100 protein-coding genes and 1 riboswitch (2 of these 101 only partly in view) are annotated in these 115,343 nt (G+C 60.2%); of the genes, 27 read left to right on the plus strand and 73 right to left on the minus strand.

The window, feature by feature from the left end; all coding sequences use genetic code 11:
- Window positions 1-680: the 3' end of a translocation/assembly module TamB domain-containing protein gene (locus tag HV822_RS17485; RefSeq protein ID WP_238871534.1), read on the plus strand. 3,025 nt of this gene lie to the left of the window's left edge; 680 of the gene's 3,705 nt are visible here — the last part of the coding sequence; its start codon lies off the left edge, out of view; it ends in the stop codon at window positions 678-680.
- Window positions 681-747: 67 nt separating this feature from the next.
- Window positions 748-1,245, plus strand: coding sequence for a thiol peroxidase (gene tpx, locus HV822_RS17490; RefSeq protein WP_238871535.1), 498 nt, complete (start codon window positions 748-750; stop codon window positions 1,243-1,245).
- A gap of 20 nt (window positions 1,246-1,265) precedes the next feature.
- Here tpx and HV822_RS17495 read toward each other — a convergent pair whose 3' ends face one another.
- Entirely contained in the window at window positions 1,266-3,848 is a 2,583-nt protein-coding gene (locus HV822_RS17495) for a hybrid sensor histidine kinase/response regulator (protein WP_238871536.1), read from the minus strand.
- 526 nt (window positions 3,849-4,374) lie between these two features.
- Between HV822_RS17495 and HV822_RS17500 the strand changes: the two genes are divergently transcribed.
- Complete coding sequence (locus HV822_RS17500) at window positions 4,375-5,205, plus strand: alpha/beta fold hydrolase (RefSeq protein WP_238871537.1); 831 nt, start codon at window positions 4,375-4,377, stop codon at window positions 5,203-5,205.
- A gap of 390 nt (window positions 5,206-5,595) precedes the next feature.
- Here the strand turns inward: HV822_RS17500 and HV822_RS17505 are convergent, their stop codons facing one another.
- On the minus strand, window positions 5,596-6,210 hold the full coding sequence (locus HV822_RS17505) for a type 2 periplasmic-binding domain-containing protein (protein ID WP_238871538.1): 615 nt from the start codon (window positions 6,208-6,210) through the stop codon (window positions 5,596-5,598).
- 201 nt (window positions 6,211-6,411) lie between these two features.
- Window positions 6,412-7,287 (minus strand): LysR family transcriptional regulator, encoded by an 876-nt coding sequence (locus HV822_RS17510; RefSeq protein WP_238871539.1) that lies wholly within the window; start codon window positions 7,285-7,287, stop codon window positions 6,412-6,414.
- Between the two features lie 83 nt (window positions 7,288-7,370).
- On the opposite strand from HV822_RS17510, the gene HV822_RS17515 reads away from it, so the two are divergent.
- Both HV822_RS17515 and HV822_RS17520 read left to right on the plus strand, forming a co-directional pair.
- Window positions 7,371-7,820 carry a multidrug/biocide efflux PACE transporter gene (locus HV822_RS17515; RefSeq protein ID WP_238871540.1) on the plus strand — a complete coding sequence of 150 codons (450 nt, stop codon included), beginning with the start codon at window positions 7,371-7,373 and terminating at the stop codon, window positions 7,818-7,820.
- Window positions 7,821-7,904: 84 nt separating this feature from the next.
- Window positions 7,905-8,873 carry an alpha/beta fold hydrolase gene (locus HV822_RS17520; protein ID WP_238871541.1) on the plus strand — a complete coding sequence of 323 codons (969 nt, stop codon included), beginning with the start codon at window positions 7,905-7,907 and terminating at the stop codon, window positions 8,871-8,873.
- 36 nt (window positions 8,874-8,909) lie between these two features.
- On the opposite strand, the gene cyoE is transcribed toward HV822_RS17520, so the two are convergent.
- From cyoE to cyoA, 5 genes are read right to left on the minus strand one after another with little or no spacing between them, the layout of a single operon-like run.
- The gene (gene cyoE / locus HV822_RS17525; protein WP_238871542.1) at window positions 8,910-9,800 is read right to left on the minus strand and encodes a heme o synthase; all 891 of its coding nucleotides are present in this window, start codon (window positions 9,798-9,800) and stop codon (window positions 8,910-8,912) included.
- A complete protein-coding gene (gene cyoD, locus HV822_RS17530) occupies window positions 9,797-10,138 on the minus strand; it encodes a cytochrome o ubiquinol oxidase subunit IV (RefSeq protein ID WP_396265177.1) in 342 nt (113 codons plus the stop codon). Before cyoD ends, cyoE begins: the two co-directional genes overlap by 4 nt.
- Window positions 10,135-10,752, minus strand: a complete 618-nt coding sequence (locus HV822_RS17535) for a cytochrome o ubiquinol oxidase subunit III (RefSeq protein ID WP_238871544.1) — start codon at window positions 10,750-10,752, stop codon at window positions 10,135-10,137. Before HV822_RS17535 ends, cyoD begins: the two co-directional genes overlap by 4 nt.
- Window positions 10,753-10,754: 2 nt before the next feature.
- Entirely contained in the window at window positions 10,755-12,761 is a 2,007-nt protein-coding gene (gene cyoB / locus HV822_RS17540; RefSeq protein ID WP_238871545.1) for a cytochrome o ubiquinol oxidase subunit I, read from the minus strand.
- Complete coding sequence (gene cyoA, locus HV822_RS17545; protein ID WP_396264944.1) at window positions 12,761-13,702, minus strand: ubiquinol oxidase subunit II; 942 nt, start codon at window positions 13,700-13,702, stop codon at window positions 12,761-12,763. The genes cyoB and cyoA overlap by 1 nt, the downstream gene beginning before the upstream one ends.
- A 549-nt stretch (window positions 13,703-14,251) precedes the next feature.
- On the opposite strand from cyoA, the gene HV822_RS17550 reads away from it, so the two are divergent.
- Window positions 14,252-14,683, plus strand: a complete 432-nt coding sequence (locus HV822_RS17550; RefSeq protein WP_238871546.1) for a group II truncated hemoglobin — start codon at window positions 14,252-14,254, stop codon at window positions 14,681-14,683.
- Window positions 14,684-14,725: 42 nt separating this feature from the next.
- On the opposite strand, the gene HV822_RS17555 is transcribed toward HV822_RS17550, so the two are convergent.
- The 4 genes from HV822_RS17555 to HV822_RS17570 are packed head-to-tail and all read right to left on the minus strand — an operon-like array spanning window position 14,726 to window position 19,419.
- Window positions 14,726-15,211 (minus strand): GNAT family N-acetyltransferase, encoded by a 486-nt coding sequence (locus tag HV822_RS17555; RefSeq protein ID WP_238871547.1) that lies wholly within the window; start codon window positions 15,209-15,211, stop codon window positions 14,726-14,728.
- Window positions 15,208-17,550, minus strand: a complete 2,343-nt coding sequence (locus tag HV822_RS17560) for an ammonia-forming cytochrome c nitrite reductase subunit c552 (RefSeq protein ID WP_238871548.1) — start codon at window positions 17,548-17,550, stop codon at window positions 15,208-15,210. Before HV822_RS17560 ends, HV822_RS17555 begins: the two co-directional genes overlap by 4 nt.
- A 52-nt stretch (window positions 17,551-17,602) precedes the next feature.
- Window positions 17,603-18,472, minus strand: a complete 870-nt coding sequence (locus HV822_RS17565; protein WP_238871549.1) for a D-hexose-6-phosphate mutarotase — start codon at window positions 18,470-18,472, stop codon at window positions 17,603-17,605.
- A 2-nt stretch (window positions 18,473-18,474) separates the two neighbouring features.
- Complete coding sequence (locus tag HV822_RS17570) at window positions 18,475-19,419, minus strand: GGDEF domain-containing protein (protein ID WP_238871550.1); 945 nt, start codon at window positions 19,417-19,419, stop codon at window positions 18,475-18,477.
- A 309-nt stretch (window positions 19,420-19,728) separates the two neighbouring features.
- Here HV822_RS17570 and HV822_RS17575 point away from each other — a divergent pair, with 309 nt between their 5' ends.
- The 3 genes from HV822_RS17575 (at window position 19,729) to HV822_RS17585 (ending at window position 23,775) form a co-directional block, all read left to right on the plus strand.
- Window positions 19,729-21,111, plus strand: coding sequence for a sodium:solute symporter family transporter (locus tag HV822_RS17575; RefSeq protein ID WP_238871551.1), 1,383 nt, complete (start codon window positions 19,729-19,731; stop codon window positions 21,109-21,111).
- A gap of 182 nt (window positions 21,112-21,293) precedes the next feature.
- The gene (locus HV822_RS17580) at window positions 21,294-22,799 is read left to right on the plus strand and encodes a flavin-containing monooxygenase (RefSeq protein ID WP_238871552.1); all 1,506 of its coding nucleotides are present in this window, start codon (window positions 21,294-21,296) and stop codon (window positions 22,797-22,799) included.
- Window positions 22,800-22,812: 13 nt separating this feature from the next.
- A complete protein-coding gene (locus tag HV822_RS17585) occupies window positions 22,813-23,775 on the plus strand; it encodes a 3-hydroxyacyl-CoA dehydrogenase (protein ID WP_238871553.1) in 963 nt (320 codons plus the stop codon).
- A 27-nt stretch (window positions 23,776-23,802) separates the two neighbouring features.
- Here the strand turns inward: HV822_RS17585 and HV822_RS17590 are convergent, their stop codons facing one another.
- On the minus strand, window positions 23,803-25,023 hold the full coding sequence (locus HV822_RS17590; protein WP_238871554.1) for an MFS transporter: 1,221 nt from the start codon (window positions 25,021-25,023) through the stop codon (window positions 23,803-23,805).
- Window positions 25,024-25,468: 445 nt separating this feature from the next.
- A riboswitch (FMN riboswitch) is annotated at window positions 25,469-25,625 on the plus strand.
- A gap of 56 nt (window positions 25,626-25,681) precedes the next feature.
- On the opposite strand from HV822_RS17590, the gene HV822_RS17595 reads away from it, so the two are divergent.
- Complete coding sequence (locus HV822_RS17595) at window positions 25,682-26,176, plus strand: 6,7-dimethyl-8-ribityllumazine synthase (RefSeq protein WP_396265178.1); 495 nt, start codon at window positions 25,682-25,684, stop codon at window positions 26,174-26,176.
- A 69-nt stretch (window positions 26,177-26,245) separates the two neighbouring features.
- On the opposite strand, the gene HV822_RS17600 is transcribed toward HV822_RS17595, so the two are convergent.
- On the minus strand, window positions 26,246-26,461 hold the full coding sequence (locus HV822_RS17600; RefSeq protein ID WP_238871555.1) for a dodecin: 216 nt from the start codon (window positions 26,459-26,461) through the stop codon (window positions 26,246-26,248).
- 155 nt (window positions 26,462-26,616) lie between these two features.
- Here HV822_RS17600 and HV822_RS17605 point away from each other — a divergent pair, with 155 nt between their 5' ends.
- The 4 genes from HV822_RS17605 to HV822_RS17620 all read left to right on the plus strand — a co-directional run bounded on the left by HV822_RS17605 (window position 26,617) and on the right by HV822_RS17620 (window position 31,685).
- The gene (locus HV822_RS17605) at window positions 26,617-27,981 is read left to right on the plus strand and encodes an imelysin family protein (protein ID WP_238871556.1); all 1,365 of its coding nucleotides are present in this window, start codon (window positions 26,617-26,619) and stop codon (window positions 27,979-27,981) included.
- A gap of 111 nt (window positions 27,982-28,092) precedes the next feature.
- The gene (locus tag HV822_RS17610) at window positions 28,093-29,508 is read left to right on the plus strand and encodes a di-heme oxidoreductase family protein (RefSeq protein WP_238871557.1); all 1,416 of its coding nucleotides are present in this window, start codon (window positions 28,093-28,095) and stop codon (window positions 29,506-29,508) included.
- Window positions 29,509-29,525: 17 nt separating this feature from the next.
- On the plus strand, window positions 29,526-30,560 hold the full coding sequence (locus HV822_RS17615) for an imelysin family protein (protein WP_238871558.1): 1,035 nt from the start codon (window positions 29,526-29,528) through the stop codon (window positions 30,558-30,560).
- Between the two features lie 3 nt (window positions 30,561-30,563).
- Window positions 30,564-31,685 (plus strand): DUF1513 domain-containing protein, encoded by a 1,122-nt coding sequence (locus HV822_RS17620; RefSeq protein WP_238871559.1) that lies wholly within the window; start codon window positions 30,564-30,566, stop codon window positions 31,683-31,685.
- Window positions 31,686-31,983: 298 nt separating this feature from the next.
- Here HV822_RS17620 and HV822_RS17625 read toward each other — a convergent pair whose 3' ends face one another.
- Window positions 31,984-32,283, minus strand: coding sequence for a PilZ domain-containing protein (locus tag HV822_RS17625; RefSeq protein WP_238871560.1), 300 nt, complete (start codon window positions 32,281-32,283; stop codon window positions 31,984-31,986).
- 314 nt (window positions 32,284-32,597) lie between these two features.
- Here HV822_RS17625 and HV822_RS17630 point away from each other — a divergent pair, with 314 nt between their 5' ends.
- Window positions 32,598-33,080 (plus strand): copper chaperone PCu(A)C, encoded by a 483-nt coding sequence (locus tag HV822_RS17630; RefSeq protein ID WP_238871561.1) that lies wholly within the window; start codon window positions 32,598-32,600, stop codon window positions 33,078-33,080.
- On the opposite strand, the gene HV822_RS17635 is transcribed toward HV822_RS17630, so the two are convergent.
- From HV822_RS17635 to HV822_RS17645, 3 genes are all read right to left on the minus strand, one after another.
- The gene (locus HV822_RS17635) at window positions 33,074-33,706 is read right to left on the minus strand and encodes a trimeric intracellular cation channel family protein (protein WP_238871562.1); all 633 of its coding nucleotides are present in this window, start codon (window positions 33,704-33,706) and stop codon (window positions 33,074-33,076) included. The two genes, HV822_RS17630 and HV822_RS17635, sit on opposite strands and share 7 nt — an antisense overlap.
- A gap of 28 nt (window positions 33,707-33,734) precedes the next feature.
- Window positions 33,735-35,099 carry a glutathione-disulfide reductase gene (gene gorA, locus HV822_RS17640; RefSeq protein ID WP_238871563.1) on the minus strand — a complete coding sequence of 455 codons (1,365 nt, stop codon included), beginning with the start codon at window positions 35,097-35,099 and terminating at the stop codon, window positions 33,735-33,737.
- A 209-nt stretch (window positions 35,100-35,308) separates the two neighbouring features.
- Window positions 35,309-36,676: a UDP-glucose dehydrogenase family protein gene (locus tag HV822_RS17645; RefSeq protein ID WP_238871564.1), complete on the minus strand. Its 1,368-nt coding sequence runs from the start codon at window positions 36,674-36,676 to the stop codon at window positions 35,309-35,311.
- A gap of 147 nt (window positions 36,677-36,823) precedes the next feature.
- Between HV822_RS17645 and HV822_RS17650 the strand changes: the two genes are divergently transcribed.
- From HV822_RS17650 to HV822_RS17660, 3 genes are all read left to right on the plus strand, one after another.
- Complete coding sequence (locus tag HV822_RS17650; RefSeq protein ID WP_238871565.1) at window positions 36,824-37,738, plus strand: AraC family transcriptional regulator; 915 nt, start codon at window positions 36,824-36,826, stop codon at window positions 37,736-37,738.
- A gap of 60 nt (window positions 37,739-37,798) precedes the next feature.
- Window positions 37,799-39,931: a TonB-dependent siderophore receptor gene (locus HV822_RS17655; protein WP_238871566.1), complete on the plus strand. Its 2,133-nt coding sequence runs from the start codon at window positions 37,799-37,801 to the stop codon at window positions 39,929-39,931.
- Between the two features lie 95 nt (window positions 39,932-40,026).
- A complete protein-coding gene (locus HV822_RS17660) occupies window positions 40,027-41,160 on the plus strand; it encodes a sensor domain-containing diguanylate cyclase (protein ID WP_238871567.1) in 1,134 nt (377 codons plus the stop codon).
- Here HV822_RS17660 and HV822_RS17665 read toward each other — a convergent pair.
- From HV822_RS17665 to HV822_RS17790, 26 genes are all read right to left on the minus strand, one after another.
- Window positions 41,153-41,329: a hypothetical protein gene (locus tag HV822_RS17665; RefSeq protein ID WP_238871568.1), complete on the minus strand. Its 177-nt coding sequence runs from the start codon at window positions 41,327-41,329 to the stop codon at window positions 41,153-41,155. The genes HV822_RS17660 and HV822_RS17665 overlap by 8 nt on opposite strands.
- Window positions 41,330-41,417: 88 nt before the next feature.
- Window positions 41,418-42,263 (minus strand): cache domain-containing protein, encoded by an 846-nt coding sequence (locus HV822_RS17670; RefSeq protein WP_238871569.1) that lies wholly within the window; start codon window positions 42,261-42,263, stop codon window positions 41,418-41,420.
- Window positions 42,264-42,338: 75 nt separating this feature from the next.
- A complete protein-coding gene (locus tag HV822_RS17675; protein WP_238871570.1) occupies window positions 42,339-43,106 on the minus strand; it encodes an enoyl-CoA hydratase/isomerase family protein in 768 nt (255 codons plus the stop codon).
- A gap of 93 nt (window positions 43,107-43,199) precedes the next feature.
- Window positions 43,200-44,240, minus strand: a complete 1,041-nt coding sequence (locus HV822_RS17680; RefSeq protein WP_238871571.1) for a Rieske 2Fe-2S domain-containing protein — start codon at window positions 44,238-44,240, stop codon at window positions 43,200-43,202.
- Window positions 44,241-44,425: 185 nt separating this feature from the next.
- Entirely contained in the window at window positions 44,426-45,262 is an 837-nt protein-coding gene (locus tag HV822_RS17685; RefSeq protein ID WP_238871572.1) for an SDR family NAD(P)-dependent oxidoreductase, read from the minus strand.
- An 83-nt stretch (window positions 45,263-45,345) separates the two neighbouring features.
- Window positions 45,346-46,593, minus strand: coding sequence for a helix-turn-helix transcriptional regulator (locus HV822_RS17690; protein ID WP_238871573.1), 1,248 nt, complete (start codon window positions 46,591-46,593; stop codon window positions 45,346-45,348).
- Between the two features lie 176 nt (window positions 46,594-46,769).
- On the minus strand, window positions 46,770-47,972 hold the full coding sequence (locus tag HV822_RS17695) for a helix-turn-helix transcriptional regulator (RefSeq protein ID WP_238871574.1): 1,203 nt from the start codon (window positions 47,970-47,972) through the stop codon (window positions 46,770-46,772).
- A 1-nt stretch (window position 47,973) separates the two neighbouring features.
- Entirely contained in the window at window positions 47,974-50,364 is a 2,391-nt protein-coding gene (locus HV822_RS17700) for an efflux RND transporter permease subunit (RefSeq protein ID WP_238871575.1), read from the minus strand.
- Between the two features lie 9 nt (window positions 50,365-50,373).
- The gene (locus tag HV822_RS17705; protein ID WP_238871576.1) at window positions 50,374-51,342 is read right to left on the minus strand and encodes a WD40/YVTN/BNR-like repeat-containing protein; all 969 of its coding nucleotides are present in this window, start codon (window positions 51,340-51,342) and stop codon (window positions 50,374-50,376) included.
- 371 nt (window positions 51,343-51,713) lie between these two features.
- Complete coding sequence (locus tag HV822_RS17710) at window positions 51,714-52,916, minus strand: acetyl-CoA C-acyltransferase (protein ID WP_238871577.1); 1,203 nt, start codon at window positions 52,914-52,916, stop codon at window positions 51,714-51,716.
- Window positions 52,917-52,928: 12 nt separating this feature from the next.
- Window positions 52,929-53,399, minus strand: coding sequence for a MaoC family dehydratase (locus HV822_RS17715; RefSeq protein ID WP_238871578.1), 471 nt, complete (start codon window positions 53,397-53,399; stop codon window positions 52,929-52,931).
- 22 nt (window positions 53,400-53,421) lie between these two features.
- On the minus strand, window positions 53,422-54,210 hold the full coding sequence (locus tag HV822_RS17720; protein ID WP_238873649.1) for an SDR family oxidoreductase: 789 nt from the start codon (window positions 54,208-54,210) through the stop codon (window positions 53,422-53,424).
- Window positions 54,211-54,218: 8 nt separating this feature from the next.
- Window positions 54,219-55,403 carry an acyl-CoA dehydrogenase family protein gene (locus tag HV822_RS17725; protein ID WP_238871579.1) on the minus strand — a complete coding sequence of 395 codons (1,185 nt, stop codon included), beginning with the start codon at window positions 55,401-55,403 and terminating at the stop codon, window positions 54,219-54,221.
- Between the two features lie 10 nt (window positions 55,404-55,413).
- Window positions 55,414-56,595, minus strand: a complete 1,182-nt coding sequence (locus HV822_RS17730; protein ID WP_238871580.1) for an acyl-CoA dehydrogenase family protein — start codon at window positions 56,593-56,595, stop codon at window positions 55,414-55,416.
- 14 nt (window positions 56,596-56,609) lie between these two features.
- Window positions 56,610-57,494: an SDR family oxidoreductase gene (locus tag HV822_RS17735; protein WP_238871581.1), complete on the minus strand. Its 885-nt coding sequence runs from the start codon at window positions 57,492-57,494 to the stop codon at window positions 56,610-56,612.
- Between the two features lie 159 nt (window positions 57,495-57,653).
- A complete protein-coding gene (locus HV822_RS17740; protein WP_238871582.1) occupies window positions 57,654-58,805 on the minus strand; it encodes an acetyl-CoA C-acetyltransferase in 1,152 nt (383 codons plus the stop codon).
- Window positions 58,798-59,865: an acyl-CoA dehydrogenase family protein gene (locus HV822_RS17745; RefSeq protein WP_238871583.1), complete on the minus strand. Its 1,068-nt coding sequence runs from the start codon at window positions 59,863-59,865 to the stop codon at window positions 58,798-58,800. Before HV822_RS17745 ends, HV822_RS17740 begins: the two co-directional genes overlap by 8 nt.
- Before the next feature lie 10 nt (window positions 59,866-59,875).
- Window positions 59,876-61,042 carry an acyl-CoA dehydrogenase family protein gene (locus tag HV822_RS17750; protein ID WP_238871584.1) on the minus strand — a complete coding sequence of 389 codons (1,167 nt, stop codon included), beginning with the start codon at window positions 61,040-61,042 and terminating at the stop codon, window positions 59,876-59,878.
- Window positions 61,043-61,052: 10 nt separating this feature from the next.
- Window positions 61,053-61,805 (minus strand): enoyl-CoA hydratase family protein, encoded by a 753-nt coding sequence (locus tag HV822_RS17755; protein WP_238871585.1) that lies wholly within the window; start codon window positions 61,803-61,805, stop codon window positions 61,053-61,055.
- Window positions 61,802-62,917: an NAD(P)H-dependent flavin oxidoreductase gene (locus HV822_RS17760; protein WP_238871586.1), complete on the minus strand. Its 1,116-nt coding sequence runs from the start codon at window positions 62,915-62,917 to the stop codon at window positions 61,802-61,804. Before HV822_RS17760 ends, HV822_RS17755 begins: the two co-directional genes overlap by 4 nt.
- Window positions 62,914-63,825: an enoyl-CoA hydratase gene (locus HV822_RS17765; RefSeq protein WP_238871587.1), complete on the minus strand. Its 912-nt coding sequence runs from the start codon at window positions 63,823-63,825 to the stop codon at window positions 62,914-62,916. Before HV822_RS17765 ends, HV822_RS17760 begins: the two co-directional genes overlap by 4 nt.
- Window positions 63,822-64,631: a CoA-transferase subunit beta gene (locus HV822_RS17770; RefSeq protein ID WP_238871588.1), complete on the minus strand. Its 810-nt coding sequence runs from the start codon at window positions 64,629-64,631 to the stop codon at window positions 63,822-63,824. Before HV822_RS17770 ends, HV822_RS17765 begins: the two co-directional genes overlap by 4 nt.
- A gap of 10 nt (window positions 64,632-64,641) precedes the next feature.
- On the minus strand, window positions 64,642-65,517 hold the full coding sequence (locus HV822_RS17775) for a CoA transferase subunit A (protein ID WP_238871589.1): 876 nt from the start codon (window positions 65,515-65,517) through the stop codon (window positions 64,642-64,644).
- A complete protein-coding gene (locus HV822_RS17780; RefSeq protein ID WP_238871590.1) occupies window positions 65,514-66,416 on the minus strand; it encodes a VOC family protein in 903 nt (300 codons plus the stop codon). The genes HV822_RS17775 and HV822_RS17780 overlap by 4 nt, the downstream gene beginning before the upstream one ends.
- 210 nt (window positions 66,417-66,626) lie before the next feature.
- The gene (locus HV822_RS17785; protein ID WP_238873650.1) at window positions 66,627-67,568 is read right to left on the minus strand and encodes a bifunctional OB-fold nucleic acid binding domain-containing protein/MaoC family dehydratase; all 942 of its coding nucleotides are present in this window, start codon (window positions 67,566-67,568) and stop codon (window positions 66,627-66,629) included.
- Entirely contained in the window at window positions 67,568-68,779 is a 1,212-nt protein-coding gene (locus HV822_RS17790) for a thiolase family protein (RefSeq protein ID WP_238871591.1), read from the minus strand. Before HV822_RS17790 ends, HV822_RS17785 begins: the two co-directional genes overlap by 1 nt.
- A gap of 258 nt (window positions 68,780-69,037) precedes the next feature.
- Here HV822_RS17790 and HV822_RS17795 point away from each other — a divergent pair, with 258 nt between their 5' ends.
- From HV822_RS17795 to HV822_RS17805, 3 genes are all read left to right on the plus strand, one after another.
- Window positions 69,038-69,994 carry a 5'/3'-nucleotidase SurE gene (locus HV822_RS17795; protein ID WP_238871592.1) on the plus strand — a complete coding sequence of 319 codons (957 nt, stop codon included), beginning with the start codon at window positions 69,038-69,040 and terminating at the stop codon, window positions 69,992-69,994.
- Between the two features lie 10 nt (window positions 69,995-70,004).
- Complete coding sequence (locus tag HV822_RS17800; protein WP_238871593.1) at window positions 70,005-70,676, plus strand: hypothetical protein; 672 nt, start codon at window positions 70,005-70,007, stop codon at window positions 70,674-70,676.
- A gap of 697 nt (window positions 70,677-71,373) precedes the next feature.
- Window positions 71,374-72,048 carry a hypothetical protein gene (locus tag HV822_RS17805; protein WP_238871594.1) on the plus strand — a complete coding sequence of 225 codons (675 nt, stop codon included), beginning with the start codon at window positions 71,374-71,376 and terminating at the stop codon, window positions 72,046-72,048.
- Between the two features lie 85 nt (window positions 72,049-72,133).
- Here the strand turns inward: HV822_RS17805 and HV822_RS17810 are convergent, their stop codons facing one another.
- The 8 genes from HV822_RS17810 to HV822_RS17845 form a co-directional block, all read right to left on the minus strand.
- Entirely contained in the window at window positions 72,134-73,486 is a 1,353-nt protein-coding gene (locus HV822_RS17810; RefSeq protein WP_238871595.1) for a DUF1329 domain-containing protein, read from the minus strand.
- An 83-nt stretch (window positions 73,487-73,569) separates the two neighbouring features.
- Entirely contained in the window at window positions 73,570-75,198 is a 1,629-nt protein-coding gene (locus HV822_RS17815) for a DUF1302 domain-containing protein (protein WP_238871596.1), read from the minus strand.
- A 45-nt stretch (window positions 75,199-75,243) separates the two neighbouring features.
- Window positions 75,244-76,335 (minus strand): MBL fold metallo-hydrolase, encoded by a 1,092-nt coding sequence (locus tag HV822_RS17820; protein ID WP_238871597.1) that lies wholly within the window; start codon window positions 76,333-76,335, stop codon window positions 75,244-75,246.
- Window positions 76,332-78,191, minus strand: a complete 1,860-nt coding sequence (locus tag HV822_RS17825; RefSeq protein ID WP_238871598.1) for a long-chain-acyl-CoA synthetase — start codon at window positions 78,189-78,191, stop codon at window positions 76,332-76,334. The genes HV822_RS17820 and HV822_RS17825 overlap by 4 nt, the downstream gene beginning before the upstream one ends.
- A complete protein-coding gene (locus tag HV822_RS17830) occupies window positions 78,188-79,267 on the minus strand; it encodes an alkene reductase (protein WP_238871599.1) in 1,080 nt (359 codons plus the stop codon). The genes HV822_RS17825 and HV822_RS17830 overlap by 4 nt, the downstream gene beginning before the upstream one ends.
- 9 nt (window positions 79,268-79,276) lie before the next feature.
- Window positions 79,277-79,906 carry a nuclear transport factor 2 family protein gene (locus tag HV822_RS17835; protein WP_238871600.1) on the minus strand — a complete coding sequence of 210 codons (630 nt, stop codon included), beginning with the start codon at window positions 79,904-79,906 and terminating at the stop codon, window positions 79,277-79,279.
- A gap of 50 nt (window positions 79,907-79,956) precedes the next feature.
- A complete protein-coding gene (locus tag HV822_RS17840) occupies window positions 79,957-80,730 on the minus strand; it encodes an SDR family NAD(P)-dependent oxidoreductase (RefSeq protein WP_238871601.1) in 774 nt (257 codons plus the stop codon).
- Window positions 80,731-80,741: 11 nt separating this feature from the next.
- A complete protein-coding gene (locus HV822_RS17845) occupies window positions 80,742-81,476 on the minus strand; it encodes an SDR family NAD(P)-dependent oxidoreductase (RefSeq protein ID WP_238871602.1) in 735 nt (244 codons plus the stop codon).
- Window positions 81,477-81,790: 314 nt separating this feature from the next.
- Here HV822_RS17845 and HV822_RS17850 point away from each other — a divergent pair, with 314 nt between their 5' ends.
- The 3 genes from HV822_RS17850 to HV822_RS17860 are packed head-to-tail and all read left to right on the plus strand — an operon-like array spanning window position 81,791 to window position 86,087.
- Window positions 81,791-83,047 (plus strand): MFS transporter, encoded by a 1,257-nt coding sequence (locus HV822_RS17850; protein WP_238873651.1) that lies wholly within the window; start codon window positions 81,791-81,793, stop codon window positions 83,045-83,047.
- 26 nt (window positions 83,048-83,073) lie between these two features.
- Window positions 83,074-83,907 carry an alpha/beta fold hydrolase gene (locus HV822_RS17855; protein WP_238871603.1) on the plus strand — a complete coding sequence of 278 codons (834 nt, stop codon included), beginning with the start codon at window positions 83,074-83,076 and terminating at the stop codon, window positions 83,905-83,907.
- Window positions 83,908-83,963: 56 nt separating this feature from the next.
- On the plus strand, window positions 83,964-86,087 hold the full coding sequence (locus HV822_RS17860) for an NAD(P)/FAD-dependent oxidoreductase (protein ID WP_238871604.1): 2,124 nt from the start codon (window positions 83,964-83,966) through the stop codon (window positions 86,085-86,087).
- Between the two features lie 235 nt (window positions 86,088-86,322).
- Here the strand turns inward: HV822_RS17860 and HV822_RS17865 are convergent, their stop codons facing one another.
- The 8 genes from HV822_RS17865 to HV822_RS17900 all read right to left on the minus strand — a co-directional run bounded on the left by HV822_RS17865 (window position 86,323) and on the right by HV822_RS17900 (window position 95,542).
- Window positions 86,323-87,114 carry an SDR family NAD(P)-dependent oxidoreductase gene (locus HV822_RS17865; protein WP_238871605.1) on the minus strand — a complete coding sequence of 264 codons (792 nt, stop codon included), beginning with the start codon at window positions 87,112-87,114 and terminating at the stop codon, window positions 86,323-86,325.
- Window position 87,115: 1 nt separating this feature from the next.
- Entirely contained in the window at window positions 87,116-88,795 is a 1,680-nt protein-coding gene (locus HV822_RS17870; protein ID WP_238871606.1) for a class I adenylate-forming enzyme family protein, read from the minus strand.
- A gap of 219 nt (window positions 88,796-89,014) precedes the next feature.
- Window positions 89,015-90,148 (minus strand): acyl-CoA dehydrogenase family protein, encoded by a 1,134-nt coding sequence (locus HV822_RS17875; protein WP_238871607.1) that lies wholly within the window; start codon window positions 90,146-90,148, stop codon window positions 89,015-89,017.
- A gap of 10 nt (window positions 90,149-90,158) precedes the next feature.
- Window positions 90,159-91,349, minus strand: a complete 1,191-nt coding sequence (locus HV822_RS17880) for an acyl-CoA dehydrogenase family protein (RefSeq protein WP_238871608.1) — start codon at window positions 91,347-91,349, stop codon at window positions 90,159-90,161.
- Window positions 91,350-91,463: 114 nt separating this feature from the next.
- Window positions 91,464-92,945 (minus strand): FAD-dependent oxidoreductase, encoded by a 1,482-nt coding sequence (locus HV822_RS17885; protein WP_238871609.1) that lies wholly within the window; start codon window positions 92,943-92,945, stop codon window positions 91,464-91,466.
- A 19-nt stretch (window positions 92,946-92,964) separates the two neighbouring features.
- Entirely contained in the window at window positions 92,965-94,203 is a 1,239-nt protein-coding gene (locus tag HV822_RS17890) for an NADH:flavin oxidoreductase (RefSeq protein ID WP_238871610.1), read from the minus strand.
- A complete protein-coding gene (locus HV822_RS17895; protein WP_238871611.1) occupies window positions 94,193-94,654 on the minus strand; it encodes a nuclear transport factor 2 family protein in 462 nt (153 codons plus the stop codon). Before HV822_RS17895 ends, HV822_RS17890 begins: the two co-directional genes overlap by 11 nt.
- Before the next feature lie 3 nt (window positions 94,655-94,657).
- Window positions 94,658-95,542 (minus strand): SDR family NAD(P)-dependent oxidoreductase, encoded by an 885-nt coding sequence (locus HV822_RS17900; RefSeq protein ID WP_238871612.1) that lies wholly within the window; start codon window positions 95,540-95,542, stop codon window positions 94,658-94,660.
- Window positions 95,543-95,740: 198 nt separating this feature from the next.
- Here HV822_RS17900 and HV822_RS17905 point away from each other — a divergent pair, with 198 nt between their 5' ends.
- Window positions 95,741-95,914: a hypothetical protein gene (locus HV822_RS17905; RefSeq protein ID WP_238871613.1), complete on the plus strand. Its 174-nt coding sequence runs from the start codon at window positions 95,741-95,743 to the stop codon at window positions 95,912-95,914.
- Window positions 95,915-96,671: 757 nt separating this feature from the next.
- On the opposite strand, the gene HV822_RS17910 is transcribed toward HV822_RS17905, so the two are convergent.
- Both HV822_RS17910 and HV822_RS17915 read right to left on the minus strand, forming a co-directional pair.
- Window positions 96,672-97,631 (minus strand): viperin family antiviral radical SAM protein, encoded by a 960-nt coding sequence (locus HV822_RS17910; protein ID WP_238871614.1) that lies wholly within the window; start codon window positions 97,629-97,631, stop codon window positions 96,672-96,674.
- 119 nt (window positions 97,632-97,750) lie between these two features.
- Complete coding sequence (locus HV822_RS17915; RefSeq protein WP_238871615.1) at window positions 97,751-99,925, minus strand: hypothetical protein; 2,175 nt, start codon at window positions 99,923-99,925, stop codon at window positions 97,751-97,753.
- Between the two features lie 438 nt (window positions 99,926-100,363).
- Between HV822_RS17915 and HV822_RS17920 the strand changes: the two genes are divergently transcribed.
- Window positions 100,364-101,794: an IS1182 family transposase gene (locus HV822_RS17920; protein WP_238871616.1), complete on the plus strand. Its 1,431-nt coding sequence runs from the start codon at window positions 100,364-100,366 to the stop codon at window positions 101,792-101,794.
- A 298-nt stretch (window positions 101,795-102,092) separates the two neighbouring features.
- Here HV822_RS17920 and HV822_RS17925 read toward each other — a convergent pair whose 3' ends face one another.
- Genes HV822_RS17925 through HV822_RS17950 form a run of 6 tightly spaced genes read right to left on the minus strand, consistent with a single transcriptional unit; the run spans window position 102,093 to window position 107,811 of the window.
- Complete coding sequence (locus tag HV822_RS17925; protein ID WP_238871617.1) at window positions 102,093-103,259, minus strand: acyl-CoA dehydrogenase family protein; 1,167 nt, start codon at window positions 103,257-103,259, stop codon at window positions 102,093-102,095.
- A gap of 10 nt (window positions 103,260-103,269) precedes the next feature.
- A complete protein-coding gene (locus HV822_RS17930) occupies window positions 103,270-104,445 on the minus strand; it encodes a lipid-transfer protein (RefSeq protein ID WP_238871618.1) in 1,176 nt (391 codons plus the stop codon).
- A gap of 11 nt (window positions 104,446-104,456) precedes the next feature.
- Window positions 104,457-104,879, minus strand: coding sequence for a MaoC family dehydratase (locus tag HV822_RS17935; RefSeq protein WP_238871619.1), 423 nt, complete (start codon window positions 104,877-104,879; stop codon window positions 104,457-104,459).
- Window positions 104,848-105,984 carry an acyl-CoA dehydrogenase family protein gene (locus HV822_RS17940; protein ID WP_238871620.1) on the minus strand — a complete coding sequence of 379 codons (1,137 nt, stop codon included), beginning with the start codon at window positions 105,982-105,984 and terminating at the stop codon, window positions 104,848-104,850. The genes HV822_RS17935 and HV822_RS17940 overlap by 32 nt, the downstream gene beginning before the upstream one ends.
- A gap of 10 nt (window positions 105,985-105,994) precedes the next feature.
- Window positions 105,995-106,969, minus strand: coding sequence for a bifunctional MaoC family dehydratase N-terminal/OB-fold nucleic acid binding domain-containing protein (locus tag HV822_RS17945; RefSeq protein WP_238871621.1), 975 nt, complete (start codon window positions 106,967-106,969; stop codon window positions 105,995-105,997).
- Window positions 106,970-107,022: 53 nt separating this feature from the next.
- Window positions 107,023-107,811: an SDR family oxidoreductase gene (locus tag HV822_RS17950; RefSeq protein WP_238871622.1), complete on the minus strand. Its 789-nt coding sequence runs from the start codon at window positions 107,809-107,811 to the stop codon at window positions 107,023-107,025.
- A 136-nt stretch (window positions 107,812-107,947) separates the two neighbouring features.
- On the opposite strand from HV822_RS17950, the gene HV822_RS17955 reads away from it, so the two are divergent.
- On the plus strand, window positions 107,948-108,730 hold the full coding sequence (locus HV822_RS17955; protein WP_238871623.1) for an enoyl-CoA hydratase: 783 nt from the start codon (window positions 107,948-107,950) through the stop codon (window positions 108,728-108,730).
- A 159-nt stretch (window positions 108,731-108,889) separates the two neighbouring features.
- Here HV822_RS17955 and HV822_RS17960 read toward each other — a convergent pair whose 3' ends face one another.
- From HV822_RS17960 to HV822_RS17980, 5 genes are all read right to left on the minus strand, one after another.
- Complete coding sequence (locus HV822_RS17960; RefSeq protein ID WP_396265180.1) at window positions 108,890-110,206, minus strand: DUF1329 domain-containing protein; 1,317 nt, start codon at window positions 110,204-110,206, stop codon at window positions 108,890-108,892.
- A gap of 64 nt (window positions 110,207-110,270) precedes the next feature.
- On the minus strand, window positions 110,271-111,935 hold the full coding sequence (locus HV822_RS17965; protein ID WP_238871625.1) for a DUF1302 domain-containing protein: 1,665 nt from the start codon (window positions 111,933-111,935) through the stop codon (window positions 110,271-110,273).
- A 119-nt stretch (window positions 111,936-112,054) separates the two neighbouring features.
- Window positions 112,055-113,635 (minus strand): FadD3 family acyl-CoA ligase, encoded by a 1,581-nt coding sequence (locus HV822_RS17970; protein WP_238871626.1) that lies wholly within the window; start codon window positions 113,633-113,635, stop codon window positions 112,055-112,057.
- 15 nt (window positions 113,636-113,650) lie between these two features.
- Complete coding sequence (locus HV822_RS17975) at window positions 113,651-114,682, minus strand: ferredoxin--NADP reductase (RefSeq protein ID WP_238871627.1); 1,032 nt, start codon at window positions 114,680-114,682, stop codon at window positions 113,651-113,653.
- Window positions 114,683-114,684: 2 nt separating this feature from the next.
- Window positions 114,685-115,343 carry the 3' portion of a glucose 1-dehydrogenase gene (locus tag HV822_RS17980; RefSeq protein ID WP_238871628.1) on the minus strand. It continues 103 nt past the right edge of the window, so 659 of the gene's 762 nt are visible here — the last part of the coding sequence; its start codon lies beyond the right edge, outside the window; its stop codon occupies window positions 114,685-114,687.

Raw genomic sequence — 115,343 nt, forward strand, 5'->3', positions numbered from 1 at the left:
TTTCGGCCCGCGTCAAACTCAATATCGGCGATCAGTTGAGGCTCAGCGCTTTCGGTTTGCGTGGTCGTTTGAGCGGCCAACTGGAAGTGCAGGAAAACCTGACCGCCAATGGTGACCTGCGGATACTCGATGGCGAGTTCCGCCGTCTTGGTCAGGAACTCAAGCTGCGCCGGGCGTTGCTGCTGTTTTCCGGCCCTATCAGCCAACCCTATCTGAATGTTGAGGCGATTCGCGAGGTTGATGATGTGATCGCCGGCCTGCGCATCACTGGTAACGCCACCAGTCCCAAGTCGGAGGTCTTCTCGGAGCCTGGCATGTCCCAGCAGGAAGCCATGTCATACCTGATTCTCGGCCGTCCATTGGGCGAGGAGGGGGACAACAACCTGCTGGCTCAAGCCGCACTTGGGCTGGGCCTGGCCGGCGGCGCGCCGATTACCCGCGGCATTGGGAATGCCCTGGGGCTGGAAGACTTTGCCGTCGAGGCCGAAGGCAGCGGCAATGAAACCCAGGTGGTGGCCAGCGGCAGCATTACCGACAAGCTCAGCGTGCGCTATGGTGTAGGAGTGTTTGAGCCAGCCAACCAACTGGCCCTGCGCTATGAATTGACGCGCAGGTTGTACCTGGAGGCGGTAAGCGGCTTTGCCAGCTCGCTGGATTTCTTCTATCGTATCGACTTTTAGCGCGGCCCAGTTCGGGGCGGCAGGCACCAACACCCATCTCGTGCCAAGGCACGTTCAAGGAGTCATCATGTCTAGCGTCACTTTGCGCGGTAACCCGATTTCCGTAGGCGGCCAGTTTCCGGCCAAGGGCGACAACGCGCCGGCCTTCAGCCTGGTTGCCAAAGACTTGTCCGATGTCAGCCTCGCAAGCCTGGCGGGCAAGCGCAAGATTCTGAACATCTTCCCAAGCGTCGACACACCGACCTGCGCCACGTCGGTACGCACCTTCAACAGCAAGGCCAGCGCGTTGAACAACACGGTCGTTCTGTGCATCTCAGCTGATCTGCCCTTTGCCCAGGCGCGTTTTTGCGGTGCAGAAGGCCTGGATAACGTGGTAAACCTGTCTACCATGCGTGGACGTGAGTTCGTACGTGCCTACGGCGTAGATATCGAGAATGGGCCTCTGGCTGGTCTGACAGCCCGCGCCGTCGTGGTACTGGATGAGGACGATAAGGTGCTGCACAGTGAGCTGGTCAGTGAGATTGGCCAGGAGCCGAACTACGAGGCGGCCTTGGCTGCTCTCTGAGCCTGCCGAGCGGTCACGCGTTAGCGCGTGGCCGCTGTTCTTGCCCGTTGCAGTAGCTCCTCCAGAATCCCGACCAGTTTTTTCTCATTCACCGGCTTGTCCAGCCAGGCGATAGCCGTATCTTCAGCGTTGCCGTTGTACAGCAGGCGCTGGCCTTCCTCACAGTAAGCCGATACCACCAGAATGGGCAGCGCAGCTGTTGTCTGGTCCGTACGCAAGTCGCGGATCAGGGTCAGGCCGTGGCCGTCCTGTAGTCGCAGGTCGGTTAACAGTGCGGCGTATGTGTGTTCCCTAAGGTAGCCGCGTGCCTCCAACACACTGTTGGCGGTAGTGGCCTCATAGCCCGACTTGCGCACGATGAGCGCGATAAAGTCAGCGATCATGGGGTCATCATCGAGGATCAGGATGGCGCGTGAGCCGTCGGAACCATCACGCTCGGCAGACTCGCCATCTTCAGCTTCAATCGGCAGGCGTAGCCAGAAGGTAGCGCCATGCTCTGGCAGGGAGCTGAACCCAACCTCACCGTCCATTTGCTGAGCCAGCTCGCGAGTAATCGCCAGGCCGAGGCCTGTGCCTGCCTGTTCGCGGCGATCCGAGCCGTCTGCCTGGGCGAATTTACTGAATATCTGCGACTGGAAGGCCAGCGGGATGCCCTCACCCTGGTCGATGACATTTATCTGCACCTGTTCGCCCAGTCGTTCAATGGCCACGGTGACCACGCTGCCAGCGGGCGAGAACTTGATGGCATTGGAGAGATAGTTGTTGAGTATCTGGTGCAGGCGCATGCTGTCCACCCGTACCCAGCAATGGCAGTCGCCCTCGCGCTTCAGTGTGATATCGCGGCTGATGGCGAACGCCTGGTTGGCGTTCAGTGCTTCGTCTATCAGCTCGGTCAGGGCATAGGGGCGCATGTCAAATTTCATCTTGCCTGCTGCCAGTTTCTCCATGTCGAGCAGGTCGTTGATCAGTAAATTCAGACGCTGGCTATTGCTCTCGGCAATGGTCAGCATGCGCGCCATCGCTTCTGGTACTTCTCCGAGGGTGCCGCTATTGACGATTGCCAGGGCGCCTGAAATGGAGGTGAGGGGAGTGCGCAGCTCGTGACTGACCGTGGAGACAAATTGACTCTTGAGCTGCTCCACACGCTTGGATTCGGTCAGGTCAAGCATGGTCCCGCTGACGCGCAGGGCTTTGCCTTGTTCGTCGCGCTGAATGATGCCGCGCAGCAACACTGGAATGCTCTGGCCGCCTTGATGGGTCAAGCGGGTTTCAACCGAAAAAGTGTCCCGCTCGGACTGCATGACTTCGCGCAAGGTGCTCAGCAGTTCATGGCGAGCTTGCGGTACCAGCACCGACTGCCATCGGTGCAGCGAGTGGGCTTCGCCCTGGGGCGGATAGCCGATCATCTGCCAGGCCCGGTCTGAGGCCATGAACTGCCAGCTCTGCATATCGACGTCCCACCAGCCGTCATTGCTACCCTGCAACGCCAGACGTTTACGCTCCTCGCTTAGCCGCAGCGCATCATTGCTGGCGCGTAGCTTGCGGGTCATCTGATGGGCAATGCGCTCGGCCTGCTCGCGGCGCAGCACCAGCATGGAGGCGAGGGCGAACAGCAACAGGGCAGCGGCCAGCCCCAGTAGTAATATCCAGGGGCTGGCGGCAGAACTGCGTTCAAAGTTGGGAGTGCTGGCGAAGTCCAGACGCCAGTCGCGGCCGTAGAATTGCAAGTTCAGACTGCGCTGGTAAAGCGCTTTTTCGCTGCCCGGAGTCAGGTCGCTGTACAGCTGGGGAAACTCCAGACCGTCTGCTGTATCAGTGATGCGATAGCGCACCCCTGGAGTGCGTGAGCCGAGGATGCCATCGAGCAGATCACCCATGCGATAAGGGCTGTAGATAAATCCGCGCAAAGCGCGTTGGCGTTGCTCGGAGGTATTTAGCGACGCGCCGCGATGATAGATGGGCGTGTACATGAGAATCCCGGCCTGTACCTCACCATGGGTCTCTTGCAGTAGGCGCACCGGCCCGGTCACGCGCGTTTCGCCGCTCTCGGTGGCAGCCTGCATGGCTTGGCGACGAACCGGTTCGGAAAACATGTCGTAGCCAAAGGCTGCGAGATTCCGCCCCTGGAAGGGCTCCAGATAGAGAACGGCGGTATAGAAGGGGCGCGGCCCTGGGGGGTGCACCGCAAAATCGGCGAAGCCTTCAGCGCGCACGGCGCTTTCAAAGGCCTCCAGCGTCAACGGGGGGACCACCTGTGCGTAACCGACACCGAGGATGCCAGGGTAATTCTCAGCCAACCGCAAGCGCTCGACCATGATGCGCCATTCGTTGCGCGATACCTGCCCACTGGCATCCATCAGGCCTGCGCCACCGAGCAGTATCTGCTCGTGGTGAATCATGCGCTTGCGGATCGCCTGGGCGATGTCGTTGGTCAGCAGGGTGAACTCACGGTCCGCTGCGTCGCGCTCGCGCTCATTCTGATACTGCCAGACCAGCACGGTTGCCAGCAGCACGATCGCAGCAAGACACCAGGCAATGGCGTTCTTGCGGCTGACAAAGGCGCGTCCCGGCGTGAAGGTAGAGATAGCACGACTTGCAGGCATAGATATAACAGTTTCTTGTCGCAGGGCTGATTGTGTCCATTGCGTATCTTAGTTGGCTGACGCATCGGCTGCAGCAGATAATGGATCTTCAACGCTATTTCATGATGATTCTGTAACCCAAGTGGCAAAAACGGCGCCGTTATGACCTGGATAGTCGTCCGGCCAGCAAGGTGACGTTCAACGCAGCCCTATGTGTGGTAGCGGTTTACTCATGCGCAATGCAGTACAACGGCACGCAGTTTGGGAGGGGCCGTTGGAGCGGGTTCTGAATAGATACCACAGGGTGCGATGTCGATTGGGTGCTCTGTTTATGCAGCTAAAAACAATTTGACCTTAAAGCCTACTTCAATCCTAGAGTGGGTTAGCGGCCAGGGTAACACTCGTACACATCGGCTAGTAAGTTCGCCATGGCGCGGCGCTGTAGGGTTTGACGCTAGCGGCTTTTAGGGTGTGCCCCTGTCGTGAGTGAAGGCGCTCTGCCATCGTTGGCAGCCTCGTAATCTGCATGATCACAGGAGATACGAAAATGGGTTATGTCACAACAAAAGACGGAGTCGAAATTTTCTATAAGGATTGGGGGCCGAAGGATGCGCAGGTGGTTTTCTTCCACCATGGGTGGCCACTGAGTAGCGACGACTGGGATGCCCAGATGCTGTTCTTTTTAGCGAAGGGATTTCGAGTTGTTGCTCACGACCGTCGCGGACATGGGCGATCCAGCCAGGTGTGGGATGGGCATGACATGGATCACTACGCTGACGATGTAGCGGCGGTTGTTAGCCATCTCGGAGTGCAAAAGGCTATCCATATTGGGCACTCCACGGGCGGTGGCGAGGTCATTCATTACATCGCACGACATCGAGAAGACGCCGTTCCAAAGGCGGTCATCATCAGCGCGGTACCTCCGCTGATGGTCAAAACAGAGAGCAATCCTGGCGGGCTCCCGAAAGAGGTGTTTGATGATATGCAGGCCCAGCTAGCTGCAAACCGCGCCCAGTTCTATCGAGATATCCCCGCTGGACCATTTTATGGATACAACCGTCCCGGTGCGGAACCATCTGAGGGCATTATCGCTAATTGGTGGCGTCAGGGCATGATGGGAGGGGCGAAGGCTCACTACGACGGTATCGTGGCGTTTTCTCAGACGGACTTTACTGCTGCGCTCGAAAGTATCGACATCCCGGTTTTGGTCCTACATGGTGACGATGATCAAATTGTGCCTTACGAGAACTCAGGGGTTCTTTCAGCTCAACTGCTGTCTAATAGCACCCTTAAGATATATCCGGGGTTCTCTCACGGAATGCCGACAATAAATGCCGATACCATTAATTCCGATATTCTGGCGTTTATCGGAAGCTGACGTTTACCTCGACGCGAGAGCCTAGGAGGTTTCTTCTAGGCTCTTTGCAGCGTAAGAGGCAAAAGATGTTCGAAGTGCCACTGGTACTGGCTCAGAACGACTGTGCAAGTATCTAATTTCCTGGTTCTGCGAATTCTGAAGTGGCTCTGAACGTTTTCAGAAAGGTAACGGGACGTTTCTTTCTCCTGACTGATCTTTTGTTCCTCTTGATGCGGCCAAGCCCGCAAGCACGGAGGACAATATATTGTGTTGAATTTGAATGTTTGTGTGGACACCCAAATGCTGCGCTGTGCCTCTGAGCACCATGCATATAAGTTCGCATAATATATATTATGTTAAATATCGTATTCTTCAGCCCAAGGGGCTTTGGCTTGCTTGCTTCTGGTTTTCCTACTCCAGCGCACAATCGCGCTGGCTAACAGGTTCGCCTGACATCTGGTTACGCAACAACCTTTTGATCAGCTCGATACGTGGCTGGTTGTCAGGCGCGCTACGCAACGCTATTACCAGTGGCAAGTCAGGTAAACGCTTGATGACCTTCAGCTCACCAGCGCCCTCTTTGTCGGCGAGGTATTGCAGTACCGTGGGGTCGGTTATGGCCAGGTCGAAGCGTTCGGCCGCGAGCATTTTTAAAAGCGATAGATCGCTGGTGGCTCCGCTGTCTGTGTTGACTGCGTACTGCTGCATCAGGGCATGCACATTGGCTGGATAGGCGTAACTGTTTACCACGCCGATGCGATAACGCTCGAATAGCTGTGGCAAGTCGTCCGGTGCAATCTCACTGTCGGCTAGCCCCATCACCGCCAAATTGGACGAGGCAACCGGATGGGACTGCACAAATCCGCTTCTGACCTCCTCCGGCCAAGCCGGAAAATAGCCAAGATAGTCACTGTCACGCGCGATTTCCTGCGCGCGCCGCCAAGGATAGAACTCCACCTGCAGCTCGATGTTGCATTGTCTTAGCACGTTGCGCAGGTTTTGGATGGCGTTGCCGCCGTTGTTCATTCGGGAGCTGGCGTACGGCTCCCACTCAAGCGATGTGATGCGCCAGACGTGCGGTGCTTGGGCACTGGCCTTGCACCAGCTGAACAACAGTGCCGCTATTACTAGTGAGGCAGGCAGTAGATAGTGTCGGCGCTGTAGATACATGGGTGTCAGGCTTTTTTCGGCTGGTCCAGACAGCAAGGATAGCAGTCACACTGTGCCTTAGGGCGCGGTCAACAGGCTCTCGCGGAGCCAGCTGGCGGCGGGCCCAAGGGGGCGTTGCCGTGACCAAATGACTTCCAGCGCCTGTTGTCGCGGCCAGCCAGGGACGTTCAACTGAGTCAAGCGCCCCGCCGCGTAGTTATCGACCAACCAGCGCGGCAGGCTCGCCCAACCGAACCCCAGAACCGCCAGGTCCAGCAGTATTAGATAGTTGGGGGCACTCCAGCTGCGTATGCTGCCCGCTGTTTGCTCTTCGCTTTGCCGGCTTTTGCTAAGCGTGTTCAAGCGTAATGCCCGGTGCAACCCGAGTTGGCCAAGATCAACGCTGGAGACCCTTGCCAGCGGGTGTTCATTGGCTACATACAGAGCAAACTCGGCCCGTTCGTTGACGCTGGCGCGGCCTATTTCCGGCGGGTGGGCACCGGTGCTGGGCAGCAGGCCGAGCGTCCCTCTGCCGCTGCTGATAAGGCTCACTATGTCCTCATGTTCGGCAAAAATGCATTCAAACTCCAGCTCGGGAAAACGCTCTGCCAGCTCCCGCAGCCGCGCGCTGTAGTGCGCTGACTGATAGGCGTCCGACAGTACCAGCGTCAGGCGCGGTTCCAGGCCGGCCGACAGCGCGTGAGCCGCTTGCTGTAGCTGCTCTGCCGCCGCTAGTACGCTGTTGGCATGGCGTAGTAGCCCCTGCCCTGCCTCGCTCAACACCGGGGATTTGGCACTGCGGTCGAAGAGTGTTACGCCCAGGTCGATTTCCAGCCGGGCAATCGCTTCGCTGACGGTGGACTGGCTTTTGCCCAGGCGTCGTGCAGCTGCGCTGAAGCTGCCCAGGCTGGCGGCTTGGGTAAAGGCTTCGAGGGATTCGGGAGACAGCTTCATATCGGTTTAGCCGATGGTTGCTAACTTCTAACTGCAGGATAGACCGTAGAAAATGCACCTGTCGAATGATAGGAGTCTTTTCCATGAGTGTGGCTGTTGTGGTGCCTCGCAAATCTTTGTCTGAACGGGTCGTCCATGCCTTGTTGTTCGAGGGGGTGGCGGTAGTGCTGTTTTCACCGCTGGTGGCCCTGGTCAGCGACAAGTCGTTGGCTCACAGCGGTGTGCTGACGGTGATGATGTCGTTTATTGCTGTGCTCTGGAACATGGTTTTCACTGCGGGGTTTGAGGCGCTGGAGCGCCGGCGTGGCTGGCGACGCACCCTGCGCCTGCGTCTGGCCCATGCGTGTCTGTTTGAGGTGGGCCTGATCGTGGCGCTGGTGCCGATGATTGCCTGGTGGATGCAGGTTGATCTGCTGCAGGCGCTGATGCTGGATATCGGCCTGGTTATGCTGTTTCTGCCTTACACGCTTGTGTTCAACTGGTTATACGATCGATATCGCCCGCGCCTTTTGGCCTCCAGACAGCAGGTTTGACATTCACTGTGCCAATCTGGGTTGACGCTCCCCTGCCCCTGGGGATTAATGCGGACACTGACCGCACAATAATAAGGATCGCGCATGTACAGTGTTGACGACATTCAACTGGAGCATCGCCTGATTGACGGCGTAAACACGCGTATTGCCAGCGTTGGCGAGGGGCCGGTGGCGCTGTTGATTCATGGCTGGCCAGAGTGCTGGTACTCCTGGCGGCCGCAAATGGTAGCGTTGGCCAACGCCGGATTTCGCGCCGTTGCGCCGGACATGCCCGGGTTTGGCGAGACCGCAGCGCTGCCGCAGATTGCGGATTACAACGCAAATCGCATCGCCGCCTTTATGCAGGCGCTGATCGGTTACGCCAACAACGGCCAGCCAGTACTGCTGGTAGGCCACGACTGGGGCGCGATCAACTGCTGGCAGTTTGTGCAGCTGCACCCGGAACTCGTTGAACGTCTGGTCATCATGAGTGTGCCGCTGCGACCGGTTGCCGATATTCCGCCTATTGAGTTTTTGCGGGAGTACTTTGCTGGCAATTTCTTTTATCAGGTCTATTTCCAGGAACCGGGCGTGGCCGAGGCCGAATTTGACGCCGACCCCGAGGGCATCCTGCGCGCGCTTTATTGCTCGCCTGACACGCCGCGCCATCCGCCGGTTCTGGGCAAGGCCTTGTCCGAGGGCGGTGGCTGGATTGGTCGACTGGGTGTGCCCAAGGTACAGCCGGGCTGGCTGAGCGACGACATGCTGGCGTACTACCTGGAGGCCTATCGGCACAGCGGTTTTGCCGGCGGGATAAACTACTACCGCAATCTGGACGAGAACTGGCGGCAGTTGCTGCCGCTGCGCAACAAGGTGATCGCCTGTCCGGTGCTGTTTTTGGCTGGCAGTGATGACATGGTCATCCAGGGCGCAGATGAAGCGGCCCTGCGCGAGATGATGGGTGCCCGCGTGCCGCAGCTGGAGATAGCCTTGTACCCGCGAATTGGGCATTGGCTGCAAAACGAGGCCGCCGAGCAGGTCAACGGTGACCTGCTGGCGTTTGCTAAAGCCTGAGTCGAGTTTCCCCAGCCCCGATAAGGGGCTGGGGCGTTACAGGCCGGTAAACAGCAAGGGCGTAGGGACGGCGCGAAAATCAATCGACATCATCAGGCTCAGCGCGGTGATGGCGATGATCGAGAAGCCGAACAGCTTGCGCGCCCAGACCCGGTCATCGACCTCCTCCCGGTAGCCGGACAGCGCAATCAAGAGCCACCAGATACTGACCAGCAGGGCAATGACCAGGTACCCGTAACCGGCAAACCCGGACAGCGTCAGCATCAGCGCCGCGGCTGCAAAGGCGAGGATGTACCAGACGATATGCTGTTTGGTGACCCGAATGCCCTCTTTAACCGGCAACACCGGAATACCGGCTGCGCTGTAATCATCGAAGCGGAAGATGGCAATCGCGTAGGAATGCGGCATTTGCCAGAGGCAGAAGATCAACAGCAGCAGCGCCGCACCGGTATCGAACTGCCCCGTTACAGCGCAGTAGCCCACCACTGGCGGCATGGCTCCAGACAGGCTGCCGACCAAGGTGCCGTAGACCGAGCGGCGCTTCATCCAGAGGCTGTACACCCCGACGTAGATAAAAAAGCCGAAGGCCGCCAGCGCGGTGGCTACCGGCGTGGTGTACCACCAGAGTAAGCCAAAGCCTGCCACGCCCAACACGATGCCGTGCGTCACTGCCGCCAGCAGTGAAATTTGCCCGGTGACCAGCACCCTGCCCCGTGTGCGTTGCATATGACCATCAATATCGCGATCAATGCAGTTATTCATCACACAGCCACTGGCAACCACCAGCGACAGCCCAACCACGGTAGCCAGCAGCAGGCCGAGATCGATCTGCCCCTGGGCGGCAAGGAAGTAGCCCCCCGCCACCGCTATCAGGTTGCCAAAGATGATGCCGGGCTTGGTGACCAGCAGGTAACGTTTGAGTTTCACTGGAACATCCAGGGCATCATCAGCATGTCGGCGTTGATCATGATCCAGATAGCCAAACCCACCAGCATCACGATGATCAGCACAGTGAACAGGAAAGCCAGCAGGTTCCAGCGGCCCTCGGACGAGGTGTTCATATGCAGGAAGCAGACCAGGTGCACAACGATCTGCACTACCCCCATAGCCAGCATGCTGATCAAGTTGACACTCTGGCTGAACTGCCCGCTCATCAGCATCCCGAACGGGATGGCAGTGAGGATCACTGAAAGGATGAAACCGATGGCGTAGGAGCCGTAGCTGCCGTGGCCGGCACCGGCATCAGAATGCGCATGACTCATCAGACAACCCCCATCAGATAGACAATGGTGAATACGCAAATCCAGACGATGTCGAGGAAGTGCCAGAACAGGCTCAGGCACATCAATCGTGTGTTGTTGCGCTCGGTCAGGCCGCGCTGGCTGACCTGCAGCATCATTACGATCATCCACACCAGGCCGGCGGTGACGTGCAGCCCGTGCATGCCAACCAGCGTGAAGAACGACGACAGAAACGCGCTGCGGTCAGGGCCAAAGCCCTCGGCGATCAAGTGGTGGAACTCGTTGATCTCCATGCCGATAAAACCAGCCCCCAGCACGAAGGTGGCGGCCAGCCAACCCAGCGTTTGGCTCTTGATGCCGCGACGGGCGGCAATCATGGCAAAGCCGTAGGTGCAGCTGCTGACCAGCAGTAGCGCGGTTTCACCCAGCACGTAGGGCAGCTCGAAAATGTCCTTGCCGCTGGGCCCGCCGGCCGTGTGGTTAACCAGCACGGCGTAGGTGGCGAACACACAGGCGAACAGGATGCAATCGGTCATCAGGTAGAGCCAGAAACCGAATACGGTGTTGCCGCCGGTGTCGTGGTGCTCGTGGTCGTGGTGCGCCACGGTGTGGTTAGCGTGCATGACAGTACTGGACATGGTCAGACGTTCTCCGCAACGGGTTGGGTATTCAGCAGCCGTGGCTCAAAGCTGGCGTGGTGCTGGTTTTCAATGCGCTCGATCTCATCCGGGTGCACATAGTAGTCCACGTCCTCGTTGTAGCTGCGCACGATGAAGGTGGCGATCATGCCGATGAAGCTGACGCCTGCGAGCCACCAGATATGCCAGATCAGAGCAAAGCCAAACACGGCGCCCAGCAGGCCGATAATCAGGCCGGCAGCGGTGTTTTTAGGCATGTGGATGGGCGCGTAATGATCAGGGCGCAGGTAGGCTTCGCCACGCTCCTTCATGTCCTGGAAGGCATCCAGTGCACGCACAGTTGGCGTTACCGCGAAGTTGTAGAACGGCGGCGGCGAACTGGTAGACCACTCCAGGGTACGGCCACCCCACGGGTCACCGGTGAGGTCACGCAGGGATTCGCGATTGCGCAGGCTGACCACCAACTGCGCCAACTGGAACCCAATGCCGCACAGAATCAGACCCGCACCGAAGAACGCAACGACCAGGTACGGCTGCCACAACGGGTTGTCGTAGTGGTTCAGACGGCGGGTCATGCCCATGAAGCCGAGGATATAAAGCGGCATGAAGGCCACGAAGAAGCCGGTGATCCAGCACCAGAAGGCGCCCTTGCCCAGACGCTCATCCAGCTTGAAGCCGAAGGCCTTCGGGAACCAGAAGGTAAAGCCGGCAAGGTAACCAAACACCGCACCACCAATGATGGTGTTATGGAAGTGGGCAATCAGGAACAAGCTGTTGTGCAGTACGAAGTCAGCACCCGGGACTGCCAGCAGCACGCCGGTCATGCCGCCCACGGTAAAGGTCACCATAAAGCCCAGGGTCCACAGCACGGGCGTGGTGAACTGGATGCGGCCACGGAACATGGTGAACAGCCAACTGAACAGTTTGACCCCGGTTGGCACCGCGATAACCATGGTTGCGACGCCAAAGAAGGCGTTGACGTTGGCGCCAGAACCCATGGTGAAGAAGTGGTGCAGCCAAACGATAAAGCCGAGCACGGTAATGGCGCCACTGGCCCAGATCATCGAGGTGTAGCCGAACAGCTTCTTGCCTGAGAAGGTTGAGATGACCTCAGAGAACACACCAAACGCCGGCAGGATCAGGATGTACACCTCGGGGTGACCCCAGGCCCAGAACAGGTTGATGTACATCATGGCGTTGCCGCCAAGCTCGTTGGTGAAAAAGTGCATATCCAGGTAGCGATCCAGGCTCAGCATGCCCAGTGTGGCGGTCAGGATCGGGAAGGACGCGACAATCAGAATATTGGTGAAGGTACAGGCCCAGGTGAAGACCGGTATTTTCATCAGACTCATGCCCGGCGCGCGCATCTTGAACACGGTGACCAGGAAGTTGACACCTGTTAGTAGCGTACCCAACCCCGATAACTGTAGCGCCCAGATGTAATAGTCGACCCCAACCCCTGGGCTGTAGCCCAGCTCGGATAGCGGTGGATAGGCAACCCAGCCAGTGCGGGCGAACTCCCCTACCCCAAGCGAAACGTTGACCAGAATCACGCCAGCCACCAGCAGCCAGAAGCTCAGGGAGTTCAGGAACGGGAAGGCAACGTCGCGGGCGCCAATCTGCAGCGGCACCGCGATGTTCATCAGGCCTACCATGAACGGCATGGCCATGAAGATGATCATGATCACACCGTGGGCGGTGAAGATCTGGTCATAGTGCTCAGGCGGCAGGTAACCCTGCGAAGCGCCTTCGGCAATGGCCAACTGGCCGCGCATCATGATGGCGTCGGCAAAGCCGCGCAGCAGCATGATCAGGGCAACCAGGATGTACATCACACCGATTTTCTTGTGGTCAACCGAAGTCAGCCACTCGGTCCACAGGTAGCCCCACTTGCGGTAGTAGGTGATGGCGCCAAAGATACCCAAACCGGCAATCGCGACGACAGCCAGGGTAATCATGATGATCGGCTCGTGATACGGCACGGCCTCGAGTGTCAGCTTGCCAAACATTAGTGGGCCTCCGTGTGCATGCTGCCCATTTCGGCGTCCGCGTGAGCCTGGTGGCCCGGCTGACCCTGAGGGTCTGCGTGGCCGGCCGCGTGATTACCGCCGTTGTGGTATTGCATGAGGATGGTTTCGTACAGGGTTGGGCTAACGCTGCCGTAGTAACGCACCGGGTCAGCCTTGCTGGGAGCTGCCAGCGTTGGGTAAGTGTTCAGATCCAGCGTGTCGGTATTGGCCTTGACCTGCTGTACCCAGTCGTTAAAGCCCTGCTGCGAGGTGGCCACAGCCTGAAACTTCATGTCGGAAAAGCCTTCGCCACTGAGGTTGGCGGAGATGCCGTCGTAGGTGCCCTCGTGGTTGGCAATCAGGTGCAGCTTGGTCTGCATACCGGCCATGGAGTAGATCTGGCTGCCCAGCGCCGGAATGAAGAACGAATTCATTGCCGATTGGGAGGTGATCTTGAAGTTGACGGGGGTGTCGACCGGAAAGGCCAGTTCGTTGACGCTAGCAATGCCCTGCTCGGGGTAGATGAACAGCCACTTCCAATCCAGCGATACCACCTGTACCTCAATCGGCGTGACGTCCGAATCGAGTGGGCGGTAAGGGTCAAGCTGGTGAGTACTCTTCCAGGTGATGGTGCCCAGAATCGCAATGATTACACAGGGGATCAGCCAGACCACCAGCTCAACCGCCGTGGAGTGCGACCAATTGGGGCGGTAGGTAGCCTTGGTGTTGCTGGCGCGGTATTTCCAGGCAAATGCCAGCGTCATCACGATGACCGGAATCACCACAATCAGCATTAACAAGGTAGCGGTGATGATCAGCGACTTTTCGTCGACGCCGACCTGCCCTTTCGGGTCCAGCAACACCATTTTGCAGCCACTGAGCATCAGCAGCGGCAGCCAGGCGAGCCGTTTCAGGAGTGAAGTTATCTGCTTCGGATTCATGTTGCAGCCTTAGTCGTTGAACAGGCCTCGCGCCCGACAGGGAACGAGGTGCAACAGGCTCCAGCGAAGCGCACACCTGGCTGCCCAATCACGCACGCAACAACACCCCGTGACGCTCCCGCATGAGCGCGTTCAGGTGCTGCCTAGTGTCGTTATGGGTCAGCGTGGTGTCTGTGCAGACTGAGACGGCGTACAGCTTCAATCGCCAATGTGGCCGCGGGAGCGGCGCCTTCCGTGGGGAACCAGATCAGACGCCTGGAGCCCGTTACGCGAATTATTACAAAGTATTTCGGCTCGCTACGCAATTGTAACAAGAGGTGACACAGATCAATGCGGCGGGGAAGAACTACTGATAAGCGCCCTGCCCAGTAGGCGGGAGTTTTGCTACAGAGCCCGCCAACTCCGGCTTCTAGCCGATACCGGTGCGTCTGTCCTGAGGTATAAACCGGTGCGACGCTTTGCCGCGCTCATGCCTGCGACAGCAGGACACTTGAGTGGTGGGCTGTGTTGGTCATACCATTTCAGACTCTCCCGCTCAGGTACTACACCATGACCGACAACACGCCGACCTACGGCACAGCTGATGCGTCCTACCAGGCCGCAGGTGGCATCGATGGCATTCGCCGCCTGGTAACGGATTTCTATCAGGAGATGGATACGTGGGACGGCGCGCGGGAACTGCGCGCGTTGCATGCAGAAGAACTGTCGTCAGCCCGCGACAAGCTGGCGGCGTTTTTGTCTGGCTGGCTGGGCGGGCCACGGTTGTTTCAACAGCAATACGGCAGCATCAACATTCCGGGTTTCCATGCCCGCTGGCCGGTGGGGGCCGAGCTACGTGACCAGTGGCTGGAATGCATGGCACGGGCAATCGCACGGCAGAACTTTCATCCGTCGTTTGCACGATACCTGCTTGAGCAACTGCGGGTGCCGGCCAACCGGATCGTTCAGGCCAGCCAGGCGGTACATCAGGCGCAGCAATAAGACGGCAGGCCCGTCGCACCGAGACGCAAGATCAGGACAGGGCTAGGTCAGAGGTTTCTCCCAGAACATCGCCCGGCCCATTGCCGGGTCCAGCTCGTAGCCGTTGAAACCAACAGCGCGGTAGCTGTTCTGCGCGACGCGGTTGCCTTCCAGTACCTCCAGCGTCAACTTGCAGCAGCCCCGCTCCCGGGCGATGGTCTCTACCCGCTGAAGCATCAGCCGCGCCACTCCCCTGCCCCGTGCATGGGTTGAGACCACAACATCATGAATATTGAGCAAAGGCTGTGCCTTGAAGGTACTAAACCCCTCAAAACAGTTGGTTAGGCCGACGAAGCCTGATTCGTCTTTGGCAAGTACAAACAGGTAGTCCGCGCGCGCACTCAAGCGCTGCGGCAGCGCTTGCAGCACCTCGTCTGGTAGCGCCTTGCTGCCACCCATCGGGTCTGTTGCGTACTCGCTCAGTAGCCGAGTCAAGGCTTGTGCGTGAGCGGGATTGGTCAGATCGCCAGTGATGATCTCGATGTTCATGGTTGTCCTGACTGCAGTTGCTGGCGCAGGGTCAGCAGGGTTTGGCTGTTGGGGTTGCGCTGCAGGCCCTTGTCGATTTCGGCCAGGGCGTCGCTGTGCTGTCCTTCGCTGTTGAGCGCGACCGCCAGCACGTAGCGATAACGGGCAGTATCAGGGTCCAGCGATACCGCCTGACGCAGTGACGCGAGCGCGTTGTCCATCTGTTTGCTGCGCACTTTCAGCAGGCCCAGGCTGAAGTGCAGGGGCGCCGCCTCCGGCAGACGCTTGAGGCCTTCGTTCAGCAGCCGTTCGGCATCAGGGTCACGCAATGACGCGCGGTATAGATCAGCCAGGTTGATGTAGGCGGCGATAAAGTACGGGTCAAGTTTGAGCGCCTGCTGATAAGCGTCCTCGGCCAGCGCCAGTTGCCTGCGGGTTTGATAGAACACGCCTATGTTGAGCTGTGCCGAGGCGTCGTCGGCGTTGGCCTGCTGGGCGGCGAGATAGCTTTCCTGCGCCTTGCGCAGCCGCTCTACGTCGGCACCGCGCATTTCTTCCGGCGGGATGTCGAGCAACTGCCCTGCGGCCTGCAGGCGCACTACTCGCTCGGGTGCATCCAGCAGGTGGTTGACGAGTTGCCAGCGGGTCACCGGTGGGTAGCCGGCAACTGCCTGCAAGGCGCCCAAACGTATCTGTGGATCTTCGGCACGCAGCGCCACAAACAGAGATTGCGCCACTTCAGGGCCCGGCCAGGACTGCAGCAGGCTGGCAGCCGTGGCGCGCGCGATGGCGGGCTGGCTGTCATCGTTGAGCAGGGCGACCAGCGCGCCATCGGCGCCCTCAGCGCCGGCCCGTGCCAGCGCAAAGGTCTCTGCGTACTGCTGCAGGCCCTGCGGGGTATGACCGTACCACTGCTGAACATGGTCGGCGGCCCACTCTGGGCTTTGCTCGTTGTGGCATTGGTTACAAGCATTTGGCGTACCCAGGCTGACACTCAGGTCAGGCCGTGGAATGCGGATGCTGTGGTCACGCCGAGGGTCGACTTCCATGTAAGTGGTAGCGGGCATATGGCAGTCAACGCAAGCGCTGCCAGCGGCAGTGCTGTGAAAGTGGTGTTTGGGCGTCTGATACTGATCAGCCTGATGACATTGCAGACACACGCCGTCGCCGGGCAAACGCAGCTCCAGCGAATGGGGGTTGTGGCAGTCGCTACAGGTGACGCCGGCCTGATACATCTTGCTCTGCAGGAAGGAGCCATGCACAAAGACTTCGTCCTGAATCTGTCCATCGGGGTGGTAAAGCCCCTGATCCAGCGTCGACAACAGGTAGTTTTCGACCAGCAAGCCCGCATCCTGGCGATCATCAAACAGCTGTGCGCGGCGGGAGTGGCAGGCGGCGCAGGCCTGAATTTCCTTTTCGCTGCTGCGCGGCATGCTGCGTTCAGGGTGGCCGCTGGCGTTGATCTGCCAGTTGACGCCTTGACGCTCATCAAAGCGCAGGCTCAGGCCCAGGGTATCGGCCATGTCTGGGTGGCTATCTGGACTGGCTGCCCATTGCAGGTGATCGGACGCCGGCCCGTGACACGCTTCGCAGGAGACGTCGATCTCGTTCCAACGGGTGCTGTAGCTGTTGCTGGCGGCGTCGAAGTTGCGCTCAAGGTTGGTTGAGTGGCACTCGGCACACATGAGGTTCCAGTTGAACTGCCGGCCGGTCCAGTGCAGCGCCTTGACCGGATTATCGCCATTGACGTCAGGGTTCAGCTGAAACCAGCGTTGACCGCCCTCCTCGCTCGGGCGCGCGTCCCAGGCGACGCTAAACGCTTGATAGCGGCCGCCTGGCAGGGCCAGAAGATACTGCTGTAAAGGATACACACCAAAGGTGTAGTCGACCTGATAATCGTCGTACTGGCCCTCTGCGTCAGCGGTATTGACCCAGTATTGCCCGTCGCGCTCAAAGAAGCGGCTGGTAACGCCGCCAAACTCGAAGGTCTGGTTGGCGAAGTTACCCAGCACCGTCTCGGCGCTGGCTTGCTGCATGGCTTGATCATGGTGCGAGCCGGTGAACTGCGCGGTTTGCTCGGCATGACAGCCAGCGCAAGCCTGACGCCCGACGTAGTCAGGCGCGCCTGGCGAGGGCGCTGTGGCCGGTGTCGGTGGTGCCACCGCCGGTTTGGGCGTTGGCACAGTTGCCGATTCAGCGGCTGGGTGGTTGGTTGCCGACGCGGGGGCCGTGGTCGGCTCCGAGGGCAAGGTCAGCCACCAGATAAAAACGGCGGCGAGCACCAGCAGCAGGGGCAAGATCAGCCGCCAGACTGGCGGTGACATCGACTGCTCTGGTTTTTTGTTGTTTTGTTGCCGCATGCGGCAGGCTTCCTTTTCACGGTCTAGCCAGCATGCTAACGGACTTGCCTCGTCATTTGCCAGCGATCTGGCAAATCTCACAGGCAAGGGTGTGCTGCTCCCCCGGATGGAGCAGGCGTGCGTCTGCATCGGCGTTTGCGGCTTCAATGCAGAGCATCTGTCGGTAGCCTTCAGCCGGAAAGTTATCCAACCGAGTCGACTTTGCCTGCCACGGATTCCACAGCACCACCGAGGCGCTGCCGCTGCGCCGCACCTCCAGAATGCGGTCGGTGTCATGCAGATACAGGGGCTCGCGGTGATCCAGATAGATACGATCCACCTCTTGATCAATGTGCAGCGCACCGTGTTGGCTCTGCATTTTGCCGCTGAGCTGGTCCAGATAGCGTGCCCCTGCCAGCCCTTCTACGCGTACCCGGGAGATGTCGCTGACCGGCAGATAGCTATGCAGCGCTTGGCTTAGCGATTGCGCTGTCTGACCGGTGTTGCGAGTGGTCAGCGCCATGTGCAGCGTTGCTCCGAGAGATAATTCCAAGGTCAGCGCCCAGCACTCACCAGGCAATGTGCTGCGTAAGGTCGCCGCCGGCAGACTGAAGCGCAGCCGCACGCCTTGCTGGTCTGCGTCGGCGTGCTCCAGCTGCCAGAGATTGCGCCGCGCAATGCCGTGCGCGGGGCCGGATTGCGCACTGCCAAACCAGGGCCAGCACAACGGCACGCCACCGCGCAGCACGCCTCCCGGAGCCTGCGCGTCGACCTGGCTCATCCATAGCAGGTCAGGCTGTCCGGTGGGGATGCAGGACACCAGATGCGCACCTTCCAGTGCAACCAATGCCCGCACCGCAGGATGTTCGATCTTTAGGAACGCCTTGCCCGCGCTGTTGTGCGTTAGCACAATTCCGTCGGGTAACGCAGCATATTCCAGCATGCCTACTCCTGAGGGCTTATCTGGTTGACAGGCTCTACTTCAATGCGGTCGCGTCCGTTGTGTTTGGCTCGATAGGTAGCAATATCAGCGCTATTGAGCAGCTGGTCCATGCTCGCCGCGCCCAGCTCGGTCACAGTGACGCCAAAACTACAGCTAAGCCGCACAATGAAACCATCATGCGCAATACATAGGCTGTTGATAGCCTGCCGCAAGCGCTCTGCCAGGTCCCGCGCGGCCTGCAGCCCAGTGTCTGGCAGCAAAATGGCAAACTCTTCACCGCCAAGGCGCGCGCAAACGTCGGCTGGACGGGTTTGTTTGCTCAGCGTTTGCGCTAACGCCTTTAACACTGCGTCGCCGCCAGCATGGCCGTATTGGTCGTTGATCTGCTTGAAGCGGTCGGCGTCCAGACTGATCAGGGCAACCGGGTGCTGCATACGACGCGCCTGCTCCAGAACACGCTGCCCCAGTGTGAATAGCGCCCGGCGGTTGGCCAGCCCGGTGAGTTCATCTTCATGAGCCAGCTGTTCTGCCCGCAAGCGAGCAGCGGTGAGCTGGGCTTGCAGGTCTTTGATATCGGTGATATCGGTGGCGATCTCCAAGCGCACCAGGCGGCCGTCTGGCCAGTGGATAGCTTGATCGCGGCATTGATACCAGCGCTGGTTGCGGGTGTTGCGAAACTCCCACACTTCCACCGGAGCGGGCTGGCCATTGCGCTCGACCAGGCGGTGATTGTTGCAGAAACTACAGGGCCCCTTTTGATTGTGCTGCAGCGCTTGCCAACACTTGCGATTGTTGATCTCCCCGCACTGGGCTCGGCCATAGGCGTTAAGAAACAGTAATTCATGGGTTTGCATGTCGGCGACATAGACCAGCGCATCCAGGCTGTCGAGCACGGTTTCCAGTGCTTCCTGATTGGTGTCACGTAGGTCAGGGGTGTTTTCATCCATGGCAGCAAACCTTGGTGGCGGTGGTTGCTCGGTACGCAGCGCTCCGGCGTCGCACATCCATACAGCGGTAAAGCAGAGGCTGAATGCTGTGAGCCCCTGTGTGATGGCATCGCTGTCATATTACGCCAGCGGCAGCTGCGCCTGCCATCACAGATATGCCATCATGTCGCGCGCCAGGGCCCGTGGTACTGGCCGTAGCCGATTTCACCCACGTCGCCAGGGGTGTCCGCAAGGGCTGAGAATACGTTGATGCCAAGCAACCCAAACCCTGGAACCTGATCCGGATCATACCGGCGGAGGAAGTGCGACATGCTGTACCTGTCCGTGGCAGCCCTGGCTGCCGTGCTGTTGCTGTTTGTCTGGATTGGCCTGCGCGCGCGCTCGACGCAAGCGGGTCTCGACGACTTTGTCACTGCCCGCAATTCGCAAAGCGCCCGCGCTATCGGCTTGTCATTTCTGGCCTCCGGCATGGGTGGCTGGATTCTCTTTGCGCCGCCAGAGGTCGGAGCACTGGTCGGCCCGCTGGCTCTGGCTGGCTATGCGCTGGGCGCCGCCCTGCCCTTTGTGCTGTTTGCGCTGCTGGGGCCGGCCATTCGCCGGGCCTTGCCGCAGGGGCGCAGCATCGGCGAGTTTGCTGAGCACTGCTATGGCTCGGCGGTACGTCGCTGGGTGGGGCTGATTTCATTGCTGTACATGAGCTGCTTTCTAATCGCCGAGCTGACCGCGATTGGCGCCATTACCGGCATGTTGTCCGACATTAACGGCAACCTGGTGGTGGTAGGCGTTGCTGTCGCGACCTTGCTCTACACCGCCTGGGGTGGTTTGCGCGCGAGCATGACCACCGACCGCTGGCAGGCCTGGTTGCTGCTCGGCCTGTTGGCATTGGTCGGCGCGGTCGCTCTGCAGCGTGTACCAGAGGCCACTGCCGGTGCGGCGTTACCCGGCATTCCTGCAGGTGCTGCGCTGGGCGTGGCCTTGACGCTGGTGATTGCGGTCACGGCAGCCAACCTGTTTCACCAGGGCTACTGGCAACGGGTGTGGGCTGCCGAAAGCGATGCTGCGTTAGGCCGTGGGGCGCTGCTTGGCGGTTTGGCGACCATTCTGGTGGTCGCGGTGGTGGGTGGTCTGGGTATCATTACGGTCATGAGTGGCGCAGATGTCGGCTCGCCGCCAATCCCCTTCTTCGCCATGCTCGGCGATGCGCCAGCCTGGCTCTCCCTGCCCGCGTTGCTGCTCGCTCTTACCCTGGTGGCCTCCTCCGTCGATACCCTGCAAAACGCGATTGCGTCGCTGCTGGTGACGGAAAAGCGCGGCCTGTCGCTGACGGCGGCACGCTGGCTGACGGTGGCGCTGATGGTGCCAGTAGTGCTGATAGCGCTAGAGGGCATGTCGGTGCTGCGGCTGTTTTTAATCGCTGACCTGCTGTGCGCTACGGCGGTCGTGCCTGTGCTGCTCGGATTATGGCGGCGCATGTCGGCGCCGGTGGCTATCGCCGGGGCGCTGGCGGGTCTGCTGGGCGCCGTACTGCCGGGCTGGGTAGCCAGCGGCAGTTTTCTGCAAGGGCTTGAGCTGGCCAGCTTCCCGAATACCGTGCCTACGCTGGCACCCTTTGCCGGCGCGCTGCTGGCGTCTTCACTGGTCAGCCTGGCCGGTGCGTTGCTGTGGCGCCCGCGTCTGGCCACACCGTCCTGAGTATGCTGCCGGCTGCTCGCGGTAGCAGCCGGCATAGGGTCTGACGGGCTCTGTCATGTCGTGAATCAGTCACTTTGGCGTCAAATGCACAACCTTTGTCGTCATTGCACCAGTGCTCAAAGCTGCGCTGCAGGCAGTCTATAGTCACTGAGATAGCACGTCAGACAATAAGAGAGCCAAAAATGACGAACGAGCACTTCGATGTATTGATCATCGGTGCCGGCCTGTCCGGTATCGGCACGGCCGTTCACCTCACCCAGAATTGCCCCGACAAGCACTTCGCGATTCTCGAACGCCGCCAGCAAGTGGGCGGCACCTGGGACCTGTTTCGCTATCCAGGCATCCGTTCGGACTCCGACATGTTCAGCTTCGGCTTTGCATTTCGTCCCTGGAATGAGTTGAAAACCCTGGCCGACGGTGAGTCCATACGCCAGTACATCGGGGATACGGCTCGTGAATACGCGATTGATGAAAAAATTCGCTTTGGCATCGAAACCGAGCAGGTGCAATGGTGCAGCGCACAGCAGCAGTGGGTGATCAGCGCCCGCGACCTGGACAGCGGCCAGGCCCGGCATTTCAGTTGTGATTTCTTGATCAGCTGCACCGGCTACTACGACCACAAGGCCGGCTACCTACCCGAGTTTCCGGGCGTCGAGCGATTCCAGGGGCAATGCATTCATCCGCAGCAGTGGCCTGAGAATCTTGATTACCGGGGCAAGAAGGTGGTGGTCATCGGCAGCGGTGCCACCGCCGTTACCCTGGTGCCGGCGATGGCTGCCGAGGCCGGACACATCACCATGCTGCAGCGCTCCCCCTCCTACATCATGACGGTGCCTGCCCACGACCGGATTACCGAGGTTATGTGCAAGTTCCTGCCCAACAACTGGGTTTACAAGCTGTCGCGTCGTCGCAACATTGCTATTCAGCGCTGGATTTTCAAGGCGGCCAAACGCTGGCCACAAGGCACCCGCCGCTTTCTGCTGAAGAAGGTTGCCAAGCAGCTGGATGATCCAGCCCAGATGAAGCACTTCACGCCGACCTACATGCCCTGGGACCAGCGCCTGTGCGCCGTGCCCGACGGGGACCTGTTCAGCGCCATCAACAGCGGCAAGGCGTCGGTAGTTACCGACCAGATTGAAACCTTCACCGAGACGGGGATTCGCCTCACATCCGGGCAAGAGCTGGAGGCGGATATCATCATCACCGCAACCGGTCTGCAGCTGCAGGTATTGGGTGGCACCCAGCTGCAGCTGGACGGCAAGCCGCTCGATATCAATCAGCGCATGACCTACAAGGGCGTAATGCTGCAAGACGTACCCAATATGGCCTGGATCTTTGGCTATACCAACGCGCCCTGGACGCTCAAGTCCGATATTGCTGCCCAATGGGTATGTCGACTGCTGAACCACATGCGCGCCGCAGGCCTGCAGGTTGCAACACCGCGCGACCGCGACGGCAATCTGATTGCCGGTGAGTCCATGATGGGCGCCTTGCAGTCGGGTTACGTGCAACGCGGCAACACCGTGTTGCCACGCCAGGGACGTGCCGCTCCCTGGCGCCTGCTCAATGCCTACGAGCAAGACAAGGACATGTTGCTGCAAGAGCCCATTGAGGACGACCTGCTCGAGCTGACGGAAAAGGCCAGCCAGTTGCAAGCCAACACCCCGCGCAATGTGCGCGCCGCCTGACCGGAGACCTGCCATGAGTAGTCAACTGAACAGCCTCACTGTACTGGGTGCTGGCGTGCTGGGCGGTCAGATCGCCTGGCACAGCGCCTACATGGGCAAGCAGGTGGTGGTGTATGACCTGTTCGAGGATTCGCTTGGGCGCTGTAAGGTCGCGCACGAGCAGTATGCCGAGATCTACCTTGCGGATCTGGGCGCCAGCGAGCAGCAGATGGAGCAAACCCGGCAACGCTTGCGCTACAGCTCCGACCTGGCCGATGCCGTCGCGCAGGCCGATCTGGTGATTGAAGCCGTGCCTGAAATCCCTGAAGTCAAGGCCCAGGTCTACCGCGAGATGGCAGCGCTATTGCAGCCGCACTGCCTGATTGCCACCAATTCATCCACGTTGTTACCAAGCCAGTTTGCCGACGCCACCGGACGCCCCGCACAGTACTGTGCGCTGCATTTTGCCAACCTGATCTGGGCAATGAACGTAGCCGAGGTAATGGCACACGCCGATACCAGCGAGCACACTTTGCGCAGCATCGCCGCCTTTGCCATTGAGATCGGCATGGTACCGATTCCGATCCAGAAGCCCCAGAACGGCTACGTCATCAACTCCCTGCTGGTGCCCTTGCTCGGCGCAGCACAAAGCCTGATTACCAATGGCGTGTCCACGCCGGAAATGGTGGACCGAACCTACATGATCACCAATCGAGGTGTCGCCTTGGGGCCCTTTGGCATGATGGACGTGATTGGCATGAAAACCTGTTACGACGTGCTCAGCTATTGGGGCCACCAGAACAGGGATGAACAGACCCTGAAGAACGCTGCCTACATCAAGGAGCACATGATTGATCAGGGCAAGATGGGGCTGCAAACGGGCTGCGGTTATTACAGTTACCCGAATCCGGCCTACGCTGCGCCGGACTTTCTTGCCCCGCCGGGGCTCGATGCGGTCGACGACATCGTTCGCCTGACGCTACCGCGTAAAAACTAGCTGCCACGCTGCGGGCTGGCTGACAGCTCAGCCCGTTTCGGCTGGGCTCTGCGCCTGGGCGTCTGCCGGGTCTGTCAGCCACATAAACAGCAGCGCGCAGGCCGGCATCAGACCGCCCAGCACTGAAGCCGCCAGCCAGCCGCCGCTAACATAGGCCCAGGCGCCCGCCGCCGAGCCCAATGCGCCCCCCACAAAAAAGGTAGCCATGTAGATGGCGTTCAAGCGGCTGCGCTCAGCCTCACCCAGTGCATAAATCAGCCGTTGGCCCAGCACCACGTTGCCCGAGACACCCAGGTCCAGCAGCACTGCAGCGAGCACCAGCAGCGCCAGCGACAAGCCGGAGCCTGGAGCACTGAGGTGTGTAATGGCGAACGCCACGATCACCGAGAGCATTGCGACAACGGTGGCCGGTCGCGTCAGACCGTGGTCTGCCAGTCGCCCTGCAACCGGCGCGGAAATGGCGCCGGCTACACCTGCCAGCGCGAAGAGCGCGATACCCGATTGCGACAACTGAAATTGCGGGCCCGCCAGCAACAGCGGCGTCGTGGTCCAGAACACGCTGAAGGCACCAAACATCATGGCTTGATAGAAGGCGCGGCGTTGTAATACCGGTGTGCTGATGGCCAGCCGCCCCATTGAACGCAACAATGCCAGGTAACCCATGCTGGCGGTGGGTATCCGCTGTGGCAGCACGCGCTGCATTACCAATACCAGCACCACCATTACGATGGCAGACAAGGCAAACACCCAGCGCCAGGAACCCAGCACGTCGGTAATCATGCTCGACACCGGGCGGGCCAGCATAATGCCGAACATCAGGCCGCCCATCACGTTACCCACCACCCTGCCCCGGTATGCTGGGCTCGTCAGATGCGCCGACAGTGGCACGATGATCTGCACCGCCACGGCGCCAACGCCGATGACCAGCGAGCACAATAAAAAACTGACTGCCGAGGCAGACAGCGCGGTGCCAAGCAGTGCCAGGGCCAGCAACAGCACCATCGCACTGATCAGCGCCCGGTTCTCCAGGCGGTCGGCCAGTGGAACGATCAGCAGCAGGCCGATAACGTAGCCAATCTGCGTCAAGGTAACGATCAACCCGCTCACCTGTGGGGCCATACCCAGCGACGCGCTGATGGGCCCAACCAACGGCTGAGCGTAGTAAAGGTTTGCCACTATCACGCCGCAGCAGGTGGCTAAAAAGAACATCAACCCGGTGGCGATACCACGGCTGCTCGATACCAGCATGGCGGCTCCTGCAGTCAGATTCGAGAAAGCGACCATGCTACGCGGGTTTGTTCGTGTAATGTCGAACTTTACCCGCTACGGTGGCGAAAACACTGTTGCGCAAAACGTACCTATAGGTTCATCAACATCCGCACGCCGGTGCGTTGCGGGTCTCTCAAGCCGGGCTGGTGAATCAGGCTGGCTGTACCTGCCGAGAGCGCTCTGCTCCCCCGGATAACGAGCCCCGGAGGCTATCAGCGATGGCCACGTCACCGAGGGCTCGGCGTCGGCAGGTAAGACTGGCTTGGCTGGCGCCAAGTGAGGCTAACGTCGTCGATACGCATGGTGGCCTCCTTCGTGGGCATGGATACCTGCCTATATCGCTCGGTGATCTCGGCGCTTTGGCGGCATTGGCCTTTGACCCGGCTGGACTGCTTCCCTATATTGAGCGCCGCCGCGTGTGCGGCATCGTTCTCGGGGCGGGGTGCAACTCCCCACCGGCGGTGATGGAGTTTGCGGTTTTTTCCGCTCTCCCAGCCCGCGAGCGCTCTGCGTGGCAGAGGTCAGCAGATCCGGTGTGATTCCGGAGCCGACGGTGATAGTCCGGATAGGAGAGAACGTGTCGGATGCTGCTTGGCCTGAATGGCCGGTGCAGCCCTGCCCGTTCGCCCTGATTCAATTGCAACCGGAAGTACTCATGAATCAGAGCAAGACGATGACCCAATATGATCCTGCGCAACAGCGCATTGCCTTTATCCATGCATCCTGGCACGCCGATATCGTGCTGCGTTGTCTGGACGGTTTCCGTGAGGAAATCAGCCAGCACGGCTACAGCGCCGAACAGATCGACGTGATCGCGGTGCCAGGTGCCTATGAAATTCCGCTGCAGGCCAAACTGTTGGCCAAGAGTGGTCGCTATGCCGCGATCGCCTGCGCCGGCCTGGTCGTTGATGGCGGTATTTATCGCCACGATTTCGTTGCCAACGCGGTGATCAGCGGCCTGATGCAGGTCCAGCTGGAAACCGAGGTGCCGGTGCTGACGGCAGTGCTTACGCCTCACCATTTCCACGAGCACGCAGAGCACCAGACTTACTACCGCACGCACTTTGTCACCAAGGGCCGCGAGTTGGCCAGTGCGGCAGCAGCAGCCATGCAGCTGCGCTGGGCGGTCTGACCAGAGGCTATACGAGTTGTCTCTGTATGGCGCGGGCCAACAGAGACAACCTGCCCGTACCGTCGCGTTTCAGCTACCGGCGATGCGAAAGCCAATTTGCAGTACCACCTGAAAATGCGCGACCTTGTCGTCAGTTATGTGGCCGCGTGTTTCCTTGACTTCAAACCACTCCATGTAGCGCACGGTCTTGCCGCACTCGGCAATAGCTGCGCGAATCGCGTCATCAGTGCTTTCGGTGGACGAGCCGACAACCTCAACCTTCTTATAAACGTGGTGGTTGGACATTTCAGGTCTCCTTTTATTCTTGTCTGGAGCCTTGAGTATGGCAAAGACCACGGTCACTGCTCGGCGCTTGATTGCAATCTATGAGCAGGAGCATATAATCTCGAATGCTAATCACTATCATTATTTGATAATTCAACGCCAACAGGGAGTTCTACATGGCTGCGCGTTTTCCTTTGCAGGCGCTTGCGCTGGCAATTTCCACCTCATTCCTGCTCACCGCCTGCTCCGAAGGTGAGGAGCCAAAAGCCCCCGAGTCGACTGCTCCGGCAGCCGAAACTGCGCCCGCCGCGGACGCTCCCGTCGAGGCACCTGCTCAAGCTGCCAGCGTTGCGCCTGAAGCCGTAGTTGCTCACTACAGCGATTTGGCCTTAGCGGTATACGAAGATGCGCTGAGCACCGCCAAGGCGCTGAACGAGGCGACCGACGCGTTGATCGCCAACCCCAGCGAAGAAACCCTGGCGGCCGCCAAAGCAGCCTGGCTGCACGCGCGCGTACCCTATCAGCAGTCCGAGGTATTCCGTTTTGGTAATGCCGTTGTTGACGACTGGGAAGGCCAACTGAACGCATGGCCGCTGGACGAGGGGCTGATCGATTACGTCAAGACTGATGACTACCAGCATGCTCTGGGCAATGACGGTGCCAACGCCAATATCATCGCCAACACCGAGCTGACCGTTGGCGGCGAAACCATGGATCTGAGCGAGTTGACCCCTGAGTTGCTGGCCAGTCTGAACGAAGTGGGTGGTTCGGAAGCCAACGTCGCAACGGGCTATCACGCGGTTGAATTTCTGCTGTGGGGCCAAGACCTGCACGGTTTTGAAGCCGGCGCCGGTGAGCGTCAGGCTACCGACTACGCTGCTGGCGATGCCTGCACCAATGGCAACTGCGAGCGCCGCGGTGCTTACCTGGACGCCGTCACCGATCTGCTGGTCAATGACCTGCAGTGGATGGTCGAGCAGTGGAAGCCGGGTGTCGAGGGCAACTATCGTGCCGAGCTGACTGGTCAGGCGCCCTCTGCGGTCTACCAGAAAATGCTGTTTGGCATGGGCTCGCTGTCTTTGGGTGAGCTGGCTGGCGAGCGTATGAAGGTCGCACTCGAGGCCAACTCCTACGAGGACGAGCACGACTGCTTCAGCGACAATACCCACAACTCACACTACTACAACGCCCTGGGCATCCAGAATGTCTACACCGGCTCCTACAAGCGTGTAGACGGCACCGAGCTGAGCGGCGCGTCGCTGGCTGATCTGGTTGCCGACGCCAAACCGGAGCTGAACGAGGCCCTGTCTGCGCAGCTGGAGGCCAGCGTTGCGGCATTGGGTCACATGAAGCAGACCGCCGAGAAGGCAGAAAGCCCGGTGACCTTTGATATGATGATTGCCCCCGACAACACCGAGGGTGCCGAGATCATCAACAACGCCATCGCCGCGCTGGTTGAGCAGACCGGTTCTATCGAGCAGGTTGCTGCTGTGGTGGGTGTCGAGTCCCTTGAACCGGACGATGCTGGTCATCAGTTCTGATTTAGCGGCTTGAACCAAGGCGGCGGACAAGGCAATGGCCCTGTCCGCCGCTTTCGTTGAGCAGGATTGATCTTCGCTGGTACCAGTACCGCGCACAGTGATACAGGCTTTATGCTCTACAATAAATTCAGTGTTTCGACCGCGGTCCTCGCGGTCCTGTTTACTTCCACTTTCTGCCACGCCGCAGAGACTTCCTCCCCCCTGCAGGACACCCCGCTGACCGGCGGTGCCGGTAGCGTCGAGCAGCACGATCACAATGCTTACTCGCTGCCACAGGGTAATCTGCCGATGACGCGTAGACTGGACTTCAGCGTCGGCAACAGTTTTTTTCGTAACCCCTGGGTTGTTGCACCCTCCAGCACCGATGCCCGTGACGGCCTGGGCCCGCTGTTCAACACCAACTCTTGCCAGGGCTGTCACCTGAAGGACGGCCGCGGTCACGCCCCAGCCTCCATCGATACGCCCTCGGTTTCACTGTTCCTGCGGTTGTCTGTACCGGCAGACCCGGAGCGCGATGCGGACTTTTTGCGTGAACATGGACTGGTGCCGGCGCCGGTCTATGGCGGGCAGTTGCAAACCTCGGCCATTCCCGGCATGAAGCCCGAGGCCGACATGATCGTCGAGTGGGAAGCCATCACCCAGACCCTGGCTGACGGCACTGAGGTGGTCATGCGCAAGCCTGTCTACCGCATTGAAAACCCCAACTACGGCCCGCTGCCGGATGACCTGCTGACCTCGCCGCGTGTAGCCCCACCGATGATCGGCCTGGGTCTGCTTGAGGCCATCCCGGAAGACGTGCTGCTCGCCGCTGCCGACCCCGATGATGCCGATGGCGACGGCATTTCCGGTCGTGCCAACCAGGTCTGGGATCGCATGGCAGAGAAGACCGTACTTGGCCGTTTCGGCTGGAAGGCCGGACAGCCGAACGTGCTGCAACAAAGTATGGATGCCTTTGCCGGCGACATGGGGCTTACCTCCAGCGTCGCGCTGTCGACCGACTGTACCCCGCAGCAACAGTGTGAGCGTTTTCCGAATGGCGGCGTGCCGGAAGTCAGCGACAAGGTGGCCGGCTTTATCGAGTTTTACGCCACCAGTCTGGCGGTGCCCACGCGCCGCGATATGGATAGCCCCGAGGTGCAACGCGGCGCCGAGCTGTTCAATCAAATTGGCTGCGCTGCGTGCCACACGCCGACCTACACCACCGGTCAGCATGAGCGCAGCGACCTGAACGAGCAGGTGATCTGGCCCTACACTGATCTACTGCTGCACGACATGGGCCCAGGCCTGGCGGATGGGCGTGATGAGTTTCTGGCAGATGGTACCGAATGGCGCACTCCGCCGCTGTGGGGGCTGGGCCTGACCAAAACAGTCAATCCGCTGGCCGGCTTCCTGCACGACGGCCGCGCCGAAACCGTGGAGCACGCCATTTTGTGGCACGACGGCGAAGCCCGTGCAGCGGCTGATGAATATCGCCTGCTACCAGCCAACGAGCGCGAAGCCCTGCTGCGCTTCCTCAACTCTCTCTAACCGGGATGATCGTTCACATGAAGGCGAAAACCACCCTGCTCCGCCTGCCGCTGGTAACGGCACTGACGCTGGGTCTCAGCGCTCAGGCGCTAGCGGAAACACCGCGTGCTGCCTGGCATGCCCAGATAGGTCACGGTTATGAGCAACTGGCCAGCAACACTGCCTCCTTTGAGCAACTGACCAGTGAGTACTGCGCTGAACCGACTGACGCCGGCCTGCTGGCGGTACAGGAGCAATGGCTGGCGGCATTCAGCAGCTGGCAGGCTGTACGCTTTGTCGATTTTGGCCCGATTGAGCAAAACACCCGAGCGTGGAAGTTTCAGTTCTGGCCCGATCCGAAAAACCTGACTGCGGCCAAGGCGCGCTACTGGTTGGGTGGTGACAAGGCCATTGATGTTGATGCCCTGTCCCGTGACAGCGTGGCCATTCAGGGCTTTCCTGCAGCAGAGTATCTGCTGTTTGACCCGCAGATCACCGAGGGCGAGCGCGCCCTCCCGGCAGAGCGCACCTGCACCCTGCTCACCGCCATCAGCGGCAACCTGAAACACAATGCCGCAGGGCTGAATGCGGACTGGGGCCAGCTGCAATCTCGCTACCTGGAAGTGGCTGACTACAACAACGGCACCCTGACCTCCGCCATGCACGCACTGGAGATCATGGCCGATTGGCGCCTGGCTGCACCGCTGGGCGTGCGTGGCACCGGTAAGCCCAACCCGTATCTGGCAGATGCCTGGCGCAGCGAGCAGTCGCTGGTGACCCTGCGGGCATCGTTACAGGGCTTGGCCGATTACTTCGTGCCGGGCCTCAATCTGCTGATGGCTGAGAACGACGCACCTGAACTGGCTGAACAGTTCAGCAGCCAGCTAAACAAAACCCTCGCACACTTCGACAGTCTGCCAACCGATATCACCCCCCTGCTGGAAACCGAAGAAGGCATCGCCAGTCTGACGGCGCTGTTGGAGGATGTCCGGGCGACTGGCGCCGTACTGACAGGCCCAATTGCCAGCAAGCTGGCCATTGTCCGAGGCTTCAACTCCAGTGATGGAGACTGATTGATGCTCAATCGTCGTGGGTTTATCAAGGCATCGCTGACGGGTGCCTCGATCACGGCGGTAACCGCCTGCAGTCAGCGCCTGCTCACGCCCGCCGCACCCGCACTGGCGCTGGTCAGCGCGGTGGACGACGCCAAGGGTCAACACTACATCAGCGGCGTGGATAGCTGCGGGCAGAAGCGCTTTCAGATCCCGGTCGCCGAGCGGTGCCATGGTGGCTGCCCGCAGCCATATGGTGATCATGTCGTGGTGTTCGCCCGTCGACCCGGGCGGCAGATGCACGTGATCAATACCCGCAGCGGCCAGCTTGAGCGCAGCGTGCATGCCGGTGACGGCTACCACTACTACGGCCACGGTGTTTATAGCCCGGATGCCCGTTTGCTGTACGTGACCATGAACAACTACCAGACCTCAGCTGGCCTGGTACGGGTGTACGATGCCTTTGACGGTTACCGTCAGGTGGCGGACTTCGATCTGGCTGGCATCGGCCCGCATGAGCTGCGGCTGCATCCGGACGGCAACACGCTGGTCGTGGCCCTCGGCGGCATTGAGACACACCCTGACTACGACCGTATCAAGCTCAACCTGGACCGTATGGAACCGGCGCTGATACTGATGGACCGGCACAGCGGAGAGATCACTGCGCGTTACTCGCCCTCTCACCCCCAGCTAAGTTGTCGTCATCTGGATGTCAGTCCGGATGGGGTGGTTATCGCCGGCTACCAATACGAGGGTCCGGAGTGGGAAACGCCTCCCTTAATCGCCAGGCTGGACACCGCGACCGGTGAGTTCTCGGAGCCTGAGTTGCCGCTTGAAGAATTGGCGGGCCTGCGCAATTACACTGCCAGTATCGCTATCAGCCGCCATAGCCCGCTGGCCGTGATCACTGCTCCACTGGGTAATCGGGCCATTATCATCAACTATCGCACTGGCGAGCTGGTGCAGCGCATCGCTGTGCAAGACGTTGCCGGCGCCCTGCCCTACGGTGAGCGCGGTTTTGTGGTGACGTCTGGTCTGGGGGGCGTGTTTCTCCTGTCGGCTGACAGTGATCAGGCCGTGCCGCATGGCAGCTACCCGGTGCGTTGGGATAACCACCTGACACCAGGCCAGTTCGGTGTCGCCTGAGCGCAGTCGTCAGCCTCCTAGGGAAGCACTGATCAATGACACACGCGCTCTGCGAGAGCTCAAGCGTGCAGATGCAAGGCGCGATGTGCAGCCAATAGTGGTTCTATTGGCAAGCAGCACAACGCAGCAGGTGCATGCTTGAGCTCTCGCCCTGCGGGGCGTTCAGTCTGGGCCGCATCCGGCTGGGCCGTACTCTACGTTGTGATTTCTCGACAGGTCCAGACATGCCTGCGAAACCACGCCTTGCTTGCAGCCCAGACTGAGCGCCAGAGGGCATGCGGAATTGATCAGTGCTTCCCTAGAGGCTGGCGACCATCTTCTCGATGCACTGACGAGAGGTATCTGGCAGGTTGGTGAAGTGCATCCCCGTCCAGTACTGCTGACCATTCAAGCTTTGGCGGTTCCACAGGGTTTCGGCATCCAGCAGAAATTCGTGCACGCCGTTCAGGCGCATTGGCAGGTTGACTTGCAGTGCGAAGGAACGAAACAGATCTACCGGCTGGTCGCTCAGCAACATGAGCCCTTCCACATGCAGATCCACCACGCGTCCAAGGTGATCTCCGGTATCTAAATCAAAGACTTCCAGGCTGTTGCTCACGTAATGTCGCTCCAATCTTCTGCGTTCTGTCATGGCATGCTCGTTGTATCGGTAGGCGGCCTGAGGCTGTCACTGCACCTGGGCTTGGGCTGAGTCGCGCGGTGGCGGCGCCACATCATCAGCGCGTCCCTGAACATCAGTGTGCGCCATATGGGTAGTGGCGAAAAGCTATGCTATGCAGCATTTTGTATAACCAATCCACATTTCTTGCAGCGCCCACGTCCTGAGATCAAGCGAAATGTGAACTGCTTCATCTGACCGCGGGTTCGGGGTATGGTGCTGTCATAACACGCGACCAAAGAGGATGCCTTTTTATGCGTTTCAACAAATTTTCACTGCTGCTGATCGGTTGCGCGCTGGCGCAGCTGGTCTCTGCCCACGAATTTGAAGCAGGTGAGCTGCACATCGATCACCCCTGGTCACGGGCACTGCCGCCGGTGGCGCCAACCGGGGCCGCGTACCTGAGCATCAGCAACCATGGCGACAGCGCCGATACGCTGCTCGGCGCGCAGACCGCGGTGGCCGGCAAAGTGGAGATCCATGAGCATGTGCAGGCCGACGGCATGATGAAGATGCAGCGCGTCGAGTCGCTGACCATTGAACCGGGCGCCACGGTGACCTTTGCGCCTGGCAGCTACCATCTGATGCTGTTCCAGCTGAAGCAGCCGCTGGCCGCTGGCGATAGCTATCCAATGACCCTGCAGTTTGCCAACGCTGGCGAGGTGGAGGTGCAGGTCAAGGTGCAAGCTGAAGATGAGGTGTCAGGGGCTGCAGATAACGGACACCAGCATCACTGAGGCCGGTCACCACGGTCCAGCAGATGAAAGCGCGGCAGGGCCAGGTGCCAGCGGATGGCCGCCAGGCGGATAGCCAGCACCACCGCCATGCAAAGCCCTGCCGCGATGTCTTCCTGAACGGGCAGCTGGCTCAGCCCGAGATAACACAGGGAGCCGACAATGCAGGCGGTGGCGTAGATTTCCCTGTGGAAAATCAGCGGGATTTCATTGCAGATGATGTCGCGCATGACGCCGCCGGCAACCCCGGTCATCACGCCCATGATGACTGCCGCACTGACCGGCACCTGGTGAGCTAGCGCCACCTGGGTGCCTATCACCGTAAACACCGCCAGGCCAAAGGCGTCGGCCACCAGCAACCCGAGTTCGTTGATCGGCCGCGTCAGACGTACCCAGCACACTGTACCCAGGGCCGCCAGGGTGGCAACCAGAATATACATATCGTTGCCAATCCAGCTGACCGGATGGTTGCCAAGGATCACATCTCGCAGGGTTCCGCCACCCAATGCGGTGACAATGGCGATGACCAGCACGCCGAACAGGTCCATGGCCTTGCGCCCAGCCATCAAGGCGCCGGTTATGGCAAACACCGCCACGCCAAACAGGTCAAACGCGTAGAACCAGCTCATGCCGAGGACTCCCCAGGCTGGGCCGCGATCAGTCCTCGCGGGTTGGACTGCGCATGGTGACAAACTCTTCGGCAGCGGTCGGATGGATGCCCAGGGTGGCATCAAATACCGCCTTGGTCGCGCCTGCCTTGACCGCCACGGCCAACCCCTGGACGATCTCGCCAGCCTCCGGGCCGACCATATGCACGCCGAGCACCTTATCGCTCTGCTGATCAACAATCAGCTTCATGAAACTCTGCTCTCCCCGCCCGGCCAGCGTGTTGCGCATGGCGCGGAAGCGGCTCTCGAAGATTTTCAGCTTGTGGCCTTTCTTGCGCGCGGCTTCCTCGCTCAGCCCCAGGGTGGCGATGTTGGGAATGCAGAATACCGCGGTCGGAATGTCGTCATAGTCGACTGGACGGTACTCCTCACGCTTGTACAGCCAACGCGCCAGCGCCATCCCCTCCGCCAGTGCCACCGGGGTAAGCTCGACGGTATCGGTTACATCGCCGATGGCATAGATGGAGGGTTCGCTGGTCTGATAGTGCGTGTCCACCTCGATGTTGCCCTTGGCATCCAGCGCCACGGCGGTGTTTTCCAGCCCCAACCCGTCTACATGCGGTCGCCGCCCGGTGGCATAGAGCACCAGATCGGTTTCCAGCTGTTCACCATTGTCGAGGTAGACCTGAAAACTGCCGTCGCTATTGCGCCCGATTTGTGAGACGTCGCTGTTGAAGCGTAGATCAAGCCCCTTGGCGCGCAGTACCTGGGCCATGTGTTCGCGTACGCCCTGATCAAAACCGCGCAGGAACAGATCACCGCGATACAGCTGTGTAGTGTCGCAGCCCAGGCCGTGGAAAATGCCGGCAAATTCGATGGCGATGTAGCCGCCACCGACCACCAATACCCGCTTGGGCAGCTGTTCCAGAAAGAACGCCTCATTCGAGCTGATGACGTGCTCGCTACCGGGAAACTCTGGAACGAACGGCCACCCACCGGTAGCGATCAAAATACGCTCGCTGCGATAGCGCTGCCCGTTTACCTCAACCTCATGCGGGCCAACAATGCGCGCTCGGCCCTCCAGCAATTGCACGCCAGCTGAGGTAAGCAGGTTGTGGTAGATGCCATTCAGACGACTGATTTCGGCGTTTTTGTTGGCAACCAGACGTGGCCAATCGAAGCCTTCGGTATTGAGGTTCCAGCCATAACCGGCGGCATCTTCAATGTCTTCGGCAAAGTGCGCAGCATAGGCCAACAGCTTTTTGGGCACACAGCCAACATTGACGCAGGTCCCCCCCAGGTAACGGTCTTCGGCCACGGCGACCCGCGCGCCGAACCCGGCTGCCATGCGGCTGGCACGCACACCACCGGAACCGGCGCCAATGACGAACAGATCAAAATCGTATTGAGACATGCTGGGGTTTCCTGCGACGCTTGATAAGATAGGGAAGCACTGATTAATTCCGTATGCCCTCTGGCGTTCAGGTTGGGCTGCAATCAAGACGTGGTTTCGACGGCATGTCGGGACCTGTCGAGAAATCACAACGCAGAGTGCGGCCCAACCTGAACGCCCCGTAGGGCGAGGGCGTGTGGAATTAGTCAGCGCTTCCCTAGCATACCGAATCAGATTACCTCGCGCAGCACAGGCTGAGCCACAGGTGCACCTTGTCGGCCCACGCCGATATGCCGGAAACCCAACTCCAGCATGGTCTGCGGGTCGTATTGATTGCGGCCATCGATCAGTAGCGGTGTACGCATGCGCTGGGCCATGAGCCGAAAATCCGGCTGGCGAAACTGCTTCCACTCGGTCAACAGAACAAGCGCCTGGGCATCATTGAGAGCGGCGTAGGGATCATGGAACAGCTGTAGCTGACCGGCGCTGACAGCGCTGGCGTAGTGACGCGCAATGTTGGCCCCGGCTACCGGGTCAAAGGCTTGAACATGGGCGCCGCCGGCCAGTAGCGCATCAAGCAGGGTCAGGCTGGGCGCGTCACGGATATCGTCGGTACCCGGTTTGAAGGCTAGCCCCCAGATGGCCAGGGTGCGTCCCTTGAGGTTGCCAAGCTCGCGCTGCAACATGCGTAATGGCCAGCCTTTTTGCTGCTGGTTGCGGGCCTCGACGGCTTGCAGGATCGGCATCGACGCACCCTGCTCTGTCGCCAAGTGCATGAGTGCGCGAATGTCTTTGGGGAAGCAGGAGCCGCCATAGCCGCAACCGGCGTAGATAAAATGATGGCCAATGCGCTGGTCTGCACCAATGCCCTTGCGTACCTCCTCTACATCTACCCCCAACTGCTCACACAGGCTGGCGACTTCATTGATGAAGGAAATGCGCGTGGCAAGAAAGGTATTGGCCGCGTACTTGGTCATCTCGGCCGCGCGACGCCCCATGCACAGAATCCGATCATGATTGCGCACAAAAGGCTCGTACAGCGCGCGCATCACTCGCTCGGCGTCGGCATCATCGGTACCCAGCACTACCCGATCCGGACGCATGAAATCATCAATCGCGGCGCCTTCTTTGAGAAACTCGGGGTTACTGACCACCCGATGCCGCCAGGCCACCTGGCGACGCTGACAATGGTGATCCAGAACGCTCTGCACCCGGCATGCAGTGCCTACCGGCGCGGTGGACTTGCAAACCACTATGGTCGGCTGTTCAAGAGTACGCCCAAGCTCGGAGGCGACGGCCAGTATCTGAGAAATATCGGCGCTGCCGTCGGCGGCTGAGGGCGTTCCTACGGCGATAAAGACCACTTCGGCTCGACTGCAGGCCGCAGCCGTATCTGTGCTGAACGACAGCCGGCCGGCACGCTGATTGGTGGTAATCAACGCTTCTATACCCGGCTCGAATATAGGCGCTTCCCCCCGTTGCAGGGCCTTTATTCGCTGCGTACTGGTATCGACGCACGATACTCGGTTGCCCATCTCGGCAAAGCAGGTTGCCGTTACCAGTCCAACGTAGCCACAGCCAGTTACCGTGATCTGCATGGTCGCACTCCTTCGTTGCTATGCAGTGATTGCGCCACGGCCTGGTGACACCGACGTTAAGTGCACATGAAGCCTTGATGACCGATGATAATGATTTGCATTATTGAGTTAATATCGTAGAGTGAGCGCTTTTTGCGTACTTACCCCATGCAACCGCATTCCAACGAACAACTGGCTCGCGTAGAGCAAGTGCTTAGCTACATTCACGGCAACCTGCAGGAGCCTCTGACGGTCGTCTCGCTGGCGGCCCGTAGCCGCTGGTCACGCTGGCAGTTACAACGCACCTTTGCCTCGGCTACCGGTTTCAGTGTGGCCAGCTATGTGCGACGGTTGAGACTTGGCCGCGCTGCCGAGCTGCTGTTGTGTACGGATCAGCGGCAGCTGGATATTGCGCTGAGCTGCGGCTTTGACAATGAAGTCAGCTTCAATCGCTGCTTTCGTCAGCTCTTTGGTTGCGCACCCGGTGTCTATCGACGCCGCGGTCAGCGCAGCAATTTGCTGGTTTCCACTAACCCTGCGCGCTTGCGTCCGCCTCCGGGGGCTCTGGGAAAAGGCAGCTTTCATATCCGTATCGAGACACTGCCGTCGTTTTTCGTGGCCGGGGTCAGTGACGCTGTTTGCGGTCTGGATTCGCCACAACCGGACTTCGCCACCCGCGTACCGGCCATCTGGCGACGTCTTGATCAGCATCTGCGTGCACGAGGCCTGAGCCCGGGCGGTGTCCAGCTCGGTGTGTTGGTGGTAGCAGACGCCGGTGGACCTGAGCACAGCTTCCCGTACTGGGCTGCACTGCCGGCTGACAGCGTGCCCGAGCACGCGGCACTACCCTCTATGCAAGTGCCTGCTCAAACCTACGCAGTGTTGCCGCACTTTGGTCCAATCGAGGGACTGGCAGCGCTGCTGCAATGGTTTATCAACTGCTGGCTGCCCCAGTCCGGTTATCGCGGCTTATCCGGCCATGACCTGGAGCGCTATGACGCGCGCTATGTGCCAGGCAGCGCACACAGTTATATGGAGTACTGGGTGCCTATCGAATCCTGTGCAGATGCTCCAAATGGTTAAGTGACAGCGCGGCGCGCGCAGTAAAGTAGAATCTTTCTCATTTGTGATTCTGGAGCCACCATGCCTTACCGCCCGCATCATCGCCACTGCGCACTTGCTGCTGCCATCATGTCCGTACTTGCCAGCTCAAGCCTGCATGCGCAGCAGCAGGACGGCGAGACGCTCGACAGCCTTACCGTCTACGGCAGCACCTACCGCAATACCGCCACCAAGACACGCCTGACGCCCCAGGAAACACCCCAGGGGATTAGCGTCATCGACGAGCAGACACTGCTGGAGCGCAATGCAGACAGCGTTGCCACAGCCCTGCGTTACGCCAGCGGCGTCAACACGCAGCTGCGCGGCGGCGCCGTCAACCGGGTGGATCTGTTCAGTATTCGTGGCTTTATCAACTATCAGAATTTCTACGACGGTCTGCAGCTGATTTTTAACGACTGGAACCTGCAGCCCCAGATCGACATGCAGGCTGTGCAGCAGGTTGAAGTCTTCAAAGGGCCAACCTCGACACTCTACGGCGCCATGCCGCCGGGCGGTATGGTCAACCTGATCAGCAAGAAGCCCACAACCGAGCGGTACAACAGCGTTGAGCTGACGGCGGGCACCAATGATCTGCGTGAGCTGAGCTTCGACTCCTCTGGCCAGTTGGGTGACAGCAACCTGAGCTACCGGGTAACGGGGCTTGGCAGCAGCAGCGACGGTCAGGCCGAAACCTCCGAGAACGAGCGCCTGATGCTGGCACCCAGCCTCGATTGGCAGGTCAGCGACAGCACGCTGGTCAACCTCAATCTCTACTACCAGAAAGACCCGGATATGGGGATTTACACGACCCTGCCGGCGGCTGGCCTGTTCCAGCCCAACGTCAACGGCAAGCTCGATCCGGATGCGTTCAGTGGCGACGAGAACTGGAACACCTACGAGCGTGAAGTGCTGATGGCCGGCTACAAGATTCAGCATGACTTCAATGACAGCTGGCAGTTTTTGCACAACGCCCGCTTTCAGCACGGTGACGCCTATCAGCGCAATACCTACGGTACGACGCTGGAGGCTGATCAGCGCACCTACAACCGCCGTGCTTACCTGACGGACGAAACCAGCGAAGGTTTTACCATCGATAACCAGCTCTCAGGTCTGGTGCAAACCGGGGCCATTGAACACAACCTGCTGGTTGGTGTGGATTACCTGCAGTTCGAGAGCGATATCGGCTACGAAGACGCTGCGGCGCCCTCCATCGACCTGTACAACCCGGACCACAGCCAGATCAGCTCGGGCTTGCTCGACTTTGCCGCCTCCGGCTACAGCAGTGATTTCACAATCGAAAAACGCCAGACCGGGGTGTATCTGCAAGATCAGATGCGTATCGGCCAGTGGGTACTGATCGCAGGCGGTCGCCATGACCGCTATGAGGCCAAGGAATACGGTGTGAAGTACGGTGCGGCGGTCGATAACGACCTGAAACAGAGCAATACGTCCTGGCGCGCCGGCGCCTTGTACCTGTTCGATAACGGCCTGGCGCCCTTCGTCAGCTATGCGGAGAGCTTTGAGCCAGTGGCCGGCAGCGACCGCCTGGGCCGCACGTACGAGCCCTCCACTGCCGAGCAGTGGGAGGCCGGCCTCAAGTTCAATCCCGATGGAGGACGAACCCATGGTGCGGTAACCGCCTATCGCATCCTCAAGGACAATGTGCTCACACGCGACCCTAATGGCACCGCCTATGACCAGATTCAGGCGGGGCAGGTTCGCTCGCAAGGGGTGGAGCTGGAGGCCAGTAGCCGTCTGACAGACAGCCTCAGCGTGGACTTAAGCTATACCCTTCAAGACGTGGAAGTGACACGCGACAACAGCGGCCTGCAAAGCAAGACGCCGATCTGGGTTCCCGAGCAGATGGCATCTTTGTGGCTGACCTACGACATTTACGCAGGTGTGTTGAACGGCCTGAGCGTCAACGGTGGTGTGCGCTACCTGGGTGAGGCAGAGGTGGATGCACTGAACAGCGATGCGGTGCCGGACGTCACCCTGGTGGATCTGGGAATGAGCTACGACCTGGGCGTCGCAGCGCAGAACCTGGCAGGGGCAACACTGCGCATGTCCGTGAGCAACCTGTTCGATGAACGCTATTACAGCTGCTACGACACGCTCAATTGCTGGTTTGGTGCCGAGCGTACCCTGCAGACCAGCGTGCGCTACGACTTTTGATATCCATAGCCCTGGAATAGGTATTCCGGACACCTCTATGCGAGCATGACGTTGCTCGCTACAATCGGCTGCAGGTCATTTCCCTGCAGCCGATCATGACAGGCATGATGCCGGAAAAATCGCACTGGATTGTGCAGCTCAACTACAAAAACCGCACGGGCTCGTTTGCCCTGCTGTTCGCGGCCATCGCCATTTACCTGAGTGCAATCGATACCGGTTGGCTGCTCTGGGCTGCGCTTTTCCTGCAGTTTCTGATTTATCCGCACGTGATGCACCTGCGCGCCGCGCGCTCCAATCGCCCCCTTCTCACCGAGCTGAACAGTTTACTGCTTGATGGCCTGCTGTTTGGTATCTGGATTGGTCTGCTCGGCTTTCCGCTGTGGATCAGTTACACCATGGTGATCGGCGTGACCATCAACCTGATGGTTTTTCGCGGCCCCGTGGGGTTCTTTCAGGCCGCCCTGGCGCTGGCACTCGGCGTGCTCATTGTTTATCTGACAGGTGGTGCTCACCTGACATCCCATCACAGCTGGGTGGCGGACCTGCTCTGCATGCTTGGCTTAACCTTTTATCTGATGATGGTTGGCAACGTGGCGTTTTCACGCAACCTGCGCATTCGTGAGACACGCGAGCAGCTACGCACTAGTGAAAGTGCGCTGCAAGCTGCCAATCATGCGCTGCAGCAGCAGTTGACCGAAATCAACCTGTTGCAACAACAACTCCGTGATCAGGCAGATCGCGACCCCTTGACCGGCGCCTACAATCGCCGCTATTTCGACGTCAGCATTGCCAGGGACTTGGCCTACTGCGCTCGCCACCAGCAGCCACTGGCGCTGATTTTGATTGATATTGACCATTTCAAGGCGGTGAACGACCAGTACGGCCACCAGGCAGGTGATCTGGTGCTAACGGCCCTGGCCGATCTGCTGTGTCTGCACTCAAGAGCCAGCGACCTGGTGTGCCGCTTCGGTGGAGAGGAGTTTCTGGTGGCCCTGCCTAACACTGATCTGGCTACCGCAGCACAGCGGGCCGAACAGTACCGCTGCGCCCTGGCTGCCATTCGGCTGGATTGGCAAGGTACTCAGTTGAGTGCCTCCATCTCCCTTGGCGTAGCCGGCTTTCCCGATCACGGCCAAGACATCGAAGGGCTACTGCGCAGCGCGGACCTGGCGCTTTATCACGCCAAGCACCAAGGGCGTAACAGGGTGGAGCTGTTTGCGGCTAGCTGATAGCGACACCGAGCCAGATGTGCACAAAAATCAGGCCCAACATGATCAGCGCCCCCACCCAGATAAGCGCCACACCAACACGCCCTTCCACTTTGCCCCAGCCAATGCAGATCAACAGCAGACTGGCGGTAAAAAAACCAATGGTTATCCAGAAAACATCGCCTTGCATGTAGCACTCCTCGGTATTGTGCTTACGTCAGGATAGGCGATCTTGAGCGGTAACGGGGTAGAACCTGGCAGCGTTCCCTTCGGCCGCACTAGTCGTCGGCACTGTACCAACCAACGCAGACCAACAACGTGCCAACCCGCTGTATCGCTGTGACCTTGGTTTCGATCCGCTGGGTGACTGGATTACGCCATTGGTAGCTGAATTCCCCGCTCTCGCGCCCCTCTATGTATTCAAGCAAGCGCTCGCCAAGAGGGGCGCCTGCGTGATCCCGCAGAGTGTCGAAACGGGTGCCGAGCAACGCCGGAGTAACACCATGGCCTACAAACCGGCGAGTCTCGGTATCTACCACAAAAGGATAGATGTCATCCTGGTAGAACTGGCTGTCCAGCCCGTTGATTTGCGCCAGTGTGCGATGTGGATCCTCTGCAAGCGCGTTGGAGGCCCGCTTTAGCATGTTTAACGCGGTTTCCTTGTCAGCCCGTGGTAGGTAGTAACCAACCGCGATAATGTGGCCGTTCACCGGTTGATAAAAAGCCTGTTTGCGCTCGACCCGACCCTGTTGCCAGTTGATCCAGCGGTACTCGCTCTGCTGCACTCCCTGCTGCCGGGGAGCCTGAAGGATGGATTCAAAGCCGGAGCGCAGATGGTCATCCAGCAACGGCGCAATATCGCGTCCAATCAGGCTACGCGATGGCCCGCCGCTGGCCACCATGACGCCGCTACGATCGACAACAAAAACATACAGATCCTGCTCGGTGAAGCGCCCTACCCGGCTGAATGCCGCGAAACTGCGCTCACCCTCCTGCTGATAGTAGGTGACCGCGCGTTCCAGTAAAGCGCGGGCGCGAACTTGCTGATCGTCAGTACTGGAAAAAGCAAAGCTGCTGAACAGAGCGCACAGCAGCCAGAGTCCGGTGGTCATTGTTGTTTTCATGGCGACTCACATGGCTGGGGATTGACCATTGCACACTAAAATTCCGGTGCGCCGCTCGCCTCGTCCGAACGGACGTCAACGCTTGAGAAAGCTGCCGATAGCTTCACGAAACACGGGTTTGGCCGCGCAGCGCAAAAAACTTGCCCGCTCGGCGTCCAACTGGTCGCTCAGGCTGCGTTGCGGCGCGGCAGAGAATAGCTCACAGGTGGCCCTCACCAGGTCGGGATTGCGACCGCACAGCAGTTGCTGCCAATGACGGGCCTCATTCTCCAGCTGAGCGGCCGGCACGAGTCGGTTGACTAGCCCCCACGCCAGCGCCGTTGGTGCGTCCAGGCTGTGGCCTAGGAGCGCCATTTCCAGCGCGCGCGCCCGGCCGATACGCTGTACCAGCGACCAGGACAACCCCAAATCCGGTGTGGTCTCGATGTCGCTGTAGGCATACACAAAGCGCGCCCGGTCGCTTGCCAGCACCAGATCAGCACCGGCCAACAGACTCAGCCCTGCACCCGCCGCCACCCCCTGCACCACCGCCAATGTTACCCAAGGCGCCTGCTGCCACAGGCGCAGACAGGCGTGCATAGGCTCGATAATGGCGGAAGCCGCGCCGGTTGGGTCCGCATATAGCGCCTGCAAATCGCCACCGGCGACAAAAGCACGCCCCGCGCCGCGTAGCACCAATAAGCTAACCTGTTGCTCAGCCTGCAATAGCTCGGTCGCAGCCAGGCACTCACTAGCCATCACGGCGGTTAGCGCGTTGAGGCTGTCGGGGTTGTTGAAGGTCAAGGTGGCGCAGGTGCCGTCCAGCTTCAGAGTGAGCTGGCGGCCGGAAAACAGCGTGGTCATTGATAAACGTCCGGGAGTAACTGACGCTACCACCCGACGGGAGGCAGCCAGGAGGGATGGGATTCCGCCACGGAGGCGGAGCCCGGAGGTTTGTTAGCGTGCGTCCACCGTGGTGAACTCGCGGCGTTCCTTGTGCAGGGCAGGCACATCAGCCTCGTCCATAAAGAACTGTTGATACCACTCACGCAGCTGGTAAATCGGGCCATCGCCTTCGGCCAGAACAGGCATGTCGACGCGACGCTTGTGCGCCCAGATATCCACATCCTGGTAGAAGGAGGTGCGGTTCTGCTGTACGTAGTCCAACGCCAGTTGCTGGTTCTGCTCCTCGGTCCAGCCCGGGATCTTTTTCACGAGGACGCCAAAACGCAGCTCAAACTGATTGGGGCCAATCGGCACATGGCAGTTGAGCAGAATGCTCTCTACCAGCAGGCCATCGTATTCAGCGCGCATGCGGGTAAAGTGAGTAGACGGGCCGTAGTACGCGGAGTCTGCGACCAAGTCACCGCCCAGTCGCTCGGAGTCCCCCATGAACACCTGAGTGCCAATGTGTTTTTCAAAACTGTTGAAGAAATACTTGGTCGGCGCCCCGTGCACAGGGCCAAAGTGCTGGGCATCGACTAGATTATCGACCAGCTCACGCGGGTTGGTATCGATAATCATCAAATCCATGTGCCAGTCGTGATCCCACTCGTCGCTATCGCTCTCCGGAAAGTAAGGAATTTCCACCCCCTCGGCGGGTGGCTTGCCTTCCGGATTGTTCCAGACAAACAGCAGGTGGTTTACCTCGCAGGTCAGCCATTTGCGCGTTTTGGCCTTTGGCGGAATGCGCTTGCAGTAGGGGATCTCAGCACAGCGGCCACTAGCATCAAACTCCCAATGGTGGAACGGGCAGACCACACGGCCATTGACCAGCTCGCCCTGGGAGAGGTCTGCGCCCATGTGCGGGCAGTAGGCATCCAGCACACTGATCTCGCCTTCGGCATTGGCGAACGCCAGCAGTCGGGTGCCAAATACGTTCAGGGTGTGCAGTTCGCCGTCGCGGTACTGCTTGGCTTCGCCCACGCAGTGCCAGCCTCGTGCATAGCGGTGTTCTGCTGCCTCAACGGCAGGTTTGATATCGATTAGCTGATTCATCAGTTGGTCCTCACTGAGCATTGTTGTCTTTGTTCACCACGGCTTGGTTCCGCCCACGTGAATACGCCCGCAAAGCGCAGCGGCCTGAACCTGTCGGAGAAAAACCCCATCCGATGCAAGGTATCTTCAAGCCAGCAGGCGGGTGCTTCATCCTTCACTTGGACTAGATTGCTGCCGCAAGCACCTCAGATGCGGTTGAATTGGTCGATACCCTGCTCCTCGGCAAAGGGCTGGGCGTGTACGGTGCGCTTTTGCCAGCGCCCAGCTTCATCCTGCTGGACCAGCCAGAGCATCACGGCCGCCGGCAAGCTCGGCGGCGCCGAGCCAACCCCAAGGGCAGCGATCCCGGCGGCACCGATGGTGGCCTGCAGCGCCTCGGTGGTGACCACGCCAGGGTTGAGGGTGTAGGCACGTACGCCCTGCCCGCCTAACTCGGCCTTAATGACACCAGACAGCCGCGACACGGCCGCTTTTCCTGCGCCATAGGCATAACCCCAACCGCCCTGCGCCGCCGCCACAGGTGGATTGCTCTCCCCGGCGCCAGAGCTGACATTAATGACCACCCCGCTGCCGCGCTCGGCCATGTGCGCAGCCAGCACCCGGGTTAGCAATAGCGGGGAAATCAGATAAGCCTGTGCCACCCGCTGCAGGGTCTCTACCTGCAGCTGCATCAGTGACACATTGAGATCGCTGCCCTGATAAACAGCATTGTTGACCAGAACGTCGACGCGGCCAGCCTGTGCCAATGCCTCGGTGGCCGCTGCCGCGGCGGAGTCGCCATCCAGCAGGTCCATGGGCACACACCAGACCTGTCGGCCCAGTTGACGCACTTGCGCAGCCACCTCGTCGAGGCTGCCCGGCAAGGGGTTGCCCTGGTTGTCCAGCAGCTGATGTGTATTGTCCCGGCTGGCCCCGTGCAGTCGCCCGGCCAGCACCAGATCAAACCCGGCCTGGGCAAACGCCAGCGCCGTTGCTCGACCGATGCCACGGCTGGCACCGGTCACCATTGCTACTTGAGTCATCGCTACTCCACCCTGTTGTGACTACCCCATGGTGGTGTGAGCAATAAGCAAACTCATCGTTGCTTTGGACTAGCCGGTGTCGATTAGTGAGTGCGCAGGGATCGCAGCTCAGGACGGGGTGTTAGCGCTGGCTTGGCCGCCAGCGGCATGACCTTGCCCTTGCCCAGCGAGACCACACTGTTGAGCATTACCCGCACCAGTTCGGCTTGGCGCCGTACACCGGTCTTCGAGAAGATCGCGCGCAGGTGGGCGCGGGCGGTGTTGCGCATGATGCCAAGATTTTCGGCAGCTTCCTCCAACGATAGGCCGTTCGCCAATTCCAGAGCCAGCGCGGTTTCCGCCGGGGTGAAGTTGAACAGTTCCTTGGTCACCCGGTTGTCGGCCTGCGACCGACCGACTGAATCGCGGATGTACATGATGACGGTCGGGCGGCCCTTGCCTTCGGCCCAGTCCGAGACCGGCAGTGCTTCGACCACCACGCCCAGACTGACCTCGCCGGACGGCCGCGCAATTGACAGCGCCTCTCGGCCCTCACCGGGTAGCTCGCCAGACTGCTGCTCCAGCGTGTCACGGATCAGCTTGTGAAGCTCACGGTTATCGCTCGGGTAGCTGGCCTCCAGTCGCGTGCCGACCAGCTTGATGCCATCGGCCTGCGCGAGCATCTGCCGCGCGACGTCGTTGAGCTGCAATACACAGCCGGTTTCATCCAATACCAGGGTGGCAACCGACAAGCGGTTGATGGCCTCGGCGTAGACCGAGCCTAGTGACTCGCTGCGCCCCAGCAGGTTGTGAACATGGAGAGAGCGGCGCAAATGCGGCAACAACCGGTTGCACATAGCCTTGTCGCTGGGGTTGAAGGCCGGCTGGTTATGACTACGTGTGATGCGAATACGCAGCAGCCCGTCTTCCGGGGTAGTAATGTCAGCCCCGAGAATATGATAAACGTCGTTATTCTTCGCGTAATCGGTGTAATAGGCGTTAGCTTCCCACTCGCTTTGACTCATCACGTCATCGATGGTGAAGCTGGCGTCGGCTGGCATATGGGAGAAGGGGCTATCGTTGTGGAAGTAGTCGAAATAGCGTACGGTGCCGCTACCCTCGACCTCCCCAGCTACCAGCATCAGGGCGATATTTTCGACGCCCGGGATACGCAGAATCAGGGTGGCGTAGTTGGCGCTGAAAAGACGGCGCAACTGCTCCACCGCTTCGTACAGACGCTGGGCGTCCAGTGCGCCATCGTGGATGCAACTGATCAGATGATCATAGTGATCAAGGCTCAGGTTAATGCCTTGCAACTCAATGACGTCAGATGCTGTTGTAATTGTATTCATGACTGTGCGACCTCGGCTGTTCGGCTGCTCATTGGCAGTCCGGTATTGTTTTTGTTGCGACTTACAGCTGTCTGAGTCAGCTCGCACAGGCCTCCCTACTCGTGCGACAAACTGTCTCAATTTACGGCAGTTTTCAGGTACTGAAAACCAGGCTGAACTGCCAATTTCTGTGTCATCTATGACGCTTTGTTACCGTCTTTTGGATTCTCCTCGGACGAGGGCTCATCGGCCTGCTGGCTAAGAGAGACCACACTGTTGAGCATTAAGCGCACGAGCTCAGTCTGGCGGCGCACCCCGGTTTTCGAGAAGATAGCTCGCAGGTGCGCCCGTGCGGTGTTGCGGCGAATACCCAGCGAGTTGGCCGCCTCCTCCAGCGACAGTCCATTGGCCAGCTCCATGGCCAGCGCCGACTCAGAGGGGGTAAAACCAAACACCTGGCGTGTCATGGCGGCGCTGAGCATTGAGCGCCCCACCGCGTCTCGCACATACACCACCACGTGCGGCTGGTCCTGGGCGTCCTCCCACTCATGATCAGGTACTGGCTCGATCAGCAGGCCGAGACTCACCTGGCCTGATGGCCTAGCCACCGACAGCGCCTCAGCCAGTGCGGTCTGCTCGCGTTCGCTGCTCAGGGCACTACGCAATGCCTGGTACAACCTGCGGTTGTCGCCGGGATAACTTGCCTCCAGACGGCCACCAACGATCTTTAGGCCGTCGGCAGCTCGCAGCATGTCGCGTGCTGTCTGGTTCGCCTCGACAATGCAGCCATTGGCATCAAGTACCAGGGTGGCAATCGCTAGCCGGCCAATGGCTTGAGAGTACAGCGCGTTAAGCGACTCTTTGTGGCCAATCAGACTGTGGATGTGCAGGGCTCGGGTCATATGGGGAATCAGCGAGCTGCACAGCAGTTTTTCTGCCCGGCTGAAATCATTGGTGCCCTTGGGCCGGGTAATGCGAAAACGAAACACGCCGCCGGCCGGCACCACCAGATCAACGCCCATGACGTGATACACCTGCTGCGGTACACAATGGCGCTGGTAGTAGTCGGAGGCTTCCCAGCTGGCGTAGCTCATCAGATCGGTGACCGTGAACACCCGGTTGGTTGGGCAGTTCACAAAGGGAGTCTGCGAATGCGGGTAGGCGATATAACTGAAGCTGCCCTCGCCTTCGATATCTCCGCTGACCACCATCAGCCCCTGCTCACTATCTTGCGGAGCACGGATAATCAGGGTTACGTAATTGGCCCGGAACAGCTCGCGCACATGACTGAGGTATCGGCTCCAGCTGTGGTCATCAATGGCTGCGTCATACAGCTCACCCAGCAGCGAGTCATAGACCGGCGCCTGGGCCGCCAGCAGCTTGTCGACATCGGGCGTCATCTTAGCCTCGCCCCGCTCCGACCAGCTCCCTGGTCACCACCGCACGCCGCTTCACCAGAGGCTTGCTGCGCTGGAACCAGGCCGCGAGGCCGGGTAGTAGGAAAATCGCACCGAACACATTGACCAGGAACATAAAGGCCAGTAACACGCCCATATCGGCCTGAAACTTCAGCGGTGCAAAAATCCAGGTACCCACACCAACCGACATGGTGACCGCGGTAAACAGCGCTGCGGTGCCTCTTTGGCACATTGCCTCGTAGAAGGCGTTTCGCAGATCCTTGCCGGCTTTGAGCTCATGCTGCATACGCTCGTACAGATAGATGCCGTAATCCACCCCCACCCCCACGCCCAGCGCCATTACCGGCAGGGTGGCAACTTTCAGCCCAATACCGAACAGGGCCATCACCGCGCTGCACAGGGTGGCAACAATCGCCAACGGAATCAGGATACACAGCACCGCTCGGCCGCTGCGGAAGGTCACCCAGCAAAACAGCGCGACAGCCAGCAACAGCGAGCCATGCATTTGTGCCTCGGCCTGCTGAACCGCTTCATTGGAAGCCGCCATGACACCAACGTTGCCACCCGCCAAATGGAAGCGCAGCTTGGGTTCGTCAATATTGGCAATGATGTGCTCCACCTGGTCGACAACATGGGCAATGGTGTCACCTTCATGATCATTGAGAAAAAGCAGCATCTGCATGGTCTGGCAGCCGTCAATCACCAGCCCGTTGGCTGCCGAATAGGCACGTGAGCCGGCCATCAAGCCACGGGATGAGCCGGGGATCGCAGCCCAGCGCGGGTTGCCCTCGTTGTTGCCGGCAATCGACACCTTGCCCATGCCCGCCACGCTTTGGGTCGAGTTAACTCCTTTGATGCTGCGCGCATGGAAATCCAGCTCTTCGACCGCACGCATCACGTCCGGATCCAGGCAGGCCTCCTCGATGTCGGTATCCATATAGATAGCCAACACATCCAGGCCAATCGAATAGCTTTGCGTGATCCGCAGGTTATCCAGGTTATAGCGTGCCGACTGCCGTAGTTCAGGCGCACCTACACCTACATCACCAACAATCAGATCGCGGCTCTTCCAGGCACCGCCAACCAGCAATACCAGGCTGATGGCAAAAACCACCACGGCCGGGCCGGGCGTTGCCAGCACAGACAAGCGCCACCACAAGCGGTGCTTTTCACCATTTTGGCGGTGGTGTGCCGCCCAGGCGCGACGGTCTAGCTTCAGATAGGACAAAACAATCGGCAGCAGCATTTTGTTGGAGAAAATCATCAGCAGGCCGCCGATACAGGCCGAGATGCCCAGTTCACGCACAATCGGAATATCGATCAGCATGATCACGCCAAAGCCCAGAGCGTTGGTCACCAGGGCCAGGGCGCCGGGAATGAATATCTTGCAGCAGGCGCTGTGCGCCGCGCTCATGGAATCCAGCCCGTTGAACAGCTCCTGTTTCCAGGCATTGGTCATCTGTACGGCATGGGATACGCCAATGGAAAAGATCAGGAACGGCACCAGAATCGACATGGGATCAATGCCCATGCCAATCAACGGCAGAATACCCAGCAGCCAAACCACCGGAATCAGCGCCACAACCAGCGCAACCACCGTCTGCACCAGCGAGCGTGAGTAGACCCACAACAGCAGTGCGGTAATTACAAAGGCAATGACAAAAAAACCGATCACCTCCATCAAGCCGGCAATCACATCTCCGACCAGCTTGGAAAAGCCGACGATGTTGACTTCGATATTCTTGCTCTCGTACTTCGCGCGGATTGCCTCCAGTTGGCGCGCGATTTCCTCGTAGGAAACCCGCTCGCCCGTGGCCGGGTTAAACTCCTGTAGCTCCGCATTGACGATGGCGGCGCTCAGGTCGTTGGCCACCAGGCGGCCGATTTCCCCTGAACGAGCCGCGTTATTGCGCACTTGCTCCAGGTCTTCGGGGCTGCCACTAAACTGCGGCGGGATCACCACATCACCAACAAAGCCTTCTTCGGAGATCTCGACGTAGCGCACATCCGGGGTAAACAGCGAGCGCACACTCGCCCGACGTACGCCGGGAATGAAGAACACCTCATCAGTGACCTGACGCAGTACCTCAAGAAACTCGGGGTTGTAGATATCCCCCTCACCCAGCCAGTTGACGCCGACCAAAATGGTATTGGCACCCGTAAAGGTCTCGCTGTACTGCAGATAATTTTCCATGTAGGGGTGGCTGGCCGGAATCTGCTTGTTGAACCCCGGGTCCAGGCGAATCTGCAGCGCGCTGTAGCCCAGGCCGAGCGTGACCAGCATAAATACGGCCAGGAAAGTTTTACGGTGATTCATCAGCAGGTCGGCGAAGCCCGCGACCCAGCGATCCAACAGTCGAACGTGGCTGGTCATAACAACCCCTTATTGGCCGAGATAGGCAAGATAATCGCGGTCGCGTTGCTGCAAACCGTACTGTCCGGCGACAAAAAACTCGCTATTGGGTAACACCACCGCCGAGGTCAAGGTGCCCAGGCCGCGCAAGAACCCAAGGTCCTGCAACTCGCCGTCGCGACCGAGTGCAACATAGGCGCCGCCGGTGCCGACAATCACGACTCCCTTGGCATCACTGGCGTGGCCGTACAGCGGCAACTGGTGCGGCAACTCGACTTGTGCCCAACTGCTGCCGTCATCACGGGAAACAAACACATGGCCGCGCATGCCGTAAGCCACCCAATTGCTGTCGCGCAGGTGTGCAACGCCAAACAGCGAGCCACGGTAGAAGGGCTCGATCAGCTCCCATTGCTGGCCGCCGTCTTCGCTGCGCATCACCAGCCCCATCTCGCCAACCAGCAGCTGCATGCGCTCGCCATCACCAGCCATGTCATTCAGATGTTCGCCGTGGATGTCCAGCTCGACCGGTGACCAGGTCTGGCCGCGATCATTGGATTTGAAGAAACGGCCAAAGCTGCCGTAGGCAAAAATCTGCTTACCGTCAGCGCTCCAGGTGCCCATCAGCGGTTCACCCACTTCCTTGTCGTGCATGATTGGGGTCCAGCTATCGCCCCCGTCTTCGCTGCGCAGCATCAGCTCGTCATGCCCCACTGCGAGCAGCAGCTCACCGCCCAGCCAGCTGACACCCGTCAGGGTGACGGGCAGTTGCTGATCGTTATGGGTTTCGCGCCAGGTGTCGCCGTCGTCGTCGCTAACAATGATGGTGCCGCGCTCGCCGACCGCGACCATGCGATCATTAAAGTGCACCAGATCGTTGAACTGAACCCGCGCAAGATCCATATCCAGCTCACCGGCAGCGCCGTCGTGACGAGGTGAGAAGGCATAGAACACCAGCGCGGCGACCACTAGGCAGAAGGAGTAACTGATCAATTTGCTCATCATGCGGTCCTGCGTGTCGGGCTCCGGCGGAGCCACTGTTGTTGTTATTGCGCGTTGCATTTGTCCCTCAGCGAGACACTTGCAGCAGCCTTGGTAGGGATATTCAGGCAGGCGCCCCAGACCAACATCGTCCAAACGGCTTACGTCATCGGTCGACTTGACCGCGCGCTCTGGGGCAAGGCTTGGACGCAGAAAAGCGCAGGCCCGCATGATGCGGGCCTGGGTAGAGTTGGTGCGGGCCCTGACGCCCAGCCGGACTCGCCGGCAGGGGTGGAGCGGCAGCGCGCAATCCTCCGCACGAAGGCGGCCACGCGCAGCAAGGGAGACAACCACCTTGGTGTGGCGGTAGAAAGCGCTACCCAACCGACGGATCAGTCCAGCTCGAAGAGCCCCGCAGCCCCCATGCCGCCGCCGATACACATGGATACCACCACATAACGAACACCACGGCGGCGTCCTTCCAGCAGCGCGTGGCCAACCATGCGCGCGCCGCTCATGCCAAACGGGTGGCCAATGGAAATAGCACCACCATTGACGTTGAGTCGCTCATTCGGGATGCCAAGCGCATCGCGGCAGTACAACACCTGACTGGCGAAGGCCTCATTGATCTCCCACAGGCCAATGTCCTCGACCTTGAGATCGAAGCGTTTGAGCAACTGGGGGATAGCGTAGACCGGGCCGATCCCCATCTCGTCCGGCTTACAGCCGGCCACCGCGATACCGCGATAGGTGCCAAGCGGCTTGAGGCCGCGCTTGTCGGCTTCGGCACGGCTCATAAGCAGACAGGCCGCCGCGCCGTCAGAGAACTGCGAGGCATTACCCGCGGTGATATGTTCACCTTGGGCAACCCACTGACCGTCTTTCCAAACCGGCGGCAGTGACTCAAGCCCTTCCAGCGTGGTGCTCGGGCGATTGCACTCGTCGCGATCGGCAGTAACCTGCTCGTGACCTGCCGGTTTGCCTTCCTTGTCGAACAGCTGCTTACTGGCTGTCAGCGGCACGATTTCATCGGCGAACAAACCGGCCTGCTGGGCGGCAGCGGTGCGTTGCTGGCTTTGCAGGGCATAGGCATCCTGCTCGGCGCGACTGATGCCGTAACGTGCCGCAACAATTTCAGCGGTTTCGATCATCGGAATGTAAGCAGTCGGCATGACCTCCAGCACGGCTTCGGAGCGCGCGCGGTGAGCGTTCTTGTGCTTGGTCTGGGTCAGCGACAGCGATTCAACCCCGCCGCCGATGGCAATATCCAGCTCACCGGTCATGATCGCCTTGGCCGCCTCACCCACCGCCATCAGACCGGACGCGCACATGCGATCCAGCGCCATACCGGGCACGGCATCGCCAAGGCCGCCGGTGTAGGCGCACAGGCGGCCGATGTTGTAGCCCTGGGTGCCCTGTTGCACAGCAGCGCCCATGATCACATCACCTACCTCCTCCGGCTTGATACCGGCGCGCTCAACCACCGCACGGACCACGTGGCCGCCGAGCACCGGCGCTTCAGTGTCATTGAAGGAGCCTCGGAAGGACTTGGTCAGCGCGGTACGCGCAACGGAAACAATAACGGCATCTTGCATGTTGTCAGCTCCTCAGACAGCGGGATTGAAGGTGTAGCGGCTGATGGTGTCGACGACGCAGCCGGGGCGGTCACTGCCCTCGACCTCAACAGTCACCCGCACCACGACCTGCACGGCACCGTTGGCCAGGGTTTCCACTCCGGTGATTTCACCGGCGCCGCGGATACGTGCACCAACGCGCACCGGCGCCGGGAATCGCACGCGGTCGCAGCCATAGTTGACGCCCATTTGCAGGTTCTCGACCCGCATCAGCTGGGGCAGGAAATAGTTCACCAGTGACAGAGTCAGGTAGCCGTGGGCGATGGTGCCACCGAACGGGCCCTTGGCGGCCTTCTCGGGATCAACGTGAATCCACTGGTGGTCACCGGTTGCATCGGCAAACTGGTCGACCCGGGGCTGCTCGATACGCAGCCAGTCGGTGGCGCCCAGCGATTGGCCGACGGCGGCTTGCAGCGTCGCCGCCGAGGAAAATACGGTAGTCATTGCTGTACTCCTGAAAGCGCGCTCAGGCGCGCTGGGAACTGACGGGCAGAATTTCGCCGGTCATGTAGCTGGAATAATCGCTGGCCAGGAACATCATCACGTTGGCGACCTCCCAGCACTCGGCTCCTCGGCCATAGGCCTCGCGGGCCTCAAGCTCGCGCAGCAGCTCTTCCGGTGCGGATTTGCGCAGCATCGGGTGCACCGCCAGCGAGGGCGCCACGGCGTTGATGCGCACGCCCAGCTCTACCGCTTCCAGTGCCGAGCAGCGGGTCAATGCCATTACGCCCGCCTTGGCAGCGGCGTAGTGCGCCTGTTCCTTCTGCGCCCGCCAACCCAGTACCGAGGCGTTGTTGACAATCACCGCGCCCTGCCCTCGCGCCTTCACGCATTGCAGAAAGTAGCGGGTCATACGCATGGTGCCGTTCAGGGTCACGTCAATAACCTTGTCCCACTCGGCGTCTTCCATGTCGATCAACAGCTTGCTGGTACCCAGACCGGCGTTGTTGATGAGCACGTCGGTGCCGCCGAGCTTGTCTTCGGCGAAGTCGATCAGAGCGCGCACCTGGTCTTCGTCGGTCACGTTGCAGACCAGACCCCATACAGAATCGAGTCCGGTTTCCGCCTTCAGCTTGTCAACCGATGCGGCCAGCCGACCTTCGTGTACATCACTGATAACGATGGCGCGGCAACCCTCTTCCACAGCGCGGGTAGCGGCAGCGAAGCCGATGCCGGCGCCGGCAGCGGCGGTGATAAGGACCGACTTGCCTTCAAGCAGGCCGTGCCCGGAAACGTACTGCGGATGGGTAATCATGTTGCTCATTACAAGTTTCCTTTGGCTTCTTTAGGCATGCCCAACCCGCGTTCAGCAATGATGTTGCGCTGAATCTGGTTGGTGCCGCCGTACAAGGTGTCAGAACGGGTGAACAGGAACAGCGACTGCAATCGCGTCAGGTTGTAAGGCGCAGACTCAGCCATGTCGGCCTCTGGCCCCAACACATCCATGGCCAGTGCGCCCAGGTTGCGGTGCCAGCTGGCCCAGTGCAGCTTGTAGACCAGCGCTGCCGGTCCGGCCTCGTTGTTGCTGTCCTGCGAGAGCATGCGCATGGCGTTGTAACGCATCAGGCGCAAGCCGATATGGGCCTCGGCAATGCGCTGGCGCAACGCCGGATTACGCGCAGCACCGTTATCCCGAGCGATACGTACAATCTGGTCCAGCTCGTTCTGGAACTGCATCTGTTGGCCGAGCGTCGACACGCCACGTTCAAAGCCGAGCAGCCCCATTGCAACCTTCCAGCCATCTCCCGGCGCGCCGACGATATCCGCCGCCAGGGCATCATCGAAGAACACCTCGTTGAATTCCGAGGTGCCGGTCAGTTGCTCAATCGGCCGCACGGTCACGCCCGGCTGATGCATCGAGACCAGAAAGAACCCCAGCCCCTTGTGCCCGCGCGACTCCGGGTCCGTCCGAGCGACGACAAAGCACCAGTCGGACTCATGAGCGAGCGATGTCCATACTTTCTGGCCATTGAGCATCCAGCGACCATCGGCGCCTTGCGCTGCACGGGTACGAACGTTGGCCAGATCCGAGCCGGCACCAGGCTCGGAATAGCCCTGACACCAAAGCTCGGTGCCAGCCAGAATGCCCGGCAGGTACTTCTGTTGCTGCTCAGGGCTGGCAAAGGCGATCAGCGTTGGCCCGGCCAGACCCTCGCCAATATGGCCGACCCGCCCCGGTGCACCGGCGCGGGCATACTCTTCGTGGAAGATCACCTGCTGCTCAATGCTGCAGCCGCGACCACCATGCTCTCTGGGCCAGCCAACGCAGGTCCAGCCGCCTTCGGCCAGCTTCTGCTCCCAGCGTTTGCGCTCGGCTGGGAACATATGCTCATCACCAGGACCGCCGCGAAACCGCAATACTTCGAATTCGCCGCACAGATTGTCTTTCAGCCAGCCCGCAATCTCGGCGCGAAAGGCCTCATCGGCAGCGGTAAACGTGAGTTTCATGCTCAGCTCCTCAATCCAGCAGCAGGCTGGCAATCAGCTCACGCTGCGCCGTACCGGCACCCAGGTACAACTCGCTGGCCTTGGCCCGCTTGAAGTACAGGTGCACGTCGTATTCCCAGGTAAAACCGACACCACCGTGCAGCTGGATTGCGCTGCCTGCGTTGTGGAACAGGGTGTCGGAGCAATAGGCCTTGGCCATAGCCGCCGCTTCGGCCAGCTCGTCTGCCAGTCGCGCGTCTCCCTCGGGGTTTACACGCTCCTCGGCGATACAGGCGGCGTAGTACACGGCCGAGCGGGACACCTCACACTTGAGCAGCATGTCGGCCGCCTTGTGCTTGAGCGCCTGATAGCTGGCAATCTGGCGGCCGAACTGCACGCGCTCGTGCATATAGGCAACGCTCATATCGAGCACCTTCTGAGCAGCCCCCATCTGCTCGGCAGCCAGCGCCACCTTGACCAGCGCAAGGATGTCGTCGAGCATTCGACCGGCCGCCTCACCGCCAGACATGCGCGCGCATGCCGGTACCAGCACATCGGTGAACTGCAGACGAGCCTGACGGCGGGTCTGATCCAGCGTTGGTTGCCACTCGCGACTGACACCCGCCGTGTCGGCCGGCAGGGCGAACAGGGCAACACCATCTCGCCCCGCAGTCCCTGGCGCTCGTGCAGCCACAATCAGCAAATCTGCACTGTGGCCATCGATCACATAGCGCAACTCGCCGCTGAGGCGATAGCCGTTTTCGCAGGCTTGCCATCGCAGACCGATGGCCTCGCAGCCCCACTGACCGCCAAAACGGGCCGCCTCGGCACCGGTCCAGCCCAGGGTCGCCGTCAGCGCGCCATCAACGATAGCGGGCAGATAGCGCTCTTTCTGTTCTTCGGTGCCAGCCAACAGCAAGGCATTGACGCCCAGCCCGACGGTGGCGAAGAACGGCGAGCACAGCAGCACCTTGCCCATCTGCTCCAATACCGCAGCCAGTTCGACCTGGCCGAGGCCCATGCCGCCATAGACTTCCGGCACTGTGATGGACTGGAAGCACAGCTCCTGGCAAATGCGCTGCCACAAGTCCGGGTCATAGCCGAGTTCGGTTGCCATGGCTTTGCGCACGGCAGACGAATCCGACACGTCCTGCAGGAATGCCGCGGCGGTGTCGCGGATCATTCGCTGCTCGTCAGTAAAACGAAACTCCATGGTCAGGCCTCGATTTAGCTGCCGTAGACTTTCTGGGCCGGCACTTCGTTGGCCAGCAGTTGCTGCATGGCTTGCCCCACTTCGGTCGGAGCCCAGCGCGCTCCCTTATCGACACCCTCGGTGGTACGCCAGCCATCGGCGATGGAAATCTTGCCGCCTTCGGCCTCGAAGATGCGTCCGGTCACCGCGGCCGAGTCGGCGCTGGCCAGCCAGGCCAGCACGGAGCTGACGTTCTCCGGTGCCCAGTAGTCGAAGCTGCCATCGTCGGGCTTGGCCATGCGCTGGGCCATCGACTCAACGGCGGTGGTCATGCCGGTGCGGGCCGCGGGGGCAATCGCGTTGGCAGTGATGCCGTAGCGACGCAACTCGGCCGCCTGGTTCAGCGTCAGCGCAGCAATGCCGGCCTTGGCGGCGGCATAGTTGGACTGCCCTATGGAGCCTTGCAGGCCGGCACCGGAAGTGGTGTTGATGATGCGGGCATCAACGCGGTGACCGGCCTTGGTCTGATCGCGCCAGTAGTGCACCGCGTGGGAGCTGATGCAAAAGTGGCCCTTGAGATGCACCGCCATGATGGCGTCCCACTCGGCCTCGGTCATGGAGGCGAACATGCGGTCACGGTTGATACCGGCGTTGTTGAGCACAACGTGCAGGTCACCCCAGGTCTCAATCGCCTGACGCACCGCATTTTCGCTGTCGGCGTAATTGGTAATGTCGGACGTGTTGACGGCAGCTCTGCCACCAGCGGAAACGATTTGGTCGACCACTGCGGCCGCAGCATCACCGTTAATATCGTTGACCAGAACGCAGGCGCCCTCGGCGGCGAACACCCGCGCATGGGCGGCGCCCAGCCCGCCACCGGCTCCGGTGATGATGACCACTCGATCGTTCAGAATTCCCATGCCGCAACTCCTCGTACAGTGCTATTTAGCTTGCAGAGATTGTTGCGTGGCGGGCGGCGGCGGTTCATCGTCCGTAGAGACTATCGGAGCGCGGGCGGCCTGAAAACGCAAACGGCCAGCCAGCGCAGAGGCGCTGACTGGCCGTCCAGCAACGCGGCCTCAGAGCCGCTCGATAATGGTGACGTTGGCCTGGCCACCGCCCTCGCACATGGTCTGCAGGCCGTAACGACCGCCGCTGCGCTCCAGCTCGTGCAGCAAAGTGGTGCTAAGACGTGCGCCAGTGGCACCCAACGGATGCCCCAGTGCAATCGCGCCGCCATTGACGTTGGTGCGCGCGGGGTCATAGTCCAGCTCCTGCTGCCACGCCATAACCACCGACGCAAACGCCTCATTGATCTCCACCCGGTCGATGTCGTTCATCTGCATGCCGGCCTTTTTCAGTGCATAACGAGTGGCCTCGATGGGCGCCGTCAGGTGCCAGATCGGACAGTCGCCACGTACACTCAGATGGTGGATCCGCGCCCGCGGCGTCAGCTGGTAGCGCTTGAGCGCCGCCTCTGACACTACCAGTAGCGCCGCTGACGCATCGGCGGTCTGGCTGGAAACGGCGGCGGTGATGCCCGGAAACTGCGGGTCGACCGGCTCCAGACTGGCCATCTTCTCCAGCGTGGTCTGGCGTGGGGTTTCGTCCACCGTCAGGCCGGCTAGCGGCACAATCTCGCGAGCAAAATGACCGGCGGCAATGGCCTGCAGTGCGCGTTCATGACTTTGCAGCGCAAACTGCTCCATCGCATCGCGGCTTAACTGCCAGTGATCGGCAATGCGCTGTGCGGCATAGAACTGGTTGACCGGTTGATCGGCAAAGCGCGCGCGCCAGCCTTCGCTACCAGAAAACGGATCGGGAAAACCAAGCGGCTGGCCAGCCAGCATCGCTGATGAGATCGGGATTTGTGTCATGGTCTGCACACCGCCCACGGCGATCACGTCCTGGGTGCCGCTCATCACCGCCTGGGCAGCGAAGTGCAGCGCCTGCTGCGACGAGCCGCACTGGCGATCTACCGTGGTGCCCGGCACATTCAGCGGCAGGCCGGCGGCCAGCCAGCTGGTGCGGGCGATGTCACCGGCCTGTGAACCGATGGTATCGACACAGCCAAAGATGACGTCATCGTACTCATCGGCCGGAACGCTGTTGCGCTCCACCAGCGCCTTCAGTGCATGGGCGCCCAGGTCGATGGCGTGAATGGCAGACAGACTGCCCTTGCGCTTGCCGGTGGGGCTACGCAGGGCGTCAACGATATAAGCTTCAGGCATGGGTAGCTCCAAAGGAATGATGCGGACCAATCGGTGCGTCAGCGGCCAGCACGGCTTCAGCAACGCGGGAGGTGTGGAAGGCGCGATCGCCCCAGGAGGAATCCAGCGCCCAGGCGCGCTTCATAAACATCTGCAGGTCGACTTCCCAGGTGTAGCCCATGGCGCCATGTACCTGGATGCCATGACGGGCGGCAACCCAGGCCGCCTCGCAGCAGGCCAGTTTGGCGTGGGATACGTTCAGCGCGGCGGTCGGCTCGTTATTGGCCAGCGCGTGGGCTGCACGGTACAGCACCGGCTTGGCGAACTCGATTTTGCCGGCGACATCCGCCAGCTTGTGCTTGACCGCCTGGAAGCTGCCGATGGCCTTGCCGAACTGCTTACGCTGCACCGCGTAGTCAACCGACAGATCAAGCATACGCTGGGCCAACCCCAGACTTTGCCCGGCTACTGCCAGGGCGCCGCGGTTAAGGGTCTGATCCCAGATCGCACTGCCCTGCTCGGCACCCACCAGGCGGGTGGCGTCGCTGGGCTGGAAACTGACGCGACTGAGGCGGCGGGAACTGTCGATGCTCGGGTTGCGTTCGAAGCTGACGTGCTCGCGCTTGAGAGCATGAATCTCGTCCTGATGCGCCTGCAGTACCACGTCGGCCAGATGCACATCGGCCACCAGCGGGTTGACCGGGTGACCCACCGCAATGCGCACGTCACCGTCGACAATCCGGGCCAGCAACTCATCACGCAGGTCGGTGCTCTCTGGCAGAGCGGTCAACAGACCGGTGGCCACGTAGGCGGTATCGGCCATGGAGTCTGCAATGGCGTAGTAACCCAGCTCCTGGGTCAGCAGCGACCAGGCGACGTCATCCATGCCCAGCCCGCCCTGCGCCTCAGGGACCGACAGTGCGGTGAGCCCCTGCTCGGCCATTTTGCGGCGCATTTCGGGCGAGCGTCCGTCTTCGGTTTCCCATATCTCGCGCAGGGTTTCCGGCGGCGCTTCGGTCATCAGAAACCGGCTGATGGCCTCGCGGAAGGCGAGCTGATCTTCGGTAAAGGTAAAGTCCATGATCTTCCCCTCAGGCCTTCGGCAGACCGAGCATGCGCTCGGCGATGATGTTGCGCTGAATCTCGTTGGTGCCGGCGTAAATCGGGCCAGCCTGGGCAAACAAAAAGCCCTCAAGCCAGCTGCCGCCGTCGACCGCTTCCGGTGCGCTGCCGCGCAGCTCGCCCCGGGCACCGAGAATTCGCATTGCAGTTTCGTGCATCTTCAGATCCAGTTCGGACCAGACGATCTTGTTGACGCTAGCCTCTGCACCCACCTTGCCCCCTTTCTGCACCAGCCCCACGGTGTGATAGGAGGAATAGGCATAGGCTTGCGCGCCCATCCAGCTTTCAACCACGGCGTCACGCAAACCCGGATCACGGGCAGCCACCTCAGGGTTGGCCTTGAACAGCTCGATAAGCCGTTTGGCAGTATGCTGGAAGCGTGCCGGAGAGCGCAGCAGCAAGCCTCGTTCAAACCCGGCAGTGGCCATGGCCACATTCCAGCCCTGGCCTTCAGCGCCGATGCGGTTTTCAACCGGCACCCGCACCTCGTCAAAGAAGATTTCGGCAAAGGCTTCCTTGCCGTTCAACGCCTTGATCGGGCGAATGGTGACTCCCGGGCTGTTGAGCGGAACCATCAGATAGGTCAAACCGTGATGGCGCTGGCTGTTCGGCTCGCTGCGGAACAGGCCGAAAGTCCAGTCGGCAAAGCTCGCTCGGGTAGACCAGGTTTTCTGACCACTGACCACATAATGATCGCCGTCGCGCACCGCCTTGCTGCGGATCGCAGCCATGTCGGAACCGGCATTGGGCTCGGACCAGCCCTGCGCCCACATATCCTCACTGGAGGCAATACGCGGCAAAAAATGCTGCTTCTGAGCCTCGGTGCCGAACTCCATCAGGGTCGGACCCAGCAGCAGTTGGCCGTTCTGATTGACGCGCATTGGCGCATTGACCGCGTAGTACTCTTCCTCGAAGATCAGCCACTCGATCAGATCGCAGCCGCGGCCACCCAAGTGCTCCGGCCACATGACCATGGACCAGCGGCTGTCATACAGCTTGCGCTCCCAGGCCCGGTGTTCTTCAAAGCCTTCACGGGTGTCGTAGCTGGCCAGTGGCTTGCTCGGCACATTCGCTTCCAGCCAGGCGCGGGCCTCGGCCCGGAAGGCAGTTTGCTTGTCGGTATATGTCAGTTGCATGCTGGCTGCCTCAGAAGCTGGCGTCGCGTTTTTCAACAAACGCGCGACGAGTTTCAGCCGAATCCGGCATGGTGTAGGCCTCGAGGGTGAAGCCCTGCTCCCAGCGGTACTTGTCTTCCAGATTGCCGTCCTCAATGCCGTTCAGCGCTTCCTTGGCAATGCGGATCATGGCCGGGCTCTTGGCGGCAATCTTCGCCGCGATGGCACGGGTGGCAGCCGGCAACTCGTCACGCTCGACCAGTTGCTCGATGAAGCCGTACTGCATGGCGTCCGGCGCGGTCACGGTTTCGCCGGTGAAGAACATGTAACGCACCTTCTGAACCGGAAACAGCCTCTGCAAATGGGCACCGCCGCCCATGGCGCCGCGGTCGACTTCCGGCAGGGCGAACGTGGCGCAGCGTGAGGCAACCACGATGTCAGCGGCTCCGGTCATGCCGATGCCGCCACCCAGGACGAAGCCGTGCACGCCGACGATGACCGGTACTTGGCAACGGTGAATCGCCTTGAAGGTGGCATAGTTGCCGGCATTGACCTTGACGATACGCTCGGGGTGGGCGTCCAGTTCTTTAATGTCGACGCCGGCACAGAAACCGCGACCTTCGGAGCGGATGATCAGCACCCGCACATCCGGATTGACGCCCAGCTCATCAATGGTGGCAGCTAGTGACAGCCACTCGGTGCTATCCAGTGCATTGACCGGTGGTTTGCAGATCACCAGTTCGGCGATGCCGTTCTCGATCTGACTGGTAAAGGCATTACTCATGCGTGGGCACTCCCCTTCTGCCCGACACCCTCTGGCGTCGAGTCCTGCTGCATACGTTGCTGGAGCCGATGCAAGCAGACATCAGCCTCCTGGACTATTTCATCGATCAATTGCTGACAGCTGAGCAGGCGATCAATCGCCGCCGCGACCTGGCCGCTGGGCAGGATTCCCTCGTCCGGGAAGCCTTCAACCATCGAGCGCTGCAGCAGAATCGGCTGATTGGCCGCCATGATGACCTGCGAGGTGGCACCCGGGTCTTCACGCACGGCGCTGAAAAAGGTCTTGAGCATGTGGCCCGCGGTCATGCCGGTCTGTGCCTTCCAGCGATAGGCGCTGCGCAGCGCAATCATCAGTCGGCCGATCGGGCCGGCGGCTTCCAGTTTGCGGATGAACGGGTTGTCGACCATGCGGTGACGCATGCCGTCCACTGCCAGCGTGACCCTGATTTGTTGGGTATCGCGGGTAGCCAGGTAGCGCTCAAGCGTTTTGGCCGGGGTGGGCGAATCGCTGCTCATCATGAAGCGGGTGCCCATAGCAATGGCGTCAGCGCCAGCGGCCAGCGCCGAGGCCAACCCCCGACCGGTCGAGAAACCGCCCGCCGCGATCACTGGTACCTGCACGGCATCCAGCACCTGCGGCAGCAGAATACTGGTAGGAACACCGCCGGTGTGGCCGCCACCCTCGCCGCCCTGAATGGTGATCATGTCGGCACCCATCTCCGCCGCCTTGATCGCATGCTTGAGAGCGCCGACAGTCGGAATGCACAGCACGCCCGCGTCCTTGAAACGCTGCACGGTCTGCCGATCCGGTCCGCGGCCGTAGCTCACTGCGCGCAGACGGTACTTGATCGCCAGATCGACGCACTGGGCGGCATTGTCCTGAAACATGTGAAAGTTCAGACCAAAGTTGCTGCCGCCGGTGACGTCTACGACCTTGCGAATCTCGGCCTCCAGCTGGTCCGCCGCGATGGTCGCACCCGCGAGAAAGCCAAAGCCGCCAGCACGTGTGGTGGCGATCACCAGATCGGCATCAGACACCCAGCCCATGGCGGTCTGGATGATCGGGTAGCGGCAACCCAGAGCTGCCGTTACACGGGTGTTGTACCAGCTCATTTACTGCCATCCTCAGCCGCCTGCGCCTTATTGGCAGCGGCCATCGCCTTGCCATCAAAGCCGCCCAGCTTGTCGCCGGAAATCTGCTCGTTGTGCACATGGGCAAAGTGGTGCCAGGCGAACACCGCTTCCATGCCGGTACGCTTACCTTGCAAGTCTTCGATATGGTTGACCGCCTGTTTTGTCAGTGCCAGACCCATACGTGGCTGCTTGGCAATCTTCCCTGCGACCTCCATGGTGGCCCACTCCAAATGATCACGCGGCACCACCCGGTTGACCATGCCCAGCTCGTAGGCCCGCGCCGCTGACATACGTTCACCAAGGAACAGAAACTCCTTGGCAATGCGTGGGTGCATCTCGAAAGCGTGGGCGAAGTACTCAACGCCCGGAATACCCATTCGCACAACCGGATCCTGGAAGAAGGCGTCGTCGCTGGCGATGATCAGATCGCACACCCAGGCCAGCATCAGGCCGCCGGCAATGCAACCGCCCTGGACCATGGCGATGGTCGGCTTGGGCATCTCGCGCCAGCGCCGGCACATATTCAAATAAACTTCCTGCTCGCGCACATAGAGGAACTCGCCACCCGGTTTATTGGTGTGGTCCCACCACAGGTGCTTGTGCTCGAAGCTCTTGGTCACGTCGCGGCCCGGGGTGCCGATGTCATGCCCGGCAGAAAAGTGCTTGCCGGTTGAGCGCAGCACGATCACCTTGACCGCATCGTCATTGATCGCGCGACGGAAGCAATCATCCAGCGCGTAGGTCATCTGCGAGTTCTGCACATTATTGAACTGCGGACGACTCATGGTGACGACGGCAACGCCGTCTTCTACCCGATAGGAGACCGGTTCGTCGGTCTCGTAGACGGCCTTATCAGGGCGATCTACGAATTCGTTGTGCTCACTCATGCGCGCACCTCCTCGGCAGAACGGACACCGGCGGGATTACCCTTGAGCTGTTTGGACCGCAGGTTGTGCGGGTCCAGCCTGGCAATGGCTGCCAGTTGCTCGGCAGTCGGATGCGGCGTCTCGCCCAGGTTCTCCACTTTCAGCAGCGGGAAGCCAGTGCGTTCCTGGACCAGATCAAAGTCCACGCCTGGGTGCAGGGACACCACGCGAGGCGCGTTGTCCGGACCGTTCCAGTCCATCACGCACAGGTCTGTTACCGCCACCCCGATGCTCATCAGGTCACGGCGCATGCCCGGCCCCCAGCGCTCGGGCTTGAAGCCGACACCGGAGACCATATCCACCTCACCGGCAACAAACACGCGACTGTTGTGGTTGGGTACAAAGAAGGAATTGCGGTGGTTGATGCTGTTACCCGGCAGCCCCCGAACACCCAGCATGGCGACCTTCGGCTTGTGGTAATCGCCGACCACAGACAGGTTGCTCTGCGCCCAGCGGTCGATCTGGGTCGGACCGACCATGGCGTGACGGCGGCCGTGCCATACGCAATCAAAGATCCGTTCAAACGGCATGTAACCGGCGTACTTGGGCTGGTAGTCGCCGCGCGGACCGACCGGCACCGGCTCTTCCACCAGGAAGGCCTCGCTGTCGGTCATCAGCAGTTCCGGGCTATGGCTCACCTTGGCCAGGCTTGCGCCCAGACGGGGGATGATTCCCAGGCCAGATGCCAGCCATTCACCGTTGTTACGCCAGGCCTCGGAGGCGGCCACAATCATCAGTTCAGCCAGGCTGAATTCGGGCTTGCTCATGGTCGACTCCTCAGAAAATTGGCATTGGCAGCTGGCTGATGCGCTCGGCACCGCCGTTACGCTCGAGGTATTCGGCATCGCTGCAACTAACATGGGTTGCCAGGTACTGCTGCCAGCCGTCGTCTTGCGCGGCAGTGTCGCTGTAGGCTTTGAGGTGCTGCATGTCCCAGCCGTAGGCCGGGCCGCAGGCGGTCGGATGGGCACCGAGCGGAGCGTGAACCACGCCGGTTACCAACGAACGCTCAAACGTACTGAAACGCGCGGTCTCGGCATCCAGCTCAAGCTTGTCTTCCACCTCTTCGGCACTGACATAGCAATGCTCGGCAGCGCGCGCGAAGTGCTGGTCGAAATACACGTCGTTGCCGGTAATCAGGGTGTTGCCCAGGCGGTCAGCGCGGTTGACGTGAATAAAAGCCACGTCCAGATTTAGCGCCGGCATGGCCAGCAGCACTTCACCGTCGGCATAGGGCGAGGCGATGGTGCGCAGCTCAGAGTTGTGGGTCAGTACATCGGTTGCGAGGCCGGCGCGTGCCGGTAGAAACGGTAAGCGCATGGCGGCAGCCTTGAGGCCCCACTGAAACAGACCTTCGTCCAGCTCCATCACATCTAGCGTGCCGGCTTGACGCGCCTTGCGAAAATACGGCTCCAGCGGAATCGCATCCATGGTGGCGAAGCCGAAGATCAGCTTCTTCACCTTGCCAGCCGCGCACAGCATGCCCACCTCGGGGCCGCCGTAGGCAACCACGGTCAGGTCTTTTACATCCGAGCGCAGGATCTCGCGCACAATCGCCATCGGCTTGCGGCGCGGGCCCCAGCCGCCAAAGCCGACGGTCATGCCGTCACGCAGTTGGCCGACCGCATCGGCAGCGGTCATCAGTTTGTTCATGCCTGTTCCTCCTGCTGTCCAGCACCGAAGTCGTGTCCCCAGATGCTGACGTTGGTAAATTCGAAGGCGGTGTGCTTGTCCCAGTCCACCTGCAGTCCGCCCCAGCCGTACTCCAGGTCAAAGCCGGACGGGGTCTTCATGTAGAAGGACGTCATGCGGTCGTTGAGGTGCTGACCCAGGGTTGCTGACAATGGCACCTGGTGCGCTACTCGACGGTCATGGGCCCGACCGACCTCGGTCATGGAGTCCACCTCCACCATTACGTGCACGCATTTGCTCGGCACGTCGTACTCGGCAATCGCCAGGCTGTGGTGCCGGGCATTGGCGCAGTGCATAAAGTGGATACGGATGGCGGGACCACTCGGGTCCGGCCGGAAGTTGAAGATGTCGGAAATCTCAAAACCCAGCACATCGCGATAGAAGCTGGCGCAAGCGTCGAAGTCTGGTGCCGGCAGCACTGTGTGGCCCAACCCCATATCTCCGGTCAGAAAGCGGGGCACGCCCTGGGGAGAGATAAAGGGTGCGCAATCAGAGAGGTAACCCCAGGTCAGCTCGTGACGGTTACCGCAGGGGTCATGCAGCACCACCGCCTCGTTGACGCCACGCTGGCGGCAAAACTCCGGGCTTTGCTGCTCAAACGCAATATGCTTGGTGCGCAGCTGCTCCAGCATGTCATCAAAGGCGCGCTTGCCGGCCAACTCCCAGCCTGACGCCACATACCGATCACTGTTGCCCTGTACGACCAGCATGCGAAACGGCCGATCGTCCATCTTTACGTACAGACCGCCGCCCGGCGCCTCACTGGTCATCATGCCGAGCACCTTCTCGGCATAGTCACGCCATTTCTGCAGATCATCGATCTGCGCGACAAAATAGCTCAACGCGCGTATGTCACTCATGCCGTCACTCCTCGTTCGTTGCTTTTCGGCTTGTGAGGATTGTTGCGCGGCGCATTCGGCGGCTCATCGTCCATAGAGACTAACGTCAGGCGTGTGTTGCAAGGCCCCAGGCGTCGTGACTCGCCGACAAAAAAAGACCGCTTTCAGCCTGAACCGAAAGCGGTAGCAAAGACCGTCTCGGGGACGGTATGGGTCGAACGCCAGCTCGATTTACATGTATAGAATGGCCAAATCGTTGATCACCGCCGGACGCTCCTGACCAACCACATGGATATTGAACTCCATGATCATCTGCGTGCCTTTGGGTAGGACTTCGACCGACTTGACCCGCACCCGCGAGTGCAGCAACGAGCCGGCTGGCACGGGGCTGGGAAAGCGCAACCGCTCGGATCCGTAGTTGACCATGTTGGTAAAGCCCGTGACTTCAAACGCGAGCGGCACTTGCATGCGCGACATCAGCACCTGCACCAGCGCGCCATGGGCAATCGTGCCACCGAACGGCCCTTCCTTGCGGGCCCGTTCAGGGTCGGTATGAATCCAGTAATCGTCACCGGACAGCCGGGCAAAATCGTCAATCAGCGCCTGATCAACCAGGATCTGGTTACTCCAGTCACTGAACTGATCCGATACCAGGGCTTTCAGCGCATCGATATCCTTTACGTCGATCCTGGTACGAGCCGGACCGGCGTCGACAGTGGGTGCCGGCGGCGCCTTCAGCACTTCGTCACACTCAACCAGATCAACATCGGCACCGGTGTAACGCAGCAGCACAGTACCATCCTCGCGAACCCGCGCCCGCACGGGCTTGACCGCCATACCAACGCGGATATCTTCCGGCGCCAGGCCAACCAGTGTGGTGTTCATCCGCACGCCCTGCTCCAGCTCTATTACTGCCAGAATCTGCGGCTCGGCACCGGCAAACTCCGGCAGCGTGGGGATGCGGGCAACGGTAAAGGTGTAGAGAACGCCGGCACCGCTAACCTCTTTCCAGCTCAGATCATGGCTGAGGCAATGACTGCAATGACGGCGCGGATAGAAGGTCCATTGCTGGCAGCTGTTGCACTGCTGCAACTGCACCTTACCTTCCTTCAAACCGTTCCAGAACGGGGCTGAGATCGGTGTCGCCAGCGGCATTGGTTTATTCGACATGATTAGGCTCCCTGAAGAATCAATACGCCCTGCTCGCTCATGACACCGCCGGTGCCAGAAACGAACACCTGATCGCACACGCGAAGCTGGCGATCCCCTGCCTTGCCGGCAATCTGCTGATAGGCTTCAACCACCTGCGAGAAACCGCCGGCAGCGCCAGCCTGACCAAAGCTCAGCTGGCCGCCATGGGTGTTCATCGGAAAGCTGCCCTTGAAGGTCAGATCGTTCTCCATCACGAACCGCATACCCTCGCCTTTGGCGCAGAAACCGGCATCTTCCAGGCTCAGCAATACCGTGATGGTGTAGCAGTCATAGACCTGTGCGGCGTGCATATCGGCCGGGGTCGCACCTGCCATGGCAAACGCGGTGCGCGCGGCGGCAGCAAGAGGAGTCTCGGTCATATCCTCGGCGTAGCTGGGCGACTTGTAGCCCAGCCGCTCACCGAAGCCGGTGACAAAGGCCGGACGCCCCTTGCTGCGCTCGGCAAGCTCGCGCGAGGCAACGATGACCGCGGCACCGCCCGCCACCGGCATGACAATCTCCAGCACGTGCAGCGGATCTGCCACCATGCGGCTATTCAGGACATCATCAATGCTGAGCGTCTGGCCGCGGAAAATAGCATCAGGGTGGGCTTGGGCGCTGCTGCGCTGATCAACCGCGATCTTGGCCATCGCGCGCTGATCGTAGCCGTACTGGGCGGCGTAGCGCTGGGCGATCATTGCATAGCCGGTGTTCTGCCCCATGTGACCGTAAGGCAGGTCAAATTCGGCCTCGGGAGCGCCGTACTGAGTGCTATGCCCACCAAAGCGCATAGCGCGCGCCATAGCCGAAGGATCGTCATCCGGTCCGAACGGTGCCATACGCTGCGGAATCACACACAGCACAGCCTGACAAATACCCAACTCAATGGCTGCTGCCGCACGCCAGATCATACCTACGGCGGTGGTGCCGCCCAGATCGACCACTTCTGCGAAGTTGACGCCGATGCCCAGGTACTCTGCCGCCATGGCTGGCACAAAGCTGGAGGCCTCGTGGAAGTGCGGTCCGTTGATGCACAGGCCATCAATATCACTGGCCTTCAGGCCGGCGTCCGCCAGTGCCTGGGCAGCCAGATCGGCGACCTGTTCCAGATGAAACATCTGCGGAGCAGTCGCATATTTCTCGGGTTTGTACTGTGCGGCCCCGACAATCGCCGCGCTACCTCTGAGCCCCATGGCTTAAGCCCTCTCATCTCTTTGTTATCAATGGGGCCATGGTCGTGACTAATAGCCGGGTCTTCATCGTCCGAAAGGCCTATGCGCTTTCGGACGATGAAGGCCGCCGAAGCAGTTCACCCTGGCTAGAGACGGGCAATATTGAGACTAGTCAACACGACCTAGTCTCGTTGCGGGATGTTTGGGCGGCGTTGCTGCTGTCAAGTAGCTTGGCGCTACGCGCGTCAAGGAAAAAAACAATCACAAGAAGGTACTACTATGCTTCCAATTCGCCTGCTGACGGCAGCTGTTTCAGGCTGTCTGGCTTCTCCGGCATTTGCTTTGAATATTCTGCTAACCAATGACGACGGGTTAACCCCAAACCTGCAGGCTCTGCAATCAGCTCTGGTAAGCGCTGGGCATTCAGTTGTGGTGTCGGTGCCTTGTACCAATCAAAGCGGAAAGGGCATGTCGCTGACCTACCTGCGTCCTCTGACAACCTTGCAGAGCGACTGCCGCAACGGGGCTGCCCGTGCAGGTGACCCAGCCGTTGGCTCGATTGCCAGCATGGACAACGCCTATTATGTCGACGGCACACCCGCGATGGCCACACTGCACGGCCTGGACGTACTGGCGCCCCGCTATTGGGGGGCTTTGCCGGATTTAGTACTGTCTGGCCCCAACGAAGGCGCCAATGTTGGCCCGCTGGTTAGTATGTCGGGCACTGTAAGCAACTCACAGATAGCGTTGTTCCGAGGGGTGCCGGCGGTAGCGATCAGTGCGCACATGAGCACTGAGAAACAACCTGAACTGGCACCAGAAGTTGCCGGACTGACCATGACTTTCCTGGCTCAGCTCAAGGCGGATCCGCAAAGTGGCGCACTTCTGCCGCCGGGGGTGGGTATCAACATCAATTATCCCGAGTTTGCCCTGGGTGAGTCCGCAGCACTGGAATGGGGATATTCGGTATACGGCAGCTATGACCCGGCCCCAATCATGTTTGTTGCTGATCTGTCGCAAGACCCCTTGGGAGCGCGCTATGGCATGCCGGCTTATCCTGGCATCACTGCCGATGTGCGCCGGGACACCAGTTTTCCGGAAGCGCAACAGGATGATATGGGGGTGCTCACTAGCACAGGGCGGATCGCTGTAACAGCAATGCAGTTGGGTTATGAGGCGACTCCTCCGGTGCGGCAATGGCTGCGTCTGAATTTCCGTGAGCTTCTTGGTGAATGAGGGGGCCGCTATGAAAACACCATCCAAGAGCGCGCCAGCAGCGGCGCTGCTTCTGCTAGCCGGCCTACTGGGAGGCTGCCTAAGTAACGGCTCGGGTGACCGCCAGGAGGGGGAAGACGCTGCAGCCACTCCTGTACAAGTGACAAATCTTGCTGCTGGGCGGTATGCGGTGATCGCCGGCACGGCACAGGCACCCTTGTATGGCAGCTATTACGCTGGCAGCGATTCGCGAGTGCTGGTGCTGAATGACACAGCCCTTTCAGCCCAAAGCCTTTTTGTCCAGCGGGCAGGACAGCCCTGGCAAGCGACACCCTCCCCTGGTACACCCGAGGTTTCGTTTCTGCAGGTGTCTCCATTGCCCGATGCCGCCCCGATCAGTGCGCATGAGCTTGCTGGCAACTACCTGACTGAACTGGAGCGCGCAAGCTATGCCGGCTTGCGTGTGTCGGCGGATGGTAGCCTGTCAGCGTATATGATCAGTGACTGCGAACTAACGGGAATGCTCAGCGATATTAGCGTTAACGGCAGTTTGTACGCGACCGTGGAAACGCGAGACTGCCCGACGCTGCCCGAGCGTCTGGAGGGGACTCTGCTGGTAGATACTGACTATCATCCCGCACGTTTTCGCTTGGTGCTGGCAAGGGACGAGCAAGTGTTTGACCTTTGGTTTTATCCGGACTAAGGCCTGATTGCCTGTTTATCGCTCCTACACACACCCAGTACGCGCCTGCAACGCCCTGATGAATGTCAGCCATGAGCGCGCGTCAACGCTGCGTTATCGAGGGTCATCTATGACAAACGCGAACTGGGAGTGTGGACCGCATACTGTGTCGCATGCGCGCGGTATGCCCTTGGAGAGCCTTGCCATAGGCGTTTGGCGACTGAAACCGGGTCTGCCAAACGCCTTTACGCCTGACCCACTGCTGGTGAGTGGATCAGGGTCTTCAAAGTGCCGGTGCTTGAACCAGACACTCAGTGTCCATGCATTGACATGCAAATCACACTGGTGCTGGCAGTGGCAATAGACCTGACACCCGGTAGCAACCATGGTTGCACATCGGGGCCAGGACACCGAGACGATACAGGAACAGATCGGACAATAAGGCGCCGGGTTTGTAATTCCACAACAGCTCAATCTAGTGAGGCGCAACGTCGATCTGGATAAGGCTTTAGCGCAAACGGCAGTTACCGAAGAGCACGCTGCTCAACCGAAACACTGTTTAGCGCGGGCGTTGCCTTTCGGCACGCTCAAGAGAGATTACGAACTCGCAGTGGCCCTGGACCTAGCCTCTCTGTGCTTACCCGTGTGAACCGATATCAGCCTCCAGCCTCATGTCACCGTTGCGCATTCTTTCAGATCACCACAGGGAGTAACCACTATGCACGCGATCACTCGCCTCGCTGCCGCAGCCGCCCTCCTCGCCGCCGGCAGTTGTCTGGCCACCGAACCAACCCTGCCGCAGTTGGGGCTGCAGACCAGCAGCAGTCTGCTAGTTTTGCACGGCGAGCGGCTTGGCAACCTTAACCAAGACGACTTTCATCGGCAGCGCAACGCGTTACAGCGACACTGGCGCCAACAGAGGCAATCGTCGCCCGAAGAAAACCAGGGCATGCAGCAGTTGCTGAGTATGATGGAGTTAGCCAATCGCCAGCTTCGGCATCAGCAATACATCGAACTGGAAACGTCTGAACAGATAAGTCAGCAGTTGTATCAACTGCTTGCGTTATGGCAGGCCGATGCTGTCAGTGAGCCGATCGTCCAGGCGCGGCTGGCACTGCTGGAGCTGAACCATCGCTATCTGTACCGCAGTTATGTCGGTATGCCCAACCCGGATCACCCGCCGCAGCCCAGCTATTTCACTGCCCCAACTGACCAGCTGCTGGCCCAAATAGACCAGGTAGTGACAAGCGGCGACTACACCAGTGCCACCCACGCACGCTGGCAACTGTTGCGCCGAATGTTCACCACGTTGAACGACAGCTGGGCACAAAAGGCGATGGCGCCAGTGGTGGTCAACGCCAATACCCAGACCCTGCTGCAGGACTTGCAGTAACAGCAAAAAAAGCCCCTGCAAGCAGGGGCAAATGCGTCAGTCGGTTTACCGGCGAGACCCCGGCTGTAGCCGGGGCTTTGACCGATCAGCGGCCGCGGGCACGCAGCATGTCGGGGGTAAAGAAGTTGGGCTCCAGGTCACCCTTGTTGATTACCGGCCCCTTCTCGCGCTCCTGGGTCAGGGTGTAACCCACATACTGACCGCTGGACAAATCGTGGTAGAAGGAGGCGCCCGCCTGCCACGCACTCATGTCCGGATGGTAGTAGTAGTTGACAAACGAATGCTTCCACAGGTTGCCGCGGTTGTCGTAGAAGTCGGCAATCACCGCGTGCCAGGTGTCCTCGTCCAGATACATAAGGCGATCGCGGTAGAGGTGACGACTGTTCTCCTTCAGTGCGGCCTTAATCACCCAGACCCGGCGCAGCTCGTAACGAATGTACTCGGGGTTGGCGTGATTTGGGGTCAACAGGTCATCGTATTTGACATCGGCACTGTTGACGCCAAAGGCGTTAGCGGGAATGTAGATCTCCTTCTTGCCGACCAGCTCCCAGTTATAACGCTCGGGCGAGCCATTAAACAGACGGTCCGAGTCGATGGTCATGGCACCGTTGGAACCACCCAGCGGCTGGTCAAAACCGTAGCCGGGAGCCAGGCGTACACGGCGGGTACCAGTGTTGTACGTCCAGGCTACGCGTGGCGCAGACTCATAATTGTAGGGCTCGTGGTTAACCGAGGTATTGCCACGTTCGCGCAGCGGCAGCAGCACCTCGGTCATGCAGTAGGAAGACACCCCGTCTTCGGTACGCGGCTCGCCGGTCGGACTGCTCGCCGGAGAGAGGCAGACGCCATTGACGCGCCCCCAACCAATCTCACCGCTGCGCTGAACCGACGCCAGGTCGCGGATCTCGGTCTGGGTCCAAGCGCGATAGGGCAACTGATGGTTCCACAGTACTTCCATGGCGTTGTTGGGGATCGGGAAAGGATTATGACCCAAACCGCTGTAACCCATGCCGTCGTCCACGATCTCCGCATTCAGCGCGTTCCACTTGGCACGCTCGCAGACATGCTGCGGATAGGCAAAATCCCGGTGCGAGGGGTAGATGTTCATCTTGAATGTATCGGGGTACTGCTCAAACATCGCCAGCTGGCCGGCCGTCAGCTGCTCGGCATGCTGTTGGGCGTTAGCCGCGGTAATCACCAGCACCGGCTCCTCATCAGCGTAAGGGTCAACCGGATGCGAGCCACTGTGCGACTGCAAATTCCAGCCGGGCACCTCGCCCACGTACTTGCCGGTAAAGGCCGGAATAGTACCGGCAGCGTTGCCGGCTACCTCGGCACCGACACAAGTCAGGTCCTGCCCCAGACGCGCGGCATCTTCAGGGCTGACCTTGGCGTGAACAGCGCCGCTGGCCAGGCCGACGGCAACGGCGATTGACATAATTGCACTGTGTTTCAACATTGTTTTTATCTCCAGTGTGAAAGCGGCCTGGCGTACCTGCGCAAGCCGCTCAAGAAAGCGGATCAGAATGAGTACTTCGCCGAGAAGGTAATGTTGTCGCGGTCTGTCAGCGTGCGGTTGGCACGCAGACTGGCCGAGCTCAGATAGTTGGTGTAGGTGGTATTGAACTCCAGGTTGCCCAGGCGCTTGAAGGTGGCACCAATACCCAGCCGCTTGTCGTGCTGACCGGCACTGATGCTGCCCTGCAGCGGCGTACGACCATCAACCACATGGGCGAAGCTGACCGGGACGGTCAGGTCCCAGCCGGCAAACACACCCGGGTAGCTGAGGTTGACCTGCAGGGTGTATGCCGTCGAGCTGTCGGTTTGCCACGCATTGCCCTGGTCGTAGGTAAAGTCAGTGCTGCCGTATACCGGGTGAGCATCCGCATCGTTAGCGCGCACGTGCACGATTTCGCCCAGAATAGTGGTGGAATCAGCCCAGGGCGCAGCACCTAAGGCGCGAATGAAAGACAACTGGAACTGCTGGCCCTTGCCGCGCGTTGCAGACGGACCCGCCGGCGTCATGACGTTGATCGGCGCCCCGTCACGGTAGCTCCACTCACCGCCAACCTGTGTATCCCCCCAAAGAGTCGAGAAGCTGATACCGGTGAGCTTGATGTCTTCGAAGTAGTCAACCTCGTAGGTCGTTGGCAGCTGCGGGCTGATCGGGTTCAACCCGAAGCCACCGAGGGTGACACCCGAGGGGTTGCGATCGTGATAACGCACATGGAACAGGCCGAACTCCCACGTCAGACTCGGGCGATACATGACCCGTACACCCCATTGACCGCTGTCACGTGGTTTGTTGGTCCCTACATAGTCAGCCTGCTGGTAAAAGCCCGGTGCCAGTTGCAGCAGCAGACTCTCGCGGCCAGGGCCAGTTACATCGGAGGTCGACAGGTAAGAGCCAACCGGGCTCAAATCATTGCCAGCCCATTCGTACTGGTAATAGGCAGCCAGGCCGAGATCGGGGGTGATTTCCCAATTGGCCGACACTTGCCCCAGCGGCAGAAGAATTTCCTTGGTTTCCACACCGGGCTGTCCGGCCTTGACCACGTCTACGGCAGACTGCACGCCATTGACGCCCGGATAGAACAGGCCTTCACCCCAGGCGACCATGTGCTCGCCGGCACGGATAGACAGGCGCTGGTTGGCAGGTAAATCAAAGTTGCCGTACACATACGCGTCGAGGATGCGACCGTAGCCGCCGGACCAGCGTTTGGTATCGCTGGTGAATTCGTCATGGCTACCGGCCTTGTTGACCGTGGCCGGCGAGTTATTGTCGTTGCTGCGATGGTAAACATCATCGTAGAACGCGCTAGCACGCAGCACCGCACCAAAGTCGCCGTGGGTAAGAATCATCTCGGCCAGGGCGCCTACCCGGTTGCTGGTCAGCGCGTGCTTGTCAAAGTTGCGGTTACCGTCGTCACCATTGATGTTGGAAAGCAGCTCCGAGTCCTGGTCGCTCAAGCGCATGCCCAGGCCATAACTGGTGGTCAGCGACCAGTTAAGGGTGGTGTCGCTACCCAGGGCAATGGGCTCACCGGCCAGCGCATGCGAGCAGGAAGTGGCGGCTACGGATGCCGCCAGCGTGGCCAGCACAAAGCGGCTGGTAACCTGCGGCATACACTTTTTGTTGTTGTTTTGCATGACTGCTCCTTGGTATTTCAGGCCGTTGTGGCCCAGATGGTTGGGTTACAGATGAATGTCTTCGGGCAAGCCCTTTGGCTGTACAACGCCCTGCACCAGGCAGTAGCGCCAGACCGATTCGCAGAGCTCGCGCCGTACAGCGCCCTCTTCCATGAGGTAATTCAGGTGGGCCAGGGTTTCGCCCATGGCCATGAGGTGGTCGAAACCGTTGCGTACCCGCGGGAACAGCAGCGCCCGCGCCTGCTCTGCGCTCAGCGGCTGCACCAATGCGCTACGCAAATGCTCAAGATGTTTGTCGTGGTGTTGACGAAGCTGACGCAAACGCAGGTGCAGCCCACGAAAGGGGCGCTCGTGGGCTGGCAGCACCAGCACCGAGTCGGGCAACTGTTGCAAGCGACGCAAGGACGCAAACCAGTCGCCCAGCGGGTTGGCGTCAGGCTCGGTGACAGTGATGCAGATGCTGGAGGTAATGCGTGGTAGCACCTGATCGCCTGAGATCAGCAACTGATCCTCTTCGCAGTAAAGGCAGGCATGCTCAGGCGAGTGCCCGGCACCAATCACTACCTGCCAGCGCCGCGTACCAATGCGAAGCATCTGGCCTTCGCGCAGACGGCGATAACCCTGAGGCATATCAACCTGGTAGACCGACTTGCCCAGCGCCGCCAGCATGCCGTTTATGTCTGACTCAGCAACGCCGGCACGCCGATAGAACTGCAGAAACGCCCAGTTTGGACCGTCATTGTCCGGCCCCTGGATACCCAGCGAATGGAATTCGCCAAAGGTCATGTATGTGGGGCACTGAAAGCGCTCACTCAACCAGCCGAGCAGGCCAGAATGGTCATAGTGAGCGTGGGTAACGATCACTGCCAGAATGGGTTGGCCGGCGAACAGCTCGACAAACACATGCTCCCATGCAGCCCGGCCGGCATCGGTTGCCATCCCAGTATCAACCACCACCCATCCATGCTCGTGGCGCAGCAGGTAAAGGTTGATATGGTCCAGCGCGAACGGCAGCGGCATACGCAGCCAGTAGACGCCTTCGACCACTTCACGCACCTGCCCCTTGTCCTGGGCAGTTGTCCAGGGAAAGGACAGCGTCAGCGTAGCCGTGCTCGACTTAAGAGCCTGCTCGCTCACGCGACGTCTCCCTGATAAGCCGGCAAGCCGTTACGCGCCAGTACCTCGTCATTCAACAGCTGATAGCTGCCGCTCTGGCTGTCGCGCACGTACAGCGGATCACTAACCAGCGCGGGACTGTAGCCCTGGCGCTGCAGGTCAACCTTGCGCAGCTTGAAGGTCGAGGTCATGTCAGCCATCGCTGAGACCCGCACGAACATGGGTACCGCGTAATGCGGTACACGCTCGACGGCAAAGCGATGAAATGCATCCGGATCGAAGCTCTGGCCTGGCTGCATAAGCACCGCCGCCATGCCCGCGCGGCCTTCGTGGTGTGGTACCAGCACGCCGTAGATATTGATCAATTCCATGCCCGGGAAGTCGCCCAGCGCATCGGCCACTTCCAGGGTGGATACGTTCTCGCTTTTCCAGCGGAAAGTGTCGCCAATGCGATCGACGAAATAGCAGTAACCGTCCTCGTCGTAGCGCAGCAAATCACCTGAACTCCACCAGGCATCACCTTCGGCAAAGACGTTTCGCAGAATTTTCTTCTCGGTGGCCTCGGCGCTGGTATAGCCCTCAAAACGGCCGGCACCGATCTCCGGATGGTTGACGATAAAACCAACTGCCTCGCCTATCTCGCCCGGCTGGCAATGCACATAACGGCCTTGCTCGTCGCGCACGTGGGTTTGAGTTTCGGTATCAAACTTGAGTAGACGCAGGTTGGTCTTGTCCCAGAACGGTACCCGGCCGCAGGAGCCAACGCGGTTGTCGACGTTCAGCGTGGCCGCATTGGCCTCGGTAGCGCCCCAGCCCTCAAAGATGTCGAGCTCACCAAAGCGCGCTACCCAGCGTTGCCATACGTCTCGGCTGAGGCCGGCACCTAGCATGCAGCGCAGGCTGTGCTCGCGATCATTCGGCTGTTCGGGCTTGTTCAGCAGGTAGCGGCAGATCTCACCGATGTACTGAAACACGGTCACCTGATAGCGGCGGATGTCGCCCCAGAACTCGCTGGCGCTGAACTTGCGACGGAACACGATGGCCGAGCCCGACACCAGCGCAGTAGAGGTGATTGAGGTGGCTGCCGCGCCGTGATACAGCGGCAGGCAGCAATAGAAAGCATCCTCCGGCGTAGTTTGCAGCGTTACCTTCATAACATCGCCGGAGGTCATCCAGCGCATGTAGCTGTAGCGCGCCGCCTTCGGCAGCCCAGTGGTGCCGGAGGTGAAGATGTAAAGCATGTCATCTTCCGCTTTTAGTTCGGCGCGCAGGCTACGCGGCGGCCGGCTGCTGACAGCGGCCTTCACCGCGGGGCCAAAGCTGCTGTCCAGATGGGCCGGCAACGGCTGACCGTGCGGTTTTTCGCTGTCCTGCACTAGCCAGCAGGCGTGCGCCGCGGTTTCCGGCGTCTCCGCGAACACCTTCAGACATTCCTCACCTATCACCACGGCCTTGGCGTTGGTGCTCTCCACGGCGTGCAGCAGCGGCTTGCCCGTCAGGTGATAGTTGATAAAGGCGGTGGTTACGCCCAGTTTGGCCATGCCAAACCAGCAGAAGAAGAAATCGGGGCGGTTTTCCATTGCCAGTGCGCAGACGTCTCCGGCGCGCAGGCCACGGGCGTGCATTTCATTGGCGTAACGATTGATCTCAGCATCAGCCTCGGCGTAGCTGAAACGCTGCTCGCCGTAGACCAGAAACGGCCGCTCGGGATAACGATCAACCTGCGCCTCAATGCGATCAGCCAAGGTGTAATGGTCCGCCGGCTTGATCTGGCCAGCTGCCACGGAGCGCTGATCCAACTTGGCCTGCGTAGCCTCTCGACTGGGCAGCTCTACGGCCGCGTCATGTGGTTGTGTTGCCGTAGCCTGACTGCTCATGCCATTTCCTCCAGCAGTGACGGGTAATCGGTGTAGCCCTGCGGCCCAGGTGAATAGAGGGTTTTGCGGTCGAACTCGGCCAGCGTGGCACCACCAGCAATGCGCTCGACCAGGTCTGGATTGGCGATGTAGTGACGGGCGAAGGACACAGCGTCGGCCTGGCCGCTAGCGACCATGTCGGCGGCGCTGTCTGGCTCGAACCCATCATTGACGATCAAGGCACCATCGAACTCGGCGCGGGCTTGGCTGAACGCATCGATACGACTGCTGTGCGCGCGCATGATGTGGAGGTAGGCGAGATTCAGGCCGCGCAGGCTGCGCAGCAATGCACTGTAGGTTGCAGCCGGGTCGCTATCCGCGATGTCGTTAAAGCGATTGGCCGGACAGAAGCGGATGCCCACGCGCTCGGCACCAATTGCCTCACTCATCGCCAGCAGTACCTCGCGCGCAAAGCGCACGCGGTTGTCAGCGCTTCCGCCGTATTCATCGTCACGCTGATTGGCGTTTTCAGACATGAACTGCATTGGCAGATAACCGCTAGTGCAATGCAACTCGACGCCATCAAACCCGGCAGCGCGAGCGTTCAGCGCGGCTTGGCGGTAATCAGCGATGGTGCGGGCGATATCTTCCCTGCTCATGGCTTCGGGTGCCTCGGTCGGCGCCATACCCGCCACATCGGTAAACAGCTCGGTCTGCGCCGGGACCGCCGAGGGGCCGAGCGTGCGGCTGCCTGCCGGTTTGTTGTGACGACTGGCAACCCGACCGCAGTGCATCAGTTGCACCACAATCTGACCGCCACGCGCATGCACCGCATCGGTAACCTGGCGCCAGGCGGCAATCTGCTCGGCACTGTAGATCGCCGGTGTGCGGCAATAACCCAAGCCATCGGCCGAGGGTGAGGTTCCTTCCGCCACGATCAGCCCGGCGCTCGCGCGCTGGGCATAGTAATCGACCATCTCGGAGGTGGGCACGGCAGCGGCATCGGCGCGGCTACGGGTCATCGGCGCCATGACAATGCGGTTGCGCAAACGCAGGGCACCAAACTCGGCGGCTTTTAGCAAAGAGGCTGTGGTCATATCGCCCCCTTAGCGCACACGGATCTTCGGCGCCGGGGTGTCACCCCGCATGCGCTGAAGAAACTGATCAAGGGGGGCCGGTTCGGCGACCTGGGGCAACTGATCACGCCCAGGGCTAGCGCTCCAGAAGCCCTTCCAGGACGGAAACAGGTCGTGAAAGGTGCCGTGATAGGGCTCGCGGCCAGGCCAGCGCATCTTCATGTCGCCAATCGGCGGCTTGTTCAGGTCGGTAGCGTACCAGTAGCACGGCAGGCGACGACGGAAGTACCAGCTACCGTCCACGCGCTGATAATCATCCCAGTAGAGCATTTGCATGATGACCCATTCGGCACCAGTCTCGTGCTCGTTCTTCGAATACACCACGCCGATGGCATTGTCGGCATCAGTGAACTCGATAATGTGCTGACCAATATGGTGTGAGGTGCCGGTGAACTGGTGGCGCAGGGTGTCGTCCACCCACGCCTTGAGATGTTCACGGCCAACCTTGTCACGGCCGACGCGGATATCCGGGGCGAACAGCCCGACGTGGGCGTCCAGGTCGCGCATATCCAGCGACAGTGCGTACTTACCAACCAGTTGACGGATCTGCTCGGTGGATTCGAGCCGATCCAGACGCTGGGCGAGAGTCTGTTGATCCATGCTGCTGCCTCTACTTCAGGCCGGTGCGGGCCGCGTGACCCGCGCCGTGATTATTCAAAAACGGTGTACAGGTCGGAGCTGCGCCCGCCATCTACCGAAAGCGAAGCGCCGGTGATGTAGGAGGCTTCGTCACTGGCCAGGAAGAACACCGCATTGGCCAACTCATCGGCCTGCCCTACCCGCTGCATCGGGATGAGTTTCTCGGTGTTGCGCTTGGATGCGTCGTCGGCCAGCATGCCGGCGGTGGCTGGCGTGGCGACCACACCGGGTACTACCACATTGCAACGCACGCCTATTGCGGCGCCCTCGGAGGCTACTGCGCGGCTGAAGTTGATCACCGCCGCTTTGGCTGCCGAATAACCCGACATCCAGGCAGTGCCGAATACGCCGCAGATCGAGGCAATGTTGACGATACTGCCGCCACCTTGCTTCTTCATCAGCTGCATGGCGGTGCGCGTGCCCCAGAAGGTGCCGTCTACCGTTGTGGCAAAGTTGGCGTGCCAGTCGGCAGTAGTCATCTGGTCGACACTGCCCCAGGTGTAGGCCATTGCGTTGTTGACCATTACATCCAGTCGCCCGTACTCGGCGGCTACCGACTCGATGGCCGTGACAAAGGCTTGCTCGTCGCTGACATCCGCGACCCGGTAGGTCGCTTTACCGCCAGCGGCGGTGATTTCACCGGTCACATCACGGAGTGGGCCTTCGCTGCGGCCACAAATCACAACGATCGCACCTTCGGCAGCCATCTTGCGCGCTGTCGCAGCACCAATACCCGAGCCACCACCCGTTACAAAGCACACCTTGTCCTGCATACGTGCTGTCATCGTCTGTCTCCTCAGATAAAGGCGGAGCCGCCGTTGATGGTTAGGTTCTGACCGGTCACAAAACTGGAGTCGTCGCTGGCCAGAAAAACCGCCGCACGAGCAATCTCAGTCGGCTGACCGAGGCGACCCAGGGGAATGGCAGCGATCATTGACTGCATCCACTCATCCGGAATGCCGGCCATCATCGGCGTGTCGGTGGGGCCAGGCACGATGGTGTTGACGCGGATTTTCTGCGGCGCGAGTTCACGGGCCAGGCTGCGAGTGAGGCCCATCACGCCGGCCTTGGAAGCGATGTAATGGCTGGGGCCTTCACCGGTCACGGCGCCAGTGCTTGAGAAGTTGATAATGCTGCCGGCAACGCCGCCGTTGACCATCAGGCGTGCCCCCTCGCGGGCGCACAGGAAGCTGCCCTTGAGGTTGACGCCAACCACCCGATCCCAATGCTCGACCGGAGTATCGAGGAAGCTGTCAACCGAGCCGGTGCCAGCGTTATTGACCAGAATATCGAGGCGCCCGGCCTCGTCGCTGATGCGCTGCATGGCAGCCTGCACCGAGGCTTCATCCATTACGTTGCAGACCACCGCGCGGGCCTTGTTACCCAGGTCTGCCACGCTATCGGCAATGGCTTGCTCATTGATGTCGGCGGCGTAAACGATGGCGCCTTCGGAAACAAATTCGCGCACAATGGCGGCGCCCATGCCCTGGGCGGCGCCGGTCACGAAGGCAATTTTGCTATTCAGTTTCATGGCTGCTCCTTGAGGTCGGCGGTGGCCTGACCGTTCGTGGTTGCAGCTATGATTCATGCGCCAACAAGCACCAACATCGTCCGATAAGACTAAGCAAATCGGCCCATTTGCGGCGCTCTTTGCGCACTGGTCTGAACGGACGATGAAGACCGGTCGCAACACGCAGATGATCCTATGCAAAGCTCAGCCGGGATCATGTTTGCGCTACCGGCAGCACAACAAAAACAACCGGAGTCATGCTTGTGAACGCACCCGCCAGCACCGCTGTGCCTATCCCCCAGAAAGTTACCTGGCGCACTCACTACGCGCTGTTCATGCTCGCGATCATCTACATCTTCAACTACATCGACCGGCTGGTTGTTTCTATCCTTATTGAGCCGATTAAGCTGGAGTTTGGGGTATCCGACACCCTGATCGGGCTACTATCGGGCGTCGCTTTTGCGCTGTTCTATACCGTGTTCGGCCTGCCGGTCAGCCGCCTGGCTGACCGCATCGGGCGCAAACCGGTAGTCGCCATTGCCTGTATTGCCTGGAGCATCATGACCATGCTGTGCGGCCTGGCTTCCAGCTTTGCTTTGCTCTTGCTGTGTCGCATTGGGGTCGCTGTTGGCGAAGCCGGTGGCTCAGCTCCTTCCGTCGCCATGGTGTCGGATCTGTACCCGCCCAAACAGCGCTCACGCGCCTTGGCAGTGCTGCTGATGGGGCCGGCCTTCGGCGCGGTGGTCGGGCTGGGTGTAGGCGGCTGGGTGGCAGAGACCTGGGGCTGGCGCTGGGCGTTTATCGTCACCGGCGCCCCGGGTGTTGTTTTGGGTTTGTTGCTGGCGCTGACGGTGCGCGAGCCTGCCAAACAGCAGCCCGCCCAGGCGGCACAAAGTAATGAGAGCTTCCTGAGTACCATGGCGAGCCTGATCAAAACCCCGTCCTACCTGCTCATCGTGCTAGGAGGCAGCCTGGCAGCCATCGCCGGCTACGCCATTGCCACTTGGAATCCGAGCTTTCTGATTCGCTCCCATGACCTGACGCTGAAAGAAGCCGGCGTGTTGATGGGCGTAGGTGGCGGCCTGATGTCGGTATTGGGCACCCTCGCCTGCGGCTGGTTTACCGACCGCATGGTAGCCCGTTCGCCGGCTTGGCAGATTGGTGCAGCGCTGCTCGGCAGCCTGATTAGTATTCCCTTCTGCCTGGCCTTTTACTTGTGGCCAGCCGGCACCGCCTTCACTCTCGGTGAGCTAAACGTGCCGACCGCCGCGCTGTTTTACACCGGTTTCGCCTTCTTCGGCATGTGGTGGTCTGTGCCTTGCTTCGGCGCCATGAGCCACCTGTTTCCGGCCCACAAGTTAGCGCAGGGCACTGCGCTGTTTTTCATGGGCATAACCCTGTTTGGCGTTGGTCTGGGGCCGCTAGTCGTGGGTGTTCTCAGCGACGTCTTCAAGACCATGGCTGGCCAGGAAGCGCTGCGCTACTCGCTAACCAGCACCATGGGTCTACTGGTGATTTCCTGCATTTTTCTGGCGCTGGCCATTCCCCGCTATGCACGCCTGGTAAAACAAAACCAACAAAACGTCGGCTAAGTTGCCGGCCATAAAAGGAGTCAACCATGAACAATCCAACCCAAGATCTGCCTCTGCCAGTCGGCAAGTACGCGACGCTTGATTCAGGACTGACCCTGCATTATCTGGATATCGGTGAAGGACCGGTGGTGGTCTGGCTGCACGGCAGCGGCCCGGGTGCCAGCGGTTTCAGCAACTTCAAAGGCAATTACCCCCTATTCGAGCAAGCCGGTTACCGAAATATCGTTCTGGATCTGCCTGGTTTCGGCCGCTCCGACAAACCCGATGACGTCAACTACGACCTCGATTTCTTTGTCGGCAACCTCAAGAGCCTGCTCGACCAGCTGGATATTGAGCGCTGCACCCTCCTCGGTAACTCACTCGGCGGCGCAATCGCGTTGGGCTTTGTACTGGCCAACCCCGAGCGGATCGACAAGCTGATCCTGATGGCGCCGGGCGGTGTGGAAGAGCGCGAAACCTACTTCCAGATGGAAGGTATCGTGCGCATGGTTGAAACCTACGGCCAAGGCCCGATGGGGCTTGAGCAAATGCGTAAGATAATGACCCTGCAACTGTTTGACAGCAGCCAGCTGCAGGAGAGCCTGTTGGCAGAGCGCGTGGCCGTAGCCGTCACCCAGCCTGCCAACCTGTTCTCGACCATGATGGTGCCCAACATGACTGAACGCCTAGGCGAGATCAGCGCGCCCATCCTCGGTTTCTGGGGCACCAACGATCTGTTTAACCCCCCGGCTGGCGCCTTCAAGATCCTGCACAACGCGCCCAACGCACGCTTTACCCTGCTCAACCGCTGCGGCCACTGGGTGCAGGTGGAACATCAGGAACTGTTCAACCGTCAGTGTCTGGAGTTTCTTGCCGCCTGACGTTTTCCACTAGATCGCGCGCGTATTTCTCACCGCGCGCGGTGTCGAGATTAGCCATGTCCTATAAAAATATTCTGGCTCCGGGGCGCATTGGCGCAATGGAGCTACGCAACCGCATCATCATGGCGCCTATGGGTTCCAACTTCGCCGAAAGCGATGGCAGTTGCGGTGAGCGTATACAAGCCTATTACGAGGCGCGTGCCGCCGGCGGCGCCGGGCTGCTGATCATGGGCGTGTGCGCCGTCGCCTTTCCTGCTGGCACCGCCGAGCCTTATCAGGTCGGCGTGTCCGATGACCGCTTCATCCCAGGCCTCAGCCAACTGGCCGCGCGGGTACACAAGCATGGCGCCAAGATTGCCATGCAACTTCAGCACGCCGGCAAAACCGCCACCCGTGACTTGGCTGAAGGACGAGATTTGTGGGTACCGTCAATGCCACCGCCGCTGAAGACCGACATGATGGCGGCACTGACGCCCGAAGAACTCGGCAGTTTTATCAGTAGCGCCAGAGGCCGTGGTCGGCCAACCATCCGAGTGATGGATCAGGCTGACATCGCGCAGATGGTCGAGTGGTTTGCCAGCGCCGCCGAGCGTGCCAAACGTGCCGGCTTTGACGGCGTAGAGATTCACGCCGCGCATAGCTATATCATCGCCGGCTTCCTCTCTGCGCACTACAACCAGCGCGAGGATGACTATGGTGGCAGCCTGGAAAACCGTGCGCGGCTTATGTTGGAAATTCTGCGCGAGGTGCGCGCCCGCACGGGGTCCAGTTTCGGTGTTTGGCTACGGCTGGACGCCGAGGAGCTGCATACCGAAGGCGGAATCACGCTTAACGAATGCAAGGCCTTTGCGCGAATGGCTGAAACGGCTGGCGCCGATGCCGTTTCGATCTCGGCCTACGCCGCTATCAAGTCTGGAGTAGCCTTCACCGAGGCGCCCCTGGTGCAACAGCCGGCCGGCTTCCTGCACTGGGCCGACGAGGTCAAACAGCAGTTGAACATTCCGGTGATCGCGGTCGGACGGCTGGAACCGGAGGTCGCAGACAAGGCCATTGCCGAGGGCAAGTGCGACTTTGTCGCCATGGCTCGCAAGATGCTTGCCGACCCAGAGCTGCCAAACAAACTGATGCGAAACGATGCTGCCGCCATTCGTCCCTGTATCTATTGCTATGTTTGCGTCAGCCAGATTTTTGTCAATGAACGGGTCAAATGCGCGGTCAATCCATTTACCGGGCATGAATACCAGAAAGTGATCCTTCCCGCCGAAACCTGCCGTCATCTGGTCGTGGTCGGCGGCGGCCCAGCCGGCCTTGAAGCCGCGCGTCTAGGCGCACTGCGCGGTATGCGCGTGACCCTGATCGAGCGCAGTAACCGCCTGGGCGGCACCTTATTCTTCGCCGCGCTGGCTTACCCTGAAAACGGTAAGTTGCTGGACAACCTGATTCACCAGGTTGGTCAGCTGGCCATCGACGTGCGTCTGAACACCGAGGCTACGCCACAGCTGCTGCGTGAGCTGGAAGCTGACCAGGTGCTGGTCGCCAGCGGCGCCCTGCGCGCGGCACCGGCAATCCCCGGTGTTGATGCCAAGCACGTATGGAGCGGCGATGAACTGCGCCGCCTGATGACTGGTGACCGCGCCGACGAGATTGCCCGCAATAAGCTCTCATTGACCCAGCGCGCAATGATGAAAGCCGGCAGCCTGACCGGCGCTACCAACAGCACCGACGCTCTTAAGCAGCTCTCTAAATTGTGGATGCCGCTAGGCAAACACGTCGTGATTATCGGTGGCGGTTTGGTTGGCTTGGAGCTAGCTGAGTTTCTGGTTGAGCGTGGCCGCCGTGTCAGCGTACTGGAGCCTAGCCAGAGTCTTGGTCGTGAGTTGTCCATTGTGCGCCGCTGGCGAGTACTGGACGCCCTTCAGCGCCATGACGTACCGCTGCTCACCCAGTGTCAGGTTCAGGCCATCGATAAGCAGAAGGTGCATTACCTTAACGCCGAGGGCGAGTCGTGCAGCCTGGCAGCGGACTCAGTAGTGCTGGCGGTTGGTGCAGGTCCGGACGCGCGGTTGGCCAACAGCCTAGCAGAGAGCGGAATTACCGTGCAGCGGATCGGCGACTGCGGTGATCTGGGTTATATCGAGGGAGCTATTCGCTCCGCGACCGACGCAGTGTTGGCGCTATAAGAACTAGTCCCAATGGAGGATTTCAAAATACGACTGAACAGTCACACTTGTTCCATGGCTGATGCCATGCCTCCGTTAGTGGCTGTAGCTGCGCGACCAGCTTAACGACCACGCACAGCGTGAAAGCGCTGTTTTCACCGACACGGGATTCTCCCCCGTGTCGGTTTTTTTATGTCTGCCAGCTATGGCAATAAAAACCCGCCGGGCGGCGGGTGTAGTCGTGGGTTTGGCAGCGCTACTGTGGCGGATCCGGAGCCCAGGACACGCCATTGATATGCGCACCGCCATCGACAAACAGCGTATTGCCTGTGACATAGCGGCTGGCGTCACTGGCCAGAAACACCGCCACCGGGCCAATATCCTGCAGCGGATCGCCAATGCGTCCCATAGGGTTGGCAGCGGCCATGGCGCGGGCATTGCCCGGGTTGGCCTCGGCAAAACGTTGATAAGCTGCGCTGGCAGCACCCGGACAAATGACATTGCAGCAGATCTGGTCTGGCGCCCACTCCCGCGCCGCAGTGCGCGTGAGCGTACGCAGCCCTTCCTTGGCGGCGTTGTAGTCGCCGCTATACAGATGCGCGTTGACACCATTAAGCGAGCAGAGGTTGATCACTCGCCCGCCTCCCTGCTGGCGAAACAGCGGCAACGCCGCCTGCATAGCCCAGAAGGCGGCCATCACCGCCATCTCAAAACCGCCGCGCAGCTGCGCTTCGCTCAGCTGCTCCAGGCGAGTCAGGCGACCCGCCTTCCAGGCGTTATTGACTAGCGCATCAAGTCGGCCAAAGCGCTCCTTGGTTTTGCTGACCATGGCACGCACTTGCTCGCGGTCGGTAACATCCACCTGCTGCGTGGCGACGCGCTGCGGATATCGACTAGCCAAGGTTGCCTGCGCATCAGCCAGTGCGGCGGTGTTTATGTCCGTCAACATGACGCTGGCACCAGCCTCCAGCATGGCTTCGGAGATACCACGACCGATGCCCATAGCGGCGCCAGTGACCAGCGCCACCCTCCCGTCAAGCTGACCCATGCTAGACTCCCAGCGCCAGCTTAATTTGCGGCTTCTGGAGTTTGCCGGTGGCGTTGCGCGCCAGTGGCTCCGGACTGAACCATATCTGTTCCGGCACCTTGTACGCTGCCAACTGTTCCGCCATGAACCCGCGCAACTGCTCGGAATCAAGCGCCTCACGGCAGTAGACCGCCAACCCCACAGTCTCACCAAAGCGCGCATCAGGGCAGGCAAAGGCGGCTGCCTCAACGACGGCCGGGTGACTGGCAGCGACCTGCTCTACCTCCAGTGCCGAGATATTTTCGCCGCCGCGGATGATGATGTCTTTGATTCGGTCGGTGATGCTGATCATGCCGTACTGGTCCAGCCGCCCCACGTCACCGCTGAACAGCCAGCCGTCCAGCAGACTCTCGCGGGTATCCAGAGGGCGGTTCCAGTATCCTCGCATTAGCGCTGGTGAGCGCAGCCAGATCGGTCCCTGTTCACCCGCGGCAGCCGGCTGGTCCGGACGCTCGCCGACCACCATATCTACAATTGGCAGCGGCCACCCGGCACTGGCGGGGAACAGCACGAACTGATCGCCAGCATGTGCGGCACCTATGCCATTACCCTCAGTCATACCGTAGCCCGTGCCGGCCATGGCGTGCGGTTTGATAGTTAAAATGCGATCAAGCAAGGCGCTGGAGGCAGCACCGCCACCAAGCCCCAGAGAGAACAGGCTGGCTGTGGCGGAAGAATCAAACCCCGGATGTGCCAGCAGCTCCTGCATCATGACCGGCGCACCGCTGAATTGTGTACACCCTTCTTGCTCAATCAGACGTAGCGCCTGCTCTACGTCCCACTTGTACATGATCACCATGCGCCGACCATTGCGCAGCATGCTGAGAAACTGCGCGTGCAAGCCGCTGACATGAAACAAGGGGAAGCATAGTAGCGCGGTCGGCTGAAGCCCCGAACTCAGGATTGGCTTGATTCGGTCCGGCGAGGTCATGGCAGCCATGGCGCCCTGGTAATCCAAAGCAAACAGCGCCTGCCCGAGCGCGCGATGGGTTGACACCACGCCCTTGGCCCGACTGGTGGTGCCGGAAGTGTAGAGGATAAGTGCATCGTCGTCTGGCGCAGGCTGATGCAGTTGCATCGGTGCGTACTGTTGCGCCATAACATCCGTCCACTGCATAGCCTCTGGCTCGTCGCCCTGGCTGTCCACCAGCAGCACTTTGGTATCAACGGGCAGTCCGCCGTTCACCTGCTGCCAACGCTGCAGATCACAGACAAGCATGACAGCGCCGCAATCCTTTACACCGTACAGCAGCTCCTCGCGCAGGCCCCAACTATTGAGCGGCACAGGAATCAGGCCAGCCTGTACGGCGGCTACGAAGGTGATCATCCATTCCGGTCGATTGCGCATGGCGATGGCCACCCGCTCGCCAGGTTGCAGCTTCAGTTCGTGTTGAAAAACGGCGGTCAGTTGATCTGCAGCGGCAAAAAAGCTGTCAAAACTGTAACGCTGCTCCTGCCACAACAGAAACGGCGCAGCGCCGTGCTGTCGTCCGGCCTGGATCGCCTCGACCAGATTCGCCGGTGCGTTGCGAAAAGACTTTACCCCCTTGGCGTCGATGTCGATGGCAAAGGGTGATTGGTCGTGCAGCAGTTGGCCGATACTGGCCCGCGCACGTTCAACGAAGGCGTGTTGGGTGCTCATGGGAAGGTTCCGTGTGGAGGGTTGAAGCAGCCGCAGGGCAGCTCGCCCCGCTCGCGGACAGCACCGGGGTGGCGCTATCGGCGCGCACCGCCAGGGCATAGAACAGACAGCCCAACAGGGCCAGCAGGCGCAGCGAACCGCGCATAGGCATGCTTGTTGTCATTGTTGTATCCATTGTGTGCGGCGGCAGCCCGCGCTGCCGCGCTCGGCCAGACAGCGTCAGCGCGCCAGACGCTGTGCTGCGTAGCGGGCCGCCATAAGGTCACTGCGGCCCAATTGCGCCTGCGCCACGCGCACGCGCTTCAAGTACAGGCCGATATCCAGCTCATCGGTCACGCCGATGCCACCGTGCATCTGCACCGCTTCATTGCTGATCAGTTGCGCCGCCTGGTTGGCCTTCCACTTGGCCAGGGCCACCAGCCGACGGCGCTCGGCAATATCACCCTGCTCACGATCCAGCGCTTCAAAGGCGGCCATCACTGCATTGCGTGCCAACTGCTGCTGCACGTACAAGCGAGCGGCGCGGTGCTGCAGAGCCTGAAAGCTGCCGATCGGCGCATCAAACTGCACGCGGGTCTTGAGGTATTCCACAGTGGTGTCCAGCAGCCGGTCGCAGATGCCCAGCAGCTCCGCCGCTAGGCAGGCGCGGCCTCGATCCAGCGCACGCTCTAGCGCAGCTTCAGTGTCGCCGCTGTTTAGCAGCGCCTCAGCCGGCAACTCAACCTGTTGCAGACTCAGCGCCGCCATATTGCGTGCGTCGATCATGCGTCGCGGCGCTACACTCACGCCGGCTGTGCCTGCCGGTACAACAAACACGCCACGCAGCCCATCGGGCAGGCGGGCGACGACCAGCCAGCCGTCGGCCTCAACGCCGTCGGCTACCCAGCACTTACTACCGTCGAGCCGGTAGCCATCACCCTCGGCCACTGCCTGCAGCGTGCACTTATCGGGCTGGTGGCGGTCGTGCTCGTCCAGCGCCAGGGCATAGCGCTGCGCGCCGCTGATCAGCTGCGGCAATAGCGCCTGCTGCTGCTCGGCACTTGCCAGCTGCTCAATCAGGCTGCCACACAACACCACACTGGAGAGCAACGGCGCGGCACTCAGGTGCTGCCCAATCTGCTCGAAAATCGGCGCATAACCGGCAAAGCCAAAATCCAGACCACCCTGCTCTTCGGCAAAGGCCACCGCGCTCCAGCCCAGTTCGACCATGCCTTGCCACACGCCGCTATCAAAACCTTGAGCAACGCCTTGATCGCGCAGTGCACGTTGCGCACTTACCGGTGAACGGGCGGCCAGATAATCCCGCGCGCTGTCGAGCAGTTGCTGTTGATCTTCGTTGTAAATCAGACTCATGGCCCGCTCCTTATTTTGCGTCCGGCAGGCCAAGCACACGCTTGGCGATCACGTTCAACTGCACCTCGGATGAGCCACCGGCAATGGTCTGCGCAAAGCTCATCAGCCATGAGTTGGTCAGCTCCAGGTCACGTGCGGCGAAGCCGTCTCCGTCCCAACCCAGCGCAGCATTGCCCAGTAGCTCCAGCAGCAACTCAAACTTGTCACGCTCCTGCTCGGTGTGTACCAGCTTGGAGATGGCCATCAGCCCTGACACATCCTGGCGCGCACTTACGGCATCAACCATGCGGCGGTTACCCAGGCTGTAACACTCCTCGTCCATCAGGCAGCGGATAGCACGTTGCTGCAGCGCCAGCTCGGCGGCACCTTCGGGCGAAGGCAGGCAGCGTGTCAGGTATTCGTCCAGATCAAAGTGGGTCGGCAGCGCCGATTCACTGAATCGCGACATCGCCCGCCGCTCGTGCTGCAACAGCGCCTTCCCTAGCTTCCAGCCGTCGTTGACTTCACCAATCAGTTGATCTGCGGGCACTCGCACGTTGTCGAAGAACACCTGACAAAAGGACGATTTGCCGCTGATCAGGTCAATGGGGCTGACGCTTACGCCCGGTGAATGCATGTCCAGCACGATCAGGCTGATGCCCTGCTGTTTTGGCACCATAGGGCCGGTGCGCACCAGGGCGTACATCCAGTCAGACTTGTTGCCGTAGGAAGTCCAGATCTTGGTACCGTTGATAACGTAGTGGTCGCCATCCAGCACTGCGCTGGTACGCAGGCTGGCAAGGTCGGAGCCAGCGTTGGGCTCGGAGAAGCCCTGGCACCAGCGCACTTCGCCCCGGGCCATCGGTGGCAGAAAACGTTGCTTCTGCTCTTCACTGGCATACTCCAGCAGCACCGGGCCGAGCATCCAGATGCCCAAGTTGATCTGCGGTGGCCGGCAATGCAGGCGGCGCATCTCCTGATCCAAAATAGCCTGGCGACGCACGTCTAACCCGGCGCCACCATACTCGGTCGGCCAGTCCGGGCAGAACCAGCCCTTTTCGCGCATGCGTTCAAACCACAGGCGCTGGTCCTCGCTGTTGAATTGCACAGTACTGCCGCCCCAGACCATTTCGTCGGAGGGCATGGGAGTGCGCATTGACGCGGGGCAATTGGCTTCCAGCCAGGCCCGGGTCTCGGCGCGAAAGGCGTCCAGTTCGTTCATGCTGTACCTGCTTACAATGACTGCTGGGCCTGGGCCCGCGGAATAAAGACAGCCTCGACTCTACTGAGCCTGCCGCCAGGGTGGCGTCGTCCAGACGGACGACCTGAGCAACAATCAGTGGTTCTGCGTCGCCGCGCTGCGTCCGGCCTGCCGCCCGAAGAAGGTGGAATCACCCAGTGATAAGCCAGAGGCGTAGCCCTCACCCCAGCGCGGCAATCCGCAGGCTGTGCGGCCTGCGGCGAACAGCCCGGCAATGGGGTTACCGTCGCCGTCCAGCACCTCGCCACCTGGGCGGGTAGATAGCCCGCCCAGGGTGAAGGCATGACCTTGAAAGTCTCCCTTGCAGTAACTCAAGGCCGCAAAAGGTGGCTCGCTGAAGGGGCGCAGCCACTCAGTGCTCTTGTGGAAGTACGGGTCCTGCCCCTCAGCAGCGTGACGATTGAACTCGGCCACCGTCTGCACCAGGGCTCCGGTCGGCAGGCCGAGCTGCGCTTCCACCTCCTCCCAGCTTTCACCGACGGCGGCAATCTCGATATCTTCCTGAATAATTGGTCGGCCGAAGATCGCGTTATCCACCAGCAACCAGGCGCGCCCTTCAGGTTGGCGAAGTACGTGGTGCGCGACCCGGCCGTGATAGCAGTCTTCGTTGATAAAGCGCTGGCCACGGCCATTGACGAAAATACCCTTGACCAGCGATGCCGGCGGAAAGAACGGCAGCGTGGCAAAGTGCTCCTGCATGTTTAGGGTGGCTGCACCGACGCTCATGCCCATGCGAATGCCCGAGCCGTCGTCATTGCCACCGGTTACCGGCAGCTCACAGTCCAGCGCCGTTGGTACAAAGCGACGGACCATCTCGGTGTTGCAGATAAAACCACCGGCGCAGAGAATCACGCCCTGCGCGGCGTGCAGATAACGAATCTCCCCATCTTGGCGCGCCACCACACCCACTACCCGCTGAGCATCATCGCGGATCAGACAGAGCGCGCGGCTGTTGCAGTGCACCTGGGCGCCCAGTGCGCGAGCGCGCTCGCAAAGCACCTGCATTAGCACTTTGCCGCCGCCCCAACCAGTAAATTGCACCGTGTGCCCGCGGGGTGCCGGCTCGGCCGCGGCGCTGAACGGCCAGGCCTGCTCGTTGCCAGACCACAGCAAGGTGTCATCAGTTGGCGGTTCAATCCACTTGCCCGGCAGATAGCTGCCCTTAAACGGCACGCCCTGCTCGCGCAGCCAATTAAAGTGCTGCAGCGCGCCCTCGGCGTAGCAGTCCACCCGCTCGGCATCAGCCGCCGGGCCGCCAGAGAGCATCAGGTACTTACGCAGCGCCTCGGTGCTGTCGGTAAAACCATGCTCGCGCTGGACGTCAGTGCCGCCGTTACCACCGACGTACACCTCGCCGCCTGATAGCGCGGCGCTGCCGCCGCCGTCACCGGACACCTCCAGCACTGCCACTTCAGCACCGGCCTGACGCGCCTCAATCGCCGCGCAAGCACCAGCTGCACCAAAGCCCACGATCAGGACCTCGGTTTGCAGATCCCACTGCGGCACCTGATCAAGGTCGATGGCTCGGCCTGGGGAAAAGGGTGTTTGTGTGTTCACTAAGCATCGTCCCTGTTGATCAGCCAGCGGCAGGCAGGCTGTTGAGTATTGGGTCACCTGGCAGGCCCAGCACGCAGCTGGTACCGCCCTCGGTGTACATCATGGCTACGCAGCGATTGCAGGCGGTGCAGCCGGACTGGCGTGCCACGCCTTGGCCCAGGGCATTCACCCAGTTCGGGTCATGAATCAGCACACGGCCGAGCGCCAAGGCCTCAAAGCCTTCGTCTACCAGCTCCACCACACCCTCGGCACTGGTCAACCCACCCAGGTAGGCCAGCGGTACATCCACCGCGGCGCGAATTTGCCGCGCGTACTTGAGCAGATACAGAGGCTTGAACTCACGTGGCTTCTCAGCCAGCTGTTGCAGGTACATCGCAAACTTCATCACCGGATTGGTCACCACCGCGCGGTTTTCCGGCGGAAAGGAGGAACCGAACATGGTGGTGATGGACTCCGCATTCAGACCGGCGCTGAGCACCAGCAGATGGGCGCCCTCCTCGGCCAGCGCCCGGGCAATCTGCACACCCTCGTCAATGTGATTGCCGCCGCGCGCGCCCTCCACCATGCTGAACTTGCAGATCACCGCCAGCTCGTTGCCAACCGCATCCAGCACTGCACGCAGCACCTGGCGCGGAAAGCGCAAGCGGTTCTCCAGACTTCCGCCGTAGGCATCCTTGCGCTGGTTGTACCGCGGCGACAGAAACTGGCTGAGCAGGTAGCCGTGGCCCATGTGGATCTCCACCGCATCAAACCCCGCTTCCTGTGCCAATCGTGCGCCACGGGCAAAATCGACGGCGATGCGCTGCATATCCGCCTCGCTCATTTGCTTCTTGAAGAACATTCCGCTCATCAAGCCGATCTTGTTGAAACCGCCACTGGCCGACAGCGGACGCCCCTGCCCTGGCGCACGAGTAAAGACAAAGCAGCCACCATGGGTAATCTGCGCCGACGCCTTGCCACCGGCTGCATGCACCGCATCGGTCAACGCGCGCAGGTGTGGCAAGGTTTGGCGATTGAGCTGAATCTGATTGGGCAAGGTGCAGCCGTCATCGCTGACAGCGCAGTAGGCAACGGTGGTCAGGGCCGCGCCGCCGGCGGCAACACCCGCGTGAAACTGCACCAGTTGCTGTGAAGGAATCCCGTTGGGCGACATGCCCTCGTTGGTGGCCGCTTTGATAAAGCGGTTCTTCAGCTGTATCGGGCCAACACGAAGCGGCTGATAGGCTGCGGCCAGCGGCGAATTCATCTCAGTGCTCATCAGGCTCTCCCAAGGTGCGACCGGTCACCACTGAATGCAGGCGGCACACCGACTCGACGATCTGCCAGCCCTCATCCCCCTTGCGGTAGCGGTCCAGATAGACGCCGCCCAGCTGCCGAGTGAGGCCGCTGTCAGCATCCAGGTTGAAATAGAAAATCGCCCAGCGCGCGCTAGCCTCGCCGCCCGAATGCAGGGTGATTTCAGGGTTGGCGGCGTGGTGCAGGTCAATCACCTGCGGCTGGCAGGCCATCTGTTGATACAGCGCGACAAAAGCATCTCGCTCGGTGAAGGTGCCAATCGGCCCAAAATCGATCCAGATAGCCCCACTGGCGAAACAGCTGCGGATGCGCTCAACGTCTTTGCTGTCACAGGCATTGAGGTAACGGTGTTTGAGTTCGCGGATGGCCTCGCGGTCTTCCAGCGCCTGCAGGCGCGCCTCAAGGGTGGCCATGACTCAACCCACCCGCGCCGGATGCACCGCAGGCGGCGCGCCAAGCTGCTGACGTAGCGACGCCGGTTGATGTCCATTCACATCCGTCAGGCCATAGGCCGCGGCCTGCTCAGCGACGATCAGCGTTTGCCCGCTCAGATGCGTTAGCGCAGGGTCCTGCCATAGCGAGTGAATGACCCGCCCGGTGAATTGCGGCGTTTCGGCCCGCGCCAGAAAGGCCGCGTAATCCACGCCCTCAGCACTGCCGGCCAGCGCACTGCGCTCAGTCTTTTGCAAGCCCAGCCAGAGCGACACCGTCGATACCGATGTGCCTTCCATGTCGACCGCCATATCGGCCGCCATCTTGTCGCACCCCGCTTTCTGAGCACCGTAGGCGGGGCCGTGCATGTAACAGTTGGCGCCAAAGCTGGAGATAAAAACGACGAGTGCCTGCGGGCTTTTGAGCAGCAGCGGCATAGCCAGATGGGTAGCCACATAGGCAGAGCGCAAGCCAACATCCAACATCTGCGACATCGCCAGCGGCTTCTGCCAGAACGGACCAGAGTCGGTCAGCATCGACGGCAGGCAAGTAGCGTTGTTGACCAACACATCCAGCCGGCCCTGCTCGCGCTCAATCCGCGCCATCAGCGCCCGTACCTGCTCATCGTCAGCGTGGTCACACTGCACCGCCACTGCCAGGCCACCCGCCGCCTCGATCGCCAGCGCGGCAGTCTGCAGATTACCGCCCAGACGCTGCCCTTTGACCTCGTCAACACCGCTACCGCTCAGCGTGCGAGCGCTCAGGTAAACCGTCATCCCGGCGGCGCCAAGCGCCTCGGCAATGCCAGCACCAACACCGCGACTCGCACCGGTAACCAGTGCCACGCCCTGTGAAATGTGTTTTTGCATCAGGCCTGCTTCCTCGTTTTCACAACGATTGTGGAAACAGCCCCGTGCCGAAACATCGTCTGAGCGGACGATATTCCCCGCTCGTCGCCGCACGCCAAACCTAACCCATTTGGACGAGGCAGACGCTGTTCAACACGGCAGAATGCAGCCATCGATACCAGACCAACGGCTCACACAATCTCAATAAGAGGGCCCAACATGAAGACATCACGTATTCATCTGTGGATCTGCGCAGGCGCAGCTGCGCTGTTGCTGCTGCTCATGACTGCGGCACTCAACTCCCCACTGGCACAGCACGATCAGCCGCGTTGCACAGCCAACCCAACCCTATGCGCCAATGGGCCAATGCCTGTCGCCAAGCTGCTGCCCTAGCGGGCGGCGAGCCGTGCGCCTCGTCCTGCCTGGGGTATCTGCTTGCCAAGGTGCACCTGTTTGTTCGCTATCGGCTTCTTTGCAGGCCTGCAATCGCCGTTCGCCTAATATCCGGACGTTCGTGCGCAGCAATCTCTGGCACCTTTACAGCGGGCTTCCGCCGAGTCCGGAATTACCGCGGAGTTGCGCGTCCCAGCCCGCCAGGGTTGTATTGTCGTGTAAGGGCTGGGGCAGGCCTTACGCCTGAGGGGCGAGGCACCATGAGATTGAAGGCACGCATGGCTGCGGTCGGCCAGAAGCAGCCGATGACGACAGATAAAAATTGCCCAGAAGCGGCCCCTAAAGGGTGTCTATGAATCTAGAGAGGTTCAGCCTCTACCGCATGGTTTACAGAAGAGCCTATCGGCAACATCTTGGAAGTATGCAGCCACAAGCTGCCCTGCTCGGTCGGTGTTGATGGCTAAGTCGGGACAAAGCTCTGGAATGCTGCCGGGCGGGCGCAGGCTTCCTACCAGCGCCCGCCCGGCGACATGTTACATCTGGCTTTTAGTTACTCCAGTACAGTTGTGGGTAGACAGAACAGTTTGCTTGAATCGCTGCAAACTACTGCGACCACTTGGTGAAATAGAAACGGTAATGGGCCGCCTGAGAGAGGGGTGAGTCAACTTGCCGTGCTTGCCGCCACGTTGATAACCCCATCCGTGTCGGACTAGGCTGCGTATGACTAGGTCGAAGTCTTTATCTGAGCAGTACTTCCTCATGATGCCTCCCCCGCTGCGGTAACGTAGCGAGAGCTAAAGCCGACTGGGCTGAAGCGCATTTCCGAGAAGGCTGCGGCGGCGCCGATAGACAATATCGATTGGCTGTAGAGGTAGCCTCCTACCCCTGCTGGCTGGTTTTGGAAGAAACGGCCATATGGGTCGACCATAAGGTACGACTCACACATGTCGCTATTGTCCTCGACGCACTGGATTGACTGGAAAGCGCTATGTCTTTCCACAAAGGCCGCAAAGGCCTCATCGGTGACGGCCAGGGTGTCATCAACTACTGGCAGCATCCGCAGTACCTTCCAGCGCTCTGGGCGAACTCGCGTGATTAATCCGCTCAAGTCTTCATCGACATTTAAGGCGTTGACGACGGTATTAAGCTTGATCTTGAGTGCGGGGTTAATTTGACGAGCAAAGTCCAGGTTCGCGGTCAGCTCATTTAGACTCAGCTGTCGCCCACTTCTTTCTACCCGCCCTATTGCAAGGTTGGTTTCAGAATGCGCGGAGTCCAGACTGATACCCAGGCAGGTTAGTTGCGGTGCAAGCTGCTTTATAACGTCAGATGCCAACTTTGACGCATTGCTGATCAGTGAAACCTCAAACCCTATTTGCCTGGCTGCGCGGGTGATGTCCAGCAGGCGCTCTCCGAGTATCGACGGCTCTCCGCCGGCCAGGTTCAGGCGCAGGGTGCGCCATGAGAGCGCATCACACAGAGGATTGCTGGTGTTTGTTGGCTGAAAATACCGGAACAACTCCGTCAGCAACTGCTGGCTGCGCTCGAGCTCCTGAAATAGCTCGCGAGGGCAGGGGTGTTCTGTCCATTTCGCGTAACAGTATTGGCAGCGGTAATTGCATGCCTCCGTCACGTGCCAGTTGATGGTTAGAGCGTCAACGTGGGCGGGAGCTGCTTTTACAGGGCAAATGGGGAAAATCAAATTATCTTTGGACATGCGTCAACTCCTTGGCGACCGCTGTCGTGCGGTCAGTAAAAGGTTCTGCATGGCGGACGCAAGACGTCAGAGTTGGAGCATCAGGCTCCTGTACGCCGTGTTTTTTGATGAAACGTCGGTTACGGATTGCGCATCATATTGCGCCGTGTCTTGAGGGCTCCCTCGCGATTGATAGAAAGATTGAGCGCGCGCCGCTGGCTCATGAGTAGCCACCATTCAGCGGCGATCAACCCGCGCTTGTAGTCCTGAACGCTTTTTTTACTGTTGGTTTCCCGGCGCACGGCGCGATAAGCCTCTTTCGCGACATCGCGGACGCTCTCATCAGGATCGAACTGCCGGGTAAAAAAGAGGGTTTTGTGTGCCTTCCCGTTGGGGTCAAGGCCGATTTCCAACAGCGCCTTCAAATACCCTTGGCGCCAGATAGCCGATTGCTCTGTCACTTGGTTATTGGCGTACCGTTCATCGTTGGGCTTTTTTTCGCCTTTGCGCAGGCGCAGGCGGCTAAGGCAATACTCGATCAGATCAAGGGCGAATGCGTGGTAGAACTCCAGCTCAGCTTTTTCGTACTCCTGCTGGCCAATGCAAGTTCCGTTAAGCTTTTTCGCCCACAAGTCCCTAACTTGCTCACTCAGTGGGCTGTACCAACTGACAGCCTTGTCGCTGTAAAGGGAGCTGAAGCGGGAGAGTGATTCGTCGGCGAACGGTACGCTCGACGAGCGCATGAGGATCAGGCGATGTCGAAGTGCCTTCTGCGGGTCTAGGTGCGATAGCCTGCTCAACAGCGTATCTAGTTGGTTGTTCAGATCAGGCTCTGCCGCATTCGACAGTCGGCTGCGCAGCAGTCCGATGCTCTTGTCAATGTGAGGCAGCACGGCCTCGTCACTCAGTCTGCCAATAGCAGCAACAGTCCATCGCGGGGTTAGATCCAGTGGAAATTCGGGGTCGTGAATCAACTTTTCGAGCAGGCTGTCCCACCAAGAGTGAAGGTCTCGAGATATTGGCTTACTAAGCAGGCAGCCTAGTCTGCGGGATAAGACGGTCAATGCATCTGCCATGTCTAGGTCATGAATCTTATCTTCAAACTTGGTTTGCCATGTGGCGGCATAGTCCGACGCCCACCATTTTCTGCTGCTGTAATCAACTAGTGTTGGGAGCCGGTCCTGTTTGCTTTTTAGTGTTGCTGTTACATCGCTCTGGACTGAATGCTGAATCCAGGCCTCGATTTTCTCGGGAGTAAGCCGCGAGAGTATGCTGCATAGAGCTTTTTCCTCGGCAGCAGCCCATGCCTGCGGATCTGGATTTTGATGGGTGCGAGCCCGGACACATTCATCAAGCGGTAAAGCCCAGTCAGTAACCTGTCCTTCATGTGCATTGGTGAGATCCATGTGGATCGCCAGCGCTTCCTTTAACCGCAGCTCCAAGTCGTCGAGCCAATTTATGGCAGAGTCGCACAGGGCCTTTACATCGCTGTCACCTGAGCGTGGCGCCTCTAGCTCAGACCGTAGAGCCCCCCACTCGGTATATAACTTTTCAAAAACGCCTTCGTATGGGCTACGCAGTCTGCCGGCAGCAGCGTCGGATTCGACCCAAGCCTCCAGAAACCTGACCCTTTGAAGCCACTGGTGTGCTGCAAGTGTCGGCGGGCCTGAATGCTGCTGTATTTCAGCAACTGAAATCAAATCTATGGCGCTGGGGTTGAAAATCGAGGCCGACTCGGTCTGGCCTCCCCGCGCATGCTGCGGCAGCGCGGGGAAGCACCGCCACAGCACCTGCTCCCTTTCCTGCGCTCCTTCTGCAATAAGCTGTGGATCATCAAATACAGCACGGTGGAAGCAGTAGTCATTACCGTACAGTGCTTGGATAAACCACTCGTAGGGCGAGTAGTACGGGTTTGTAGGTTTGAGTCTCTTGTACAATGTGTAAGGAGACTCTTGGAACAGGGTTTGAGCTAACTCTTTGGCAAACGTGAGTACGTTGGAATTTTGTTCGTTATCAATCACTTGATTCGCAGCGAAATAAAGCCACCGATCTAATTGGTCTGACAGTGAACGAGAGGAAAGCAACGCTGCAGCTTGGTCCTGTGGCGAAGCTTGCCCCCTAGCACGAGCCAATGCTTCTTCCAATTGGTCAACAAAGGGGAATATGTAACGCCAATTGGCAGCGAAGTGCTCAATCAGCAGCGCGCGTAAGGGCCCTCTGATTTCATGCTCATCGAGTGCTTGGATAAAGCGCTCGGTTAGATCTGATTTTTCATCAAGCTGGAGATTGCCGAATTCGGCATCAATTCTGCACATGGTTTTCTCCCAATATCAGGATTAGGTTTCATGGGGCACACACCAGATTGGATTCTGGCCTGCAGCTGAAACCTCCCGTGCAGCAGAGGGGAGCGGATGGGTGATTAGCCCGTGAGCATCAAGCTCGGTAGCCGACTGCAGTAGCGCGTCCAGCAAAAATAGATGGGCTCGTATCTTTAGTCAAGCATTGATCCAAAGGACGCCAGCTCGCATTACTGGCTACAGCCCTAACTATTTTCTCCTGACCGGCAGCCGGCAAGCCACGTAAAGGATATGCCGCCCATTGTTTTGAACATCGACTGACGGCTACGTATTAGCGCTATGTGAATAGACTTGGCTTATGTAGACAGCTAATGACCGCTTCTGGCCCAGAGTGTGTAAAAACGCTGTCTCAAACCCTTGCTATGATTTCTCGGGATTTCATCGCAAAGATCGTCCATGAAGCGCTTCATTCAAGGTGAGCATCGAGGCCAAAGCACCTTACTGCCCGAGAGCCTCGACGACTACGTCGGCGATACCAATCCGGTGCGAGTGGTCGATGTCTTTGTCGACGAATTGGACCTGGTGAAACTGGGTTTTGAAAGTGCCATCCCCGCTGATACTGGTCGGCCTGCTTATCACCCCTCGATTCTGCTGAAGATCTACATCTACGGTTACCTCAACCGGATTCAATCCAGCCGGCGTCTTGAGCGGGAAGCACAGCGCAACGTGGAGTTGATGTGGCTGACCGGACGTTTGATGCCTGATTTCAAGACTATCGCTAATTTTCGAAAGGATAACGGTAAGGCTATCCGTGGAGTCTGCCGTCAGTTCGTTCTGCTGTGCCAGCAATTGGGATTGTTTGGCGAGAGTCTGATCGCCATCGATGGCAGCAAATTCAAGGCGGTCAACAACCGAGATCGCAATTTCACCAGCGCCAAGTTGAAGCGCCGGATGGAGGAGATAGAAGCGAGTATTAGCCGGTACCTGTCTTCGCTCGATGCTGCCGATCAACAGGACCGTCCTACCTCTGACGCCAATGTCGTGCGCCTGGAAGAAAGAACCGCCAAGTTGAAGGTGCAAATGAAGGAGCTTCAGTCAATCGAAGCTCAGCTCAATGAATCACCGGACAAACAGGTATCACTGACCGATCCAGACGCTCGTTCCATGATGACCCGCGGCACCGGAATCGTTGGCTACAACGTGCAGACAGCCGTCGATACCAAGCACCATTTAATTGTCGCTCATCAGGTGACCAACGTCGGATCCGACCGCGACCAGCTCAGCCCTATGGCCAAGCAAGCCCGCGAGGCGATGGGGACAGAAAAGCTGTCGGTGGTAGCTGACCGTGGGTACTTCAAGAGCGAGGAAATCCTGGCTTGTCACGACGCAGGCATCATCGCCTATGTACCCAAGCCAATGACCTCCGCAGCAAAAGTCGATGGGCGATTCAACAACGACGCATTTATCTATGACGCGGCGGCAAACGCATACACCTGTCCGGCTGGCGAGACTTTGATTTGGCGTTTCTCCAGCGTTGAGAAAGGCATGAAATTGCATCGGTACTGGAGCTATAAATGCCAAAGTTGCGCATTGAAGTTGCAATGCACGCCGAGCAAGCAGCGCCGAGTTCGGCGTTGGGAGCACGAAGCAGTGCTGGAAGAAATGCAGCTCCGACTCAGCAGTGCACCCGAGATGATGCGGATTCGAAAAAGGACCGTTGAGCATCCCTTCGGAACGATTAAGCAATGGATGGGGGCGACGCACTTCCTGACCCGAAAGCTCAACGGGGTGAGTGCTGAAATGAGCCTGAATGTGATCGCCTACAACCTGAAACGGGTGATAAAAATAATAGGCACCGTCAGCTTGCTAGAGGCCCTGACAGCGTAAAAGGCCGTGCTTCACTCGCCTATGCTGCCTCTGAGTGGGCTCCAGAGCGTTGCAGGACTGTCTCATGCGCTATTCGCAGCAGTCATAAGCTTGATCAGGTTCTAAGCCCGAGAAAAGTCCGTTATAGACGCTGACGGAAATTCGTGCTGGCGTTTTTACACGCCCTGGGCCGACAGCGGCCACTCAGAGCCGAAGATGGTAGCAGTATCATCTCTGCGGAGCGGACTCCACAGAGAAAATAGCCTCTGGCAACGCCCCAACAACAGGCCAGTGCGGCCTGCCGTTGAGGTCAGTGCGCTCAACGCGAGCGCGGCATGCCCTGGCCGAACTGGGCGATCAGCTCACGTTGGATTTCGTTGGTGCCGCCGCCAAAGGTCAGGGTGACGCAGGCGCGTACTTCATACTCCAGCTCCCCCAATAGAAAGGCGGCGGCACTGCCGTCGCGAATCAGGCCGTTGGCGCCGACCACTTCTGTCAGCTTGCGTAGGATTTCGACCACCGATTCCGAGCCGAACACCTTGGTAGATGACGCCAGGGCGACATCCATGCGGCCGGCCTCTAGATCAGCGGCGATACGGAAGTTGATCAGGCGCATGGCTTCCAGCCGCGCGTAGCACTCAGCCAGCAGGGTGCGCACCCAGGGCTGATCGGTGGCACGGCGCCCCTGCTCGTCTTCGGCTTTGGCCCACAGGTAGACCTTGCGAAACAGCCCAACTACTTTGTCTGACCATGAGCCAAGGCCCAGTCGTTCGTGGTTCAGCTGCGCGGTAACCAGTTGCCAGCCCTTGTGCAGTTCGCCTACCAGACGGTTTTTCGGTACCACTACGTTGTCGTAGTAGGTGGCGGCAGTCGGGTTGCTGCAGGTGGGGATAAGCGTGTGAGAAAAGCCCTCACTGCGGCAGTCGACAATCAGGATGGAGATACCCTTATGACGAGGCTCTTCAGGGTTGGTGCGGGCGGCCAGCCAGATGTAGTCGGCCGAGTGTGCACCGGAGGTCCATAGCTTGTTGCCGTTGACCACAAAGTGATCGTCTTCGACGCGGGCACTGGTTTTCAGCGTGGCCAGGTCGGAGCCGGCACCCGGCTCGGAGTAGCCGATGGCAAAATGGGTTTCGCCCGCGGCAATGCCGGGCAAGAAGGTCTCTTTCTGCTCATCGGTACCGTAACTCATGAGCGCAGGGCCAACGGTACTGATGGTCACAAAGGGCAGCGGCGCGCCGGCGATATTGGCTTCTTCGAAAAAGATCAGTTGTTCGGTCGGACCGTAGCCCTGCCCCCCAAACGCCTTTGGCCAGCCGACCGCCAGCCAGCCGTCCTTGCCCATCTGGCGTACCAGGCGGTGCGAGGTATCAGTGCCCTCTTCGCCGCGCAGTTCGGCGCGCAGCTCGTCGGTCATCAACTGTTTGAAGTAGTCGCGCACTTCCTGGCGCAGCGTGCGCTGCGCCGGTGTCAAATCCACGTACATGCTGCTCTCCTCAGGCCACGCCCAGAATCAGGCCGCTGGTGGGCACGCCAGTGCCGGCGGTGACCAGCACGTTTTCCACGTTCTCGACCTGGTTGACCGCGCTGCCGCGCACCTGCCGCACACCCTCGGCCACGCCGTTCATGCCGTGGATGTACGCCTCGCCCAATTGCCCGCCGTGGGTGTTGATCGGCAGACGACCGCCGCGTGCGTGGTGGCCAGCACGAATGAAGTCCTTGGCTTCGCCGCGGTCAGCAAACCCGAAGGACTCCAGCTGCGGCAGCACAAAGGGTGTGAAGTGGTCGTAAATTACGGCGGTCTGAATGGCGTCCGGGCCAATACCGGCCTGACGGTAGATCTCACGAGCGACCACATCCATCTCAGGCAGACCGGTGATGTCCTCGCGGTAGAACGAGGTCATGCTCTGCTGGCCATCAGCGATACCCTGAGACGCGCCTTTGATAATGACCGGCTTCTGGGCCAGATCGCGGGCACGCTCCACCGAGGTGATAACCATGGCCACCGCGCCATCGGACTCCTGGCAGCAGTCGAGCAGATGCAGCGGTTCGCAGATCCAGCGCGAGGCCTGATGCTCTTCCAGGGTAATGGGCTTTTGGTAGAAAAAGGCCGCCGGGTTAGTGGCAGCAAAATCCCGCGCGGCAACCGCGACGCGGCCAAAGTCTTCGGAGGTGGCGCCGTAGGTGTGCATATAGCGGCGGGCGAACATGCCGACCCAGGCCGCCGGGGTATGAAAGCCGTGGGGCATGTACCAGCCGTAGTTGACGTTCTCAAAGATGGGCGTATTGCCAAAGCCATAGCTGCCATTGCCAAAGCGGTACCAGGAGCGCTCGTTCATGGCGCGGTAAACCACCACGGTCTTGGCAACACCGCTGGCGACTGCCATGGCCGCATGCATCAATGGGCCACAGGCGGCACCGCCACCGTGCGGCACCTGGGAGAAGAAGCGCACATCTTTGCAGCCCAACAGGCGGGCAATCTCGTATTCCGGCACCTTGTCGACGGAGTAGGAGCTGAAGCCATCGACCTCACTCGGATCAATGCCGGCATCAGCCAAAGCGGCCAAGGTGGCCTCCATCGCCAGACGCAACTCGGTGCGGCCGGAGTTCTTGGAAAATTCAGTCGCGCCAAGGCCAGCGATGGCCGCCTTGCCGCCCAGTGCATCAGTCATCGTGCGCCTCCTCAGGCCGGCAACTGCACGCTGACCTTGCCGGTTGCGTGGTTGCCCATGGAATTCTTGCCCTTGAGCGCGACTACCAGCGTGCGGCTGGCTTCATCGCGCTCGGTTACCTCACCAGTGAAGGTCATGGTGTCACCCGGATAGTTGGGCGCTCCCAGCTTGATCTGGATGTCGTGCAGAGTGGCTAACGGGCCACTCCACTGCTCCACAAACCGCTGTACCAGGGCGGTGGTGGTGAGGATGTTCATAAAGATGTGTGGCGAACCCAGCTCACGGGCGGCGTCGGCATCGTGGTGGCCAGGGAAGTAATCCCGGGTGGCGATGGCGCCGCCATTAATCAGGGTCACGGTGACCGGAATCGCCAGTTCGGGCAGTTGCTCGCCCACCTGGGTGTCAGCAAAGGCTCTGGTTTTCATCGAGGTCATATTTCCATCCAAGGGTATCGTTGTTAGCCAGCCAGTCGCCGAGGCGCTCCAGGGTGGCAGCACTGCCCCCAAGTACCAGGCTCAGGTAGCGGCTCCAATAAAGAAAACGGTGAATTGGGTAGGTCAGGTCCACGCCAATGCCGCCGTGCACGTGTTGCGCCTTGTGGCCGATCAGGTGTGCGGCCTCTGTGCACAAATAACGAGTAGCCAGCGCTTCGCTGTCACACGGCAGCCCGGTGTCCAACCGGTAGCACAACTGATAGAGCGCGCTGCGCAGGGCTTCCAGCGCCACATGGCAGTCGGCCACGGTCATCTGTACTGCCTGAAAGCTGCCAATCGGGCGATCGAACTGCACGCGCTCGCTAACATAGGCCACAGTGCGTTTGAGCTGCTCTTCACTGACGCCCAGCTGCAGCGAGGCAACAGCAGCGATAGCGCGCTGCTCCAGCCATCTAATAGCAGCCTGCGGCAACACTTGATCCGCGCGGATGCATACGCTGTGGCAGGCCAAATCGGCTACAGCCTGGCCGTGGTTGTACACGCCCTCGATCAGCTCAACGCCTTCGGCGCGCGGGTCGAGCAGAATCAGCTGTACGCCGTCATCCGTGTCAGCCAACACCAGCAGCTGGTCGGCCTGGGCACCAAGATCAACGGCGCTGAGGCGGCCGTTCAGCAGCAGACAGTCATTGCTTTGCTCCAGCTGCAGGCCAACGCCGTGGCTGGCGGCCAGACCATTGAGCGACAGGCTCAGCAACGCCTGACCGGCCGCGGCTTGGGCTACCAGCGGTTGCGTGTCGGCACCGCCAAAGCGGGCCAGACAGGCGGCCGCTAATTGGTGCTGCCACAGCGGCACTTGGCCAAGCCCGGCGCCTTGGGCGCGCAGCACGCAGAACAGGTCAGTCATGCCCATACCGCTGCCACCGGCCTGTTCGGGAATCGCCAGCGCATGCAGGCCGGTCTCGATACAGGTCTGCCACAGTGGTCGCATATAGGGGGCAGCGTCAAGGTCAAACTCGCGCAAGCGCTCGTCGGTGCAGTAGTCACGAAATACGCTGTCGGCCATCTCGGCGATGGCGCGCTGATCTTCACTCAGAGAAAAATCCATGCGCATCTCCTCAAGCCGCAACCAGACGGAATTGCGGCAGCGTCTGCTGGTCGTCAAAGCGGTGGAACTCCACCTGTACCCGCTGGCCAACCTGCAAACTGGCCGGGTCGACATCGATCAGGCCGGCGATCAGGCGTACGCCTTCGTCCAGCTCGATCAGGCCAATTGGATTGGGATAGTCAAAGGGCGGCACTTCGGGGTAGTGCATCACTACGAAGGAATACAGCTCACCTGTGCCAGCGGCTTCGATGCTGTCCCAGGCAAAACTGTGACATTTGCTGCATACCGGTGCCGGCGGATGGCGCAGGGTCTGGCAATCGCTGCAACGCTGGATCAGCAGTTTGCCGGCCTCACAGCCTTCCCAAAAGAAGCGGGTGTCGTCGCTAACGCCGGGTAGCGGGCGCTTGATCGCCTTGGCTTCGGCCGGCTTGTCAGCGGCTTTGGCCTCGGGACGCTGCGCGGGCTTGAACTTGAACACGCGGAACAGCTGGCGGCCAACCGGCTCGTCGCCGCCCGGCTGCTCAGAGAAGTAACTCATCAGCACGGTGACAAAAAAACCGGTGCCCAGCGGCGTGGTTTTTTCTTCCGAGACGCTGTCGACCTTGCTGGTGAAATACAGCCGCTCGCCGGCGATGATCGGGCGCTCAAAGTAGAGGTCGGAGTTGACTGCCACCACCGCCGGGTAGCCGTAAGGCTCGATAACCTTGAGCACCTCAAAGTTATTCTCGTCGGTTGAGCCCGGTGCGTAGTTCTCCAGGTCAAGGCCAGCCATGCACCAGACCTGCAGCATGCCCGGAGGCGCCACAACATCGGCATGTCCCTGAGCACGCGCAAAGTCGGCATTGGTGTATAGCGGGTTGTCGATTCCCATGATCTCGCACCAGTGGCGAATCATCGGGGCATTGACCCGGTCCCAGGCATAGACGCGACCGTATTCGCGTCCGACCATGGCCTGAACCTTGTCGAGTAATGCTTGATCAGCCAAGTTCGTCTCCTGATTGTTTTCCAAGACCCGCCGCAGGGCGTGGTCGCGTTGCGTCACGCCTTGCCGGCAGTCGATGCAGCAAGAAACGCAGGTTTCTCGCCGCCGCCGTGCAAAAGCAGGTTGGTACCACTGAAATAGGCCGCCATCGGAGAGGCGGCGTACAGACAGGCGTTGGCAATGTCTTCGGGCTCACCCATGCGACCGGCAGGGATGGTGAGCCCAACCGCCGCGATGCCCTCATCATCGCCGTAATGCAAATGAGACTGCTCGGTGCGAATCAGCCCCGGGCTGACCGATAGCACCCGCACCTTGGGTGCCCACTCCACCGCCAGCGAGCTGGCCAGCGACACCACTGCCGCCTTGGCTGCGCCGTAAGCGGCGGTACCCGGCGATGGACGGCTGGCAGCGACCGAGCCAATAAAAATGATCACCCCACCACTATCCTGCTGCTGCATCACGGCATTGGCCTGTTGGGCGAGATTCAGCGGCGCCAGCAGGTTGAGGCGAATGATGCTTTCACTAAAGCGCGGTGAAGCAGTGGCAGCGTCGGCGGCTGGACTGCCACCGGCGTTATTGACCAGCACATCCAGCCGGCCATAGTGTTCACGCACGGCAGCAACGGCTTCTTCGGTGGCTTCAGCGTCACGCACGTCTACACTGAGAAAGCGGGCGCTGCGGTTGCCAACAGCGGGCATCTGCTCCGGTTCGCGACGGCCGCAGGCCACCACAGTGGCGCCAGCGGCTAAAAAGGCTTGAGCAATACCGGCGCCGATACCGCGGGTGCCGCCGGTGATCATCACCACCTTGCCGCTGTAATCGAGCGCTGCGCTGTGAGACTGCATGAACAAATCCTCTGGTTGCGTCATACCCTCACTGTAGGGAGCGCGCCTGCCCTGCTCTTCGTCTAAACGGACGATGAGGTGCAATCGGGTGCTGCCGACAATCGCCTCGACTCTCTTTCTAATCGCGGAGCCCTTAATGACTGACGCCAACGCCGTTCTGCTGCTGGACCGCCCAGCCCCGCAGGTAGCACGCTTGACTCTCAATCGCCCCGACGTAACCAATGCGCTTAGTCTGGAGTTGCAGGCGGCGTTATCGGCGCGCTTCAGCGAGTTGGCGGCCGACCCGCAGACGCGCTGCATCATCCTGACTGGCGGCGACAGGGTGTTCGCTGCTGGCGGCGACATTTCCAGCATGGCCGGCGTAGGGCCGATCGATATCCTGCAGCGCCATACCGAGCGTGTCTGGGCGCCCATCCAACAGTGCCCCAAGCCTGTCATCGCGGCGGTCTGCGGTTACGCCTACGGCGGTGGCTGCGAGCTGGCTATGCACGCTGACATCATCATTGCCGGCCGGGGCGCGCGCTTCTCCCAACCGGAGATTCGCATCGGCATCATGCCGGGCATCGGTGGTACCCAGCGCCTGGTACGCGCTGTTGGCAAGGCCAAAGCCATGCAGATGGCGCTGACCGGTCGCCCGATCAGCGCGGAAGAAGCCTGTATCGCCGGGCTGGTCAGCGAGGTAGTGGACGATGAGCTGGTGGCCGACACCGCTGTGCAACAGGCCAGCCTGATTGCCGCCATGTCGCCACTGGCAGCCGAGCAGATCAAGGAGGTGATTCTCGCCGGCATGGATGCGTCGCTGGAGGCAGCCCTGGCCATGGAGCGCAAGGCCAACGCTCTGCTGTTTGCGGCAGAAGACCAGAAGGAAGGTATGCAGGCCTTTTTGGAGAAGCGCCGCCCGGTGTTTGTCGGGCGCTGACGATTCATTCAACAGACAGCCCGGAGAGCTCCTCTGATCCGGCTTGAATCAACACTCCAGTAAGCGCTCACCCGCTCTTTGCGCCACAGCGACAATCCGTAAAGATCAGACAATAAAGCCCCGCCCATCACAATATGGGCGGGGCTTTTGCTGTGCTGATCAGCGTCCAGCGCGGCGAGCTGCCTCAGGGCCGAAGTCTCGGGAGGTGACGTCGCCCCGGTTGAGGGTATAGCCGGCAGGCTGTTCGTTAATCAGGTTAAAGGCCAGATAGCTCTTGGCTTCCAGGTCGTGGTACAGCCCTACCCCGGCCTGCCAGGTGTTGGCTTCGTAGGCGTAGAAGTAGTTGATCATCGAGGTGCGCCACAAGCCGCCACGGGCGTCGTAGTTGTCTGCCATGATCATCAGCCAGCTGTCCTCATCCACGTACATGTGGCGCTTGGGATACAGGTGGCGGTAACCGTCCTTGAGATTGGCTTCAAGCACCCACACGCGGCGCAGTTCATAGCGCATGGCGTCCGGGTTGGCGTGGTGCGGCGGCAGCAACGCTTCATAGCGCCACTCGGGCGAGTGAATGCGGTAGGCGTTGGCCGGCACATACATCTCCTGCTTGCCTACGATGGACCAGTTGTAGCGCTGACCAGAACCATTGAAGATGCGCACCTCATCCACGGTGATAGAGCCACCGGTACCCGGAAACTGCATGTCAAAACCGTACTCCGGCGATTGGCGCACGCGGCGAGTGCCGGGGTCGTAGCGCCAACTTTGACGAGGCTCGGTGACATGGTTGAAGAATTCCATGCCGGTGTTGATTTCGCCCCTGTCACGCTGCGGCAGAATGGTCTCATTCAGATAGAACGAAGACTGCCCCACGGTTTCGCCAATGGTGCCGGGCTTGAGGTGCGGCGCGAGGTTCTTGGAATGTACCTGACCCCAGTTGATACGGCCGTTCGGCAGCACATAGGCATTGTCAGAGATGTACTCTTCAGTCCAAGGGCGGTAGGTGAAAAATGAAGACGTCCACATCAGCTCCAGCCCGGTCTTGGGGAAGGGGAACAAAATGCCGCCGGTGGTCGCCACCACGCCTTCGCCATCGTTGACCAGTTCGGCGGACTTGGCGTTCTCCAAGGTGGCCTGACATACGCTGTCAGGGAAGCGGAAATCCCGACGGGTTGGATAAACCGGCATCTGGAAGGTATCTGGGTAAGCAGCAAACAGCGCCTTCTGCCCGGCCGACAGGCGTTCGGCGTACTGCGCCATGTTGTCGGCGGTAATCACGAACAGCGGCTCGTCGTCGGGATACGGATCAACCGGGTGATGGCCCGTGCCCTGAAAATCGACGTGCTCGGGCGCACCCAGCCACTTGCCGGTCCATTCGGTGATACTGCCGTCGGCGTTGCCTGATTTTTCGGCACCAACACACGTGCGCTCGTTACCCAGAGACGCAATCTCCTCCGGCGTCGCTGTGGCATGAACCATCGTGGCCTGGGCCAGCAACGTGGCAATGCAAAGGGGTTTGATCAGTTGCATAAACGGGGCTCCATCAGAAGGTGTATTTGGCGTTGAACGAGAGATAGTCGCGGTCGGCCATGGTGCGACCCTTGGCGACATCGGGGCTTGAGAGATAGTTGACCCAGGTAGCGCCAACCTCGAAGTTGCCGATATAGCTGAAGGTGGCACCCAGCGTCAGACGCTGCTCGTCACGCCCCATACCCTGCCGTCCACTGCCGTCAACGTTCTGCTGAAACACTGCCGAGGTGGTCAGGTCCCAGCCGGTGAAGACACTCGGGTAGTCAAGGTACGCGCCCACGCCCAGCAGCACGTTGTCACGGGTTTGGCCGTTGTAGACGAAGTCGTCAAACTGACCGTTCTCACCAGGGTTGCCGCCAGTCACGGTCAGGGTGTCAGCATCCTGAATACGGTCGTAAACCAACTCACCCATGAAGGTAGTCTGGCTGGCCAGCATGCTCGGCCCAAGGATATAGACGAAGTTTCCGCTGGCCATCAGCAGATCGCCGGTGGTTGGCGCGCCGTTGCTCAGATAGACAGGGGCGCCTTCACGCAGGCTGATATCCGAGCCCAACTGCACGTCCCCAACCTTCGAGGTGAGGCTCAGACCAGTGAGTTTGATATCTTCGAAGTAGCCGAACTTGAGTGCTGGGACACCCGGCCCAAAGCTGACCCGGTTAACACTGTCCAGCGACGAGTACTGGGTAGTACCGCTGATATCAAAAAACATCGACGCGGTGCGATCATGGTAGCGATAGTGGTACAAACCAATCTCGGTGTTGAAATCGACATTCCAGCGCAAACCCAGGCCCCACTGACCAGAGTCGCGCGGGTCATCTGCCTCGACACTATTGGCAGCAGTAAAGGTGGTGTCTGGGTAAGCTGCGATCACCCCTGGGGCAAAGCGATAAAACTGCGACCCTGGACCAAAGAAATCGCTACCGAAGAAGTCACCCACCGGGTTCAAACGGGTCTCTTCCCATTCCAGTTGATAGAAACCGGTAAATGCCAGGCTCTCGTTCAACGACCAGGTAAACGACAGCTGATTGACCGGCAGGTAAGCATCTTTAGCTTCGGTTCCGGGCACGTTGAACTTGGTCGCATCAATGGGTGCCTGGCCCTGGCTGATGTTCGGCCAGAACAGACTTTCGCCCCAGGCTACCAAGTGGCGACCGGCGTTCAGCGACAGGTATTGGCTCTCGCCAATCGGGAAATTGCCGTAAACATAAGCGTCGAGCAGCTGGAAGCGGCTGCCGCTGTCGCGTCGGGTGGTGGCACTGAAATGCTGCTCGTCACCGGGGCCATTGACCACCTGGTTGACGGTAGCAGCCGAGTCATTGTCGTTGTCCTGCTTGTAGACCTGGTCGTAAAAGTGGCTAGCACGCAGTACGGCGCCCAGGTTGTCCTTCTGCACCAGCACCTCGCCAAACAAACTGACGCGATTATTGATGGCCGCGTAGCGATCAAAGTTGCGGGTGGCGTCGTCATTGTTTGGGTCGGCCAGATACGTGCTATCTGCGCCGCGGGTACGGAAGGAGTAGGTGTAGTTGGCGGTGACCTGGGAGTCGATGGTCAATCCGTTATCAAAGCTCAGGCTGGGTAAAGCCAGCGCCGGGCTTGAGACCGCTGCGGCGGCGAGCGCCAACGCCAGCGGCGAGAGCGCCGCCGGGCGGCAGAGTAGACGATTATTGTTGTTCACGTGTCGCTCCTGATAAATGTCCTTATCCCCCCAGACAGGGGGTGGCCAGTATCGGAAGCGAGCAACAAAAACACGTACCCCAAACGGAGTAGAAAACCCGTCCGCCGGGTTAACTCTCGTTACAGCTCGGCGGCGAGCTGCAACTTGTCGACCTTGTTGGAGGCGTTCATCGGCAACTGCGGATAGAACACCACCCGACGCGGCACCTTGTAGTTGGCCATTCGCTCACGGGACCAACTGATTAGTCCAGCATCATCGAGCTGTTGGCCCTGGCGCAGCACCACGCAGGCACACCCCACCTCCCCCATACGCTCATCCGGAACGCCCAGCACCGCTACCTGAGCAATCGCCGGGTGCTCACTCAGGGCGGCCTCGATCTCGGCCGGGTAACAATTAAAGCCGCCAACGATAAACATGTCCTTGAGTCGACCGGTAATGCGCAAGTTGCCCTGCTCATCCAGACTGCCAACATCGCCGGTATGCAGCCAGCCATCACCATCTACCGCCTCGGCTGTCGCCTCGGCGTTGTTGAAGTAGCCCTGCATGATGTGGAAACCGCGCAGGCAAATCTCGCCCTGCTCGCCAGCGTTCACCCGTTGTCCCTCTGGGTCTAGCACTGCCAGCTCGGTGCCCGGAATCGCCCGTCCGCTGGTGGCGGCAATGGTTTCCGCAGCATCCTGCGGGTCGCAGATGGTCGCCAGCCCGCCACACTCGGTTAGACCGTAGGCGGTGGTCACCACCTTGAACCCAAGCTCTTCGCGCATGCGCCGGATCAGCACCGGCGGAATGGTCGAGGCGCCCGTCACCGCCACTCGCAGACTGGACAAATCCACCTGCGCCCGAGCCGGGTGGTCAAGCATCGACAGGTATAGGGTTGGTGGCCCCGGCAAAATAGTGATGCGCTCACGCTCAACTCGGCGGAACACATCATCAGCATCAAACATCGCCTGCGGCACTATGGTCGCGCCACCCAGCAGGCAGGTAAGCCAGCCAGCCTTGTAGCCGAATGAGTGGAAAAACGGATTAACGATCAGATAACGGTCTCCGGGCACCAGGCCGATGATCCGCACGTACTCGTTGAATGCGCGCAAACTTTGGCCGTGGGCGTACATCACCCCCTTCGGCTTGCCGGTGGTACCGGAGGTAAACAACAGATCAGACAGGTCATGCGCGTTGATCGACGCGGCACGCGCTCGCGCTGCATCCGGCGCGATACGTTCACCATCGGCCAGAAAGTCATCCAGCGCCTGATCGGCGGCTGTTGACTCGCCCAGCGCGACCACCCGCTCCAGGCTGGGTGGACGCTGCGGCGCCAGCATGGCCGCATAGTCGTTGCCCAAAAACTGCCCCTGGCAGAACAGCAGACGCGCCCCGCTGCGCGCCAGAATGTCCGCCGCTTCACTGCCCTTCATGCGGGTGTTGAGCGGGACCAACACCGCGCCGGCCGCCTGCAGGCCTAGGGCCAGTAACACCCAGTCGATACTGTTGGGTGCCCACAAGGCGATACGGTCGCCGTGCCGAATATCGGTTGCCAGCAGCGCGCGGGTGACCGCCAACATGCGGTCGGGCAGTTGGGCGTAGCTGATACGCTGCGCGCCGTCATCCAGCGCCAGGCGCTCGCCATGCAGCTCGGCGGCGCGCAGCACCAGCGCCGGAATCGACGCCGGCAGACTGGCCGGCGAGGGAAACACTGAAGCCATGTGATCTGATCTCATTCAGTCGGGAAAACGCAGATGTACCTTGTCGCTGGTCGCCACCGCCTGACAGGCAAGGGTCCAGCCTTCGTTTAGTTCCTGCTCGTCCAGCGCATCGTTGTGCAGCAGATCCACCTCGCCAGACACCAGGGTGCACATGCACGAGGCACAGGAGCCAACCAGGCAGGAGTGCGGTGGCTGCAGGCCCTCACGGCGCATAGCTGTCAACAGTAGTTCGCCGGGGGCACAATCGATCTCGCAGGTCTCGCCATCCAGCTCTACAGTAAGACGTGTCGCCGCTGCCCCGGCGTGCTCGACAATGCCATCGGTCTGCGGCGCTTCACTTTCACTGGGCAGCGAAACGAAACGCTCAACGTGCACCGCCGCCTCCGGCAAACCTGCCTGATGAAGGGCTGTGACGCTGGCATCCATAAACGGCTCAGGACCGCAGATAAAGGCTTGTGCCTGCTCGAAGCCTGCAGCCAGATGCGCCAACTGATCCACGGTCGGGTGCCCCTGCACGCTGGCCAGCCAGTGCACTACCTGCAGACGCTGCGGGTGCTGCGCAACCAACTGTTGGAGCAGGTCACGAAAGATCACGGATTGCTCGTCACGATTGGCGTAGATCAGGCGGATGCGCCCTTGTGCCTGACTCAGTACCGCCCGCAGTATCGACAGTACCGGCGTCACGCCGCTGCCACCGGCCAGCAGCAGGAAGTCGCCGTCCAATGAGCGCGGTACAAAAGCCCCGGCCGGCGGAAGCACTTCTATCTCACTACCGGCAGCCAGCTGGTCGCAGAGCCAGTTGGAGCCTCGACCATCGGCCACCCGCTTGACCGTTACACGCAAATTTTCGTTAGCGTAGGGCGTACTGGACAGCGAATAGCAGCGCGGCAGCCAATCATCCTGATGCGGAATGCGCAGGGTCAAAAACTGCCCAGGGCGGTAGCTAAAACGTTGCGCCAACTCGGAGGGCACACTGAACTCGAAGGAGCAGCTGTCGTGGGTCTCTTGAATCACGTTGGCCACGCGCAGGGGAATGTAGTTGGTCATGGTCAGATACTCATCACAAATTGGCCGCTGTCCACCCGCAGCTCGATGCCGTTGACGGCGCGCGCCTCGTCGCTGGCCAGATACAGCACAGCCTCGGCCACGTCCCTCGGCTGGCAGGCGCGATTCATCGGGTCGCTGTCGATGGTGAAGGCGGCGGGGTCCATCCCCTTGGGGTAGCTCTCTCGGGTCATAGCCGTCATCACGCCATCGGGGTGCACCGAGTTGCAGCGGATGCGGTATTTCTGCCGGCGACAGTGCACTGCCACACTGCGGGTCAGCGCGGCGACCGCACCCTTGCTCGCGCCGTAGGCGAGATAGTCATGCCGGGCGGCCAACGCCGCAATTGAGGAGATATTGACAATAGAGCCGCCAGCAGAGGCCTTCATTAGCCCCACCGCCATCTGACACCCCAGGAATGCGCTGTCGGCGTTGACCCGCAACAGGCGTTGCCACTGCTCCAGGGTCGCGTCCTCAATCGAGCCGGGCAGCAAGATACCGGCATTGTTGACCAGCACATCCAGTCCGCGCTCATCCGCCTGCAGCTGCGCAGCGAGTGCCTGCCAGTGAGCCGGATCGCTGACATCCTGCTGCAGGAAGCTGGCGCGCTCACCCAGCTCGGCAGCCAGTGCTTCACCCGCCTGTGCGTTCAGGTCGGTCAGCA

This window comes from Halopseudomonas maritima, assembly GCF_021545785.1.
In the GTDB taxonomy this organism is placed as follows: Bacteria; Pseudomonadota; Gammaproteobacteria; order Pseudomonadales; family Pseudomonadaceae; genus Halopseudomonas; species Halopseudomonas maritima.

Bases quoted from the DNA above. Each gene is read 5' to 3' on its own strand.
- HV822_RS17790 (WP_238871591.1), bottom strand. From the start codon at position 68,779: ATGGGGCTCAGAGGTAGCGCGGCGATTGTCGGGGCCGCACAGTACAAA.
- HV822_RS17605 (WP_238871556.1), top strand. From the start codon at position 26,617: ATGGCTGCGCGTTTTCCTTTGCAGGCGCTTGCGCTGGCAATTTCCACC.
- HV822_RS17960 (WP_396265180.1), bottom strand. From the start codon at position 110,206: ATGGTTCATGCCACAGCGACGCCGGAGGAGATTGCGTCTCTGGGTAAC.
- HV822_RS17815 (WP_238871596.1), bottom strand. From the start codon at position 75,198: ATGCAAAACAACAACAAAAAGTGTATGCCGCAGGTTACCAGCCGCTTT.
- cyoB (WP_238871545.1), bottom strand. From the start codon at position 12,761: ATGTTTGGCAAGCTGACACTCGAGGCCGTGCCGTATCACGAGCCGATC.
- HV822_RS17880 (WP_238871608.1), bottom strand. From the start codon at position 91,349: ATGAACGAACTGGACGCCTTTCGCGCCGAGACCCGGGCCTGGCTGGAA.
- HV822_RS17800 (WP_238871593.1), top strand. From the start codon at position 70,005: ATGAAAACACCATCCAAGAGCGCGCCAGCAGCGGCGCTGCTTCTGCTA.
- HV822_RS17660 (WP_238871567.1), top strand. From the start codon at position 40,027: ATGACAGGCATGATGCCGGAAAAATCGCACTGGATTGTGCAGCTCAAC.
- HV822_RS17825 (WP_238871598.1), bottom strand. From the start codon at position 78,191: ATGAGCAGTCAGGCTACGGCAACACAACCACATGACGCGGCCGTAGAG.
- HV822_RS17930 (WP_238871618.1), bottom strand. From the start codon at position 104,445: ATGACTGATGCACTGGGCGGCAAGGCGGCCATCGCTGGCCTTGGCGCG.
- HV822_RS17685 (WP_238871572.1), bottom strand. From the start codon at position 45,262: ATGACTCAAGTAGCAATGGTGACCGGTGCCAGCCGTGGCATCGGTCGA.
- HV822_RS17975 (WP_238871627.1), bottom strand. From the start codon at position 114,682: ATGACCAACTACATTCCCCTGCGCGTGGCCAACGTGATTCAAGAGACC.
- tpx (WP_238871535.1), top strand. From the start codon at position 748: ATGTCTAGCGTCACTTTGCGCGGTAACCCGATTTCCGTAGGCGGCCAG.
- HV822_RS17520 (WP_238871541.1), top strand. From the start codon at position 7,905: ATGTACAGTGTTGACGACATTCAACTGGAGCATCGCCTGATTGACGGC.
- HV822_RS17830 (WP_238871599.1), bottom strand. From the start codon at position 79,267: ATGACCACAGCCTCTTTGCTAAAAGCCGCCGAGTTTGGTGCCCTGCGT.
- HV822_RS17705 (WP_238871576.1), bottom strand. From the start codon at position 51,342: ATGAGCAAATTGATCAGTTACTCCTTCTGCCTAGTGGTCGCCGCGCTG.
- HV822_RS17715 (WP_238871578.1), bottom strand. From the start codon at position 53,399: ATGACTACCGTATTTTCCTCGGCGGCGACGCTGCAAGCCGCCGTCGGC.
- HV822_RS17920 (WP_238871616.1), top strand. From the start codon at position 100,364: ATGAAGCGCTTCATTCAAGGTGAGCATCGAGGCCAAAGCACCTTACTG.
- HV822_RS17710 (WP_238871577.1), bottom strand. From the start codon at position 52,916: ATGCAAGATGCCGTTATTGTTTCCGTTGCGCGTACCGCGCTGACCAAG.
- HV822_RS17700 (WP_238871575.1), bottom strand. From the start codon at position 50,364: ATGACCAGCCACGTTCGACTGTTGGATCGCTGGGTCGCGGGCTTCGCC.
- HV822_RS17730 (WP_238871580.1), bottom strand. From the start codon at position 56,595: ATGGAGTTTCGTTTTACTGACGAGCAGCGAATGATCCGCGACACCGCC.
- HV822_RS17510 (WP_238871539.1), bottom strand. From the start codon at position 7,287: ATGAAGCTGTCTCCCGAATCCCTCGAAGCCTTTACCCAAGCCGCCAGC.
- gorA (WP_238871563.1), bottom strand. From the start codon at position 35,099: ATGTCTCAATACGATTTTGATCTGTTCGTCATTGGCGCCGGTTCCGGT.
- HV822_RS17740 (WP_238871582.1), bottom strand. From the start codon at position 58,805: ATGCCTGAAGCTTATATCGTTGACGCCCTGCGTAGCCCCACCGGCAAG.
- HV822_RS17590 (WP_238871554.1), bottom strand. From the start codon at position 25,023: ATGCTGGTATCGAGCAGCCGTGGTATCGCCACCGGGTTGATGTTCTTT.
- HV822_RS17600 (WP_238871555.1), bottom strand. From the start codon at position 26,461: ATGTCCAACCACCACGTTTATAAGAAGGTTGAGGTTGTCGGCTCGTCC.
- HV822_RS17690 (WP_238871573.1), bottom strand. From the start codon at position 46,593: ATGAATACAATTACAACAGCATCTGACGTCATTGAGTTGCAAGGCATT.
- HV822_RS17855 (WP_238871603.1), top strand. From the start codon at position 83,074: ATGAACAATCCAACCCAAGATCTGCCTCTGCCAGTCGGCAAGTACGCG.
- HV822_RS17675 (WP_238871570.1), bottom strand. From the start codon at position 43,106: ATGACCACGCTGTTTTCCGGCCGCCAGCTCACTCTGAAGCTGGACGGC.
- HV822_RS17550 (WP_238871546.1), top strand. From the start codon at position 14,252: ATGACCGACAACACGCCGACCTACGGCACAGCTGATGCGTCCTACCAG.
- HV822_RS17615 (WP_238871558.1), top strand. From the start codon at position 29,526: ATGAAGGCGAAAACCACCCTGCTCCGCCTGCCGCTGGTAACGGCACTG.
- HV822_RS17870 (WP_238871606.1), bottom strand. From the start codon at position 88,795: ATGAGCACCCAACACGCCTTCGTTGAACGTGCGCGGGCCAGTATCGGC.
- HV822_RS17670 (WP_238871569.1), bottom strand. From the start codon at position 42,263: ATGAAAACAACAATGACCACCGGACTCTGGCTGCTGTGCGCTCTGTTC.
- HV822_RS17860 (WP_238871604.1), top strand. From the start codon at position 83,964: ATGTCCTATAAAAATATTCTGGCTCCGGGGCGCATTGGCGCAATGGAG.
- HV822_RS17725 (WP_238871579.1), bottom strand. From the start codon at position 55,403: ATGAAACTCACGTTTACCGCTGCCGATGAGGCCTTTCGCGCCGAGATT.
- HV822_RS17680 (WP_238871571.1), bottom strand. From the start codon at position 44,240: ATGAATCAGCTAATCGATATCAAACCTGCCGTTGAGGCAGCAGAACAC.
- HV822_RS17805 (WP_238871594.1), top strand. From the start codon at position 71,374: ATGCACGCGATCACTCGCCTCGCTGCCGCAGCCGCCCTCCTCGCCGCC.
- HV822_RS17650 (WP_238871565.1), top strand. From the start codon at position 36,824: ATGCAACCGCATTCCAACGAACAACTGGCTCGCGTAGAGCAAGTGCTT.
- HV822_RS17610 (WP_238871557.1), top strand. From the start codon at position 28,093: ATGCTCTACAATAAATTCAGTGTTTCGACCGCGGTCCTCGCGGTCCTG.
- HV822_RS17840 (WP_238871601.1), bottom strand. From the start codon at position 80,730: ATGACAGCACGTATGCAGGACAAGGTGTGCTTTGTAACGGGTGGTGGC.
- HV822_RS17570 (WP_238871550.1), bottom strand. From the start codon at position 19,419: ATGGATGAAAACACCCCTGACCTACGTGACACCAATCAGGAAGCACTG.
- HV822_RS17635 (WP_238871562.1), bottom strand. From the start codon at position 33,706: ATGAGCTGGTTCTACGCGTTTGACCTGTTTGGCGTGGCGGTGTTTGCC.
- cyoA (WP_396264944.1), bottom strand. From the start codon at position 13,702: ATGAATCCGAAGCAGATAACTTCACTCCTGAAACGGCTCGCCTGGCTG.
- HV822_RS17495 (WP_238871536.1), bottom strand. From the start codon at position 3,848: ATGCCTGCAAGTCGTGCTATCTCTACCTTCACGCCGGGACGCGCCTTT.
- HV822_RS17745 (WP_238871583.1), bottom strand. From the start codon at position 59,865: ATGGACTTTACCTTTACCGAAGATCAGCTCGCCTTCCGCGAGGCCATC.
- HV822_RS17905 (WP_238871613.1), top strand. From the start codon at position 95,741: ATGAAGACATCACGTATTCATCTGTGGATCTGCGCAGGCGCAGCTGCG.
- HV822_RS17750 (WP_238871584.1), bottom strand. From the start codon at position 61,042: ATGCAACTGACATATACCGACAAGCAAACTGCCTTCCGGGCCGAGGCC.
- HV822_RS17505 (WP_238871538.1), bottom strand. From the start codon at position 6,210: ATGAACAACGGCGGCAACGCCATCCAAAACCTGCGCAACGTGCTAAGA.
- HV822_RS17665 (WP_238871568.1), bottom strand. From the start codon at position 41,329: ATGCAAGGCGATGTTTTCTGGATAACCATTGGTTTTTTTACCGCCAGT.
- HV822_RS17695 (WP_238871574.1), bottom strand. From the start codon at position 47,972: ATGACGCCCGATGTCGACAAGCTGCTGGCGGCCCAGGCGCCGGTCTAT.
- HV822_RS17940 (WP_238871620.1), bottom strand. From the start codon at position 105,984: ATGGATTTTTCTCTGAGTGAAGATCAGCGCGCCATCGCCGAGATGGCC.
- HV822_RS17630 (WP_238871561.1), top strand. From the start codon at position 32,598: ATGCGTTTCAACAAATTTTCACTGCTGCTGATCGGTTGCGCGCTGGCG.
- HV822_RS17720 (WP_238873649.1), bottom strand. From the start codon at position 54,210: ATGATTACCCATCCGCAGTACGTTTCCGGGCACGGCCTGCTTGAAGGC.
- HV822_RS17915 (WP_238871615.1), bottom strand. From the start codon at position 99,925: ATGTGCAGAATTGATGCCGAATTCGGCAATCTCCAGCTTGATGAAAAA.
- HV822_RS17895 (WP_238871611.1), bottom strand. From the start codon at position 94,654: ATGGCCACCCTTGAGGCGCGCCTGCAGGCGCTGGAAGACCGCGAGGCC.
- HV822_RS17575 (WP_238871551.1), top strand. From the start codon at position 19,729: ATGCTGTACCTGTCCGTGGCAGCCCTGGCTGCCGTGCTGTTGCTGTTT.
- HV822_RS17900 (WP_238871612.1), bottom strand. From the start codon at position 95,542: ATGCAAAAACACATTTCACAGGGCGTGGCACTGGTTACCGGTGCGAGT.
- HV822_RS17580 (WP_238871552.1), top strand. From the start codon at position 21,294: ATGACGAACGAGCACTTCGATGTATTGATCATCGGTGCCGGCCTGTCC.
- HV822_RS17910 (WP_238871614.1), bottom strand. From the start codon at position 97,631: ATGTCCAAAGATAATTTGATTTTCCCCATTTGCCCTGTAAAAGCAGCT.
- HV822_RS17645 (WP_238871564.1), bottom strand. From the start codon at position 36,676: ATGCAGATCACGGTAACTGGCTGTGGCTACGTTGGACTGGTAACGGCA.
- HV822_RS17775 (WP_238871589.1), bottom strand. From the start codon at position 65,517: ATGAACAAACTGATGACCGCTGCCGATGCGGTCGGCCAACTGCGTGAC.
- HV822_RS17555 (WP_238871547.1), bottom strand. From the start codon at position 15,211: ATGAACATCGAGATCATCACTGGCGATCTGACCAATCCCGCTCACGCA.
- HV822_RS17955 (WP_238871623.1), top strand. From the start codon at position 107,948: ATGACTGACGCCAACGCCGTTCTGCTGCTGGACCGCCCAGCCCCGCAG.
- HV822_RS17770 (WP_238871588.1), bottom strand. From the start codon at position 64,631: ATGAGCAAGCCCGAATTCAGCCTGGCTGAACTGATGATTGTGGCCGCC.
- HV822_RS17925 (WP_238871617.1), bottom strand. From the start codon at position 103,259: ATGTACGTGGATTTGACACCGGCGCAGCGCACGCTGCGCCAGGAAGTG.
- HV822_RS17875 (WP_238871607.1), bottom strand. From the start codon at position 90,148: ATGAGTCTGATTTACAACGAAGATCAACAGCAACTGCTCGACAGCGCG.
- HV822_RS17865 (WP_238871605.1), bottom strand. From the start codon at position 87,114: ATGGGTCAGCTTGACGGGAGGGTGGCGCTGGTCACTGGCGCCGCTATG.
- HV822_RS17970 (WP_238871626.1), bottom strand. From the start codon at position 113,635: ATGGCTTCAGTGTTTCCCTCGCCGGCCAGTCTGCCGGCGTCGATTCCG.
- HV822_RS17780 (WP_238871590.1), bottom strand. From the start codon at position 66,416: ATGAGTGACATACGCGCGTTGAGCTATTTTGTCGCGCAGATCGATGAT.
- HV822_RS17810 (WP_238871595.1), bottom strand. From the start codon at position 73,486: ATGTCAATCGCCGTTGCCGTCGGCCTGGCCAGCGGCGCTGTTCACGCC.
- HV822_RS17890 (WP_238871610.1), bottom strand. From the start codon at position 94,203: ATGAGCACTGAGATGAATTCGCCGCTGGCCGCAGCCTATCAGCCGCTT.
- HV822_RS17755 (WP_238871585.1), bottom strand. From the start codon at position 61,805: ATGAGTAATGCCTTTACCAGTCAGATCGAGAACGGCATCGCCGAACTG.
- HV822_RS17835 (WP_238871600.1), bottom strand. From the start codon at position 79,906: ATGGATCAACAGACTCTCGCCCAGCGTCTGGATCGGCTCGAATCCACC.
- HV822_RS17850 (WP_238873651.1), top strand. From the start codon at position 81,791: ATGCTCGCGATCATCTACATCTTCAACTACATCGACCGGCTGGTTGTT.
- HV822_RS17845 (WP_238871602.1), bottom strand. From the start codon at position 81,476: ATGAAACTGAATAGCAAAATTGCCTTCGTGACCGGCGCCGCCCAGGGC.
- HV822_RS17585 (WP_238871553.1), top strand. From the start codon at position 22,813: ATGAGTAGTCAACTGAACAGCCTCACTGTACTGGGTGCTGGCGTGCTG.
- HV822_RS17765 (WP_238871587.1), bottom strand. From the start codon at position 63,825: ATGAGTGAGCACAACGAATTCGTAGATCGCCCTGATAAGGCCGTCTAC.
- HV822_RS17950 (WP_238871622.1), bottom strand. From the start codon at position 107,811: ATGCAGTCTCACAGCGCAGCGCTCGATTACAGCGGCAAGGTGGTGATG.
- HV822_RS17565 (WP_238871549.1), bottom strand. From the start codon at position 18,472: ATGCTGGAATATGCTGCGTTACCCGACGGAATTGTGCTAACGCACAAC.
- HV822_RS17795 (WP_238871592.1), top strand. From the start codon at position 69,038: ATGCTTCCAATTCGCCTGCTGACGGCAGCTGTTTCAGGCTGTCTGGCT.
- HV822_RS17515 (WP_238871540.1), top strand. From the start codon at position 7,371: ATGAGTGTGGCTGTTGTGGTGCCTCGCAAATCTTTGTCTGAACGGGTC.
- HV822_RS17500 (WP_238871537.1), top strand. From the start codon at position 4,375: ATGGGTTATGTCACAACAAAAGACGGAGTCGAAATTTTCTATAAGGAT.
- HV822_RS17935 (WP_238871619.1), bottom strand. From the start codon at position 104,879: ATGACCTCGATGAAAACCAGAGCCTTTGCTGACACCCAGGTGGGCGAG.
- HV822_RS17620 (WP_238871559.1), top strand. From the start codon at position 30,564: ATGCTCAATCGTCGTGGGTTTATCAAGGCATCGCTGACGGGTGCCTCG.
- HV822_RS17560 (WP_238871548.1), bottom strand. From the start codon at position 17,550: ATGCGGCAACAAAACAACAAAAAACCAGAGCAGTCGATGTCACCGCCA.
- HV822_RS17735 (WP_238871581.1), bottom strand. From the start codon at position 57,494: ATGGGAATTCTGAACGATCGAGTGGTCATCATCACCGGAGCCGGTGGC.
- HV822_RS17760 (WP_238871586.1), bottom strand. From the start codon at position 62,917: ATGAGCTGGTACAACACCCGTGTAACGGCAGCTCTGGGTTGCCGCTAC.
- HV822_RS17655 (WP_238871566.1), top strand. From the start codon at position 37,799: ATGCCTTACCGCCCGCATCATCGCCACTGCGCACTTGCTGCTGCCATC.
- HV822_RS17535 (WP_238871544.1), bottom strand. From the start codon at position 10,752: ATGTCCAGTACTGTCATGCACGCTAACCACACCGTGGCGCACCACGAC.